Annotated in this window: 126 protein-coding genes and 1 tRNA gene (1 of these 127 cut by a window edge); 72 read left to right on the forward strand and 55 right to left on the reverse strand. The window is 64.9% G+C overall.

Annotated elements, in window-relative coordinates:
* The 21 genes from P0X85_RS09425 to rpmD all read left to right on the forward strand — a co-directional run.
* The coding region (locus P0X85_RS09425; protein ID WP_179907328.1) for an EF-Tu C-terminal domain-related protein at positions 1-76 on the forward strand (76 nt) is incomplete at its 5' end.
* A 214-nt stretch (positions 77-290) separates the two neighbouring features.
* A complete protein-coding gene (rpsJ, locus tag P0X85_RS09430; protein ID WP_036639457.1) occupies positions 291-599 on the forward strand; it encodes a 30S ribosomal protein S10 in 309 nt (102 codons plus the stop codon).
* A 10-nt stretch (positions 600-609) separates the two neighbouring features.
* Positions 610-1,344, forward strand: coding sequence for a 50S ribosomal protein L3 (rplC, locus tag P0X85_RS09435; protein WP_275811911.1), 735 nt, complete (start codon positions 610-612; stop codon positions 1,342-1,344).
* On the forward strand, positions 1,341-1,961 hold the full coding sequence (rplD, locus tag P0X85_RS09440) for a 50S ribosomal protein L4 (protein ID WP_275811914.1): 621 nt from the start codon (positions 1,341-1,343) through the stop codon (positions 1,959-1,961). The genes rplC and rplD overlap by 4 nt, the downstream gene beginning before the upstream one ends.
* On the forward strand, positions 1,958-2,254 hold the full coding sequence (locus P0X85_RS09445) for a 50S ribosomal protein L23 (RefSeq protein ID WP_275811917.1): 297 nt from the start codon (positions 1,958-1,960) through the stop codon (positions 2,252-2,254). Before rplD ends, P0X85_RS09445 begins: the two co-directional genes overlap by 4 nt.
* Before the next feature lie 144 nt (positions 2,255-2,398).
* Positions 2,399-3,235 (forward strand): 50S ribosomal protein L2, encoded by an 837-nt coding sequence (rplB, locus tag P0X85_RS09450; protein ID WP_275811921.1) that lies wholly within the window; start codon positions 2,399-2,401, stop codon positions 3,233-3,235.
* 3 nt (positions 3,236-3,238) lie between these two features.
* Entirely contained in the window at positions 3,239-3,517 is a 279-nt protein-coding gene (gene rpsS, locus P0X85_RS09455; RefSeq protein ID WP_096433957.1) for a 30S ribosomal protein S19, read from the forward strand.
* Positions 3,518-3,522: 5 nt separating this feature from the next.
* Entirely contained in the window at positions 3,523-3,903 is a 381-nt protein-coding gene (rplV, locus tag P0X85_RS09460) for a 50S ribosomal protein L22 (protein ID WP_275811930.1), read from the forward strand.
* Positions 3,903-4,613, forward strand: a complete 711-nt coding sequence (rpsC, locus tag P0X85_RS09465) for a 30S ribosomal protein S3 (RefSeq protein WP_275811934.1) — start codon at positions 3,903-3,905, stop codon at positions 4,611-4,613. The genes rplV and rpsC overlap by 1 nt, the downstream gene beginning before the upstream one ends.
* A gap of 13 nt (positions 4,614-4,626) precedes the next feature.
* Positions 4,627-5,040 carry a 50S ribosomal protein L16 gene (gene rplP / locus P0X85_RS09470; RefSeq protein ID WP_275811937.1) on the forward strand — a complete coding sequence of 138 codons (414 nt, stop codon included), beginning with the start codon at positions 4,627-4,629 and terminating at the stop codon, positions 5,038-5,040.
* A 206-nt stretch (positions 5,041-5,246) separates the two neighbouring features.
* Complete coding sequence (gene rpmC, locus P0X85_RS09475) at positions 5,247-5,447, forward strand: 50S ribosomal protein L29 (protein ID WP_275811939.1); 201 nt, start codon at positions 5,247-5,249, stop codon at positions 5,445-5,447.
* Positions 5,448-5,458: 11 nt separating this feature from the next.
* Entirely contained in the window at positions 5,459-5,692 is a 234-nt protein-coding gene (rpsQ, locus tag P0X85_RS09480; protein ID WP_275811942.1) for a 30S ribosomal protein S17, read from the forward strand.
* 90 nt (positions 5,693-5,782) lie between these two features.
* Entirely contained in the window at positions 5,783-6,151 is a 369-nt protein-coding gene (gene rplN / locus P0X85_RS09485; RefSeq protein ID WP_022705624.1) for a 50S ribosomal protein L14, read from the forward strand.
* Positions 6,151-6,456, forward strand: coding sequence for a 50S ribosomal protein L24 (gene rplX, locus P0X85_RS09490; protein ID WP_275811945.1), 306 nt, complete (start codon positions 6,151-6,153; stop codon positions 6,454-6,456). Before rplN ends, rplX begins: the two co-directional genes overlap by 1 nt.
* The gene (rplE, locus tag P0X85_RS09495; protein WP_275811948.1) at positions 6,456-7,013 is read left to right on the forward strand and encodes a 50S ribosomal protein L5; all 558 of its coding nucleotides are present in this window, start codon (positions 6,456-6,458) and stop codon (positions 7,011-7,013) included. Before rplX ends, rplE begins: the two co-directional genes overlap by 1 nt.
* Before the next feature lie 19 nt (positions 7,014-7,032).
* Entirely contained in the window at positions 7,033-7,338 is a 306-nt protein-coding gene (gene rpsN / locus P0X85_RS09500; RefSeq protein WP_275811951.1) for a 30S ribosomal protein S14, read from the forward strand.
* Between the two features lie 12 nt (positions 7,339-7,350).
* On the forward strand, positions 7,351-7,749 hold the full coding sequence (rpsH, locus tag P0X85_RS09505) for a 30S ribosomal protein S8 (protein ID WP_275811954.1): 399 nt from the start codon (positions 7,351-7,353) through the stop codon (positions 7,747-7,749).
* Positions 7,750-7,759: 10 nt separating this feature from the next.
* Positions 7,760-8,293 (forward strand): 50S ribosomal protein L6, encoded by a 534-nt coding sequence (gene rplF, locus P0X85_RS09510; RefSeq protein WP_275811958.1) that lies wholly within the window; start codon positions 7,760-7,762, stop codon positions 8,291-8,293.
* Between the two features lie 11 nt (positions 8,294-8,304).
* Positions 8,305-8,664, forward strand: coding sequence for a 50S ribosomal protein L18 (rplR, locus tag P0X85_RS09515; protein ID WP_275811962.1), 360 nt, complete (start codon positions 8,305-8,307; stop codon positions 8,662-8,664).
* A gap of 111 nt (positions 8,665-8,775) precedes the next feature.
* A complete protein-coding gene (gene rpsE, locus P0X85_RS09520; protein WP_275811965.1) occupies positions 8,776-9,342 on the forward strand; it encodes a 30S ribosomal protein S5 in 567 nt (188 codons plus the stop codon).
* Between the two features lie 12 nt (positions 9,343-9,354).
* Positions 9,355-9,543 carry a 50S ribosomal protein L30 gene (gene rpmD, locus P0X85_RS09525; RefSeq protein ID WP_275811968.1) on the forward strand — a complete coding sequence of 63 codons (189 nt, stop codon included), beginning with the start codon at positions 9,355-9,357 and terminating at the stop codon, positions 9,541-9,543.
* Positions 9,544-9,601: 58 nt separating this feature from the next.
* Here the strand turns inward: rpmD and P0X85_RS09530 are convergent, their stop codons facing one another.
* Entirely contained in the window at positions 9,602-9,748 is a 147-nt protein-coding gene (locus P0X85_RS09530; RefSeq protein WP_275811972.1) for a hypothetical protein, read from the reverse strand.
* 440 nt (positions 9,749-10,188) lie between these two features.
* Between P0X85_RS09530 and rplO the strand changes: the two genes are divergently transcribed.
* The 18 genes from rplO to P0X85_RS09620 all read left to right on the forward strand — a co-directional run bounded on the left by rplO (position 10,189) and on the right by P0X85_RS09620 (position 26,052).
* Positions 10,189-10,659, forward strand: coding sequence for a 50S ribosomal protein L15 (rplO, locus tag P0X85_RS09535; protein WP_275811975.1), 471 nt, complete (start codon positions 10,189-10,191; stop codon positions 10,657-10,659).
* 102 nt (positions 10,660-10,761) lie between these two features.
* Positions 10,762-12,120 (forward strand): preprotein translocase subunit SecY, encoded by a 1,359-nt coding sequence (secY, locus tag P0X85_RS09540; RefSeq protein ID WP_275811978.1) that lies wholly within the window; start codon positions 10,762-10,764, stop codon positions 12,118-12,120.
* Between the two features lie 18 nt (positions 12,121-12,138).
* Positions 12,139-12,795, forward strand: coding sequence for an adenylate kinase (locus tag P0X85_RS09545; RefSeq protein WP_275811980.1), 657 nt, complete (start codon positions 12,139-12,141; stop codon positions 12,793-12,795).
* A 184-nt stretch (positions 12,796-12,979) separates the two neighbouring features.
* A complete protein-coding gene (rpsM, locus tag P0X85_RS09550) occupies positions 12,980-13,348 on the forward strand; it encodes a 30S ribosomal protein S13 (protein ID WP_275811983.1) in 369 nt (122 codons plus the stop codon).
* A 14-nt stretch (positions 13,349-13,362) separates the two neighbouring features.
* Complete coding sequence (gene rpsK / locus P0X85_RS09555; RefSeq protein ID WP_013066070.1) at positions 13,363-13,752, forward strand: 30S ribosomal protein S11; 390 nt, start codon at positions 13,363-13,365, stop codon at positions 13,750-13,752.
* Positions 13,753-13,873: 121 nt separating this feature from the next.
* Complete coding sequence (locus P0X85_RS09560) at positions 13,874-14,890, forward strand: DNA-directed RNA polymerase subunit alpha (protein WP_275811993.1); 1,017 nt, start codon at positions 13,874-13,876, stop codon at positions 14,888-14,890.
* Positions 14,891-15,032: 142 nt separating this feature from the next.
* The gene (gene rplQ / locus P0X85_RS09565; protein WP_275811996.1) at positions 15,033-15,452 is read left to right on the forward strand and encodes a 50S ribosomal protein L17; all 420 of its coding nucleotides are present in this window, start codon (positions 15,033-15,035) and stop codon (positions 15,450-15,452) included.
* 315 nt (positions 15,453-15,767) lie between these two features.
* Complete coding sequence (locus P0X85_RS09570; RefSeq protein WP_275811999.1) at positions 15,768-16,331, forward strand: helix-turn-helix transcriptional regulator; 564 nt, start codon at positions 15,768-15,770, stop codon at positions 16,329-16,331.
* Positions 16,332-16,460: 129 nt separating this feature from the next.
* A complete protein-coding gene (locus P0X85_RS09575; RefSeq protein WP_275812002.1) occupies positions 16,461-17,099 on the forward strand; it encodes an autoinducer binding domain-containing protein in 639 nt (212 codons plus the stop codon).
* 55 nt (positions 17,100-17,154) lie between these two features.
* Positions 17,155-18,468 carry a replication-associated recombination protein A gene (locus P0X85_RS09580; protein WP_275812005.1) on the forward strand — a complete coding sequence of 438 codons (1,314 nt, stop codon included), beginning with the start codon at positions 17,155-17,157 and terminating at the stop codon, positions 18,466-18,468.
* A gap of 31 nt (positions 18,469-18,499) precedes the next feature.
* Positions 18,500-18,877, forward strand: a complete 378-nt coding sequence (gene crcB, locus P0X85_RS09585; RefSeq protein WP_275812008.1) for a fluoride efflux transporter CrcB — start codon at positions 18,500-18,502, stop codon at positions 18,875-18,877.
* Positions 18,874-19,917, forward strand: a complete 1,044-nt coding sequence (locus P0X85_RS09590) for an RluA family pseudouridine synthase (RefSeq protein WP_275812012.1) — start codon at positions 18,874-18,876, stop codon at positions 19,915-19,917. Before crcB ends, P0X85_RS09590 begins: the two co-directional genes overlap by 4 nt.
* Positions 19,914-20,579 carry an HAD-IA family hydrolase gene (locus P0X85_RS09595; RefSeq protein WP_275812016.1) on the forward strand — a complete coding sequence of 222 codons (666 nt, stop codon included), beginning with the start codon at positions 19,914-19,916 and terminating at the stop codon, positions 20,577-20,579. The genes P0X85_RS09590 and P0X85_RS09595 overlap by 4 nt, the downstream gene beginning before the upstream one ends.
* On the forward strand, positions 20,576-21,286 hold the full coding sequence (locus P0X85_RS09600) for an ATP12 family chaperone protein (protein ID WP_275812019.1): 711 nt from the start codon (positions 20,576-20,578) through the stop codon (positions 21,284-21,286). The genes P0X85_RS09595 and P0X85_RS09600 overlap by 4 nt, the downstream gene beginning before the upstream one ends.
* A 212-nt stretch (positions 21,287-21,498) precedes the next feature.
* Complete coding sequence (locus tag P0X85_RS09605; RefSeq protein WP_275812023.1) at positions 21,499-22,515, forward strand: amino acid ABC transporter substrate-binding protein; 1,017 nt, start codon at positions 21,499-21,501, stop codon at positions 22,513-22,515.
* Positions 22,516-22,665: 150 nt separating this feature from the next.
* Positions 22,666-23,931, forward strand: a complete 1,266-nt coding sequence (locus tag P0X85_RS09610; protein WP_275812026.1) for an amino acid ABC transporter permease — start codon at positions 22,666-22,668, stop codon at positions 23,929-23,931.
* Position 23,932: 1 nt separating this feature from the next.
* Complete coding sequence (locus tag P0X85_RS09615; protein WP_275812029.1) at positions 23,933-25,249, forward strand: amino acid ABC transporter permease; 1,317 nt, start codon at positions 23,933-23,935, stop codon at positions 25,247-25,249.
* A gap of 11 nt (positions 25,250-25,260) precedes the next feature.
* The gene (locus P0X85_RS09620) at positions 25,261-26,052 is read left to right on the forward strand and encodes an amino acid ABC transporter ATP-binding protein (RefSeq protein WP_275812032.1); all 792 of its coding nucleotides are present in this window, start codon (positions 25,261-25,263) and stop codon (positions 26,050-26,052) included.
* Between the two features lie 63 nt (positions 26,053-26,115).
* On the opposite strand, the gene trpB is transcribed toward P0X85_RS09620, so the two are convergent.
* The 4 genes from trpB to argB are packed head-to-tail and all read right to left on the reverse strand — an operon-like array spanning position 26,116 to position 29,358.
* Positions 26,116-27,318 (reverse strand): tryptophan synthase subunit beta, encoded by a 1,203-nt coding sequence (trpB, locus tag P0X85_RS09625; RefSeq protein WP_275812035.1) that lies wholly within the window; start codon positions 27,316-27,318, stop codon positions 26,116-26,118.
* 29 nt (positions 27,319-27,347) lie between these two features.
* On the reverse strand, positions 27,348-27,866 hold the full coding sequence (locus tag P0X85_RS09630) for a SixA phosphatase family protein (RefSeq protein ID WP_275812038.1): 519 nt from the start codon (positions 27,864-27,866) through the stop codon (positions 27,348-27,350).
* On the reverse strand, positions 27,863-28,483 hold the full coding sequence (locus tag P0X85_RS09635; protein WP_275812041.1) for a ferredoxin: 621 nt from the start codon (positions 28,481-28,483) through the stop codon (positions 27,863-27,865). Before P0X85_RS09635 ends, P0X85_RS09630 begins: the two co-directional genes overlap by 4 nt.
* Positions 28,480-29,358: an acetylglutamate kinase gene (gene argB, locus P0X85_RS09640; protein WP_275812523.1), complete on the reverse strand. Its 879-nt coding sequence runs from the start codon at positions 29,356-29,358 to the stop codon at positions 28,480-28,482. The genes P0X85_RS09635 and argB overlap by 4 nt, the downstream gene beginning before the upstream one ends.
* A 168-nt stretch (positions 29,359-29,526) precedes the next feature.
* On the opposite strand from argB, the gene P0X85_RS09645 reads away from it, so the two are divergent.
* Positions 29,527-30,261 carry an SDR family NAD(P)-dependent oxidoreductase gene (locus P0X85_RS09645; protein WP_275812044.1) on the forward strand — a complete coding sequence of 245 codons (735 nt, stop codon included), beginning with the start codon at positions 29,527-29,529 and terminating at the stop codon, positions 30,259-30,261.
* A gap of 41 nt (positions 30,262-30,302) precedes the next feature.
* Here P0X85_RS09645 and yihA read toward each other — a convergent pair whose 3' ends face one another.
* The 8 genes from yihA to rpmH form a co-directional block, all read right to left on the reverse strand.
* Positions 30,303-30,953 (reverse strand): ribosome biogenesis GTP-binding protein YihA/YsxC, encoded by a 651-nt coding sequence (gene yihA, locus P0X85_RS09650; protein ID WP_275812047.1) that lies wholly within the window; start codon positions 30,951-30,953, stop codon positions 30,303-30,305.
* Positions 30,953-31,711 carry an MOSC domain-containing protein gene (locus tag P0X85_RS09655; protein WP_275812050.1) on the reverse strand — a complete coding sequence of 253 codons (759 nt, stop codon included), beginning with the start codon at positions 31,709-31,711 and terminating at the stop codon, positions 30,953-30,955. The genes yihA and P0X85_RS09655 overlap by 1 nt, the downstream gene beginning before the upstream one ends.
* On the reverse strand, positions 31,708-33,543 hold the full coding sequence (yidC, locus tag P0X85_RS09660; protein ID WP_275812526.1) for a membrane protein insertase YidC: 1,836 nt from the start codon (positions 33,541-33,543) through the stop codon (positions 31,708-31,710). The genes P0X85_RS09655 and yidC overlap by 4 nt, the downstream gene beginning before the upstream one ends.
* A gap of 205 nt (positions 33,544-33,748) precedes the next feature.
* On the reverse strand, positions 33,749-35,281 hold the full coding sequence (locus P0X85_RS09665) for a GGDEF domain-containing phosphodiesterase (protein ID WP_275812053.1): 1,533 nt from the start codon (positions 35,279-35,281) through the stop codon (positions 33,749-33,751).
* Between the two features lie 80 nt (positions 35,282-35,361).
* Positions 35,362-36,246 carry a tRNA 2-thiocytidine(32) synthetase TtcA gene (gene ttcA, locus P0X85_RS09670; protein ID WP_275812056.1) on the reverse strand — a complete coding sequence of 295 codons (885 nt, stop codon included), beginning with the start codon at positions 36,244-36,246 and terminating at the stop codon, positions 35,362-35,364.
* Positions 36,236-36,508, reverse strand: a complete 273-nt coding sequence (gene yidD / locus P0X85_RS09675) for a membrane protein insertion efficiency factor YidD (protein ID WP_275812059.1) — start codon at positions 36,506-36,508, stop codon at positions 36,236-36,238. Before yidD ends, ttcA begins: the two co-directional genes overlap by 11 nt.
* Positions 36,505-37,008, reverse strand: a complete 504-nt coding sequence (gene rnpA / locus P0X85_RS09680) for a ribonuclease P protein component (RefSeq protein ID WP_420851818.1) — start codon at positions 37,006-37,008, stop codon at positions 36,505-36,507. Before rnpA ends, yidD begins: the two co-directional genes overlap by 4 nt.
* 21 nt (positions 37,009-37,029) lie before the next feature.
* A complete protein-coding gene (gene rpmH / locus P0X85_RS09685) occupies positions 37,030-37,164 on the reverse strand; it encodes a 50S ribosomal protein L34 (RefSeq protein WP_128186791.1) in 135 nt (44 codons plus the stop codon).
* A gap of 283 nt (positions 37,165-37,447) precedes the next feature.
* On the opposite strand from rpmH, the gene P0X85_RS09690 reads away from it, so the two are divergent.
* The 5 genes from P0X85_RS09690 (at position 37,448) to P0X85_RS09710 (ending at position 41,640) form a co-directional block, all read left to right on the forward strand.
* Positions 37,448-38,851, forward strand: coding sequence for a sensor histidine kinase (locus tag P0X85_RS09690; RefSeq protein ID WP_275812074.1), 1,404 nt, complete (start codon positions 37,448-37,450; stop codon positions 38,849-38,851).
* A gap of 75 nt (positions 38,852-38,926) precedes the next feature.
* A complete protein-coding gene (locus P0X85_RS09695; RefSeq protein ID WP_275812077.1) occupies positions 38,927-39,427 on the forward strand; it encodes a DUF4405 domain-containing protein in 501 nt (166 codons plus the stop codon).
* Positions 39,428-39,535: 108 nt separating this feature from the next.
* A tRNA-Arg gene (locus P0X85_RS09700) sits at positions 39,536-39,612 on the forward strand.
* Between the two features lie 75 nt (positions 39,613-39,687).
* Complete coding sequence (locus P0X85_RS09705; protein WP_275812080.1) at positions 39,688-41,301, forward strand: bifunctional protein-serine/threonine kinase/phosphatase; 1,614 nt, start codon at positions 39,688-39,690, stop codon at positions 41,299-41,301.
* Positions 41,302-41,481: 180 nt separating this feature from the next.
* Positions 41,482-41,640: a hypothetical protein gene (locus P0X85_RS09710; RefSeq protein ID WP_275812083.1), complete on the forward strand. Its 159-nt coding sequence runs from the start codon at positions 41,482-41,484 to the stop codon at positions 41,638-41,640.
* A 63-nt stretch (positions 41,641-41,703) separates the two neighbouring features.
* Here P0X85_RS09710 and P0X85_RS09715 read toward each other — a convergent pair whose 3' ends face one another.
* Entirely contained in the window at positions 41,704-42,513 is an 810-nt protein-coding gene (locus P0X85_RS09715) for a division plane positioning ATPase MipZ (RefSeq protein ID WP_275812086.1), read from the reverse strand.
* 225 nt (positions 42,514-42,738) lie between these two features.
* Here P0X85_RS09715 and P0X85_RS09720 point away from each other — a divergent pair, with 225 nt between their 5' ends.
* Complete coding sequence (locus P0X85_RS09720; RefSeq protein ID WP_275812089.1) at positions 42,739-44,001, forward strand: SulP family inorganic anion transporter; 1,263 nt, start codon at positions 42,739-42,741, stop codon at positions 43,999-44,001.
* A gap of 66 nt (positions 44,002-44,067) precedes the next feature.
* On the opposite strand, the gene rpmE is transcribed toward P0X85_RS09720, so the two are convergent.
* The 11 genes from rpmE to P0X85_RS09775 form a co-directional block, all read right to left on the reverse strand.
* Positions 44,068-44,289 carry a 50S ribosomal protein L31 gene (gene rpmE / locus P0X85_RS09725; protein WP_096434016.1) on the reverse strand — a complete coding sequence of 74 codons (222 nt, stop codon included), beginning with the start codon at positions 44,287-44,289 and terminating at the stop codon, positions 44,068-44,070.
* A gap of 11 nt (positions 44,290-44,300) precedes the next feature.
* Positions 44,301-44,672, reverse strand: a complete 372-nt coding sequence (gene rplS / locus P0X85_RS09730; protein ID WP_275812097.1) for a 50S ribosomal protein L19 — start codon at positions 44,670-44,672, stop codon at positions 44,301-44,303.
* 264 nt (positions 44,673-44,936) lie between these two features.
* Entirely contained in the window at positions 44,937-45,725 is a 789-nt protein-coding gene (gene trmD, locus P0X85_RS09735; protein ID WP_275812529.1) for a tRNA (guanosine(37)-N1)-methyltransferase TrmD, read from the reverse strand.
* Positions 45,726-45,859: 134 nt separating this feature from the next.
* Positions 45,860-46,699, reverse strand: coding sequence for a hypothetical protein (locus tag P0X85_RS09740; RefSeq protein ID WP_275812100.1), 840 nt, complete (start codon positions 46,697-46,699; stop codon positions 45,860-45,862).
* Complete coding sequence (gene rimM, locus P0X85_RS09745; protein WP_275812103.1) at positions 46,696-47,205, reverse strand: ribosome maturation factor RimM; 510 nt, start codon at positions 47,203-47,205, stop codon at positions 46,696-46,698. Before rimM ends, P0X85_RS09740 begins: the two co-directional genes overlap by 4 nt.
* Positions 47,205-47,846 (reverse strand): 5,6-dimethylbenzimidazole synthase, encoded by a 642-nt coding sequence (gene bluB / locus P0X85_RS09750; RefSeq protein ID WP_275812106.1) that lies wholly within the window; start codon positions 47,844-47,846, stop codon positions 47,205-47,207. Before bluB ends, rimM begins: the two co-directional genes overlap by 1 nt.
* 4 nt (positions 47,847-47,850) lie before the next feature.
* Entirely contained in the window at positions 47,851-48,240 is a 390-nt protein-coding gene (gene rpsP / locus P0X85_RS09755; RefSeq protein WP_275812109.1) for a 30S ribosomal protein S16, read from the reverse strand.
* 49 nt (positions 48,241-48,289) lie between these two features.
* The gene (locus tag P0X85_RS09760; protein ID WP_275812112.1) at positions 48,290-48,586 is read right to left on the reverse strand and encodes a chorismate mutase; all 297 of its coding nucleotides are present in this window, start codon (positions 48,584-48,586) and stop codon (positions 48,290-48,292) included.
* Entirely contained in the window at positions 48,583-49,116 is a 534-nt protein-coding gene (locus tag P0X85_RS09765) for a GNAT family N-acetyltransferase (protein ID WP_275812115.1), read from the reverse strand. The genes P0X85_RS09760 and P0X85_RS09765 overlap by 4 nt, the downstream gene beginning before the upstream one ends.
* Before the next feature lies 1 nt (position 49,117).
* Positions 49,118-50,611 (reverse strand): signal recognition particle protein, encoded by a 1,494-nt coding sequence (ffh, locus tag P0X85_RS09770; RefSeq protein WP_275812118.1) that lies wholly within the window; start codon positions 50,609-50,611, stop codon positions 49,118-49,120.
* Positions 50,612-50,811: 200 nt separating this feature from the next.
* Positions 50,812-51,384 carry an FMN-dependent NADH-azoreductase gene (locus tag P0X85_RS09775; protein ID WP_275812121.1) on the reverse strand — a complete coding sequence of 191 codons (573 nt, stop codon included), beginning with the start codon at positions 51,382-51,384 and terminating at the stop codon, positions 50,812-50,814.
* Between the two features lie 109 nt (positions 51,385-51,493).
* Here P0X85_RS09775 and P0X85_RS09780 point away from each other — a divergent pair, with 109 nt between their 5' ends.
* Positions 51,494-52,405 (forward strand): LysR family transcriptional regulator, encoded by a 912-nt coding sequence (locus P0X85_RS09780; RefSeq protein ID WP_275812124.1) that lies wholly within the window; start codon positions 51,494-51,496, stop codon positions 52,403-52,405.
* On the opposite strand, the gene P0X85_RS09785 is transcribed toward P0X85_RS09780, so the two are convergent.
* From P0X85_RS09785 to P0X85_RS09800, 4 genes are read right to left on the reverse strand one after another with little or no spacing between them, the layout of a single operon-like run.
* Positions 52,402-53,604 carry an OpgC family protein gene (locus tag P0X85_RS09785; RefSeq protein WP_275812127.1) on the reverse strand — a complete coding sequence of 401 codons (1,203 nt, stop codon included), beginning with the start codon at positions 53,602-53,604 and terminating at the stop codon, positions 52,402-52,404. The two genes, P0X85_RS09780 and P0X85_RS09785, sit on opposite strands and share 4 nt — an antisense overlap.
* A complete protein-coding gene (mdoH, locus tag P0X85_RS09790; RefSeq protein WP_275812130.1) occupies positions 53,597-55,372 on the reverse strand; it encodes a glucans biosynthesis glucosyltransferase MdoH in 1,776 nt (591 codons plus the stop codon). The genes P0X85_RS09785 and mdoH overlap by 8 nt, the downstream gene beginning before the upstream one ends.
* Before the next feature lie 4 nt (positions 55,373-55,376).
* Positions 55,377-55,589 carry a hypothetical protein gene (locus P0X85_RS09795; protein ID WP_275812133.1) on the reverse strand — a complete coding sequence of 71 codons (213 nt, stop codon included), beginning with the start codon at positions 55,587-55,589 and terminating at the stop codon, positions 55,377-55,379.
* Complete coding sequence (locus tag P0X85_RS09800) at positions 55,586-57,238, reverse strand: OpgD/OpgG family glucan biosynthesis protein (RefSeq protein ID WP_275812136.1); 1,653 nt, start codon at positions 57,236-57,238, stop codon at positions 55,586-55,588. The genes P0X85_RS09795 and P0X85_RS09800 overlap by 4 nt, the downstream gene beginning before the upstream one ends.
* Before the next feature lie 464 nt (positions 57,239-57,702).
* Here P0X85_RS09800 and P0X85_RS09805 point away from each other — a divergent pair, with 464 nt between their 5' ends.
* Genes P0X85_RS09805 through P0X85_RS09830 form a run of 6 tightly spaced genes read left to right on the forward strand, consistent with a single transcriptional unit; the run spans position 57,703 to position 63,926 of the window.
* Complete coding sequence (locus P0X85_RS09805) at positions 57,703-60,705, forward strand: monovalent cation/H+ antiporter subunit A (protein WP_275812139.1); 3,003 nt, start codon at positions 57,703-57,705, stop codon at positions 60,703-60,705.
* Positions 60,705-61,052 carry a Na+/H+ antiporter subunit C gene (locus tag P0X85_RS09810; protein WP_275812142.1) on the forward strand — a complete coding sequence of 116 codons (348 nt, stop codon included), beginning with the start codon at positions 60,705-60,707 and terminating at the stop codon, positions 61,050-61,052. The genes P0X85_RS09805 and P0X85_RS09810 overlap by 1 nt, the downstream gene beginning before the upstream one ends.
* The gene (locus tag P0X85_RS09815; protein ID WP_275812532.1) at positions 61,052-62,743 is read left to right on the forward strand and encodes a monovalent cation/H+ antiporter subunit D; all 1,692 of its coding nucleotides are present in this window, start codon (positions 61,052-61,054) and stop codon (positions 62,741-62,743) included. Before P0X85_RS09810 ends, P0X85_RS09815 begins: the two co-directional genes overlap by 1 nt.
* A 13-nt stretch (positions 62,744-62,756) precedes the next feature.
* Positions 62,757-63,248 (forward strand): Na+/H+ antiporter subunit E, encoded by a 492-nt coding sequence (locus tag P0X85_RS09820; RefSeq protein ID WP_275812145.1) that lies wholly within the window; start codon positions 62,757-62,759, stop codon positions 63,246-63,248.
* Complete coding sequence (locus P0X85_RS09825) at positions 63,245-63,514, forward strand: K+/H+ antiporter subunit F (RefSeq protein ID WP_275812149.1); 270 nt, start codon at positions 63,245-63,247, stop codon at positions 63,512-63,514. Before P0X85_RS09820 ends, P0X85_RS09825 begins: the two co-directional genes overlap by 4 nt.
* Before the next feature lie 7 nt (positions 63,515-63,521).
* A complete protein-coding gene (locus P0X85_RS09830) occupies positions 63,522-63,926 on the forward strand; it encodes a Na+/H+ antiporter subunit G (protein WP_275812153.1) in 405 nt (134 codons plus the stop codon).
* 123 nt (positions 63,927-64,049) lie between these two features.
* On the opposite strand, the gene dapA is transcribed toward P0X85_RS09830, so the two are convergent.
* Positions 64,050-64,922, reverse strand: a complete 873-nt coding sequence (gene dapA / locus P0X85_RS09835; protein WP_275812156.1) for a 4-hydroxy-tetrahydrodipicolinate synthase — start codon at positions 64,920-64,922, stop codon at positions 64,050-64,052.
* A 145-nt stretch (positions 64,923-65,067) separates the two neighbouring features.
* On the opposite strand from dapA, the gene P0X85_RS09840 reads away from it, so the two are divergent.
* Positions 65,068-67,005: a lytic transglycosylase domain-containing protein gene (locus P0X85_RS09840; protein WP_275812160.1), complete on the forward strand. Its 1,938-nt coding sequence runs from the start codon at positions 65,068-65,070 to the stop codon at positions 67,003-67,005.
* Here P0X85_RS09840 and P0X85_RS09845 read toward each other — a convergent pair.
* Both P0X85_RS09845 and mnmC2 read right to left on the reverse strand, forming a co-directional pair.
* Complete coding sequence (locus tag P0X85_RS09845) at positions 67,002-67,874, reverse strand: DMT family transporter (protein WP_275812163.1); 873 nt, start codon at positions 67,872-67,874, stop codon at positions 67,002-67,004. The genes P0X85_RS09840 and P0X85_RS09845 overlap by 4 nt on opposite strands.
* Positions 67,867-68,541, reverse strand: coding sequence for a tRNA (5-methylaminomethyl-2-thiouridine)(34)-methyltransferase MnmC2 (gene mnmC2, locus P0X85_RS09850; RefSeq protein ID WP_275812166.1), 675 nt, complete (start codon positions 68,539-68,541; stop codon positions 67,867-67,869). Before mnmC2 ends, P0X85_RS09845 begins: the two co-directional genes overlap by 8 nt.
* A 52-nt stretch (positions 68,542-68,593) precedes the next feature.
* Here mnmC2 and P0X85_RS09855 point away from each other — a divergent pair, with 52 nt between their 5' ends.
* Positions 68,594-69,643, forward strand: coding sequence for an NAD(P)/FAD-dependent oxidoreductase (locus P0X85_RS09855; protein ID WP_275812169.1), 1,050 nt, complete (start codon positions 68,594-68,596; stop codon positions 69,641-69,643).
* Between the two features lie 151 nt (positions 69,644-69,794).
* Here the strand turns inward: P0X85_RS09855 and P0X85_RS09860 are convergent, their stop codons facing one another.
* The 12 genes from P0X85_RS09860 to ubiA form a co-directional block, all read right to left on the reverse strand.
* Positions 69,795-70,235 (reverse strand): molybdenum cofactor biosynthesis protein MoaE, encoded by a 441-nt coding sequence (locus P0X85_RS09860; RefSeq protein WP_275812172.1) that lies wholly within the window; start codon positions 70,233-70,235, stop codon positions 69,795-69,797.
* Between the two features lies 1 nt (position 70,236).
* Positions 70,237-70,485: a molybdopterin converting factor subunit 1 gene (moaD, locus tag P0X85_RS09865; RefSeq protein WP_275812175.1), complete on the reverse strand. Its 249-nt coding sequence runs from the start codon at positions 70,483-70,485 to the stop codon at positions 70,237-70,239.
* Entirely contained in the window at positions 70,478-71,107 is a 630-nt protein-coding gene (pgsA, locus tag P0X85_RS09870; protein WP_275812178.1) for a CDP-diacylglycerol--glycerol-3-phosphate 3-phosphatidyltransferase, read from the reverse strand. The genes moaD and pgsA overlap by 8 nt, the downstream gene beginning before the upstream one ends.
* Positions 71,108-71,151: 44 nt before the next feature.
* Positions 71,152-72,210, reverse strand: a complete 1,059-nt coding sequence (locus P0X85_RS09875; RefSeq protein WP_275812181.1) for a lysine-2,3-aminomutase-like protein — start codon at positions 72,208-72,210, stop codon at positions 71,152-71,154.
* A 33-nt stretch (positions 72,211-72,243) separates the two neighbouring features.
* Positions 72,244-74,142 (reverse strand): excinuclease ABC subunit UvrC, encoded by a 1,899-nt coding sequence (uvrC, locus tag P0X85_RS09880; RefSeq protein ID WP_275812186.1) that lies wholly within the window; start codon positions 74,140-74,142, stop codon positions 72,244-72,246.
* 296 nt (positions 74,143-74,438) lie between these two features.
* On the reverse strand, positions 74,439-75,215 hold the full coding sequence (locus P0X85_RS09885) for an SDR family oxidoreductase (protein WP_275812189.1): 777 nt from the start codon (positions 75,213-75,215) through the stop codon (positions 74,439-74,441).
* The gene (locus P0X85_RS09890; protein ID WP_275812193.1) at positions 75,212-76,171 is read right to left on the reverse strand and encodes a calcium/sodium antiporter; all 960 of its coding nucleotides are present in this window, start codon (positions 76,169-76,171) and stop codon (positions 75,212-75,214) included. The genes P0X85_RS09885 and P0X85_RS09890 overlap by 4 nt, the downstream gene beginning before the upstream one ends.
* A gap of 3 nt (positions 76,172-76,174) precedes the next feature.
* Positions 76,175-76,363, reverse strand: a complete 189-nt coding sequence (locus P0X85_RS09895; RefSeq protein ID WP_275812196.1) for a hypothetical protein — start codon at positions 76,361-76,363, stop codon at positions 76,175-76,177.
* A gap of 3 nt (positions 76,364-76,366) precedes the next feature.
* Positions 76,367-77,200, reverse strand: a complete 834-nt coding sequence (locus P0X85_RS09900) for a S49 family peptidase (RefSeq protein ID WP_275812198.1) — start codon at positions 77,198-77,200, stop codon at positions 76,367-76,369.
* A gap of 118 nt (positions 77,201-77,318) precedes the next feature.
* Positions 77,319-77,648, reverse strand: a complete 330-nt coding sequence (locus P0X85_RS09905) for a hypothetical protein (RefSeq protein ID WP_275812201.1) — start codon at positions 77,646-77,648, stop codon at positions 77,319-77,321.
* Positions 77,649-77,667: 19 nt separating this feature from the next.
* Positions 77,668-79,923, reverse strand: coding sequence for an OmpA family protein (locus P0X85_RS09910; protein WP_275812204.1), 2,256 nt, complete (start codon positions 79,921-79,923; stop codon positions 77,668-77,670).
* A 48-nt stretch (positions 79,924-79,971) separates the two neighbouring features.
* Positions 79,972-80,964 (reverse strand): 4-hydroxybenzoate octaprenyltransferase, encoded by a 993-nt coding sequence (gene ubiA, locus P0X85_RS09915; protein ID WP_275812209.1) that lies wholly within the window; start codon positions 80,962-80,964, stop codon positions 79,972-79,974.
* A 15-nt stretch (positions 80,965-80,979) separates the two neighbouring features.
* Between ubiA and P0X85_RS09920 the strand changes: the two genes are divergently transcribed.
* The 4 genes from P0X85_RS09920 to P0X85_RS09935 all read left to right on the forward strand — a co-directional run bounded on the left by P0X85_RS09920 (position 80,980) and on the right by P0X85_RS09935 (position 84,545).
* Complete coding sequence (locus tag P0X85_RS09920; protein WP_275812212.1) at positions 80,980-81,714, forward strand: 16S rRNA (uracil(1498)-N(3))-methyltransferase; 735 nt, start codon at positions 80,980-80,982, stop codon at positions 81,712-81,714.
* Positions 81,711-82,241: a hypothetical protein gene (locus P0X85_RS09925; protein WP_275812215.1), complete on the forward strand. Its 531-nt coding sequence runs from the start codon at positions 81,711-81,713 to the stop codon at positions 82,239-82,241. The genes P0X85_RS09920 and P0X85_RS09925 overlap by 4 nt, the downstream gene beginning before the upstream one ends.
* Positions 82,242-82,281: 40 nt before the next feature.
* On the forward strand, positions 82,282-83,010 hold the full coding sequence (locus tag P0X85_RS09930) for an alpha/beta hydrolase (RefSeq protein WP_275812218.1): 729 nt from the start codon (positions 82,282-82,284) through the stop codon (positions 83,008-83,010).
* Between the two features lie 164 nt (positions 83,011-83,174).
* Entirely contained in the window at positions 83,175-84,545 is a 1,371-nt protein-coding gene (locus P0X85_RS09935) for a glutamate--cysteine ligase (RefSeq protein WP_275812221.1), read from the forward strand.
* A 64-nt stretch (positions 84,546-84,609) separates the two neighbouring features.
* Here P0X85_RS09935 and plsY read toward each other — a convergent pair whose 3' ends face one another.
* The 5 genes from plsY to P0X85_RS09960 are packed head-to-tail and all read right to left on the reverse strand — an operon-like array spanning position 84,610 to position 88,578.
* Complete coding sequence (gene plsY / locus P0X85_RS09940; RefSeq protein ID WP_275812535.1) at positions 84,610-85,224, reverse strand: glycerol-3-phosphate 1-O-acyltransferase PlsY; 615 nt, start codon at positions 85,222-85,224, stop codon at positions 84,610-84,612.
* A gap of 27 nt (positions 85,225-85,251) precedes the next feature.
* Positions 85,252-86,529 (reverse strand): dihydroorotase, encoded by a 1,278-nt coding sequence (pyrC, locus tag P0X85_RS09945; protein WP_275812224.1) that lies wholly within the window; start codon positions 86,527-86,529, stop codon positions 85,252-85,254.
* 9 nt (positions 86,530-86,538) lie between these two features.
* Positions 86,539-87,135, reverse strand: coding sequence for a hypothetical protein (locus tag P0X85_RS09950; protein ID WP_275812227.1), 597 nt, complete (start codon positions 87,133-87,135; stop codon positions 86,539-86,541).
* Complete coding sequence (locus P0X85_RS09955) at positions 87,132-87,620, reverse strand: hypothetical protein (RefSeq protein ID WP_275812230.1); 489 nt, start codon at positions 87,618-87,620, stop codon at positions 87,132-87,134. Before P0X85_RS09955 ends, P0X85_RS09950 begins: the two co-directional genes overlap by 4 nt.
* The gene (locus P0X85_RS09960) at positions 87,613-88,578 is read right to left on the reverse strand and encodes an aspartate carbamoyltransferase catalytic subunit (RefSeq protein WP_275812233.1); all 966 of its coding nucleotides are present in this window, start codon (positions 88,576-88,578) and stop codon (positions 87,613-87,615) included. The genes P0X85_RS09955 and P0X85_RS09960 overlap by 8 nt, the downstream gene beginning before the upstream one ends.
* 118 nt (positions 88,579-88,696) lie before the next feature.
* Between P0X85_RS09960 and P0X85_RS09965 the strand changes: the two genes are divergently transcribed.
* The 3 genes from P0X85_RS09965 (at position 88,697) to P0X85_RS09975 (ending at position 94,503) form a co-directional block, all read left to right on the forward strand.
* Positions 88,697-89,524 (forward strand): uracil-DNA glycosylase, encoded by an 828-nt coding sequence (locus P0X85_RS09965; RefSeq protein ID WP_275812236.1) that lies wholly within the window; start codon positions 88,697-88,699, stop codon positions 89,522-89,524.
* A gap of 140 nt (positions 89,525-89,664) precedes the next feature.
* Positions 89,665-91,128, forward strand: a complete 1,464-nt coding sequence (locus P0X85_RS09970) for an efflux RND transporter periplasmic adaptor subunit (RefSeq protein WP_275812239.1) — start codon at positions 89,665-89,667, stop codon at positions 91,126-91,128.
* Between the two features lie 3 nt (positions 91,129-91,131).
* Positions 91,132-94,503, forward strand: coding sequence for an efflux RND transporter permease subunit (locus P0X85_RS09975; protein ID WP_275812242.1), 3,372 nt, complete (start codon positions 91,132-91,134; stop codon positions 94,501-94,503).
* A gap of 6 nt (positions 94,504-94,509) precedes the next feature.
* Here the strand turns inward: P0X85_RS09975 and P0X85_RS09980 are convergent, their stop codons facing one another.
* On the reverse strand, positions 94,510-95,304 hold the full coding sequence (locus P0X85_RS09980) for a protein-disulfide reductase DsbD domain-containing protein (RefSeq protein ID WP_275812245.1): 795 nt from the start codon (positions 95,302-95,304) through the stop codon (positions 94,510-94,512).
* Between the two features lie 153 nt (positions 95,305-95,457).
* Between P0X85_RS09980 and P0X85_RS09985 the strand changes: the two genes are divergently transcribed.
* Positions 95,458-96,018: a YqgE/AlgH family protein gene (locus P0X85_RS09985; protein ID WP_275812249.1), complete on the forward strand. Its 561-nt coding sequence runs from the start codon at positions 95,458-95,460 to the stop codon at positions 96,016-96,018.
* 3 nt (positions 96,019-96,021) lie between these two features.
* On the opposite strand, the gene P0X85_RS09990 is transcribed toward P0X85_RS09985, so the two are convergent.
* The gene (locus tag P0X85_RS09990; protein WP_275812252.1) at positions 96,022-96,984 is read right to left on the reverse strand and encodes an L-threonylcarbamoyladenylate synthase; all 963 of its coding nucleotides are present in this window, start codon (positions 96,982-96,984) and stop codon (positions 96,022-96,024) included.
* 125 nt (positions 96,985-97,109) lie between these two features.
* Between P0X85_RS09990 and P0X85_RS09995 the strand changes: the two genes are divergently transcribed.
* Genes P0X85_RS09995 through P0X85_RS10015 form a run of 5 tightly spaced genes read left to right on the forward strand, consistent with a single transcriptional unit; the run spans position 97,110 to position 101,237 of the window.
* Positions 97,110-98,801 carry an acyl-CoA dehydrogenase gene (locus P0X85_RS09995; protein WP_275812255.1) on the forward strand — a complete coding sequence of 564 codons (1,692 nt, stop codon included), beginning with the start codon at positions 97,110-97,112 and terminating at the stop codon, positions 98,799-98,801.
* Positions 98,798-99,841, forward strand: coding sequence for an MBL fold metallo-hydrolase (locus P0X85_RS10000; RefSeq protein WP_275812259.1), 1,044 nt, complete (start codon positions 98,798-98,800; stop codon positions 99,839-99,841). Before P0X85_RS09995 ends, P0X85_RS10000 begins: the two co-directional genes overlap by 4 nt.
* A complete protein-coding gene (locus tag P0X85_RS10005; RefSeq protein WP_275812262.1) occupies positions 99,838-100,347 on the forward strand; it encodes a DUF6173 family protein in 510 nt (169 codons plus the stop codon). The genes P0X85_RS10000 and P0X85_RS10005 overlap by 4 nt, the downstream gene beginning before the upstream one ends.
* Before the next feature lie 59 nt (positions 100,348-100,406).
* Entirely contained in the window at positions 100,407-100,541 is a 135-nt protein-coding gene (locus tag P0X85_RS10010) for an aa3-type cytochrome c oxidase subunit IV (protein ID WP_275812265.1), read from the forward strand.
* Positions 100,542-100,580: 39 nt separating this feature from the next.
* On the forward strand, positions 100,581-101,237 hold the full coding sequence (locus P0X85_RS10015; protein WP_275812268.1) for a hypothetical protein: 657 nt from the start codon (positions 100,581-100,583) through the stop codon (positions 101,235-101,237).
* 60 nt (positions 101,238-101,297) lie between these two features.
* On the opposite strand, the gene P0X85_RS10020 is transcribed toward P0X85_RS10015, so the two are convergent.
* Together P0X85_RS10020 and P0X85_RS10025 are read right to left on the reverse strand one after the other, a co-directional pair.
* On the reverse strand, positions 101,298-101,630 hold the full coding sequence (locus P0X85_RS10020) for an AzlD domain-containing protein (RefSeq protein ID WP_275812270.1): 333 nt from the start codon (positions 101,628-101,630) through the stop codon (positions 101,298-101,300).
* Positions 101,630-102,388, reverse strand: a complete 759-nt coding sequence (locus P0X85_RS10025) for an AzlC family ABC transporter permease (RefSeq protein WP_275812273.1) — start codon at positions 102,386-102,388, stop codon at positions 101,630-101,632. Before P0X85_RS10025 ends, P0X85_RS10020 begins: the two co-directional genes overlap by 1 nt.
* Positions 102,389-102,510: 122 nt before the next feature.
* Between P0X85_RS10025 and mobA the strand changes: the two genes are divergently transcribed.
* Both mobA and P0X85_RS10035 read left to right on the forward strand, forming a co-directional pair.
* Positions 102,511-103,095, forward strand: a complete 585-nt coding sequence (gene mobA, locus P0X85_RS10030; RefSeq protein ID WP_275812276.1) for a molybdenum cofactor guanylyltransferase MobA — start codon at positions 102,511-102,513, stop codon at positions 103,093-103,095.
* Complete coding sequence (locus P0X85_RS10035) at positions 103,092-103,721, forward strand: GNAT family N-acetyltransferase (RefSeq protein WP_275812279.1); 630 nt, start codon at positions 103,092-103,094, stop codon at positions 103,719-103,721. Before mobA ends, P0X85_RS10035 begins: the two co-directional genes overlap by 4 nt.
* 6 nt (positions 103,722-103,727) lie before the next feature.
* Here P0X85_RS10035 and P0X85_RS10040 read toward each other — a convergent pair whose 3' ends face one another.
* Positions 103,728-104,762 carry a hypothetical protein gene (locus tag P0X85_RS10040; RefSeq protein ID WP_275812282.1) on the reverse strand — a complete coding sequence of 345 codons (1,035 nt, stop codon included), beginning with the start codon at positions 104,760-104,762 and terminating at the stop codon, positions 103,728-103,730.
* Positions 104,763-104,793: 31 nt separating this feature from the next.
* On the reverse strand, positions 104,794-105,264 hold the full coding sequence (greA, locus tag P0X85_RS10045) for a transcription elongation factor GreA (RefSeq protein WP_275812285.1): 471 nt from the start codon (positions 105,262-105,264) through the stop codon (positions 104,794-104,796).
* 153 nt (positions 105,265-105,417) lie between these two features.
* Between greA and P0X85_RS10050 the strand changes: the two genes are divergently transcribed.
* Positions 105,418-106,422 (forward strand): phosphatase PAP2 family protein, encoded by a 1,005-nt coding sequence (locus P0X85_RS10050; protein WP_275812288.1) that lies wholly within the window; start codon positions 105,418-105,420, stop codon positions 106,420-106,422.
* Positions 106,423-106,484: 62 nt separating this feature from the next.
* Positions 106,485-107,764, forward strand: partial view of an electron transfer flavoprotein-ubiquinone oxidoreductase gene (locus P0X85_RS10055; protein WP_275812291.1) — the 5' portion only. The gene runs 370 nt beyond the window's last position; 1,280 of the gene's 1,650 nt are visible here — the first part of the coding sequence; the start codon lies at positions 106,485-106,487; its stop codon lies beyond the right edge, outside the window.

The following is a 107,764-nucleotide window of genomic DNA, read 5'->3' on the forward strand; positions in this document are numbered from 1 at the left end:
AGAGAAGCTCCGCTTCGCTATCCGTGAAGGCGGCCGCACCGTCGGCGCTGGCGTCGTCTCCAAAATCATCGAGTGATGATTGGCGGGCAGGCCTTTCGGGGCCTGTCACCCACATCGATGGAAGAAATTGGATGGTGCGCCGAAAGGCGCGCCATTCGCTCTTGACAGACTCAGGGTGGTCCCGTAGGGAGCGCGCCTGATCTCCAAGAGATTGCAGGTTCGATGCAGGCGTCGCATGCGGCGGTGTCTGCCTCTCAACCTTGAAGCCCCTGCGAGAGGCATTATTGACAATGACTGGTCAAAACATCCGCATCCGGCTCAAGGCGTTCGATTACCGCGTGCTGGACGCCAGCACCCAGGAAATCGTGAACACCGCCAAGCGCACCGGTGCACAAGTTCGCGGCCCGATTCCGCTGCCGAACAAAATCGAGAAATTCACGGTTCTCCGTGGTCCGCACATCGACAAGAAGTCGCGCGACCAGTGGGAAATCCGCACCCATAAACGTCTTCTCGACATCGTCGATCCGACCCCGCAAACCGTGGACGCGCTGATGAAGCTCGACCTCGCGGCTGGTGTCGACGTCGAGATCAAGGTGTAAGGAGGCGACAATGCGTTCTGGTGTTATCGCCAAGAAGCTGGGCATGACCCGGCTGTTCCTTGAAGACGGCAAGCAAGTTCCGGTCACGGTTCTGCAACTCGACAACCTGCAAGTGGTCGCACAGCGCACCGCCGACAAAGACGGCTACACCGCCGTTCAGCTCGGCGCGGGCACTGCCAAGGCCAAGCGCACCACCGCCGCCCTGCGCGGTCACTTCGCCAAGGCGAACGTGGCTCCGAAGCGCAAGGTCGCGGAATTCCGCGTGTCGCCTGAAAACCTGATCGAAGTGGGCGCCGAAATCTCGGCCGAACACTATGCCGAAGGTCAATACGTTGACGTCGCCGGCACCTCGATCGGTAAAGGCTTCGCCGGTGCCATGAAGCGTCACAACTTCGGTGGTCTGCGCGCTTCGCACGGTGTCTCGATCTCGCACCGCTCGCACGGCTCGACCGGTCAGTGTCAAGACCCGGGCAAGGTGTTCAAAGGCAAGAAGATGGCCGGTCACCTCGGTGCTGTTCGCGTCACCACGCAGAACATCCAGGTGGTCAAAACCGACGCCGACCGTGGCCTGATCATGGTCAAGGGTTCGGTTCCGGGCGCCAAGGGCGGCTGGGTGACGATCAAGGACGCGGTCAAGAAGCCGCTGCCCGAGAACGTTCCGATGCCGGCAGCCCTGAAGGGCGCGGCCAAGGAAGAAACCGCTGCTCCGGCCGAAGAAGCCTCGGTCGAAGGGGGTGAAGCATGAAACTCGACGTGATCAAACTCGACGGCGGCAAAGCCGGTTCGATCGATCTGGACGAAGCGCTGTTCGGCCTTGAGCCGCGCGCAGACATCCTGCATCGCGTGGTCCGTTGGCAGCGCGCGAAAGCGCAAGCCGGCACCCACTCGGTTCTGACCAAGTCGGAAGTGAGCTACTCGACCAAGAAGATCTATCGCCAGAAGGGCACCGGTGGCGCACGTCACGGTTCCAAGAAGGCTCCGATCTTCCGTCACGGTGGTGTCTACAAGGGTCCGACCCCGCGGTCGCACGCCCATGACCTGCCCAAGAAGTTCCGCGCCCTTGGCCTGAAGCACGCTCTGTCGTCGAAAGCCAAGACCGGTAACCTCGTGGTGCTGGACGCTGCCGAGATGGCCGAAGCCAAAACCGCCCAGCTCGCAAAAGCAGCCAAGGAACTCGGCTGGAAGCGCGTGCTGATCATCGACGGTGCGGATGTGAACGAGAACTTCGCTCGCGCCGCGCGCAACATCGAGGGTATCGATGTGCTGCCGTCGATGGGCGCCAATGTCTATGACATCCTCAAGCGTGACACCCTGGTGATCACGAAGGCGGGTGTCGAAGCTCTGGAGGCTCGCCTGAAATGAGCGCGAAACCCGAACATTACGATGTGATCGTGAAGCCGATCATCACCGAAAAAGCGACCATGGCGTCGGAAAACGGTGCTGTCGTCTTCGAGGTGGCCAAATCGGCAACCAAACCGGCGATCAAAGAGGCTGTCGAAACCCTCTTCAACGTCAAGGTGAAAGCGGTCAACACCACGATCACCAAAGGCAAGACCAAGCGCTTCCGCGGCATCGCCGGCAAGCGTTCGGACGTCAAGAAAGCCTATGTGACGCTGGAAGACGGAAACACTATCGACGTCTCCACCGGCCTCTGATAGAAGCCGCAACGAATCTCGCGGGCCCGAGTCATCGGGCCCGTTGAGCTTTATGTTTCCGGGACACCGGGGATACAAAACCGGGGAGCTACGGCGCCCCTTCTGAAACGGACCTTTGGTCCAAAGCAACGGAAGACAGAGAGCATGGCACTCAAGTCGTATAAACCGACGACGCCGGGCCAGCGTGGGCTGGTTCTGATCGACCGTTCGGAGCTTTGGAAAGGCCGTCCCGTCAAAGCCCTCACCGAGGGTCTTACCAAGACGGGTGGCCGGAACAATACCGGGCGCGTCACGATGTGGCACAAAGGTGGTGGCGCGAAGCGTCTCTACCGTATCGTCGACTTCAAACGTCGCAAATTCGATGTTCCGGCAACCGTCGAGCGTATCGAATACGATCCCAACCGCACCGCCTTTATCGCGCTGATCCGCTACGAAGACGGCGATCAGTCCTACATCATCGCGCCCCAGCGTCTCGCTGTCGGTGACAAGGTGATCGCAGGCGCCAAAGCAGACATCAAGCCGGGCAACGCGATGCCGTTCTCGGGCATGCCGATCGGTACCATCGTGCACAACGTGGAACTGAAGCCGGGCAAGGGCGGCCAGCTGGCCCGCGCCGCCGGCACCTATGCCCAGTTCGTCGGCCGCGACGGCTCTTACGCGCAGATCCGCCTCTCCTCGGGCGAACTGCGTCTCGTGCGTCAGGAATGCATGGCCACCATCGGTGCCGTGTCGAACGCTGACCACTCGAACCAGAACTTCGGTAAAGCCGGCCGTATGCGTCACAAGGGCGTGCGTCCGACCGTTCGCGGTGTCGCGATGAACCCGATCGACCACCCGCACGGTGGTGGTGAGGGGCGTACCTCGGGTGGTCGTCACCCGGTCACCCCGTGGGGCAAAGGCACCAAGGGCAACCGGACCCGCTCGAACAAGAAAACGGACAAATACATTCTCCGTTCGCGTCACGCTAAGAAGGGTCGCTAAGATATGGCACGTTCTGTTTGGAAAGGCCCTTTCGTTGACGCCTACCTGCTGAAAAAAGCAGAGAAAGCGCGCGAGTCGGGCAAAGGCGAAGTGATCAAGATCTGGTCGCGTCGTTCCACCATCCTGCCGCAATTCGTGGGCCTCACCTTCGGGGTCTACAACGGTCAGAAGCACATCCCGGTGAACGTCACCGAAGAGATGATCGGTCAGAAGTTCGGTGAGTACTCGCCGACCCGTACCTATTACGGGCACGCTGCCGACAAGAAAGCCAAGAGGAAGTAAGCGCCATGAGCAAGGAAAAGAATCCGCGCCGCGTGGCCGATAACGAAGCGATGGCCAAGTCCAAAATGCTTCGCACCTCGCCGCAGAAACTGAACCTCGTCGCCGCCATGATCCGCGGCAAGAAGGTCGACAAGGCCCTTTCGGACCTGACCTTCTCGAAAAAGCGCATCGCGCAAGACGTGAAGAAGTGCCTGCAATCGGCTATTGCGAACGCCGAGAACAACCATGGTCTTGACGTCGACAGCCTCGTCGTCGCCGAAGCCTGGGTTGGCAAGAACCTGGTCATGAAGCGCGGTCGTCCGCGTGCGCGTGGCCGTTTCGGCAAGATCATGAAGCCGTTTTCGGAACTCACCATCAAGGTGCGTCAGATCGAGGAGCAAGCGTAATGGGTCAGAAGGTCAATCCGATCGGCATGCGCCTCCAGGTCAACCGCACCTGGGACAGCCGCTGGTATGCTGACAGCAAGGACTACGGGGATCTTCTCCTCGAAGACCTGAAAATTCGTGAATTCATTCACGAAGAAGCCAAGCAAGCCGGCATCGCTCGCGTGATCATCGAGCGTCCGCACAAGAAGTGCCGCGTGACCATTCACGCCGCGCGTCCGGGCGTCATCATCGGCAAAAAAGGCGCCGATATCGAGCTACTGCGCAAGAAGCTGGCACAGTTCACCGCCTCGGAACTGCACCTCAACATCGTTGAAGTGCGCAAGCCCGAGCTGGACGCCCAGCTGGTCGCCGAGTCGATCGCACAGCAGCTCGAGCGTCGTGTTTCGTTCCGCCGCGCCATGAAGCGCGCCGTGCAGAACGCGATGCGCATGGGCGCCCTCGGCATCCGTGTGAACGTCTCGGGCCGTCTGGGTGGCGCGGAAATCGCGCGTACCGAATGGTACCGTGAAGGCCGCGTGCCGCTGCACACGCTGCGTGCCGACATCGACTATGCTCTGGCCGAAGCCTCGACCCCGTACGGGATCATTGGCGTGAAGACCTGGATCTTCAAAGGCGAGATCATGGAGCACGATCCGCAAGCCCGTGACCGCAAGAATGCCGAAGCCCAAGAGGGTCCGGCACCGCGCGGCCCGCGTCGCGACGCTCGCTGAGGAGTAAGTCACCATGCTGCAACCGAAACGGACAAAGTTCCGCAAACTGCACAAAGGCCGGATCCACGGCGAAGCCAAAGGCGGCTTTGACCTGAATTTCGGTCACTTCGGCCTCAAGGCTGTCGAGCCGGAGCGCATCACAGCGCGCCAGATCGAAGCCGCACGTCGTGCCATTACGCGTCACATGAAGCGTCAGGGCCGCGTTTGGATCCGCATCTTCCCGGATAACCCGGTCACTGCAAAGCCGACCGAAGTTCGGATGGGTAAAGGTAAGGGTTCGGTGGACCGTTGGACCGCCAAGGTCAAACCGGGCCGCGTGATGTTCGAAATCGACGGCGTCAACGAGACCATCGCCCGCGAAGCCCTGCGTCTGGGCGCGGCAAAACTGCCGATCCAGACCCGCATCGTCGAGCGTCAGGACTGGTAATTTCCGGTTCTGTTCACGAAACGGAAGGCCCCGTGCACGCGGGGCCTTCTGCTTTTGGCGGGGAGGATGGGCTGGCCGCTAATCAATCCTTGCCAATTCCGATTCGCTCTGTTAGAGCGCGCAGGTCCTGCAATCAGGACTGACATAACCCATCAGATTAAGGGTCACCCTCCGGGGGCCCTCTGGTGCCAAGAAAGGACCATGGGATGAACGCCCAAGAACTTCAGGCGAAGACGCCTGACGAGCTGCGTGACCAGCTCGTTGCGCTGAAAAAGGAAGCCTTCAACCTCCGCTTCCAGCAGGCTACCGGCCAACTCGAGAACACCGCCCGCATGCGCGCCGTCCGTCGTGACGTTGCCCGCGTCAAAACGGTGCTGAACGCCAAAGCCGCTGAAGCCGCGAAGTAAGGAGAGCTCCTATGCCCAAACGTATCCTGCAAGGTGTCGTGACCTCGGACAAGAACGACCAAACCATCACCGTTCTGGTCGAGCGCCGCTTCAAGCACCCGCTGCTGCAAAAAACCGTGCGTAAGTCGAAGAAATACCGCGCGCATGACGCAGCAAACCAATTCAAGACCGGTGACACTGTTCGCATCGAAGAGTGCGCGCCGATCTCGAAGACCAAACGCTGGAAGGTCGTCGTCGAGGCCTGAGTTCTGCTCAGGTCCCGGCGATAAACACCAGTTTATCGAAACCCTGGGGCCCCGTCTGCAAGGGCGTCCCCAAAGGTCGGGAGTAACCAAATGATCCAGATGCAGACCAATCTGGATGTTGCTGACAACTCCGGCGCTCGCCGAGTTCAGTGCATCAAGGTCCTGGGTGGTTCGCACCGTCGCTATGCGTCGGTCGGCGACATCATTGTCGTTTCCGTCAAGGAAGCCATCCCGCGCGGCCGCGTGAAGAAAGGTGACGTCCGCAAGGCCGTCGTCGTGCGCACCGCCAAAGAAGTCCGTCGTGAAGATGGCACCGCCATCCGCTTCGACCGCAACGCCGCCGTCATCCTGAACAACCAGGGCGAACCGGTCGGCACCCGTATCTTCGGGCCGGTCGTGCGTGAGCTGCGCGCCAAGAACTTCATGAAGATCATCTCGCTCGCTCCGGAGGTGCTGTAATGGCTGCCAAGCTCCGCAAAGGCGACAAGGTCGTCGTGCTCACCGGCAAGGACAAAGGCAAACAGGGTGAGATCACCTCTGTGATGCCGGCCGCCGGCAAGGCAATCGTGGATGGCGTGAACACTGCCATCCGTCACCAGCGCCAGACCCAGACCGCACAAGGCGGCCGCGTTGCCAAGGCAATGCCGATCGACCTGTCGAACCTGGCTCTTCTGGACAAGAACGGCAAAGCGACCCGCGTCGGCTTCCGCATGGAAGACGGCAAGAAAGTCCGCTTCGCCAAGACCACCGGGGAGGCGATCTGATGCTGGATCAAGCGACCTACACCCCGCGTCTCAAGACGCTTTACGCTTCTTCCATTCGCGCAGCGATGAAAGAAGAGTTCGCCTACAAGAACGACATGCAGATCCCGCGTCTGGAAAAAATCGTTCTGAACATGGGCGTCGGTGAAGCCGTCAAGGACACCAAGAAAGTCAAGCAAGCCACCGAGGAGCTCTCGCTCATCGCGGGTCAGAAGGCTGTCATGACGAAAGCCAAGAAGTCGATCGCCGGCTTCCGCGTTCGTGAAGAGATGCCGCTTGGCTGCAAAGTCACCCTCCGTGGCGACCGGATGTACGAATTCCTCGACCGCCTGATCAACATCGCAATGCCGCGCGTGCGCGACTTCCGCGGTGTGAAGCCGTCCTTCGACGGTCGCGGCAACTTCGCGATGGGCCTGAAAGAACACATCGTGTTCCCGGAAATCGACTTCGACAAGGTCGATGAGGTTCTGGGTATGGACATCATCATCTGCACCACCACGTCGAACGACGCGGAAGCGAAGGCGCTGTTGAAGCATTTCAACATGCCGTTCAACGCCTGATCGCGAGGAGAGAGACTCAATGGCTAAGAAATCCATGGTTGCGCGCGAAGTGAAGCGTCAGCGTCTTGTGAACAAGTACGCCGCCAAACGCGCCGCGCTCAAAACCATCATCGAAGATCAGGACCGCCCGATGGAGGAGCGCTTCAAGGCGACCCTCAAACTGGCGGAACTGCCCCGTAACTCGTCGGCCGTCCGTCTGCACAACCGTTGCCAGCTGACCGGCCGTCCCCATGCTTACTACCGTAAGCTCAAACTCTCGCGGATCATGCTGCGTGACCTGGCCTCGTTCGGCCAGATCCCCGGCATGGTGAAGTCGAGCTGGTAAGGAGACCGAGATATGTCGATGAACGATCCTCTCGGCGATATGCTGACCCGCATCCGCAACGCGCAAATGCGCGGCAAATCCACCGTTCGTACGCCGGCTTCGAAGCTGCGCGCATGGGTGCTGGATGTGCTCCAGGCGGAAGGCTACATCCGTGGCTATGAATCCACCACCGGCGCCAATGGCCACCCGGAGCTGGAAATCAGCCTCAAATACTTCGAAGGCACTCCGGTCATTCGTGAGCTGAAGCGCATCTCGACCCCCGGTCGTCGCGTGTACATGGCTGCGAAAGACGTTCCCTCGGTCCGTCAGGGCCTGGGCGTGTCGATCATCTCCACGTCCAAGGGCGTGATGTCGGACGCGGCTGCGCGCACTGCCAATGTTGGCGGTGAAGTGCTCTGCACCGTGTTCTAAGGAGGGCTCAATGTCTCGTATTGGTAAAAAACCGGTCGAGCTTCCCAGCGGCGTTTCGGCGTCCCTGTCGGGCCAGACCATCGAAGTGAAAGGCCCGAAAGGGACCCGTAGCTTCAACGCAACCGACGACGTGACCATCGCTATCGACGGTCAATCGGTCACCGTGACGCCGCGCGGCACTTCGAAGCGCGCCCGTCAGCAGTGGGGCATGACCCGCTCGATGATCGAGAACCTCGTCACCGGTGTCACCACCGGCTTCAAGAAAGAGCTGGAGATCCAGGGTGTCGGTTACCGTGCAGCAATGCAGGGCAACGTGCTCAAGCTCTCGCTCGGTTACTCGCACGAGGTGAACTTCGAAGTTCCCGCGGGCGTGACCGTGACGGCTCCGAAGCAAACCGAAATCGTTGTGGAAGGCATGGACCAGCAGCAAGTTGGTCAAGTTGCAGCGAACATCCGCGAGTGGCGTCGTCCCGAGCCCTACAAAGGCAAAGGGATCCGCTACAAAGGCGAGTTCATCTTCCGCAAAGAAGGCAAGAAGAAGTAAGGGTGGCGACTATGGCGAACAACAAACGTCAACTGTTCCTCAAGCGCCGCCTGCGCGTTCGGAACAAACTCCGTTCGATGGCCAACGGGCGTGCGCGCCTGTCGGTTCATCGCTCCTCGAAGAACATCAGCGTTCAGCTGATCGACGACGTCAACGGCGTGACGCTGGCCTCGGCATCGACCCTCGAAAAGGATCTCGGTGTCATCGGCAAGAACAACGTCGAAGCGGCTGCCAAAGTGGGCGCGGCAATTGCCGAGCGCGCGAAGAAAGCCGGCGTCGAAGAGTGCTACTTCGACCGTGGCGGCTTCCTCTTCCACGGGAAGATCAAGGCGCTTGCCGATGCAGCCCGCGAAGGCGGCCTGAAGTTCTAAGACCGGCGGGGGACGTTCGCGTCCCCCCGATGATCCGGGGGCGCCCCGCGCGGGCGCTCACCAGGATTGGATGAAACGGCGTGAACCACGCCATCACGAAAGGAATGCCTCATGGCAGAACGTGAAAACCGCCGGGGCCGCCGCGAAGAGCGCGAAGAAACCCCGGAATTCGCCGATCGTCTCGTTGCGATCAACCGCGTCTCGAAAACCGTGAAGGGTGGTAAGCGCTTCGGTTTCGCAGCCCTCGTCGTCGTCGGTGACCAGCGCGGTCGCGTCGGCTTCGGCAAAGGTAAAGCGAAAGAAGTGCCGGAAGCGATCCGCAAGGCCACCGAGCAGGCGAAGCGCCAGCTCATCCGTGTGCCGCTGCGCGATGGCCGCACGCTGCACCACGATGTCGAAGGCCGTCATGGCGCCGGTAAAGTTGTGATGCGCACCGCACCGGAAGGGACCGGGATCATCGCAGGTGGTCCGATGCGCGCCGTCTTCGAAATGCTCGGCGTCAAAGACGTGGTGTCGAAGTCGATCGGTTCGCAGAACCCCTACAACATGATCCGCGCAACGCTGAACGGCCTGACCAAGGAAGCTTCGCCCCGTCAAATCGCGCAACGTCGCGGTAAGAAGGTTGCGGACATCCTGAAAAAGCCGGAAGCCGAAGCTGACGCCTCGGCAGAAGCGTAAGGAGACTGACCCATGGCTAAAACCATCGTCGTCAAACAGATCGCCTCGTCCGCTCGCCGTCCGGCCATCCAAGCCGCGACGCTCAAGGGCCTGGGCCTTGGCAAGATCAACCGCACCCGTGAACTCGAGGACACCCCCTCGGTCCGCGGCATGGTCAACAAGATCCCGCATCTCGTGACCATCGTGGAAGAAAAAGGCTGAGCATCGCTCGCCTGACAGGATTGCGCCCCGGTCGAAAGGCCGGGGCGTTTTTCTTTGGTCAGTTGCAGATGATCGTGACGCGGTAGGTTGTGTCCGACAGCCGGTCCGCGCCGGCTATCGGCAGTCGGGAAACCTCCCGATAGCCGTTCGGGCAGACGCTGCCTGCGCGTGCCGCGAGCGTGCGTTCGAGAGAGCCACTGGCCATGCCGCCCACTGTCGTGCCGCGAACCGTGACTCGTGTGAGCCCTGCAGTCTCAAGGGGAAGCGAGACGCGGGCGTCAGGCGCTTGCCAGGCGCCGGAGCGAGCGGATGCCGGGACGTTGCTTGTGGGGGTGCCCCTGGCATCAGCCGTCGCGACAGGCGCGGTCCAGTCGGGCGCGGGGAGGGTGGCCTCGTCCAGGAGCCGCGTGTCCACCGCGCATCCGGCAAGCAGCCCGGCACCGAGCAGGGCCAGCGCTGCGGCTCTTACCGCCCTGTCGGCGCTTGCGTGACGAAAGCGCATGCCCGCATCTCCTGACGCTTGATTCCCGTTTCCCTCGCCGTTATACGCCCCCGGTGGCGTTCTGCGCCGCAAGAATCAATCACGAAACGCCGCGTGTGTCCCTCTGTCGCTTGTGGGGGCATTTCCGGCAAAGGAGAAGCGACATGAAACTGCATGAACTCAGCGATAACGAAGGCGCCGCCCGCAAGAAGAAACGCGTTGCACGCGGTCCGGGTTCGGGCAAAGGCAAAACCGCGGGTCGCGGTATCAAAGGTCAGAAATCGCGCTCGGGCGTGGCTCTGAACGGCTACGAAGGCGGCCAGATGCCGCTCTACCGTCGCCTGCCGAAGCGCGGCTTCACCAAGCCGAACGCGAAGAAATTCGCCGTGATCAACCTCGGCCTGATCGAGAAATTCATCGAAGCCGGCAAGCTCGACGCGAAAGCCGAGATCAACGAAGACGCACTGGTCGCTTCGGGTCTCGTTCGCCGCAAGCTGGACGGTATCCGCATCCTCGCCAAGGGCGACATCACCTCGAAAGTCACCCTGAACGTGACCGGCGCTTCGAAATCGGCCATCGAGGCCGTCGAAAAAGCCGGTGGCAAGCTGACGGTGGCCGCTGCGAGCGCTGAATAAGCGGTTGTGGGCGGGCCTTGGCCCGCTTACATAGGCAACAGTTTTCCAGACGCCGCCGGCCGGGGAACGGTCCGGCGGCGTTTACATGAAAGAGACGGGCATATGGCATCTGCTGCAGAGCAAATGGCGGCGAACCTTAGCTGGGACGCCCTTGGCAAAGCCACCGAGCTGCGCCAGCGCATCTTCTTCACGATCGGGCTTCTGATCATCTATCGTCTGGGCACCTATATTCCGGTGCCGGGGATCGATACGGTCGCGCTGCGTGAGTTCATGGAGGGCGCGGCGTCGGGTCTGGGTGGTATCCTGACGATGTTCACCGGCGGCGCACTGGGCCGCATGGGCATCTTCGCGCTCGGCATCATGCCCTATATTTCGGCCTCGATCATCGTTCAGCTGCTCACTGCCATGGTGCCCGCGCTGGAGCAGATGAAGAAAGAGGGCGAGCAGGGCCGCAAGAAGATCAACCAGATCACGCGCTATTCGACCGTGGCCCTGGCGACCTTCCAGGCGTTCGGCCTTGCGAAAAGCCTTGAGGCGGGCGATCTCGCCCATGATCCGGGCCTGTTCTTCCAGGCGGCTGTGGTCATCACGCTTGTGGGCGGCACCATGTTCCTGATGTGGCTCGGTGAGCAGATCACCGCACGCGGCATCGGCAACGGTATCTCGCTGATCATCTTCGTCGGCATCGTGGCGGAAATCCCCGCCGCTCTGGCACAGTTCTTCGCTCAGGGCCGTTCGGGCGCGATCTCGACCCCGGTGATCCTCACGGTGATTGTGATGGTGGTCGCGGTGATTGCCTTCGTGGTCTTCATGGAGCGGGCGCTGCGCAAGATCCATATTCAGTATCCGCGCCGTCAGGTGGGGATGAAGATTTATGACGGCGGCTCCTCGCACCTGCCGATCAAGGTGAACCCGGCGGGCGTTATCCCGGCGATCTTTGCCTCGTCGCTGCTGCTGCTGCCGACCACGATCTCGACTTTCTCGGGCGCGCAGACCGGCCCGGTCATGTCGACGATCCTCGCCTATTTCGGCCCCGGTCAGCCGCTTTATCTTGCGTTCTTCACCGCGATGATCGTGTTCTTCGCCTATTTCTACACCGCCAACGTGGCGTTCAAATCGGACGAAGTCGCGGACAACCTGAAGAACCAGGGTGGCTTCATTCCCGGCATCCGTCCGGGCAAGAAGACCGAGGAATATCTCGATTACGTTGTGGCCCGCGTTCTGGTGATCGGCTCGGCCTATCTCGCCGCTGTCTGCCTCCTGCCCGAGATCCTGCGCTCGCAGCTCTCGATCCCGTTCTACTTCGGCGGCACCTCGGTGCTGATCGTGGTCTCGGTGACGATGGACACGATCAACCAGGTTCAGTCGCACCTTCTTGCGCATCAGTATGAGGGCCTCATCGAGCGCTCGCAGCTGCGCGGCAAAAAGAAGACGGGCCGCAAGGCCCCGGCGCGTCGCTAACTCCGGGAAGGGCATACCATGACCAATATCATCCTGCTTGGCCCGCCCGGCGCTGGCAAAGGCACTCAGGCCCGCTTGCTCGAACAAGAGCGCGGCATGGTGCAGCTCTCGACCGGCGACATGCTCCGTGAGGCGAAAGACTCTGGCACGGAGATGGGCAAGAAAGTGGCTGAGGTCATGGCCCGCGGTCAGCTCGTGACCGATGAGATCGTGATCGGTCTTATCGAAGAGAAACTGGCCAGCGGCGATGGCAAGGGCTTCATCTTTGATGGTTTCCCGCGCACGCTGCCGCAGGCGGATGCCCTTGGGAAGCTGCTCGCGCGGACCGGGCAGAAGCTCGACGCGGTGATCGAGATGCAGGTGGATGACGAAGCTCTAGTGCAGCGCATCACCGCACGCTCGACCTGCGGTTCCTGCGGTGAGGTCTATAACGACATCACCAAACCGATCCCGGCGGATGGCAAATGCGAGAAATGCGGCGGGACCGAGTTCAAACGTCGCGCCGACGACAATGAGGACAGCCTCAAGCAGCGCCTCATGGAATATTACAAAAAGACCTCGCCGCTGATCGGCTACTACTATGCGCAGGGCGACCTGTTCGGTGTGGACGGTTTGGGCGAGATTGAGGATGTCGCGGCGCAGATTGCCGCAGTTCTCGATCAACAGGTCAAGTAAGACACGGGGGCGCTTGACGCGGGGGGTAAATCCCTCTAGGTCACAGCGTCTCCATAGAGAATCGTTTCCTGCAAGGGAGATTCCCTTCGGAAACAAGAGCGGGCCCGAAGCAGCCAGTTTCGGGCCTTTGGTTGTGAAAAAAGGTTCTGGCGTTACGGAACCGCAACGAAAAGGAAGCTACGCTTTGGCACGTATTGCTGGCGTCAACATTCCGACCGGGAAACGCGTCCCGATCGCATTGACCTACATCACTGGTATCGGCCCCCACTCGGCTAAGCAAATCTGCGAAGCCGTTGGCATCGACGCCACCCGTCGCGTGAACGAACTCTCGGACGCTGAAGTCCTCGCCATCCGCGAGCACATCGACGCCAACTTCACCGTCGAAGGCGACCTGCGCCGCGAAGTTCAGATGAACATCAAGCGCCTCATGGATCTCGGCTGCTACCGCGGCCTGCGTCACCGTCGCAACCTGCCGGTTCGCGGTCAGCGCACCCACACCAACGCCCGCACCCGCAAGGGCCCGGCGAAGCCGATCGCCGGCAAGAAGAAGTAAGGGGAGGTTGAGACATGGCTCGCGATAAGACCCGCGTTAAACGCAAAGAGCGTAAGAACATCGCCGCTGGCGTTGTTCACGTGAACTCTTCGTTCAACAACACCAAAATCCTGATCTCCGACGTTCAGGGCAACGCCATTTCGTGGTCGTCCTCGGGCACCATGGGCTTCAAGGGTTCGCGCAAATCGACCCCCTACGCCGCTCAGATGGCTGCCGAGGACGCGGCACGCAAGGCGCAAGAGCACGGCCTCAAAACCGTCGACGTCGAAGTGCAAGGCCCGGGCTCGGGCCGTGAGTCGGCGCTGCGCGCGCTGGCCGCTGTCGGTCTGAACATCACCTCGATCCGTGATGTGACCCCGATCGCGCATAACGGCTGCCGCCCGCCGAAGCGCCGTCGCGTCTGATCTGATTTTACGCGGTCGGGCCGTGCGGGGAGACCCTGCGCGGCCCAGTCGCTTTCGTATTTTATCCTCGGGCGTTTCCGGCTTTCGGACATGGGCTGGGAACAGGAATGGAGGCAATCGCATGATCCACAAGAATTGGGCCGAGCTGATCAAACCGACTCAGCTTGAAGTCAAAGCCGGCAACGACCCGCAACGTCAGGCAACCGTCATCGCGGAACCGCTGGAGCGTGGCTTCGGTCTGACGCTCGGCAACGCGCTGCGCCGCGTTCTGATGTCGTCGCTGCAAGGTGCTGCGATCACCAGCGTCCAGATCGACAACGTCCTGCACGAGTTCTCATCGGTTCCCGGCGTTCGTGAAGACGTCACCGATATCGTGCTGAACCTCAAGGGGATCGCGCTGCGTATGGACGTCGAAGGGCCGAAGCGCCTCTCGATCTCGGCCAAGGGTCCGGGCGTCGTCACCGGTGGTGACATTGCCGAGACCGCTGGCATCGAAGTTCTGAACAAGGACCACGTGATCTGCCACCTCGACGATGGCGCCGACGTGTTCATGGAACTGACCGTCAACACCGGTAAGGGCTATGTCGCCGCCGACAAGAACCGCCCCGAAGACGCGCCGATCGGTCTGATCCCGATCGATGCGATCTACTCGCCGGTCAAGAAGGTCGCCTACGAAGTGCAACCGACCCGCGAAGGTCAGGTTCTCGACTATGACAAGCTGACGCTGAAGGTTGAAACCGACGGTTCGATCACCCCCGAAGACGCCGTGGCCTTCGCCGCGCGCATCGTTCAGGACCAACTGTCGATCTTCGTCAACTTCGACGAGCCGGAAGCCGCAGGCAAGCAGGACCAGGACGACGGTCTGGAGTTCAACCCGCTCCTCCTCAAGAAGGTGGACGAGCTGGAACTCTCGGTGCGTTCGGCCAACTGCCTCAAGAACGACAACATCGTCTATATCGGCGATCTGATCCAGAAAACCGAAGCCGAGATGCTCCGCACCCCGAACTTCGGCCGCAAGTCGCTCAACGAGATCAAGGAAGTGCTCTCGGGCATGGGCCTCCACCTCGGCATGGAAGTCGAGGATTGGCCGCCGGAGAACATCGAAGATCTCGCGAAGCGCTTCGAAGATCAGTTCTGATTGACTCTTTCGGGGGGCTTGCGCTAAGCCCCCCGGACCAAATGCCGGGATGTCCCGGGATCAAATGGGCCAAGGCCCCAAGGAGAGTGGCTGACACGCATCGGCTGCCCAGACAAAGCAAAACGCGAATAGGAGAAATCAAATGCGTCACGCTCGCGGTTACCGCCGTCTCAACCGTACCCACGAACACCGCAAAGCGCTGTTCTCGAACATGGCTGGCTCACTCATCGAGCACGAGCAGATCAAGACCACCCTGCCGAAAGCCAAGGAACTCCGCCCGGTCGTGGAAAAACTGATCACCCTCGCCAAGCGCGGTGATCTGCACGCACGCCGTCAAGCGGCTGCGATGCTCAAGCAAGACAAAGACGTCGCCAAGCTCTTCGAAGTGCTCGGCCCGCGTTACAAAGAGCGCAACGGTGGCTACACCCGCGTTCTGAAAGCTGGCTTCCGCTATGGCGACATGGCCCCGATGGCGATCATCGAATTCGTCGACCGCGACCCGGCTGCCAAAGGCGCAGCTGACAAGGCCCGCGTCGAAGCCGAGGATGCTGCGGAAGAGTGATTTCCGCCGCCTTGGTCTGAATGACGACCCCGCCCCGAAACGGGCGGGGTTTTGCTATAAGGCCGCTGCGCGACACTTGGTCACGCGCCATGTCCGCGCCCAATTTCCGCCACGCCCCTCGGCGAGCATCACGGGGCGAATCCGGCTGACTCTTTGGCACTCCGTCAAAATCCGCTTGACGCGCCACATCGACCGGCTGCGCCTTGCCGCGCGACGGATGGCACAATTTTAAGTTGACCGATCCCGGGTCAAACAGTCTAAGAAGTCATGTCTTTTAATCGCGCGACAACTCAAATGCTGGACGAATTGGCGCAGATGTCCCCGCTCGGATATCGGATCGGATTGCATATCCGGTTTGCCACCCCGCTTGTTTATCACAGCACCTTTCCTCCGGCTTGGGAGCGTCATTACAATGACAATGCCTATTACCTGCGCGATCCGCTCGTGTTCTGGGGGATCGGCTTGACCGGCGTCACGCGCTGGAGCGAGATTTCCTTGCCGGACCCGTTCGATGTCATCAAGCAGGCCGGGGAATTCGGGCTGAAATATGGGGCATCGGCCTCCTGTGGGCCGATTTCGTCCCGATCTATCATCGGGGTGGGGCGTGCGGATCGCGAATTCACCGATGCCGAACTCGCGCATCTGCACGATCTGGCGCAGCGGTTGCATGATGAGAACGCCCCCCCGACCGAATTGACCACCGCGCAGATCGAAGCGCTTCAATGCATCTCAAACGGAGATCGGCACACGGCGGCAGCCGCCAAGCTGGGGATTTCGGAGAGCGCGCTCAAAGCGCGGCTTAAATCCGCGCGCATACGCCTTGAGGCGCGCACGACCTCGGAAGCGGTACGCAAAGCGCGGGAATATCGACTGCTCTGACGGCGCAGTTATGCCGCTTTCGGCCAGCCCTGTGTAAATGCGCTTGTCTGATCGGCAGCCGAAATGGCATGCAAAGGCATTTGAAAGGCATTCAAACGGTGCCGCATTGATTGGTCGATTGGAGCGTGGATGATTGCCCAAGGCGAGACGAGCGCCGAACTGTCGAGGGTTCTGGAGCGCATAGCTGCGATGGCGCCGAAGGGGTTCGGTCTTGGGGCGCATGTCGGCATTGGCGTTGGTTTGGCGCGGTTTTTCCGGATGACCTATCCCAAGCGCTGGCTGGATATATATCAGAGCCACTCCCTCGTGCTGATGGACCCGACCATCTGCTGGGCGATGTCTCAGACCGGGGCCGCGCGCTGGAGTGAGGTCGAGATGCCCGACCCGTTCAAGGTTTTGCAAAAGGCCGCGCTTCACGGGATGCGCTATGGGCTGATTGCATCGGTCGGGCCGGTGGTCGGGCGCTCGATCCTCGGCGCGGCGCGCAGTGACCGCGAATTCACCGCAGCCGAGATGTCGCAAGCCTGCGTTTTGCTCGAGGATGTCGCGCGGCTGACTGCGCCGGTCAGCGACGGTCTTAAGCTGTCTCCGGCGCAGGCGGAGGCGCTGCGGCAGGTGGCGCAGGGGGACAGGCTCGTGCGTGCGGCGGGTATTCTGGGGATCACCGAGAGCGCGCTCAAGGCACGGTTGCGGGCGGCGCGGGAGGCTCTGGGGGCAAAGACAACATCTCAGGCGATCCAGATCGCACTGGAGAATGCGTTGATCTGATGCTGCGCAGCGCGGGCGCGCGCGCTATCAAGGGCTGATCCAAAAGCGACTCGCCATGGCTGACCTGTTCGACACGCCCGATGACAAAACCCCGAAGCCCGAGGCCCCGCGGCCTCTGGCTGATCGTATCCGTCCGCAATCGCTCTCTGAGGTGATCGGGCAGGGTCATGTGCTCGGCCCCGAGGGGCCGCTGGGTTCGATGCTCGCGGCGGGGTCGCTGTCGTCGCTGATCCTCTGGGGGCCGCCGGGCGTCGGGAAAACGACGATTGCGCGGTTGCTTGCGGATGAGTCCGATCGGGCCTTCGTGCAGATTTCGGCGATTTTCACGGGCGTGCCCGAGTTGCGCAAAGTGTTCGAGGCGGCCAAGCTCCGGCGTGATCAAGGGCGCGGCACGCTTTTGTTCGTGGACGAGATCCACCGCTTCAACAAAGCGCAGCAGGACAGCTTCCTGCCGCATATGGAGGATGGCACCATCCTTCTGGTTGGGGCCACGACCGAGAACCCGAGCTTTGAGCTGAACGCCGCTGTGCTCAGCCGTGCGCAGGTGATCGTGTTGGAACGGCTGAGCCTCGCCGATCTGGAACTGCTCGCGCAGCGTGCCGAGAAGGCGCTTGGCCGCGCGTTGCCGCTCAAGGGGCCGGCGCGTGAGGCGCTGCTGGAGATGGCGGACGGGGACGGGCGGGCGCTCTTGAACCTGATCGAGCAGGTGGCGGCTTGGAAGGTTGCGGAGCCTCTGACGACCGAACAGCTTTCGCAGCGGTTGATGCGGCGGGCCGCCAAATACGACAAGTCGGGCGACGAGCATTACAACCTCATCTCGGCCTTGCATAAATCGGTGCGCGGCTCCGACCCGGATGCGGCCCTCTATTGGTTCGCCCGGATGCTGGAGGGCGGCGAGGACCCGCGCTACCTTGCCCGGCGTTTCGTGCGCATGGCGGTGGAGGATATCGGTTTGGCCGATCCGGAGGCGCAGACGCATTGCCTGCACGCGTGGGAAACCTACGAGCGCCTCGGCAGCCCCGAGGGCGAATTGGCGCTGGCGCAGGCGGTGATTTATCTCGCGCTCGCGCCCAAATCGAATGCCGGCTATGTCGCTTACAAGGCCGCCCGCGCCGAGGCCCGCCGCACGGGTTCCGAGCCGCCGCCCAAGCACATCCTGAACGCCCCGACCAAGCTGATGGAAGCGCAGGGCTACGGCGCGGGCTATGCCTATGATCACGACGCCGAGGATGGGTTCTCGGGGCAGAACTACTTCCCCGATACGATGAAGCGCCCGGTGCTTTACGCCCCCGTCGAACGCGGTTTCGAGCGCGAATTGAAGAAGCGTGTCGACTGGTTCGCCAAGCTGCGTGCGCAGCGCAACGGTTGACATTAAGCGCCGAGGGGGCAAGAGAAGCCGGATGATCCAGACCCTTCTGACAGTCGCCCTCGGGGGCGCCATCGGTGCCAGCGCGCGCTATCTCGTGAATGTCTCCGTGCCGAGGCTCATGGGGCACGGCTTTCCCTATGCCACGATGGTGGTCAACATCCTTGGCAGCTTCCTGATGGGGGTGCTCGTCGTGGTGTTGGCGCAGAAATCCGGGACGCGGTTCGCGCCCTTCGTGATGACGGGTATCCTGGGCGGGTTCACGACCTTCTCCGCCTTTTCTCTCGACGCGGCCAAGCTTTACGAGGCGGGGCAGCTTGGCGCGGCGGCGGGCTATGTGATCGGGTCGGTGGTTTTGGCGCTGGCGGCGATTTTCGCCGGCATGGCCTTTGCGCGGGGGTTCTTCGCATGAGTTCTGTTCAGATCGTCAAGGTCACCGAGGAAGAGGGCGAGCAGCGGCTCGACCGTTGGCTCAAGCGCCGCTTCCCGCAACTCACCCAAGGCGCCATTGAGAAGATGTGCCGCAAGGGCGAGCTGCGCGTGAATGGCGGGCGGGTGAAGGCCAATACCCGTGTCGAGCCGGGGCAGGATGTGCGCGTGCCGCCTTTGCCCGATCCGGGCGCAAAGCCGCCCGTTGCGGACGGTCCGAGCGCGTCCGATGCCGAGATGATCCAAGCCTGCGTCTTGTGGAAGGACGAGCATATCATCGCCATCAACAAGCCGCCGGGCTTGCCGAGCCAAGGCGGCTCGGGGCAGGGCTCTCGCCATGTGGACGGGCTGAGCGAAGCGTTGAAATTCGGCTACAAAGAGCGTCCGAAGCTGGTGCACCGGCTGGATAAGGATACCTCCGGCGTTCTGCTCTTGGCGCGGACCGATCGCGTGGCGCGGCGGCTCTCCGAGGCGTTCCGCAACAAGACCACCCGCAAGATCTATTGGGCGGCTGTGGCCGGTGTGCCGTCGCCGAAGATGGGAACGGTGCGCTTTGGCCTGATGAAAGCGCCGGGCCATGGGCGCGGCGGTGAAGGCGAGAAGATGATCTGTATCCATCCCGCCAAGATGGATCAGTTCCCTGATGCCAAGCGCGCGACGACCGATTACGCGCTGCTTGATGCCCTTGGCTCGCGGGTGTCCTGGGTCGCGCTGGTGCCGATCACCGGGCGCACGCACCAGTTGCGCGCGCATATGGCGGAACTCGGCCACCCGATCATCGGGGATGGCAAATATGGCGGCTCGGGGCAAGAGAATCTCGGCGATGGCTGGGGTGCGCAACTCGGCGGAGAGATCAGCCGCAAGCTGCATCTCCATGCCCGCCAGATCAGTTTCGACCACCCGGTGACCGGCAAGCGTATCACCATCTCCGCGCCGATGCCGCAGCATATGGTGCGGACTTGGGCGACGCTGGGCTGGCATGAGGCCGATGTGCCCGCCGATCCGTTCGAGGACCTTGCATGAAACTTGCGATTTTCGATGTGGACGGGACGCTTTCCGACAGCCAGTCCCATATCTTCCACGCGATGAGCCTTGGGTTCGAGACGGTGGGTCTACCCGCGCCCGCCCGCGACGCGGTCCTTTCGATTGTGGGCCTGTCATTGCCCATCGCGGTTGCGCGTCTCGCGCCGGAACTTGCCCCCGAGACGCAGGACCGGATCGTCGAGGGCTACAAGAACAGCTATTTCACGCAGCGCGCGGCCAGCCCGGCACCGCTCTATCCCGGTGCGCTTGATTGCCTGCGTCATCTGCATGCGCGGGGGGATTTCCTGCTGGGCGTGGCGACCGGAAAATCGCGGCGCGGTCTGAACGCCCTGATCGAATATCACGGCCTGGAAGGGCTTTTTGTCACGATGCAGGTCGCCGATGATCATCCCTCAAAGCCGCATCCGGCGATGGTCGAAGCGGCGCTGGCCGAGACCGGCCTCGAGGCGCGCGACGCCGTGATGATCGGTGATACGACCTATGACATCGAGATGGGCCGCGCGGCGCGGGTCGCGACGGTGGGGGTTGGCTGGGGCTACCACCCGGTGGCCGACCTTCGCGCGGCGGGTGCCACGCGGATCGTGTCGGATTTCGCGGCGTTGGAATTGGCGGTGTCCGAGCTTCTGGAGGTGAGCGCATGAGCGGCTGGGCGGCGAAGCGGTTCTGGAAAAAGGCCGATGTGGTCGAGGTTGAGGGCGGGTTTTCGGTCACGCTGGACGGGCGTTCGGTCAAGACCCCGGCCAAGGCGGCGCTGATCGTGCCGACCCGCGCCATGGCCGAAGCTATCGCCGCCGAGTGGGATGCGCAGGTCGAGAAGATCGACCCCGGCACGATGCCCGTGACGCGCGGGGCGAACGCGGCCATCGACAAGGTGCGCAGCCAACATGCCGAGGTCGCACATCTGATCGCCGAATATGGCGGCACTGATCTGCTCTGCTATCGCGCCGAGGCGCCGGACGAACTGGTCGCGCGGCAGGCGGCGGCATGGGACCCTCTGCTTGACTGGGCGCGCGCGGCATTCGGTGCCGATCTGCGCGTAACCGCCGGGGTGATCCCTGTTGCGCAGGACCGTGCGGCGCTGGAACCGCTGGAGGCGGCTGTCGCGGCCATGACGGAGTTTGAACTCGCAGCGTTGCACGATCTTGTCGGCATCTCCGGTTCGCTCATTCTGGGGTTGGCTGTGAGCCGCCGGCGGCTGGATGCCGAGACCGCATGGAACCTGTCGCGAATCGATGACGATTGGCAGATCGAGCAATGGGGCGCGGATGAAGAGGCGGTGGAACATGCCGCGCGCAAGCGGGCCGATTTGCTGGCTGCGGCGCGTTTTTGGGCGCTGCTCGGCCTTTAGGCAGCCAGCCGCACACCTCTCCGGAGGCGATCAACTTCTCGGCAATTGCCCTCGAAATGGGCGTTGACCATGCGGCAATCTTGCAACCGGCCTTGACCTTTTTTCGCCAATCGGCCCAAACTCGCGCATTGGGCTGTGCCCAACAACTCGATCAGGTCCGCAAAGGGCCGACAGAACCGCCCTTCACGGCGGCAACTCAGGAAGAGGTAAACATGAAGAAAACCGTTTTTCTCGGCACGCTGGCGGCTGCTGGCCTGACGGCTGGCATGGCGGCTGCGACGACTCTCGAAGACGTCGTCGCGCGTGGTGAGCTGAACTGCGGCGTGAACACCGGCCTCGTGGGCTTTGCCGCCCCCGATGCGAACGGCAACTGGACCGGCTTTGACGTCGCGGTCTGTAAAGCCGTGGCCGCCGCCGTTCTGGGCGACGCCTCCAAGGTCAAATATGTCCCGACCACCGGCCAGACCCGCTTCACCGCGCTGGCTTCGGGTGAGATCGACGTTCTGGCCCGTAACACCACCTGGACCTTCTCGCGCGACACCGACCTCAAGCTCGATTTCGTCGGCGTGAACTACTACGACGGTCAAGGCTTCATGGTCCGCAAGGATCTCGGCGTGACCTCGGCGAAGGAACTGGACGGCGCTTCGGTTTGTATCCAGACCGGCACCACCACCGAGCTCAACCTGGCTGACTACTTCAAAGCCAACAACATGAGCTACCAGCCGATCACCGTCGACTCGAACGCCGAAGGTGAGCAGCAATACCTCGCCGGTGCGTGCGACGCCTACACCACCGACGCCTCGGGCCTCGCAGCAACCCGCGCGGCCTTCGCTGACCCGGAAAACCACGTCATTCTGCCCGAGATCATCTCGAAAGAGCCGCTTGGCCCGGCAGTGCGCCACGGTGACAACCAGTGGGGCGACATCGTGATGTGGACCCTCAACGCGCTGATCGCGGCAGAAGAGTACGGCGTGACCTCGGCCAATGTCGAAGAGCTGTCGAAAGGCACCGAGAACCCGGAAATCAACCGTCTGCTCGGCGTTGAAGGCGAGCTGGGCGCGATGATCGGCCTCGACAAGGACTTCGGCAAGCGCGCGATCATGGCATCGGGCAACTATGGCGAGATCTTTGCCGCAACCATCGGCGAGTCGACCCCGATCGGTCTGGCACGCGGTCTGAACGCACAATGGACCCAAGGCGGCCTGCTCTACTCGCCGCCCTTCCGTTGATCTGATCTGTGTGGGGGCGTCTCGGGAAACCGGGGCGCCCTTGTGCCTTTACAATAAAGACCTGCATGCGAGGCGCGCGCGATTGACCGGCGCGACCTTTGTAACATGGGCACAAGCCCGGACCGCGTGACAGGAACAGGGGAAACAAGAATGGCAACCGCTTCGGATGCGCCGAACCAAGGGTTCCGGCTCAGTCAGCTTATCTATGACACCCGCTACCGCTCGCTGACGATTCAGGTCGTGGTGTTCATCCTCGTGATGGGCGGGATGGCATGGCTGATCGACAACACGGTCCAGAACCTTCAGCAGCTTGGCAAGGATTTCAACTTCGGCTTCCTGTTCAACAGGGCCGGCTATGATATCGGGCAGCAGTTGATACCCTACACGAACGACTCCACGCATGGGCGCGCGATGCTCGTGGGGCTTCTGAATACGCTTTGGGTGTCGCTGCTTGGCTGCGTCGCCGCGACCGTTCTGGGTATCGTGATCGGCGTTTTGCGCCTGTCCAACAACTGGCTCGTCGGGCGACTGATGACCGTCTATGTCGAGATCTTCCGCAACATCCCGGTGCTGCTGTGGATTCTCGTGGCGCTGGCTTTCCTGACCGAAGTGACCCCGGCCCCAGCCGCCTATCGTGTCAACGCCGAAACCGGCGAGGCGCAGGCGAGCATGCTGCTCTTCGACAATGTTGCGATTACCAATCGCTACACGGCTGTACCTGCGGCCGAATTCACGCGTGGGCTTGGCGCGATCGAGACGCCCCTTGCGCCGATTTCACTGAACTTCCTTGCGCTGGCCGCCGTTGTCATTGCATCGATCTGGTTCAACCGGCGTCTGGTTGCGAACGCCAACAAGGTCCAAGAGACGACTGGCTTCCGTCCTGTGACGTGGTGGAAGAGCCTGCTGATCCTGTTCGGCCCTGCGATTGCGCTTCTGGTCGCGCTTGGCTTCCATCTGGTGCCGCCGGAACTGAAGGGTTTCAACTTCACCGGTGGCGTCAACGTGTCGAACGCTTTCGTGGCGTTGTGGCTCGGGCTGACGCTCTACACCGCGGCCTTCATCGCCGAGATCGTCCGCGCCGGTATTCTCGCGATTTCCAAAGGGCAGACCGAAGCGGCCTTTGCGCTGGGTCTGCGCCCGAAGCGGACGATGAATCTCGTGATCCTGCCGCAGGCGCTGCGGGTGATCGTGCCGCCGCTGATCTCGCAATACCTGAATCTCACCAAGAACTCCTCACTGGCGATTGCCGTGGGGTATCTCGATCTGCGTGGCACGCTGGGGGGTATTACGCTCAACCAGACTGGCCGGGAGCTGGAGGCGATCTTGCTGATGATGCTGATCTATCTGGCGATTTCGCTCACGATCTCGGGGGCGATGAATGTCTACAACAAATCCGTGAAGCTGAAGGAGCGGTGAGATGAGCGATACCCACGCCCAAACCGTCGCCTATGTCCGCGACACGATGCTTGAACCCAAACCGGCACCTTCGACCCAGACGGGGGCCGTGAAATGGCTGCGTGATAACCTGTTCTCGAGCTGGTTGAACGCGGCGCTGACCGTGGCCGGTCTTCTGGTCGTCTATCTGCTGTTCACACATTTCTTCCCGTGGTTCCGCCATTCGGTCTGGAATGCGGATTCACTCAAGGAATGCCGCGACATCATCACCGGTGAGTTCGGAGAGGGGGCGACCGGTGCTTGCTGGGGTGTGATCCGCGAGCGCTGGCACCAGTTCATGTTCGGCTTCTACCCGCCCGAGCTTTACTGGCGCCCGGTGCTGGTGTTTGTGCTGCTATTCGTCGCCCTCGCGCCGATTCTGTTCACACATTTGCCCCGTGCGCTGCTGTCTTTCAGCGCGATCTATCCGCTTCTGGCGATTTGGCTCCTCTGGGGCGGGTCGGTCTGGCCGGTGGTGATGACGGGCGCGGGTTTCGTGCTCGGCTATCTGGCGCTGAAGCTGTTGGGCAATGTCAACGGCATCATTGCAGGTATTGCCGCGTTTGCCGTGCCGATCCTGTTCTGGATGTTCGCGGTTGGACCGATCGACGATCTGCTCAAGCAAATCGTGCCGATCTCGATCCAGTCGGTCGACTCGGATGAGTTCGGAGGCTTCCTGCTGGCAATCACCATCGGGGTGGGCGGCATCGTGATGTCGCTGCCGCTTGGGATCATCCTCGCGCTCGGGCGGCAATCGGACATGTTTCTCGTCAAGAGCTTCTCGGTCATCTTCATCGAGTTCATCCGGGGCGTTCCGCTGATCACGCTGCTGTTCGTGGCGTCGCTGCTGCTCAACTACTTCCTGCCGCCGGGCACCAGCTTCGACATCATCTTGCGGGTCATGATCCTCGTCACGCTCTTCGCGGCGGCCTATATCGCCGAGGTGATCCGGGGCGGTCTTGCCGCTCTGCCGCGCGGCCAATACGAGGCGGCGGATGCGCTTGGCCTCGACTACTGGAAGGCGCAGCGCTTCATCATCCTGCCGCAGGCGCTCAAGATCTCGATCCCGGGCATCGTCTCGACCTTTATCGGGATGTTCAAGGATACGACGCTTGTGGTGTTCGTGGGGTTGTTCGACCCGCTCAAGGGTATCCCGGACTTCATCCGCTCGGTGTTCGAGTGGAAAGGCATCTACTGGGAGCCCTTCATCTTCGTCGGCGCCATTTTCTTCATCCTCAATTTCAGCATGTCGCGCTACTCGATGTATCTCGAGCGCAAGCTGAAACGTGACCACCGATAAGGAGAGTTCCAATGACGGAACCGCATTTCGACCGTGAAATCGATCGCAGCCACATGCAGGTCTCGGATGAGGTCGCGATTCAGATTGAAAAGATGAACAAGTGGTATGGTCAGTTCCACGTCCTGCGCGACATCGACCTGACCGTGAACCGGGGCGAGCGGATCGTTATCGCCGGGCCGTCCGGCTCGGGCAAATCGACGCTGATCCGCTGCATCAACCGCCTTGAAGAGCACCAGTCGGGCAAGATCATCGTCGATGGGACCGAGCTCACCTCGGACCTGAAGAACATCGACAAGGTGCGCTCCGAAGTGGGCATGGTGTTCCAGCACTTCAACCTGTTCCCGCATCTGACCATTCTCGAAAACTGCACGCTGGCCCCGATCTGGGTGCGCAAGATCCCGAAGAAAGAGGCGATCGAGACGGCGATGCACTTCCTTGAGAAGGTGAAGATTCCCGAGCAGGCGCATAAATATCCGGGCATGCTCTCGGGCGGCCAGCAGCAGCGGGTGGCGATTGCGCGCTCGCTGTGCATGAAGCCGCGGATCATGCTCTTCGACGAGCCGACCTCGGCGCTTGACCCCGAGATGATCAAGGAAGTGCTCGACACCATGATCGAGCTTGCGGAAGAGGGGATGACGATGCTCTGCGTGACCCACGAGATGGGCTTCGCGCAGGCGGTGGCGAACCGGGTGATCTTTATGGATCAGGGCCAGATCGTCGAACAGAACAACCCGCATGACTTCTTCAATAACCCGCAATCGGACCGGACCAAGCTGTTCCTCAGCCAAATCCTCGGCCACTGAGCGGGGTGCCGAATGTGGAAAGGGCCGGCGATTTGCCGGCCCTTTTTCGTTCTATCCTAACGCTTATTCGACGCTGAAACCGTAGGTCTCGGTGACGTAGTCGATATCCTTGTCGCCCCGCCCGGACAGGTTGAGCAGGATCGTCTTGCCGGGGTGGTTCTTGGCCTCACGCATCGCAAAGGCGACGGCATGGGCGCTTTCGAGCGCGGGGATGATCCCCTCGCGGCGCGACAGTTGATAAAAGGCGTTGAGCGCTTCTTTGTCATTGGCAGCCGTGTAGTTCGCTCGACCTGTGCGATACAAATGGGCGTGCTCCGGTCCGACGCCGGGATAGTCCAGCCCCGAGGCCACCGTATGCACCGGCGCGGGTTCACCGTTTTCATCGCGCAGCACCATGGTGCGGAAGCCGTGGATCATCCCGTCCTCGCCATAGGTGATCGTCGCGGCATGATCACCCAGCTTGGAGGACGTACCCAAAGGCTCCACCCCGTAAAGCGTGACATCGGGGTCCTCGATGAATCCTGCAAACAGCCCCATCGCGTTCGAACCACCGCCAACGCAGGCCGCGACGATATCCGGCAGCCCGCCGGTCATCTCGATGAATTGCTCGCGCGCCTCGATGCCGACGACATGCTGGAAGTCCCGAACCATGCGCGGGAAGGGGTGCGGGCCGACCACCGAGCCGATGGCGAAAAGTGCCGTGTCGGCCTGCCCGATATAGCTTTGGAAGCAGCTGTCCACAGCCTCCTTGAGAGAACGCCCGCCAAAGCCGACCGGCACCACTTCGGCGCCGAGCAGCTTCATTCGGGTGACGTTCGGCGCTTCCTTGGCGATGTCGATCTCGCCCATATGGATTTCGCATTCCAGCCCGAAATAGGCGGCCGCCGTCGCCAGCGCCACGCCATGCTGGCCCGCGCCGGTCTCGGCCATCAGCTTTTTCTTGCCCATGAACTTGGCCAGAAGCGCCTCGGCCATGCAGTGATTGAGCTTGTGCGCGCCGGTGTGGTTCAGGTCCTCGCGCTTGGCGTAGATCTGTGCCCCGCCGCAATCGTCCGACAGGTTCTTCAGATAGCTGATCGGCGTCGGGCGACCCTGAAAATGCTTGCGAATATAGCGCAGGTCACGAATGAACTCTGCCGAATGGGCGATCCGGTCATAGGCTTCGGTGATTTCCTTGAAATGCGGGACCAGCGGCGGCGGCAGGTCCGCACCGCCATACTCGCCGAAAAACCCGTTCCGGTCCGGCGTCGATTTCAGGTATCCCATGGTTCCTCCAGTCTTGTGGTCGCGCGGGTTCACCCGCGTCGTGTCGGTGTGAAAAAGTCCAGCACAGAGCCGCGCCCGGCCTCGATCGCGGCCCAGTCGTCGATTTGGAAATCGACGATCAGCGTCGCGCAGGTCGGATATTTGCGAAACTCCGGATCGTAGATCGGCTGGGCGGGAAGCGAGGCCGCGAATTCCGCGATACCAGGGTTGTGGCCGATCATCATCACGGTCGGGGATGAGGCCGTGCGCAGCGCCTGCATCATCAGCATCGGTGAGGCATGGTAGAGATCTTCGATATAGCTGATCTCGGGTCGGGTCTCGATGACCGCCGCCTCGACGCAATCCCAGGTCTCGCGGGTGCGCTGCGCGGTCGAGCAGAGCACCTCCTCGGGTTCGAGCCCGCGCGAGGCGAGAAAGTCGCCCAATTCCCGCGCAGCAGAGCGCCCGCGCGCATTCAGGGGGCGATCCTGATCGGCCATGAGCGGGTCGTCCCAGCTCGATTTTGCGTGGCGGGTCAGGATCAGGCGACGGTGTCCGGGAGGGGTCATGGGTGGAAGTGCCTCATATGCCAAGAGGATTGCTCGGACAGCCTGCCATAGCCTTGCCCGATCGGGCAAGCGCGGCGCGCAAGGCAGCCATGCAAAAGACAATTTGTCCCGTCCGCGCTATCGAGAAAGCCATGGCAGATGTCGATCTCGTAGCGCGTGAGGGTAAAAGCTCCGACGGGACACTGCGTCCGGCACGGCGCGGGGCATTGCGTGCAGGGATGCTCCGCAGCGGGGGGCAGTGGGACATGGCCGGGCATGATCAGCGCGCCCCGATAGGACGCCCACAGCCCCGTGCGCGCATGCACCAGAAGATGGATCGGGGATGTAAACGCCTGCCCGGACTCGCGGGCCCAACGAAAGAAGGGCGCAAACGGAGGCCCTCCGAAGGGAAAGGCCGCCCGCCCGCCATGGGTGCCAGCCAGCGCCTCGATCACGCGCCGCGACCAGCGGTCGATCGGGTCGGGCGCGCCATCCGCGAATTCTGCTTCGGCCGTGACATGCGCCCAAAAGCCGGGTTCGTCCGGCGAGAGAAGGAAAACCGTCTCGTCGCCTTCATGCAGCGCGCCCGAGACGAACAGCCGATGCGCGCCAATATCTGACAGCAGTGCGGGTGTCACCTTGCGTGCGGCGTTACGCGTGGCGTGGTCGAGCGGATCATCGAGCCCGCGCCATGCTCGGTGAACAGTTCAAGCAGGCACGCATTGGGCACGCGACCGTCAAGAATAACCACGGCGCGCACGCCTTGTTCGACGGCCTTGAGCGCGGTTTCGACCTTGGGGATCATCCCGCCCGAGATGGTCGCATCCGCGATCAGTCCGTGGACCTCGTCGGGGGTCATCTGGGTGATAACCTCGCCCTCCTTGTTCTTGACACCCGCGACATCGGTGAGAAGCAGCAGCCGATCGGCCTGAAGCGCACCCGCGATGGCCCCCGCAGCGGTGTCGCCGTTCACGTTGAAGGTCTCGTTGTCGTTCATGCCGGTTGCGACCGGTGCGACAACAGGGATGATGCCCGCATTATAAAGGTCACGGATCACCTGCACGTTCATCTCGACGGGACGGCCCACGAAGCCCAGTTCGGGATCGTCCGCCTCGCAGACCATCAGGTCGTCATCCTTACCCGAGATGCCGACGGCGCGTCCGCCCTGATCGTTGATCGCCTGCACGATGCGCTTGTTGACGAGACCGGAGAGAACCATCTCGACGACCTCGACCGTGCGCTTGTCGGTGACGCGCTTGCCGCGGACCCAATCGCTTTCGATGCCGAGCTTCTTGAGCAGGTCGTTGATCATGGGCCCGCCGCCATGGACCACGACCGGGTTCATGCCGACCTGACGCATCAGCACGATGTCGCGGGCGAAGTCTGCCATCGCCTCGTCGTCGCCCATGGCGTTTCCGCCGAATTTCACGACGACGACTGCCCCCGTGTAGCGCTGCAAATAGGGCAGGGCTTCGGAAAGGGTCCGGGCGGTGGCGATCCAGTCACGGTTCATGTTCTGCTTTCTCATGGTTCTCATCTCGAAGGCGTGCGGAGCCAAGTGTTAAGCCCTTCGCAGGGGGCTGCCAAGGGGCGAGCGTGACTTGAAGCTGCCGGGCTTTGGGTTAGGCTCTGTCGCGCGAGGGCCAACGGGGTCTTCCGACAGGATGTGAAGGGCAGTGCGATGAAAGATGAACGCAAGGTGATGCTGCTGACCGGGGCGAGCCGCGGGATCGGCCATGCCACGGTGAAACGCTTTGCGCGGGAAGGCTGGCGGATCATTACCTGCTCGCGCCAGCCCTTTCCCGAGGAATGTCCGTGGGGGGGCGGTCGTGAGGATCACATCGTGATCGACCTTGCGAATCCCAAGCAGACCATCGAAGCCATCGAAGAGATTCGCGCGCGTCTCGATGGCAAGCTGCACGCGCTTGTGAATAACGCGGGGATTTCACCCAAGGGCGCGGGCGGCAGTCGTCTGAACACGCTCGACACCGACCTGAGCACCTGGGGGCAGGTGTTCCATGTGAATTTCTTCGCCTCTATCGTGCTGGCCCGCGGGCTGCGCGAGGAGCTGTCGGCAGCCAAAGGCGCGGTCGTCAATGTGACCTCGATCGCGGGTTCGCGGGTGCACCCGTTCGCTGGCGCGGCCTATTCGACCTCGAAGGCGGCGCTCAAGGCGCTTACGCGCGAGATGGCGCATGATTTCGGGCCAATGGGCGTGCGGGTGAACGCGATTGCGCCGGGCGAAATCGAGACCTCAATCCTCAGCCCCGGCACCGAGAAGATCGTCGAAGGTCTGCCATTGCGGCGCTTGGGGCAGCCGAGCGAAGTGGCGGATGTGATCTTCTTCCTGTGCTCTGAACGATCATCCTATGTGACCGGGACCGAGATAGAGGTGAATGCTGGCCAGCATGTCTGAGGGTGATGCGGGCTGCGCAGTATTTTGGGTTTGATGGAGGCCTATTCGAGATTGGCGATGATCGCGCGCAGGGTCTCGATGCCTTCGCCCTTCTCGGACGAGGTGATCACGATTTCCGGGTAGGCGGCCGGATGTTTTTGCAGCGCGGTTTTCACCTGCTCGATGACCTTTTCACGGTCTTTCAGGTTGATCTTGTCGAGCTTCGTCAGAACCACCTGGAAGGTCACGGCGGAGCGATCGAGCAGCGTGAGGATCTCGTCGTCCACGGCCTTGATCCCGTGACGCGAGTCGATCAGCACAAAGACGCGGCGCAGGGTGGCGCGGCCCGAGAGATAGCTTTTCAGCAGGGCCTGCCATTTGGCGACCACGGCGACCGGCGCTTGGGCAAAGCCATAGCCGGGCAGGTCGACGAGATAGGGGCCATCCTGGGTCGTGAAGTAGTTAATCTCTTGTGTGCGGCCGGGCGTGTTCGATGCGCGCGCAAGGTTTTTGCGATTGGTGAGCGCATTGATCAGGCTCGACTTCCCGACATTCGAGCGCCCTGCGAAGCAGACCTCGAGCCGATCGGCCGGGGGCAGCCCGCTCATCGCGACGACGCCCTTGAGGAAGTCCACCGGGGCGGCAAAAAGTAGTCGGCCGCGCTCGCGGGCGAACTGATCGGGCTCGGGGGCGAGGGAGAATTGCATTTGCATCAGAGGATCTCCACCGGGTCGCCCTGAAAGACGGGGCCGGATGTGCGAACTCGGCCATAGAGGCCAAATTGAGTATTGCCCCAAAGGGATTGGAGCAGGTCAAGCGTTTCAAGATTGTCTTGCCCCGAGACGGGGTCGGCACAGGTCGCGCGGCACCGCGTGATAGGCATTTCGATCTCAATGTCCACAGCGCCGATCCGAACGGTGCGTCCGATCAGATCGCGCTCCGCGCCGGGGGCCCAGCCGTCAATCCAGAGATTGCCGCGAAAGCGGTGCTTTGACACGGGCGTGCCGGCGGTTTCGGAGAGACGGTCAAGTGACCCCGTGGAGAGGATGGAGACATAGGGCGCCTCCATATCGCTGAGGCTTTGATCGCTCGAAAGCCGTTCCACGGACCGCGGCGCGGGGCGGTTGGTCGGCCAGAAAGGGCGCACCCACTCGATCAGCTTGACGCGATCCGCCGGATCGTCCGGGTCCAGCGTGACGTGCCATTGCTCGGGGTGGTTGAGGTAAATTTTGCCATCAGGCTCCATTCGGCACTGAACGGCCATCAGGCCCGGCGCTGCAACACCACGCAGGAAGTTGCGCTTGCTGGCCCAACACGAGAGTGGACTCTCGAAGGCGGCGGCCTCATGCGCGATCGCCCAGACCCGGTCCAAAGGCATAGCGCGCCCCTCGGTGAGGAGCGCGCCGTCGATCTCTTCGTAGCCAACCGATTTGATCGGGTGCCGGATGATATGCGCGAGTTGCGCCGTCATTTCTTCGTCGGTTCGGCGGGCTTTTTCTTGAAGCCTGCCTTGATGTTATCGAAGAGTTCCGGACGTTTGCCGTGCATCGACATGATCGTGTATTGCTGAATGAAGGTGATCGTGTTGTTCGCGATCCAGTACAGCACCAGACCCGACGCAAAGCTGCCCAGCATGAACATGAACACCCACGGCATCCATGCGAAGATCATGGCTTGGGTCTGATCCGTCGGGGCGGGGTTCAGCTTTTGCTGGAACCACATCGAGACACCGAGCAGGATTGGCAGCACGCCAAGCGAAAGCATGAACAGCATCGAGCCGGGCTCGGGCGTTGCGAAGGGCAGCAGGCCGAACAGGTTCAGGATCGAGGTCGGGTCAGGGGCCGAGAGATCCTTGATCCAGCCAATCCAGGGCGCATGATAGAGTTCAATCGTGACGTAGATCACCTTGTAGAGCGAGAAGAAGATCGGGATTTGCAGCAGGATCGGCAGGCAGCCGGCAGCTGGGTTCACCTTGTTCTTCTTGTAAAGCTCCATCATCCCTTGCTGAAGCTTCATCCGGTCGTCGCCAGCGGCTTCCTTGAGCTTCTCCATCTCGGGCTGAAGCTCTTTCATCTTGGCCATCGAGATGTAGGATTTGCGTGCCAGAGGGAAGACCAGCGCCTTGATGATCACGGTGAGCGCGATGATCGCCCAGCCCATGTTGCCAATGGCACCATGGAGCCAGTGCAGCAGTTGGAACATCGGCTTCGTCAGGAAGTAGAACCAGCCCCAATCGATCGAGTCGATGAAGCCGTCGATTCCGCCTTCTTCCTCGTAGCGCTTGATCGCCTCCCATTCCTTGGCCCCCGCGAACAGACGCGTTTGCGCGGTTGCGGTGGCGCCAGCGGGGACGTCCATGACCGGCAGGCGGGCTTCGGTCTGGTAGATGTCCGCCCCCGCGACATACTTCACGACCGAGGTGAACGCGCCGCTCGGGATCAGAGTGGTCATCCAGTATTTGTCCGTAAAGCCAGCCCAGCCGCTTTCGAGCACTGCGATTTTTTCTGCCTGACCTTCGCTCTCGACCGGGTCGATATCGGTCACGTTATCGTATTTGATTTCCTGCAACTCGCCGTCGGACATTCGAACGGCGCCTTCATGCAGAACGTAAACACGGTTCGTTTCGGGAATGCCGTGACGGGCCACGATGCCATAAGGCGCGAGGCGAAGGGCGGTAGCTGTCGTGTTTTCGACGCTTTGGGTCACCGTGAACATGAAATCGGCGTCGACCGAGATTTCGCGACGGAAGATGAGCCCCGCGCCATTGTCCCAGAGCAGGGTGATCGGCGTGTCCGGCGTGAGAACTGACCCGCTCTCGACGCTCCAAAGCGTGCGCGGACCCGGCAGCAGCGCCGGGTCGAGCCCGGCGGTCGGCAACCAGCCATAGACTGCATAATAGGGTTTGGCGGCGTTGAGTTCCGTCCCGCCCGTCGGCGCGAGCAGGCGCACCAAGGGTGAGCCGGCGTCGAGTGTCTCCTTGTAGCTTTTGAGCGACAAATCGTCGAAGCGACCGCCCAGGAGCGAGATGGAGCCGGTCAGTTCCGGGGTCTCAACGCTCACCCGCGGGGCTTGCGCCAGTTCAGACTGCGTGGCCGCTTCGGTTAGCCCCGCATCCGCCGTGGCCGCTGCGACAGCGCTTTCGGTCGGGGTCACATTCGGTGCGGTCGGGGTCGCGGCCTGATCGGACACAGTGGTCCCTTGAGGAGGGGCAACCTGCTCGGCGGGGAAGAAGTAGGTCCACACGAACAAAACGAGCGCCGAAAGGACGGTCGCGAGGATGAGGTTCTTGTTCTGATTGTCCATAAAAACGGGGTCCACCAGCCTGTCGGAAGTTGCTGGAGGTTCAACAGAAGGGGGCGGGAAAGGTCAAGGGCTTTTCCCGGTTTGGGGCCGGATGCCCGTCAATCTTGCCAGGTTTTTTGATCTGAGAGCACTTTGCTCTCTTACGAGCTGATCAAATGCGGAAATGCGCGCCCAAGCCCCGTATCCGGCAGTATCGAGGCGGCGATCATCCTTGTTTGCGACCGAGAAGCGGTGTGGATCGCAACTTGGCACGATGACGCCGAGCCCAGTCGATGGTTTCCTCAAGGGGCATTGGCAGCGCAATCGCGCGGCCTTGGACGTGCCGGCATCCCAGCTGAGACAAGGCCGCATGCTCGCCAATCGTCTGAACACCCTCCGCTAGGGTTTCAAGGCCCAGCCCTTCCGCCATGGAGATAATTGCCGCCACGGCGCGCTTCTGTTCCGCATCCGTGTCGATCCGCGCAACGAAGCTGCGATGCACCCGCAGTCGGCTTGCCGAGGAGCGCCGGATCGTCGTGACCGAGGCATCGCTGGCCCCGAAGCCCGCCAACTCGATCGCGCATCCCATCCGATGACATTGTGCCAGATTGTGCGCGATCACCTCGTCTCTGATCTGGGGCAAAAGATTTTGCTGAAGGATAAGTCTTATACGGTTGGGGGCTATGTCGAAGCGGTCGAACTCCCAACGGAGTCGTTCCGACATTTTCGGGTTGGTCATCAACTCGGGTGAGACCGGGAGAGAAACAGGTCCGAATGGCTCCCCCAATCGGTCCCATTCGCGCAGTGCGTGAAAGCACTGGAACAGCATGATTTCGGCGAAACGCTGCCGCAGCCCCGCGGCGTCTATCGCGGGGAGTATATCTTTCTCCGTCAGAAGCCCCCGATCAGGGTGGGACCAGCGGGGAATCGCCTGCACGCCAGAGATGCGGCCCGTGTCGGTACAGAGCTGCGGTTGGAAGTAGGGCAGGATCATCCCGCCTTCGAGCGCGGCGGACGCCTCGCCTGAAAGATCGGAGCGGGCCTGTGCGGTTTTCTGAACCTCGACCGAGAAAGCGCGGATGGCGCTCGGGCCGTTGCGCTGCGCCTCCTCGGCAGCGATTTCCGCGGCGCTGAGCATCGCTTCGCCGTCATGGCCGACACTGCGACCTTTCAGGCAAAAACCGACATGGGCCGATAGCGGTATCGAACGTGTGGCGATGGAGAGCGGCGCCTCCGCAGCCGTCTGCAAGCGTCCGCTCAACTGGATCATGCTTTCCAGATCAGGCCGGGGGGTTGGTTTGAGCATGACGGCGAATCGAGCCCCGGCGAGGCGGGCGACGATGTCATGCTCGCGCAGCACCGCCTTGAGCCGCTCCGCGGTTCGAAACAAGACCTCTTCGAACTCGGATGGTTGCAAGTGACGCTCAAGGTTTTCTGGCTGATCCAGCCCCAAAACGAGGCAGGCTGTTCCATGCGCGCGCGCGGTCGCGTCTTCAAGGAAGGCATCCATCGCGTCCACCGCCGCGTCACGTAGTGGCAATCCGGTCGCCCCGTCAGCGGCATCGTCTTCGCGCGCCTCTGCGGGACCAAGCGGGCGCGTCATCCAGGCGACCCAGAACGCGGTCAATGCGACAAGGCTGGCGGCCTCCGCGCCGAACCAGAGCGCCGCAAGCCCGATTGCGGGCACAAAGGCGATCAGTTCGCGCCGCACCAGAAATGCCCATGGTTGCGGATGCCCCCCGCCGCTGCGCTGTCCCATAACCGATGCCCCTCAATACGATTCCCGGACGGTTTCATGTCCGCTGCAGAGGAGCCTAGGGCGCTTTGGTCATCGAACGGTTAATCGCTCTGGCGTAAATTCGGGATGTTTTGGCTAAAATCCTGTGTATCCGGCGCGCCGGTCAGGCTCAGCCCCGTAAAGTCAAAGATTGAGGGATCGCACAGGTGCGAGGGCCGCGCGTTCATCAGCGCGCGGAACATGACTTGTCGGCGCCCCGGGCTGTTCTTTTCCCATTGATCGAGAATTTGCTTCACCTGCTGGCGCTGCAAGCCGTCCTGCGAGCCGCACAAATCACAGGGGATGATCGGGTAATTCATCTGGGTGGCGAATCTCTCGCAATCGACCTCGGCCACGAAGGAAAGCGGGCGATAAACGAACAGGTCGCCCTCTTCGTTCACCAGCTTGGGCGGCATGGTCGCCAGACGCCCGCCGTGGAACAGGTTCATGAAAAAGGTCTCGAGAATATCGTCGCGGTGATGGCCCAGCACCACGGCCGAGCAGCCCTCTTCGCGGGCAATGCGGTAGAGGTTTCCACGCCGCAGACGCGAGCAGAGGCTGCAATAGGTGCGCCCTTGTGGGATCTTATCGACGACGACCGAATAGGTGTCTTGATACTCGATCCGATGCGGCACGCCCATGTCTTCGAGGAACTTTGGCAGAACCGTCGAAGGGAAGCCGGGCTGGCCCTGATCGAGATTGCAGGCCAACAGGTCCACAGGCAGCAGGCCCCGCCATTTCAACTCGTGCAGGATCGCCAAGAGCGTATAGCTGTCCTTCCCGCCTGACAGGCACACGAGCCAGCGCGCACCACGTTCGATCATGCCGTATTTCTCGATCGCGTCGCGGGTTTCGCGGACGATACGTTTGCGCAGCTTCTTGAACTCGGTGGTCGAGGGCGCACCCGCAAAAAGCGGGTGGATCGGTGCGTCGTCGTCATCCAGCATCGGAGCGGTCCTTTGCGCGTTCAGCGTCGAAGTCGGGATCGGCGCCGGGCACCGGGTCATAGCCATGTCCGCCGAGGGGATGGCAGGAGAGCACGCGTTTCGCCGCCAGATATCCGCCCTTGATCGCGCCGTGACGTTCCAGCGCTTCGAGCGCGTAGGCGGAGCAGGTCGGCTGGTAGCGGCAGCCATGCCCGACCCAAGGGCTCAGCAGAAGACGATAAGCGCGCACGGGCAGGGCGAGCAGGTGGGCGAGCGGCGTCATGACTTGCCCCTCCGGCGTCCGCGCGGGGCCTCGCCCTCGGGGCGCGGTTTGCGGGGCTGGTCAGAGTGAACCGAGGCGAGCGCCCGCGTCAGGTCGTCTAGCATCAGGGCGAAGTCGCGTGTCGCGGTCGCCTCGGGGCGACCGACCAGCACGTAATCCCAGCCCGGACGGCCCGCTTGCGGCAGGATCAGCCGGGCGATCTCGCGCAGGCGGCGCTTGGCGCGGTTGCGGGCAACTGCGTTGCCGACCTTCTTGGAGCAGGTAAAGCCCACCCGGATCATGTCCGCAGCGACGGGCTCTTCGGGTTTGCGTGGGCGGGCTTGCAGCAGGAAGCCGGGCGTGCCCTGCCGCCGCGCACTGGCTGCGCGCAGGAAATCGGCGCGCTGACGCAGGATGGCGAGGGGCGGGTGCATGGCAACCTCCGGGCAAACGGAAACCGCCGGGGCGCTTCCCGCGCGCCGATCCGTAGGATCAGTCACGGGTGCCTCCGGCGGTGTCATGCCTTGCAGATCGTGCCGGCCTTAAGCCGAAAGAACCTTGCGGCCCTTGGCGCGACGCGCGTTCAGCACCTTGCGGCCGCCTTTGGTGGCCATGCGGGCGCGGAACCCGTGGCGGCGGGCGCGAACAAGGTTCGACGGCTGAAAAGTGCGTTTCATCGTGTTCACTCCGGTTCGGGCCCAGAAATACGGATTCGAGGGCCGATATCATTCGAAGCCCGGTCTTTAGTCGCGCTCGCCCCCCAAGTCAATTCGCTTGCGGCGTTTTTTCGAGTCTTTTCCGCACCGTTGCGCAACCCATCGTCATGCGCGCCCTTCCGCCGGTCGCAACGCCCCCCTATTTATTCCGCGAAGGCTTTGGTATTTCTTCGAAAAGCCGGTGATTTCGGCGCAAGGCGGGGTGTGTGCCCGCTGCGGGTCCCGCCCGCACAAGTGGAGAACGATGGCGGTCAACTCTCTTTCTGGCCGGTTTCTGGCGTTGACGACGGCTTTCGTCGTGCTGGCCGAGGTGTTGATCCTCTTGCCGGGCCTTTCGAATTTCCGCGAGGATTATCTGCTCAGTCGGTTGGAGCGGGCGCAAATCGCCTCGCTCGCGCTTTTGACCACGGATCAGATGATCGAACCCGATCTTGAGGCCGAGTTGCTCGCCAATGCCGGGGTGTTCAACGTTGTTTTGCGGCGCGACGCCGTGCGTCAGCTTGTGCTGTCATCGCCGATTCCCGGGCCAGTCGTGGCGACCTATGACCTGCGCGAGGCCCGTTTCTGGGAGCCGATCCGCGATGCGCTGGCGGTGTTGGTCGATCCGGCCAACCATGTCATCCGGGTGATCGGCGATCCGGTGCAGTCAGGCGGGCTGGTGATCGAGGTCACGATGGAGACCGGGCCGCTGCGCGCGGCGATGATGGAATATGGTGTGCGGCTGCTTGTACTCTCGGCGGTGCTCTCGGTGCTGACGGCGGTGCTGTTGTTTGCGCTGGTGCGGCGGCTGATGCTCAAGCCGATCAAGCGGTTGGTGGGGCAGGTCTCGGCCTATGCCGACGCACCCGAGGATGCGCGCCGCTTCATCGAACCCTCTGCCCGGATCGAGGAATTGCGCACCGCCGAGGAAGCCTTGGCCGAGATGCAGCGCCATCTGACGGGCGCGCTCAGGCAAAAGGAGCGGCTCGCGCAGCTTGGGCAGGCGGTGGCCAAGATCAGCCATGACTTGCGCAACATTCTGACGACTGCACAGCTTTTCGCGGACCGGATGGAGGGCTCGGACGACCCGGCGGTGCAGCGTGCGGCACCGAAGCTCGTGAACTCCATCGGGCGTGCGGTCAATCTGTGTGAAACCACGCTCGCCTTCGGTAAGGCCGAAGAGCCGCCGCCCACGCTTTCGCGCTTCCATCTGAGCGGATTGGTCGGTGAAATCGTCGAGAGCGAGCAGCCGCCCGCCACGGATGCAGGGATCGAATTCGTGACCGATATCGCGGCCAATCTGGTAATCCGTGCGGACCGCGAGCAGCTTTACCGCGTTTTGTCGAATCTGGTGCGCAACGCCCGTCAGGCGATCGCCGCGACCGGGCAGCCCGGCACCGTTGAGATTGGCGCGGGTGAAGAGGGCGACGCGGTCTGGATTCGGGTGCAAGATACCGGGCCGGGTCTGCCGGCGCGCGCCAAAGAGCATCTTTTCCAGCCGTTCTCGGGCGGCACGCGGAAGGGAGGCACGGGGTTGGGGCTTGCGATTTCGGCCGAGCTGGTGCGCGGACATGGTGGCCGTCTGGACCTTGTGCGCAGCGATGAAAACGGCACCGTTTTCAAGATCATGCTGCCGCAGGACCTCGAACTTGCAACCGCCGAAATCTGAACGCCGGAAACGCTTTCGGCGCCCGTAGAACGCCTGAGACCGACAAGCGGTCGAAGCATTTTGCAGGAGAAGACAATGACGTTGCGTGCATGGGCCACCCCTTTGGTGATCGGGTCGTTTCTGGTGATGGCGGTGACCGGGAGCCTGATGTTCTTTCATCTCGAATTCGGGATGATGAAGCAGATTCACGAATTCGCGGGCTTTGCGATGGTGGCGGGCGGTCTGGCGCATCTGGTCCTGAACTGGCGCGCATTTACGCTCTATTTCCGGCGTCCCGTCGGCAGCGCGATCATGGCGCTCGGCGCGGTGGTTCTGGGCCTCTCGATGATGCTCTCGGGGGGCGAGGCGGGCGGCAACCCGATGGTGCGCGTCATGGGCGTCATGGGGCAGTCGCGCGTGGCGCAACTGGCCGAGCTTTCGGGTCAGGAGCCGCAAGCGGTGCTGGCCGCGCTGAAAGAGGCGGGCTTCGAGGCCGCAGACACGCAGCAGACGGTCGGTGCTTTGGCTGGCGGTGATCGCGGGCGGCAGGCCGCCATCCTGAATACGATCTTCGCGCAGACCGGTGGTTCCAACTGATCCGCCTCGCATGGCTGGGGGCTTGCAGGGAATCTGACGAAGAAGCAAAATTCCGTCACTTTACCCCTTGCAATGCCCCGACGGGGGGGCTAAATCGCCCCCCACAGTGGACCCGTAGCTCAGCTGGATAGAGCACCAGACTACGAATCTGGGGGTCGGGCGTTCGAATCGCTCCGGGTCCGCCACTTCCCAACATTCAGGATCAAGGCAGCGCCGCCTCTGTGCTTTTCCGGCTGCTGGCTTTGCAGTATCCATGATCCATGGGGCAAGCGCTTGCGATCAGCTTGGGGCAGTATTCGGAGGCCGGGCTCAAGCCGGTCAATCAGGATTTTCACGGTGCGATGATTCCCGATGGGGATTTGCTGGCGAGCCGCGGGATCGCGCTGGCGATTGCGGACGGTATTTCCACCAGCACCGTCAGTGAGATCGCGGCGGAAACGGCGGTCAAGAGCTTTCTCACCGATTACTACTGCACCTCCGAAAGCTGGCCCGTGAAACTTGCCGGGGGGCGCGTCATCGCCGCGAGCAACAGTTGGCTCTGTGCGCAAGGTCGGGCGGAGGGCGTCACGGCGATCAACCGGGGCTATGTCTGCACCTTCTCGGCGCTGGTGCTGCTGGGACGCGAGGCGCATCTGTTTCATGTGGGTGACAGCCGGATTTCGCGGCTGCGGGGCGAGCGGCTTGAGCCGCTCACCGAGGATCACCGCCGACAGGTCTCATCGCATCAAAGCTATCTCGCGCGGGCGCTTGGGGCGCGGGACCGGGTCGAGATCGACTACCGCCGCGTGGGGCTGCGGGTGGGTGATGTCTTTGTGCTGTCGACCGATGGGGTGCACGAGGTGCTCGCGCCGCAGTTCATCGCGCGCACGATCCGTGCCGCGACGTCGCTTGAGGGGGGCGCGCGAGATCTGGTGAGACAGGCCATCCGGCGGGGGAGCGACGACAATTGTACGATCCAGATTTGCCGGATCGACGCGGTGCCGCCCGCCGATGACCGCGTATGGCCCGAGGTCGATATGCTTCCGGTGCCGCCGCCGCTGGAGCCACCATGCGTTTTCGAGGGCTGGATGGTCTTGCAGGAAGTCTCGCGTTCGCCGCGTAGCCTTGTCTATCTGGCGCAAGACCCGATCAGCCAAAGTCGAGCTGTCCTGAAGCTTCCAGGGCCGGCGCTTGCCGCCATGCCCGCGCGTCTGCGCCGATTTGCGATGGAGGACTGGATTGCGCGCCGGATCGCTTCGCCCCATGTGGTCTCGGCCCATCCCTCGCCTGCGCCCAAGACGGTGCTGCACAATGTGATGGAGCTTGTCGTTGGAGAACGTTTGCGCCAATGGATAAAGGCCAATCCGCGTCCAGACCTCGCGCAGGTGCGCCGTATTATCATGCAGCTTGCCGAAGGGCTTGAAGCTATTCATGCGCGCGGGATGCTGCATCGTGACCTGCGCCCCGGCAATGTGATCATCACGCCCGATGGGCGCGCGGTGATCCTCGATTTCGGCATGGTTCACATCCCCGGCGTGCAAGAGGCGCGGCCCCGGTTCGGGCCGGAGGCGCTCTCGGGCGCGGCGCGTTATGCGGCGCCCGAACTCATCGCGGGCGATGCCGCGGGGCCGGGGGCGGATCAGTTCTCGTTGGCTGTCATCGCTTATGAAATGCTCAGCGGTGGTGGGTCTCCCTTCACTGCGGCGGGGCGGTATCAACCGTTACGCAAACGCGTCACTGGGCTGTCCGGAGTAGAGGATCAGGTGCTCCGCCGCGCTCTGCACACGGACCCGGCGCGTCGCTTTGCGAGCGTCACGGCGTTTGCCGAGGCGCTGAGCGGCATTGGAGAACCTGTGGGCAGAACCGGGCTCTGGCGGGGGCGGTTCGGCCGTTGATCGCGCGAGACGCGATTGTTGCCGGCGCGAGAATGGCCGGAAATCACTGTTTCCCGCGCACCAAGCGCGGCGCGATAAATCCTTCAACTCACCTTATGCGTGTCAAGGTTTAGCCCGAATTCAGGGGGAAAAAGAACCTATCGGATCGCAGATCGCGCCAACCAGACGGAGGATAGTTCCATGGCACGCACGCTCAAACTCTTTAGCCGCCTTGGCTTGTTCCGTCCCGCAGAGGATGCTGTTCTGGACGCGCGGTTCGCGCAAATCTCGATGGCGAAATCGCGCAAGCGCGCGCGCAACCGGGTCTCGCCCTTCGCGCAGATTACCCGCACGGCCTGAGGCATTCAGCCCCCTCCGACAGCATGAAAAGAAGCGCCTCGAGGGGCGCTTTTTCGTTATCTGTCAGAAGTTTATCTCGATGCCGGGAAGGTTCAGTTCCTTCATCAGGTCGCGCAGTTCCTGACGGGCGGCGAGGTTCGAGATGTTGAGCTTTTCGACGCCGACATCCTTGAGGTCCAGAAGCGTGATGCCGCGCGGGAAGAGTTCGCGGAAGATCACCCGCTCGGAAAAACCGGGTGCCACGCGGAAGCCGATCCGCTTGGAGAGTTGCTCCAGCGCGCCGCCGACCTTGCGCTTGTTGTGCATCTGCTGCGCGCCCAGACGGTTGCGCAGCACGATCCAGTCGATCGGCTTGAGGCCCGCGCGGGCGCGCAACTGGCGCGCGGCCCAGACCATTTCCGAATAGATCGAGGGGCCGATCACCTTCGAGCTGACCGGGTCGATCCGGGCCAGAAGGTCAAAGTCGATGAAGCTGTCATTGAGCGGCGTGATCAGCGTGTCGGCCAGAGAATGCGCGACCTGACTGAGCCGCGTATGCGAGCCGGGGCAGTCTATGATGATGAAATCACAAGAGGTTTCCAGTTCGGAAACGGCGGTCGAGAGGCGGTGATCGTAGGGGTTCTCGCCCGGCTGAAGGGTGCTCGCGTCGATCTCGGGGAGCTCCCGATACTCGGGGCAGGGCAGGTCCACACCCTCGCGCGCCATGAAGGCGAGCCGGTTCTCGATGTAGCGGCCGAGCGACTTCTGACGCAGGTCGAGGTCGAGGCAGCCGACCGTTTTGCCCATCCGCGCCAGCGCGGTTGCAACATGCATCGAGGTGGTCGATTTACCCGAGCCGCCCTTTTCATTGCCGACGACGATGATATGCGCCAAGTCTCTGCCCTCGTATCCTTTGCCGCCCGCAGGCGGATTGCTGCCGACTATAGAAGCTGCGGGCTACCGATGGAAGCGGCGAGGTGCAAGGGGGATAAATTCCCGGCCTTTTCCCTTGCTGGTTTTGCGCTGGTTTTGCGCCAGGCGCGGTGCTGGTGCGAACCGCTTGCCAGATCGGGGCCTGGGCGCGATAGTCGGCGCATCTCTCACCCGGATCATGCCCGAATGCTCCCCAAGCTCTTCACCACCTTGCAGGCCTATAGCTGGGCGCTGTTGCGCGCCGATCTGATCGCGGGGGTGACGGTGGCGCTGGTGGCGCTTCCGCTGAGCCTCGCCATCGCGATTGCTTCGGGGGCGGGGCCGGAGACCGGGCTGATCACGGCGATTGTCGGCGGCTTCCTGATCTCGGCGCTGGGCGGGAGCCGGGTGCAGATCGGCGGGCCGACGGGCGCGTTCATCGTGGTGGTCCATGGCGTGATCCTGACGCATGGGTTCGACGGGCTGGTGCTGGCCACGCTGATGGCAGGGGTGCTGTTGCTGATCGCGGGGGCGCTGCGCGCCGGGAGCCTTGTGCGGCATGTGCCCGAGCCGGTGATCGACGGGTTCACCATCGGCATCGCGATCATCATCGCCACAAGCCAGATCAAGGACCTGCTCGGCATGCAGTTCCCGCACGCGCCCGAAGGGTTCTTTGCCACGCTGGGCGCGCTTTGGGAGGCGCGGGGCAGTTTCGCGCCGATGAGCCTTGTCGCGGGGCTGGTCACGATGGTGGGGATCGTGGCGCTGCGCCGGGCCTTTCCGAAACTGCCGGGGCTGATCGTGGTGATGGGCGTGGTCTCGGCGCTGGTGGCGGTGATCGGGCTGCCGGTCGAGACGATCCAGTCGCGGTTCGGCGCGCTGCCGTCGAGCCTGCCTGCACCGCACCTGCCCGAGATCACTTGGGAGCGGATGATGACGCTTCTGCCCTCGGCCTTCGTGATCGCGTTTCTGGCGGGGGTTGAATCGCTCTTGTCGGCGATGGTGGCGGACCGGATGATCGGGGGGGCGCATCGTCCGAATGCCGAGGTTCTGGCGCAGGGGGCTGCGAATATCGGCTCGGCACTGTTTGGCGGCCTGCCCGCGACCGGGGCGATTGCGCGCACGGCGACGAATGTGCGCGCGGGCGGTCAGACGCCGGTGGCGGGGGTGGTCCATGCGCTGACGATTGCTTTGGTGATGCTGATTGCGGCGCCGCTGGCGGGGTATCTGGCGATGCCCGCGATGGCGGGGCTGTTGATCCTGACCGCGTGGAATATGAGCGAGCCGCATAAATGGCCGCATCTGTGGGCGCAGCGCCGCTCGGACAAGGCGCTGTTGGCGATCACGCTGGTCCTGACGGTGGTGGCGGATCTGACCGTGGCCATTGGGGTGGGTGTGGCGCTGGGTCTGGCGTTGCGGATGCGGCGCAAGAAGGTGCCGCCGCCCGAATGGCATCCGCCCGAGCGCTGAGGCGGGGCGACCCAAAGCAAAAGGGCGCGCCGATGGCACGCCCTTCGCGAAATCCGTGGGGTGGGATCAGAAGCCCAGGCCCGCGTATTTGTTTTTGAACTTCGAGACGCGGCCCCCGGTGTCCATCAGCTTGGTGCCACCGCCGGTCCATGCCGGGTGCGAGGTGGGGTCGATGTCGAGCGACATGGTGTCGCCTTCTTTGCCCCAGGTCGAACGGGTCTGATACTCGGTGCCGTCGGTCATCTTGACGGTGATGAAGTGATATTCGGGATGGGTATCGGCTTTCATCTTCCGTCTCCTCAGGCTTTGGGTTTGTAGGTGTTGTCTTCGGCGATACGGGCCGACTTACCGCGACGGTCGCGCAGGTAGTACAGCTTGGCGCGGCGCACGCGGCCACGGCGGACCACTTCGATCGAGTCGATGTTGGTCGAGTAGAGCGGGAACACACGTTCCACGCCTTCGCCGAAGGAGATCTTGCGCACGGTGAACGAGGCCGCCACGGTGTCGCCGCCTTTGCGGGCGATGCAGACGCCTTCATACATCTGAACGCGCGAGCGGGTGCCTTCGGTCACTTTGTAGCCGACGCGAACGGTATCACCGGCTTTGAAATCCGGGATGGTCTTGCCGAGGGCGGCGATTTGCTCGGCCTCGATTTGTGCGATCAGGTTCATCGCTGGTCCTTTCGATACTTGCGGTAGATCCGCAATTGGTTTGCGCGTCCTCAGAGCTCTCGGTCTTCGTCCGGGTCCGCCTTGTCCCAAAAGGGGGCGCCCGCCAGAGATCAGGTCGACATTCCTTGAACCGATTTCCCGCCCGCGTCGTCGGGTGCGGAAGAAGGCACCCCGTGGCACGGGAAAAAGGGTCCGCAAGCCGATTCCGGCCCGGACCCGCGCGTCTTACGGGGGGCGGGGGGTGAAATCAAGCCCGGATCGGGGTCAATCGCCCTTTTTTTGCTTGGCGATATGGGCGTCCCAGAGGTCCGGGCGGCGGGTGCGGGTGATCTCTTCGGATTGGGCGCGCCGCCACGCCTCGATGCGGCCATGATGGCCGGACATGAGGACTTCGGGGATGGCGCGGCCCTGCCATTCGGCGGGGCGGGTGTATTGCGGGTGTTCCAGGAGCCCGTGGGAGAAGCTTTCCTCCTCGGTCGAGGCCTGATTGCCGAGCACGCCGGGCAGGAGCCGGATGGTCGCGTCGATCACGATCTGCGCGGCAAGTTCACCACCCGTCAGGACGAAGTCGCCGATGGAGACCTCTTCGATGGCGTAATGGTCGAGCACGCGCTCATCGACGCCCTCGAAGCGGCCGCAGAGGATGGTCATGCCTTCGGCCCCGGCGAAGCGTTGCGCCATGGCTTGGGTGAAGGGTTTGCCGCGTGGGGACATGTAGACGACGGGCCAGCGGGTGCGGTCCTCGGGGGTGCCGAGGGCGGCGTGGTCGAGGGCGGGGCCGACCACATCGGCGCGCAGCACCATGCCCGCGCCACCGCCGGCGGGGGTGTCGTCCACGTTCTTGTGCTTGCCAAGGCCGAAGGGGCGCAGGTCGATCGTGTCGAGGCCCCAGAGCCCCTGATCGCGGGCCTTGCCGGTGAGCGAGAGGCCGAGGATGCCGGGGAAGGCCTCGGGGAAGAGGGTGACGATGCGCGCGGTCCAGGCGGCGGGGGGGCGTTCCTCCATCAGGTCGCGCGGGCGGCGCAGCGTCGAGACACGGCCCGCGATGGACATGCGCCCATGCGAACGGGCGGGGGCGGCCTCGGGCGTCTCTTCGTTCAGCAACTCGGCGGTCGAGAATTTCTCGGCCTTGCGGGGCGAGGGCAGGGGCGCGTCGCCGTCTTTCGGGGTTTCAGGGTCGTCGGCGCTCATGCCGGGGGTCCTTTCTGGCGCGCATCCTCGGCCCATGCCGCGCGCAAAAGCTCTTTGCGCCGGGTCTCGGCGATTTCGGGCGAGGGCGCAAGGCGGTTGATCTCGGCCAGACGGTCGGCAAGGCCGGTTTCCGCCGCGCGGGGCGGGCGGGCGTTGAAGGCATGCGGCTGGGCAAGGCCCGCGCGCATCGCGGCGGGCACGCCCATCAGGTCGAGAAGCGGCGTAAGCGGGCCTTCGGGCAGATCGCGGGTGTCTTCGAGCGCCACGACATGCACCGGGTCGGGCGCGACGCGGGCGGTGATGGCCTGCGCCGCGGCGGTCAGATCGGCGCCGGGGGCCATGCGGGCGGCGAAGGCGGCGGCGGGTTCGCTCAGCCGACCGCTGCGCACATGCTGCCAGTGGAGCGAGGCGAGCCACGCCTCGGGGGCGCGGGTCGAGAGGTAGAAGTCGATCCGGGTTTTCGCGCCGAGCGCCATCCGCAAAACCTCGGCCGCGGCGGCCATCAGGGCGGGCGCGGCGGCGTAGTCGCTGACACTGGCCGGTGCGCCCGGCAGCTTGCCCGCCAGCGTCTCGGCGGAGATTGCGATGACCTCGGTGCGGGAGAGCTCGAGGCCCTCGGCCCACTCGGCCAGACCGGCCTGAAACAGCCCGAGTTCGATCGGGTCGCGGCTGCGCGAGAATGCCTGCGCGGCGGCGGTCACATCGCGGAAATCCTCACGCAAAGCAATGAGATAGCGGGGTGCCCATGCGGCGCGAACCTCGCGCAGATGGCTTTGAACACTCGAGGTGCCGGTCTTGTGGAAGCCGGGATGGATGATGACCCGCGGACGGGTCATTTAAGGTCCTCGGGCGGGTCGGCGACGATGCGGCCCGCCGTCAGGTCCACGGTCGGCACGCAGGCCTTGGTGAAGGGCAGGAGCAGGGCGTGACGGCGGCCCGGCCCGAAGATTTCCAGAATGTCGCCCGCGCCGTAATTGTGGACTGCGCGGACCGTGCCCAGACGCTCACCGCCGGTATCGACGACGTCGAGGCCGATCAGGTCTGCGTGGTAGAATTCATCGTCGGGCAGCGAGGGGAGCTTGTCCTTGTCAGCCCAAAGCGTGACGCCCTTGAGCGCATCGGCCTGTTCCTTGGTCTCGACGCCGCCAAGGCGCGCGCCAAGCCCGCCGGTCACCGGGCGGGTCAGGGTCAGGGTGAAGCTGCGGCTGCCGTCCTCGGAATAGAGCGGCGCGTAATCCGCGATGGCCTCGGGGTCGGAGCAGAAGCTTTTGAGGCGCACCTCGCCCTTGACGCCGAACGCGCCCGCAATGGCGCCGACACAGATGCGGTCAGGGGTGGTCATCAGCGATGCTCCAGTTCAGGCAGGCCGAGGCGCGGTTCCCAGCCAAGGGTTTCAAGTTCGGGCATATCGGTTTCCGACTCGGGATAACCGATGCAGAAATAGCCGATCAACCGCCAACTGTCAGGCAGGTGGAGATCGCGGCGCAGGCGGTCGGGGTCGAGGATCGACACCCAGCCGAGTCCGACCCCTTCGGCGCGCAGCGCGAGCCACAGGAGCGTGACGGCGGAGACCACGGAATAGGCGCGCATCTCGGGCATGGTGCGGGCGCCGAGCCCCGCGCCCTTGGGCGTGGCCTCGTCGGCGAAGATGGCGAGCTGGACGGGCGCGTCCTGCATCCCCGAGAGTTTCAGCCCGGCATAGAGCGCCGCGCGCGAGGGCGCATTGGTCTGATAGTCGGCCAGTGCCTCGGCATTGGCGGCGCGGAAATTGGCAAGCGCCGCAGCCCGGGCCGCGGCGCTTGAGATCGTCACCACGCGCCACGGTTCGGACAGGCCGACCGAAGGCGCGGAGGCAAAGGCGGCAAGGCCACGGTTCAGCACATCCTCCGGCACCGGGTCGGTGCGAAAGCGGCGCACATCGCGCCGCCAACGCATCAGGAGTGCCAGCTCATCGCGAAATGCGGGGCTGAACCGGGGCGCCAAGAGATCAGCTTTCGGCCGACTCGTCAGCAGCCGGAGCGGCAGCGGCTTCGGCTGCTTCTGCGGCCTTGGCGGCTTTCTCTTCGGCGCGGGCTTTGGCTTTCGCGCCCGGAACGGCTTTCTTCATGTTGGCGCGTTCGGTTTTCGCTTTGACGCCAGCGGCTTCGAGGAAGCGTGCCACGCGGTCGGTCGGCTGCGCGCCCTGGCTGATCCAGTATTGCACGCGCTCCATGTCCATTTTCACGCGCTCTTCGCTGTCTTTCGGCAGGAGCGGGTTATAGGTGCCGAGTTTCTCGAGGAAGCGGCCGTCACGCGGCATGCGCGAGTCCGACGCGACGATCGCGTAGAACGGACGTTTCTTCGAGCCACCACGGGCGAGGCGGATTTTCATAGCCATGAGTGTTTCTCCTTTGAATGGCTGGTGTCGGGTGCCGGGTTCGGCCCCGTCATTTCTGGAATTGCTCGTGGTGCCGGATCACTTCGGCAATCACGAAGGTTAGGAATTTCTTGGCGAACTCGGGGTCGAGCCCGCTCTCTTCGGCCAGCCGTTCGAGCCGCGCGATCTGGGTCGCTTCGCGGGCGGGATCGGAGGGGGGAAGGTCGTGTTCGGCCTTGAGCTTGCCGACCGCCTGGGTCTGGGCAAAGCGTTCGGCCAGCGTGTAGATCAGCACCGCGTCGAGGCGGTCGATGCTGTCACGGTGTTCCTTGAGGAGCGCGGCGGCGCGGGTCACGGCGTCACTCATGCGGCGGCCCTTTCCGGGTTGGGATGGCGGTAGACATCGCAAGGCTGCGCGGGTTGCGCGGCGGTCGCGTCGAGCTGCGCGCCAAGGCGGCGGGCGAGCGCGGCGGAGCGCGTGTTCCCGGGCAGGATGTAGCTCACGGCGGTGGTCCAGCCGAGCGTGTCGAAGGCGAAGCTGCGGGCGGCGCGGGCGGTTTCGGCCATCATGCCGGTGCCTTCGCGGGTCGCGTCCCAGCAGGACCACGCGATTTCGGGTTCCGGGCGGCCTTCGGGGCACCACGGGCCGACGAGGCCGAGCGCGCGATCGTTGTCATGCTCGGTGATGATGAAGAGCCCGTAGCCGCGCAGCACCCAATGGCCGAGGATGGTGGCGAATTTCACCCATGCCTCCGGGAGGCCGAAAGGCTCGGTGCGCAGGATCGCGCCGCGGTCCGACAGGATGAAGTCGCGCCACGCCGCAAAGTCCCGCGCGGCGGGCGCGCGGAGCACGAAGCGGTCGGTCATCAGGACCGGGGTGGGCGACAGGGCGATCATGTTACTTCTTCTTGCCCAGACCCGAGAGCCCGCCGAGGCCGCCAAGCCCCGGAAGCCCGCCCATGCCGGGCAGCTTGCCGCCCATCGCCTTGGCCGCGGCTTCGATATCGGCCTGGCTCATGTTGTCGAGATCGGGCATGCCGCCTTTGCCGCCCATCATCTTCATGGCCTGTTTCATCATGCCGCCTTTGCCCATCTTGGACATTTTCTTCATGGTGTCGGCCATCTGGCGGTGCATTTTCAGCAGGCGGTTGAGTTCCTGCACATCGAGGCCGGCACCGGCGGCGATGCGCTTCTTGCGGCTGGCTTGCAGGAGCGCGGGGTTGGCGCGTTCCTTCTTGGTCATCGAGTTGATGAGCGCGATCTGGTGGCTCAGCGTCTTGTCGTTGAGGCCCGCCTCTTCGGCCTGCTTGGCGTATTTGGCCATGCCCGGCATCATCCCCATGACGCCCTGCATGCCGCCCATCTTGAGCATCTGCTCGAGCTGGCCCTTCATGTCGTTCATGTTGAACAGGCCCTTGGCGAAGCGTTTCGCCATACGCTCGGCCTGTTCTTTTTCGAGCGTTTCCTGCGCGCGTTCGACGAGGGCGACGATGTCGCCCATGCCGAGGATGCGGCCCGCGATACGCTCGGCCTCGAAGGTTTCGAGCGCGTCCATCTTTTCGCCGAGGCCGACGAAGCGGATCGGCTTGCCGGTCACGGCGCGCATCGAGAGTGCCGCACCGCCGCGGCCGTCGCCGTCCATACGGGTGAGCACGACGCCCGAGATGCCGACCTTGTCCTCGAATTCCTGCGCCACATCGACGGCGACCTGACCGGTCAGCCCGTCCACGACGAGCAGGGTTTCGCGCGGGGCCACGGCGTCGCGGACCTGCTGGACCTCGCCCATGAGGACTTCGTCGATATGCAGACGCCCGGCGGTGTCGAGCATGTAGACGTCGTAGCCGCCCAGTGTCGCCTGTTGCTTGGCGCGCTTGGCGATCTGCACGGCGCTCTCGCCCTTGACGATCGGGAGCGTGTCCACGCCGATCTGGGTGCCGAGGATGGCGAGCTGCTCCATGGCGGCGGGGCGGTAGATGTCGAGCGATGCCATCAGCACGCGCTTGCCGTTGCGATCCTTGAGGCGCTTGGCGAGCTTGGCGGTGGTGGTGGTCTTACCCGAACCTTGCAGGCCGACCATCAGCAGGGCGGCAGGCGGGTTGTCGATTTTGAGCGCGTCGGCCTCCCCCTCGCCGCGCAGCATTTCGATCAGCTCGTCATGGACGATCTTGACGACCTGCTGGCCGGGGGTGACGGATTTGGTGACGGCGGCGCCGGTCGCCTTGCCCTCGACCGCCTTGATGAACTGGCGCGCGACGGGCAGCGAGACATCGGCCTCAAGCAGCGCCACGCGCACTTCGCGCAGCGCGGTTTTCACGTCATCGGCAGAGAGCGCGCCTTGCTTCGTCAGGCGATCGAAAACACCGCCAAGGCGTTCTGAAAGGCTCTCGAACATGGCAGTCCTCCGGGACGGGCGGGCGCGCGGTGGCCCATGAACAAACGACAAGCGCACCAGTGGGCGCAACGCGCTGACTGGTGGCGATCCCGACCGAATGCCGGGACCGGAGGGTTGGTCCTCCGGGGAATCTGGGGTTCCTTATGCCGAAAAGGCCCACGGAGTCAACCGCGGGCCTTTGGCAAAAGGGAAGGTGTGGATCAGGCGGCGAGGCCTTTGATCTGATCTTCGGCGCGGGCGATGGCCTCGGCCTCCCCCATGGCGACGCCCTCGGCGGCCACAAAGGTCACATCGGTCAGGCCGACGAAGGCGAGGACCTGCTTGATATAGGCCGAGGCGAGATCCGGGCCCGAGCCGAGCGGCACGCCACCCGAGGCGTAGGCCACGATCACGCGTTTCGCGGGCACGAGACCTTCGGGACCGGCATCGGTGTAGCGGAAGGTTTCACCCACGCGGCAGATCTGGTCGATCCACGCCTTGAGCGGGCCAGTCACGCCGAAATTGTAGATCGGTGCGCCGATCACGACGACATCTGCCGCTTTGAGTTCGGCGATCAGCTCGTCCGAGAGGGCGAGGGTGTCGCGCTGCGCGTCGTTGCGCTGGTCGGCGGGGGTGTAGGCCGCACCGATCCAGGTGCCGTCGATGAGCGGGATTTGGGTCGCGTCACGGGCGATCACCTCGCCGCCGATATGGGCGGTGATGGAGTCGGCGAGTTTGCGGGTAACTGAGGCGGGGCCTTTGATCGAGCTGTCGATCCGCAGAATTTTGGTCATGTCAGTCTCCGGGCAGGTTGGGAGGTGTTTGCATCTGCGGAAAATATTGTTCTTTGCACTTGGGAACGCAACTGGCATGATTGCGCTATAGATGTTCATGGGTGCACATATGGCAATCGACAATTGGGATGAGATCCGCACGGCCTTTCAGGTGGCCCGGATTGGCACGGTTTCAGGCGCGGCCGAGGCGCTGGGGGTGCATCATGCGACGGTGATCCGGCATGTCGATGCGCTGGAGGCGCGGCTGGGCACGAAGCTGTTTCAGCGTCATCCGAGGGGATACACGCCGACCGAGGCGGGGCAGCAGATCCTTGCGGTCGGGCAGGCGACGGAGGATCAGTTCTCGCAACTGGCGGCGCGGATCGCGGGCGCGGGCGAAGAGGTTTCGGGCGAATTGATCGTGACCTCGCTTCTGACGCTGTCGGGGATGGTGTTGCCCGCGCTGTCGCGTCTGATGGAGGCCCATCCGGGGCTGCGGCTGCGCTATCTGACCGACCCGCGCGTGTTCCGGCTGGAATATGGCGAGGCGCATGTGGCGATCCGCGCGGGCGGGCGCCCGACGGAGCCGGACAATGTGGTCCAGCCGTTGGCGCGCCATCGCGTGGGGCTTTATGCGTCGCCGGCCTATCTGGAGGCGCATGGCCGCCCCGAAAGCGATACCGATCTGGCGGCGCACAGGTTCATTGGCGCGGATGCGCGCGATGCGCGGGCGCCCTATTTCCGCTGGCTGTCTGATCATGTTGCCGAGGAAGCCGTGGTGTTTCGCGCCAACGATCAAGAGGCGCAATGGGCGGCGATCCGGCAGGGAATCGGGCTGGGCTTTTTGCCGTGGATCGAGGGGTCGAACGACCCGCGTCTGGTGCAGGTGATGGCGCCGCGGGACGAGTGGTCCTCGGATATCTGGCTGGTGACCCATGTGGACCTTCACCGCACGCCCAAGGTGCAGGCGGCAGTGAAGATGCTCAAGGAGACGGCGGCGGAGTTGTGCCGCGGGATCGAGGGGCTGGAAGCGGCCGGTTAACGCGCGGCGAGGCGCGGTTTGGGCGTGGCCACGGCGGCGTGCTCGGGCGCGGGGGCGCTTGCGCGCGGGGCCGGGGTCTCTTTCGGGGCGAGTTTCTCGCGCGCGAAGGCCAGAAGCAGTTGCAGCGCCAGCCCGCCGAAGATCAGCGCGGTATCCTGCCAGAACCCGCCCGGATGGACGTGCTTGATCGCCTGGCCGAGCATGGCGAGGATCGTGCCCGCCGCGAAGACCGGCAGGCCGTGGCGCCCCAGAAGCCGGAAGGGCGCGGCATAGCGCGAGGCGGCGAAGGCGGGGATGACGCCCGGCAGCGACAGGATATAGGCGAGCGCCAAGAGGTGCGAGAGGCGCGGCAGCGATACGAAGGTCTTGTCGAAGCCCGCGAGATAGAAGGGCGTGCCCCATTCGCGCAACTGCCAGGTGACATGGCCGAGCGTGGCCATCGCCCATTCGAAATTCACCCAGAACGCGCACGCCACAAGCCAGATCGCGGCGGGCCAGATCAGCCATGGCGTGACCGGGACGAGGCGTTCTCCGCGCCGCAGCGCCAGCCCGGTCAGGATGCCGATGCTGAACAGGATCTGCCATGCGAAGGGATTGAAGAACCAGCCGCCCTCGAAGGGGAAGTTGGGCAGGTTGAGGCGGAACTGCCCGGTGAGCGCCCAGAGCCCGATGGTGAAGGCCAGCAGGAGGCGCGGCGAATATTGCCCGAGCCGGATCAGCCAAGGCGCCCCCAAGAGCAGCACGGCATACATCGGCAGGATGTTGACGTAGCCCAGTTGGTGGGTGAGGGCCGGGATGCCGATCAGGAAGGCGAGGGGCTCGGTCAGGAGTGGCTTGAAGGCGTTCTTGGTCAGAAGCTCTTCGCCGCCGAACCAGAGGGCGGCGCCGGACATGATCGCGATGGCCCAGAAGGCGGTGAAGACATGGACGAGATAGAGCGTCCAGGCCCGGCCCCAGACCTTGCGGATGCTGGTCCAGCGGATGCCTTGCGCGATGCGCGGCCCATAGGCCAGCGTCGCGGCGAGGCCCGCCATGAAGACGAAGGCTTCGGCGGCGTCGGAATGGCCGAAATTGCGCGAGGTGAATTGCTCGTAGATCTGGCCGGGCACGTGGTTGATGAAGATCATCATCAGCGCGATACCCCGGAACATGTCGAGGCGCGGGTCGCGGGTGCCGGCGGGGATCGGGGACTTAGCCATTGCGGGCCACCTGAGGGTTGGGCGCGCCGGGCTCGGGGGTCTGCCAGCGGGCGAGAATGGTGTCATGGAGCGTGAGGACCTCTGGGGTCTCAAGCTCGGATGGGGTGGTCATCAGCGCGCTCCGGGAGGGCTGCGAGGACCACCACAGAAGCACCGGCGCGAAGATCATCGGCAGGCCCACGGGGAGCAGCCAGAGGAACAGGCCGGGCGCGAGGAAATAGGTCGCCGCCATGCCGATCAGACCGGTCGAGGTGATCCAGTGGCTTGCGGCGAAGCTTTCGGACAGGGACAGCCGCCCGTCGCCCCGGTTGTTCGTGGGCCAGCCGCCATCGCGGCCAAGAAAGACCTGAAACACCGAGCGGGTGGTGAACAGCAGAAGGATCGGCGCGGTCAGCGAGGAGAACGCGAGTTCCGCCAGCGTCGAGGCAAAGGCGATTTGCGCGCCGCCGAAGCCCTGCGCGCGACCCGTCATCGCCGCGCAGGTCGCAATCAGCACCTTGGGCAGCAAGAGCAGGCCGAAGATACCGATGGCAAGGCCGATGGCCTTGGAGGCCTCGGATGGCGGGAAATAGGGGAAGGGCCAGCCCGGCACCGGGAAGTAGTTCACCGGCGCGGCCACCATCGGCGCGATAATCGAGGCGATCAGGAAGCCGATCCAGAACAGCGGCGCGATATAGGCCATGATGCCTTGGGCAAAGACGAAGCGCGACCACGGGCGCAGGCCCGGCGCGCCGATGATGCGCGAATGTTGCAGGTTGCCTTGGCACCAGCGGCGGTCGCGCTTGGCGTGATCGACGATGTTCTCCGGGCCTTCTTCGTAGGAGCCTTCGAGATCGTCATCGAGCCGCACCACCCAGCCCGCGCGGGCCAGAAGCGCGGCTTCGACGTAATCGTGGCTCATGACATGGCCACCGAAGGGCGGCGCGCCGCGCAGCACGGGCAGGCCGCAGCTTTCGGCAAAGGCGCGCACGCGCACCAGCGCGTTATGGCCCCAGAACGGACCGGTCTCGCCCTGCATCATGGCGAGGCCACGGGCAAAGACGGGCGAGAAGAAGCTGGCCGAGAATTGCATCGCGCGGCCAAAGCGGGACTGCGCGCGGGTGATTTTCGGCAAGGTCTGCAACAGGCCCAGACGCGGCTCGGCCTCCATCCGGCGGATCATCCGCAGGATGGTCTCGCCCTCCATCAGGCTGTCGGCGTCGAGGATCAGCGCGTAGTCATAGGCGCCGCCGGACCGGGTGATGAATTCCTCGATATTGCCCGCCTTCTTGCCGGTGTTCTGCGCCCGGCGGCGGTAGAAGAAGCGCCCCAGCGCGTCGCGCTCGGCCACGAGGCGGGCGAAGAGGGTTTCCTCGCGCTGGGCGATCTCGGGGTTTCGGGTGTCCGAGAGGATCGCCACGTCGATGCGTGCCGGGTCGCCCGTTGCGGCGATCGAGGCATCCATGGCGGCGACGCGGGTGAAGGTCGTGGTCGGGTCCTCGTTATAGACCGGCATCAGGATCACGCTGCGGCCCCGGATCGGGGCGTCGGTGTCGCTGGGCGGGGCCTTGGCCTGCGAGGTGAGGCCGATCAGCGCCTGCACCGCGCCCCATGCGAGCCAGAGCGTCGAGATCAGGATCAGGAGCGCCCGGGCGACATCGAGCAGGTCCAGCCCGTCGGCATCGCCGAATTGCAGGAAGAGCCAGAACGCCACAAGCCCCGCAATCGCCGCGAGGGCGAGGGCGAGGCCACGCAGCGCGTAGAGCGCGCCGGTCGGGCGGGGGGTCATGGGTCTAGAGCCGCGCGCCCGCCGAGGGCGCGGCGAACCGGTCGGGCAGCAGCGCCGCGATCATGCGGCGCAGGAGGCCCTGCGGGTGTTCAAGCTCTTGCGCAGGCATCGCCATCGGCGCATCGGGAAGCGCGCCCGGACCGGCCAGAAGGGCCTCGGGCGAGAGGGCGCGGGTCGCGGTTTGACGTGCCGCGACGGGAGAGAAAGGTGCGGTCATGCCTTGATCCATTGATAAGCCCATGTTTCGGAGAGTCTGCGTCCCCAACCCGAGAGATGAGCGGAAAGTTCCACGGTGGCGCCGTTTTCGGCATGCACGTCGAGCACGAGGCGCCAGATCCCTTGCGAAGGGATCTTGAAGAGCGTCTGGGTGACGATCTCGCCGTTATAGATGGTGGTATTGGCCTTGAGCGCGCCCTCGGGGCCGGAGGCCTCGGGCGGCAGGCCCGCGATCACGCCATCCTTGAAGTCGATGACGAATTTGCGGGTGCCATCGGTGTTCTCGACGCCCGACACACCGCCTTCGCCCGCGCGCGATGCGGTGACATGGGCGAGTTCCGCCGCCGGATCGACGGGCAGGTCGCCCCAGATCAGCCGATAGGAATATTCGCGGCTTTCGCCGGCGCGGGCTTTGTCCTCGGGGACCCAGAAGGCGACGATGTTGTCGTTCACTTCCTTGTCGGAGGGGATTTCCACAAGGCGCACCGCGCCCTTGCCCCAGTTGCCCAGCGGCTCGACGCGCAGCGAGGGGCGGCGCTCGTAATGGGCGGAGGCGTCTTGGTAGGCGTCGAAATCGCGCTCGCGCTGATGGAGGCCGAAGGCTTGCGGCGCGGTCTCGGTGAAGTAGCTCGACGCGAGGCGCGGCGGGTTCGCCAGCGGACGCCAGACCTGTTCGCCATCGGCGCGGGTGATCGCAAGGCCGTCGCTGTCATGGACCCGTGGGCGGAAGTCGTTGAACTGATCGCGGTTGCGGTCGCCATAGAGGAACATCGAGGTCAGCGGCGCGATGCCGAGCTGGTCGATATCGGTGCGGAAAAACAGACGCGCGGTGACCTCGATCACGGTCTCGTCGCCGGGGATGATGGTGAAGCGGTAGGCGCCGGTCAGGGAGGCGCTTTCCATCGCCGCGAAGAGGGTCATGCGGCCCGCGCCCGCTGCGGGCTTTTCGATCCAGAAGCGGGTGAAGCGCGGGAACTCTTCGGCGACCGAGAGGCCGGTGTTGACTGCGAGGCCGCGTGCCGAGATGCCATAGAGCGAGCCACGGCCAAGCGCGCGGAAATAGGACGCGCCCTGAAAAGCGATCAGCTCGTCGAAAATGTCGGGGCGGTTGAGCGGGTAGTGCAGGCGGAAGCCCGCGACGCCCGGCAGGTCCATGTGCTGGGGCGCATGCTCGGCCGCCTCGCGCTCATAGATGAAGTCGTCGGTATTGAACGCCATCGGGCGCGCGGTCTCGCCCTCGAGTTCGAACATCTGCACGGGCTCTTTGAAGAGCCAGCCGAGGTGGAAGGCGTGCAGGCGGAAGCGGCTGTCCTCGGAGGAGAAGCGTGCGCGGTCCGGGTTGAAGCGGATCAGACGGTAATCGTCATAGGTCAGCGTCGCGAGAAACCCCTCGGGCAACGTGGCGCGCGGGCCGGGTTCGGCACTGGCGGCGGCGCGCATCTCCTCGGAGAGCGCATCGAAGGAGAACGGCGGCAGTGATTGCTGCGCTGCGGCATCGGTCGGCATGGGGGCCGGCGCGGCCGGAACATCCTGCGCGCGGGCATAGCCCGACAGCCCGGTGGAGGCGCCGAGAACGGCGAGCGCCGAAAGCCCGCGCAGCAGGCTGCGGCGGGTCGGGTGCGAAAGAGCGTGGCGCGGGGTGTGATCCATGTTTTCCGATAGTTCTAAGGGAGTTATCCGAGGGATTTCCGCCGGATTTTCGGCGATGCTAAGCCACAGAGATGGCGTTTTTGCAAGCGTCATCAACGCGCAACCCCTGTCACAGCCGCGTGACGGGATTGCAATTCGCGCAAACCTGCCGACGGGGTCGGAAAAAGGGGGCGATTTCCCGCCGATTGCTGCGCTTGCGAAGGGGAATGCGCAATTTTCTTGCGTTTCACGAAAGGGGGCGGGCCGAGGGTTCTGGCCGGGCTGCACGCGCCGGTGCCGGGGCGAGTCGCGGCAAGGCCGCGCGGGAGAATCGGTGCACTACGGGCGCTAACGTCCCGGAATCGGGGCCGGTTAGCCTTGACACCGGAACGGGGCGACCGCACTTAGGGTAAACCCTTTGAAAATGGCCAGAAGCGCAGGAAATGCGCCCTCGAGGCCCGCCACCCGTACGGACCGGAGAAACGATGTCGCCAGCCCTCATCGCCGCCTTGCCCTTCATCGGCGCCTGCCTGCCTGCAATTCTGATCCGCACCGGGAGAAACCATGCCGCGATGGCGGCGGGGCTGACCTCGGGGCTGGCGTTGCTGGGATTGTTGCTGCATTTGCCGACCGTTCTGGCCGGAGGCGTCGTCGAGGCGAAGTTCGAGTGGCTGCCCTGGCTTGGCCTCAACGCGAATTTCATGATCGACGGGCTGGGGATGCTGTTCGCGACGCTGATCCTTGGGATCGGGCTGCTGATCATTCTCTATGCGCGCTACTACCTGAGCAATCAGGACCCGGTGGGGCAGTTCTATACCTATCTGCTCTTGTTTCAGGGCGCGATGGTGGGCATCGTCCTTTCGGATAACATATTGCTTTTGCTTGTCTTCTGGGAGCTGACTTCGCTCTCTTCCTTCCTGCTGATCGGCTATTGGAAGCACCTGCCCGAAGGCCGTCAGGGCGCGCGGATGGCGCTGACCGTGACGGGGATGGGGGGCTTGTCGATGATCGCGGGGATGCTGATCCTCGGGAATATCGCGGGCAGCTACGATATTTCGGTGATCCTGACCCAGAAAGAGGCGATCCAGTCCTCGGATCTTTACCTGCCCGCGCTGATCCTGATCCTTGGTGGTGCCTTCACGAAATCCGCGCAATTCCCGTTCCATTTCTGGCTGCCGCACGCGATGGCGGCGCCGACCCCGGTCTCGGCCTATCTGCACTCGGCAACGATGGTGAAGGCGGGGCTGTTCCTGATGGCGCGGCTCTGGCCGGTTCTGGCGGGGACGCCCGAATGGTTCTACATCGTGGCGACGACGGGTCTGATCACCATGCTGATCGGCGCGAAGATCGCGATTTTCAAGGACGATCTGAAGGCGCTTCTGGCGTTTTCGACCGTTTCGCATCTGGGGCTGATCACCTTCCTTCTGGGGCTTGGCACCAAGGCGGCGGCGATTGCGGCGGTGTTCCATATCGTCAACCACGCGACCTTCAAAGCGGCGCTCTTCATGACGGCGGGCATCGTCGATCACGAGGCGCATACGCGGGACCTGAAGCGTCTGGGCGGGCTGCGGCATCTGATGCCAGTGACCTTCGTGATCGGCACGATTGCGGCGCTGTCGATGGCGGGGATTCCCCTTTTCAACGGCTTCCTGTCGAAGGAGCTGATGCTGGAAGAGGCCGCGCATACGGTCTGGGCGGGGAGTGCGTGGATCGTGCCGCTGGTGGCAGCGGTCGCGGCGCTGTTCTCTGCGGCCTATTCGTTCCGGTTCATCGCGCATGGCTTCCTTGGCCCGGTGCGCGACGACTATCCGCACAAGCCCCATGATCCGGGCTTTGGCATGTGGGCCTCGCCCGCGTTCCTCGTCATTCTGGTGCTGCTGATCGGGATCATGCCCGCGACCTTCGCCGGTTGGATCGTCGATATGGCGGCGGGTGCGGTGATCGGTGAGGCGGTCCATACACATCTGGCGATCTGGCACGGGGTCACGCCCGCGCTGATGATGTCTGTGGTCGCGGTGGTGGGCGGTCTGATCCTTTTGGCGATGTTCAAGCCGCTGAAGGCGCTCTGGGAGGCGACCCCGCGCCCCGAGGCCAAGGTGATCTTCGAGGCGATTGTCGCGGTGGTTCAGCGCGCTTCGGATTGGGTCACGGCGGCGCTGCATAACGGCTCGATGGCACGCTATCTGATCCTGTTTACCGCCGGTTCGCTGGCTGCGGGCGTCTGGGCGTGGTCGGGCGGCGCGATGGGGCCGCCCACGCGTGAGATGCTGCCTGTGACGCCGGTCGCGATTGTCGGCTGGATCATGCTGGTGACGGCGGCCGGGTCGGTCGTGGCGTTCCACCACAACCGCATCCTTGCGCTGGTGCTGATCGGGATCGTCGGGCTGATCGTCTCGGTGTGCTTCATCTATCTCTCGGCCCCCGACCTTGCGCTCACGCAGCTTTCGGTCGAGGTGGTCACCGCCGTGCTGATGCTCTTGGCGCTGAACTTCCTGCCCAAGGTCACGCAGCGCGGCGTCGGTCAGATGCGCCATGTGTTCGATATCGCGCTGGCCTCGGTCACCGGGCTTGGCACCGGGCTTTTGATCTACGCGCTGATGATGCGCGATTTCGCCTTCCCGACGATGTCGGGCTATCATCTGGCCAATTCCTACAATCTGGGGGGCGGCACGAATGTGGTGAACGTGATCCTCGTGGATTTCCGGGGCTACGACACCTATGGCGAGGTGATCGTGTTGGGCATCGCGGCGCTGGTGATCTTTGCGCTGACCGAGGCGCTGTTGCAGGGGGCTTCGTCGCGCAAGCTGATCGCGTGGCGGCCCGATGTGGCACGGGCGGGCGACAAGCACCCGATCATGCTGCTGATCGGGACGCGGGTGATGATGCCGATTGCGCTTTTGGTGGGCGTGTTCATCTTCCTGCGCGGGCATAACCTGCCGGGCGGGGGCTTTATCGCAGGTCTGGTCGTCTCGATTGCGCTCGTGATGCAATACATGGCGTCGGGCTTTGCGTGGACGCAGGCGCGGCAGAAGGTCTATTACCACGTGCTGATCGGGCTGGGCGTGCTGGCGGCGGGCATCACGGGTATTGGGGCGTGGTTCGCTGGCAAGCCGTTCCTGACCTCGGCCTATGGCTATGTGAAACTGCCGGGCCTTGAGGAATTCGAACTGGCCACGGCGGCGGGCTTTGATCTTGGCGTGTTCCTGGGCGTTGTCGGCTCGGTGCTGCTGGCGCTTGGCGGTCTGAGCCGTCTGGCGCGGCGCGCGGCGGTCGGGGCAGAGCCGGTCTACGCCCATATCGTCGCCGAGAAGCCCGAGGCGCGCAGCCCCGAGGAGCTGAACCCGTTCCCGCGCGAGACGCTCTTGCCGAAACGCTTCGCTGAGGCGCGCGGCTATACGAGTGCGCGCAATGACGACGCGCCGCCACCGGACGATCCGCCCAAACCCAAAACCAAGAAGAAGAAATCGAAGAAAGGGGAGGCGCAGTAATGGAAGCTCTTGTTGCAAGCGCCATCGGCGTGATGACCGCGGCGGGGATCTACCTGATCCTGCGGATGCGCACCTTCCCGGTCGTTCTGGGGATGGCGATGCTGTCCTATGCGGTGAACATCTTCCTCTTCGCCACGGGGCGGCTGGCGGTGAACCTGCCGCCGATCCTCGACCATGCCGGGGCAGAGACGGCGGGCTATACCGACCCGATCCCGCAGGCGCTGGTGCTGACGGCCATCGTGATCTCCTTCGGGATGACGGCGGTGGTGGTGATGCTGTCGCTGGGTGCCTTTGTGGAGGCGGGCAATGACCGGATCGACCTCGATGAAGAGGAGGCCGATCAATGATGGGACATTGGATGGTCGCGCCGGTGGTCCTTCCGGCGTTCCTCGCACCGCTGATCGTGCTGTGGATGCGGTTCGACCTGCGCACGCAGCGCGTCTTCTCGGTCGCGGGGATGGTCGCACTTCTGGTGCTGTCGATCGTGTTGGCGGTCTCGGCCACGCAGAACCCGCCCGAGGTCTACCGGCTTGGCAACTGGGAGGCGCCTTTCGGCATCGTCCTCGTGCTCGACCGGCTTTCGGCGCTGATGCTGGTGCTGACGGCGAGCCTTGGGCTTGCGGTGGTGCTCTATGCGATCGGCTCGGGCTGGGATAAGCGCGGCTGGCATTTCCACTCGCTCATGCAGTTCCAGATGATGGGGGTGAACGGCGCGTTTCTGACAGGCGATGCGTTCAACCTCTTCGTGTTCTTCGAGGTGCTTTTGATCGCCTCCTATGGCCTGATGATCCATGGCGGCGGCGAGAAGCGGCTCAAGGCGGGCGTGCAATATGTCGTCTATAACCTTGCCGGTTCGACGCTGTTCCTGTTCGCGCTGGGCACGATCTATGCGGTGACCGGCACGCTGAACATGGCGGACCTCGCGCAGAAGGTGGCGCAGATGTCGCCCGGGGATACGGCGCTTCTGCGTGTAGGTGCGGTGCTTTTGATGCTGGTCTTCGCGGTCAAGGCGGCGCTGGTGCCGTTCCAGTTCTGGCTGCCCGCGACCTATACCAACGCGCCGGGTCCGGTGGCCGCGCTTTTTGCGATCATGACCAAGGTCGGCGTCTACGCCATCGTCCGAATCTATACGCTGATCTTCCCGGCGGATGGCATCACGGGCGGCCTTGCGGGCGAGGTGCTGCTGCCCGCCGCGCTGGTGTCGCTGGTGATCGGGATGGTCGGCGTGCTGGGCGCGCGCGACATGGGCCGCCTGGTCGCCTATTCGGTGATCGGCTCGGTCGGCACGATGATGCTCGCCTTCAGCCAGTTCGATCAGGCCGCGACCGGGGCGGGGCTTTACTACATGATCCATTCGACGCTGGCGGCGGCGGCGCTGTTCCTCATCGCCGATCTCGTCAAGGAGCGCCGGGGCGCCGATGGTCTCGCGATCCGGCCTGCGCCGAAGATGATCAACCACGGACTCCTGTCGGGGATGTTCTTTGCCGCCGCCATCGCCATGGCGGGGATGCCGCCCTTGTCGGGTTTCCTTGGCAAGCTGATGATCCTCGACGCGTTGCGCGGTGAGTGGCTGGTCTGGGCGGCGATCCTGATTACCTCGTTGATCGCCATCGTGGGCTTTGGCCGCGCGGGGTCCGAGGTGTTCTGGAAATCCTATGCCGCCGAGGGCGAAACCCCCGAGGGGCCGAAGGACGCCTCGTCGCCGGGTCTGGCCTTTACCGCGGCGGGTGGGCTTCTGGCGGGGCTGGTCGCCATGACGGTGCTGGCCGGTCCGCTGAGCGGTTGGCTGCAAGGCACTGCCGCCCAGCTTCACGCGCCGCAAGCCTATATCTCGGCGGTGATGGATGGCGCCTATGAACGCGCCATGGAGGCCGAGCGCGCCTATTACGAGAAGAAGGGCTACGGCTCTGACCACGGGGCCGAGCCGCATGTCGCCTTAGAGGCCGAGGTGCAGGAAGAGGCCGCCGATACGGGCCATGACACGGGCTATGACACGGGCCACGACACGGGCGCGAGCGCGCCCGCCGCGGCGCATTGAGAAGGAGGCAGGAATGATCCGCAAATTGCTCCCGCACCCGCATCTGACGCTGCTCCTGACGGTGGTCTGGCTGCTTTTGGCCAATAGCTACACGATGAACTCGCTGGTCTTCGGCGTGATCATGGGGCTGGTGATCCCGTGGGTGACCGCGCCTTACTGGCCCGACCGCCCGGTGATCCGCCGCTTTCCGAAGATCGTGGAATATGTGCTGATCGTGCTGTGGGACATCATCGTCTCGAACCTCGTGGTGGCCAAGATCGTGCTGTTCATGCCGAAATCGAAGCTGCAACCGGCATGGGTGACGGTGCCGCTCGATCTGGTAGAGCCGGAATCGATCACGGTGCTTGCCGGCACGATCACGATGACGCCCGGCACGCTCACCGCCGAGATCGCGGCGGATGGGCATAGCCTCCTGGTGCATTGCCTGCACGCGCCCGATCCCGACGGGGTGCGCGACGACATCAAGGCCCGCTACGAACGCCGCCTGAAGGAGATTTTCGAATGATCACCTATGCGCTGATATTCGCGATTTCATGCTTTTCCGTGGCCCTGCTGTTCAACCTCTACCGCGTCGTGCACGCGCCGGGTGTGACCGACCGGGTGCTGGCTCTCGACACGATGGCGATCAATGCGATCGGGCTTCTGGTGCTGTTCGGTATCTGGGAAGGCACGGCGATCTTCTTCGAGGCTTCGATCCTCTACGCGATGACCGGGTTCGTGGCGACCGTGGCTTACGCGAAATTCCTGCTGCGCGGCGATATCATCGAGTGAGGGCGATATGGAACTGTTCTGGGAAATCCTGATCTCTGCACTGCTCGTGATCGGCGGGTTCTTTGGCCTCGTCGGCAGCTTCGGGCTGGTCAAACTGCCCGACCCGATGACGCGGCTGCACGCGCCGACCAAGGCGGCGACGCTGGGCGTGGGCGCGGTGCTGATCGCGTCGATGATCTGGTTCGGCGTGTTCAAGGACGATCTGACCCTGCATGAGCTGATGATCACGATCTTCCTGTTCCTGACCGCGCCGATCAGCGCGCATTTCATCGCCAAGGCCAATATCTTCAAGGACTGGCCCTCCGACAAACTCCCGCGCCCGCATGGCGAGGGCGAATGGGCGGTGCATCAGGCCGATGCCGACACCTCGGCCGAGGAACTCGAAGAGGCGGAAGAGGCCCGCAAAGGCTGATCCCATCCAATCGCTTGAAATATCCCGGGGGTCCGGGGGGCAGAGCCCCCGGCACGCTCCAAGGAAAAAGGCGCGAAGGGGGGGCCCTCGCGCCTTTCGCAATGTGCTGAGTGCTGTCAGACCTCAGAGCAGCCCGGCATGGGCAAGGGCCGCGTCGAGCTGCGCCTTGGTGCTGTCCAGAAGCCCGGTCAGCGGCAGGCGCACCTCGTCCGAGCACAGGCCCAGCCGCGACATCGCGTATTTCGCGCCCGCGACACCCGGCTCGACAAAGATCGCCTCATGCAGCGGCATCAGTTTGTCCTGATAAGCCAGCGCCTTGGCGTAATCGCCCGCAAGCGTCGCTTCCTGCATCTGTGCGCAGAGCTTCGGCGCGACATTCGCGGTGACCGAGATACAGCCCACGCCGCCCATCGCGTTGAAGCCGACGGCGGTCGCGTCCTCGCCCGAGATTTGCGCGAAATCGGCGCCACAGGTCATCCGCTGCTTGGCCACGCGGCTCAGATCGCCGGTCGCGTCTTTCACGCCGACGATGCGTGGCAGTTTCGCCAACTCGCCCATCGTCGCCGGGCTCATGTCGATCACCGAGCGGCCGGGGATGTTATAGATCACGATCGGCAGGGTGCAGGCATCGTGCATCGCGGTGAAATGCGCGATCAGCCCGCGTTGCGTCGGCTTGTTGTAATAGGGCGTCACCACCAGTGCGGCATCGGCACCTGCGGCTTCGGCATGCTGGATCAGCTCGATCCCCTCGCGGGTATAGTTCGAGCCCGCGCCCGCGATCACCGGGATGCGGCCCGCGACGGCCTTGACCACTTCGGCCACGACGGTGTTGTGTTCGTCATGGCTCAGCGTCGGGCTTTCGCCAGTGGTGCCGACCGGCACGAGGCCGTGGCTGCCCTGCTCGATATGCCACTCGACCAGCTTCTTGAGCGTGTCCAGATCCAGCTCGCCGTTCTTGAACGGCGTGATGAGTGCGGGGATGGACCCTTTGAACATGACACGCTCCTTTGCATTGCGTTCAGGCCGGATTCGGCCCGGTTGAAATCGGGCGGACATTATGCGAGGCGCGCGCGCTTGCCAACTTGTGAATTGCATGGGCGCGCGGATGCAGGCAGGTAGGGGAAAACGACCGGGCAGGGCGATGATCAGACGAATTCTCATGGCGGCCGTTCTGGCCGCGGCGCTGGGCGCGCCGGGGCTTGCGCAGGGCACGGGGGCGCAGGCCTTGGCCGAGGCGATGACGGCGGTTGGCCGCAAAGACTGGCCCGCCGCAGAGGCGCAATCGCGCATCGCCGGGCCGCTCGCGTTCGACATCGTGGAATGGCACCGGCTGCGCGCGGGCGAGGGGCGGTTCGCCGATTACGCGGATTTTGCCGCGCGGCGCGCGAACTGGCCCGGCATGCCGCTGTTGCGGCGCAAGGGCGAGGCGGTTCTGGACGAGGGCACGCCCGAACAGATCATCGCCTATTTCTCGGGTCATGCGCCGCTGACCGGCGCGGGCGCGCTGGCGCTGATCGCGGCCTATCAAAGCATGGGCGAGGCGACCAAGGCGCAGACCGTGGCCGAGGCCGCATGGCGTGAGTTGGATCTCAGCGCCGAGGATCAGGCCACCTTTCTGGAGCGGCACGCGGCATGGGTCACGCCCCATCATGGCGGGCGGATGCAGACGATGCTCGACCGTACCGATTTGACGCAGGCGCGGCGGATGCTCGATCTGGTGACGCCGGGGACCAGGACGGTTGCGGCGGCGCGGATTGCGCTTCAGGCGCGCACGGCGGGCGTTGACGCGCTGATCGAGGCGATCCCCGAGCGGATGATGGGGTCTTATGGGCTCGCGCGGGATCGCGCGGTCTGGCGCTGGCGGATGGGGTTTGAGGATGGCGCCGCCGATCTGATTCTGGAACGCTCGGAAAGCGCCGCGCATCTGGGCGACCCGGCGCTGTGGGCGGATGTGCGCGCGCGGATGGCGCGCTGGGATCTGCGCAACGGCAACCCGCGCCGCGCCTACAAGATCGCCGCGCGGCATCGGCTGAGCGATCATGGCAGCGATTACGCCGATCTCGAATGGCTCGCGGGCTATGCCGCGCTGAAGCTGGGCGATGCGCCGACCGCGCTGCGCCATTTCGAGGCCATGGGCGATGTCGTCGCCAGCCCGATCAGCAGTTCGCGCGCGGCCTATTGGCAGGGGCGGGCGCTGGAGCAGATGGGGCAGATGGGCCCGGCCAAGGCTGCCTTTGCCGAGGGCGCGCGCTGGCAGACGGCCTATTACGGGCTGCTCTCCGCCGAGCGTCTGGGCCAGCCGCTGGACCCGGCCCTGTCGGCAAGCCCGGCCTTGCCCGATTGGCGCGGCCAGCCTTTCGAGCAGAGCAGCGTTTTTCAGGCGGCGCTCTTGCTGCGCGAAGCGGGGCAGGATGCCTTGGCCGAGCGGTTCCTGCTGCATCTCGAAGAGAGCCTGCCGCCCGAGCAGATCGCGCCGCTGGCGGCGCTCGCGCTCGATTGGAGGGATACGCATCTGGCGCTGCGGCTGGGCAAGCGGGCGGCCTCGGACGGGGTGGTGCTGGTGCCTGCCTATTACCCGATCCCCGACCTGACGACGCATGATCTTGGCGTGCCCGAAGAGTTGGTGCTGGCGATTGCGCGCCGCGAGAGCGAGTTCGATCATCGGGTCGTCAGCCATGCGGGGGCTATGGGGCTCATGCAGGTGATGCCGGGCACCGCCAAGATGATGGCCGAAGAGATCGGCGAGCCTTATCAGGAGGCGCGCCTGACCACGGATGCCACCTACAATGCGCGGCTGGGCGGGGCTTACCTGCGGCATCTGCGCGAGGAGTTTGGCCCCTCGATCGTGCTGGTCGCGGCGGGCTACAATGCCGGGCCGGGGCGGCCGCGCCGCTGGATGACCGAGATGGGCGACCCGCGTGTGGGCGCGGTGGATGTGGTCGATTGGGTCGAGATGATCCCCTTCGACGAGACCCGCAACTACGTCATGCGGGTGGCCGAGAGCCTGCCGGTTTACCGCGCGCGGCTGGGTCTGCCGGCGGTCAAATTCACGACCGATCTGCGGGGCGTAGCGCGCTAGCTCCGGCGCTTGCGACCCGTGCGCAGAATGGTGAAGATCCCCGCTGCCGCCACGACGCCCGCGCCGATGGCGACATTGGGTTCGAGCACTTCGTCGAACACGATCATCCCCAGCCCCGCCGCCCAGACAAGTTGCAGATAGGCGAAGGGCTGGATCGCGGAGGCCTCGGCGACCTCATAGGCCTTGATCAGCAGGAAATGCGCGGTCGATGCGGTCAGGCAGAGCACCGCCATCCAGCCCCAGTCGGCCGGTGCGAGCGGCTCCCAGTAGGGCAGGCCGATGGCGGTGACCACGATGGCCCCCACCACGCCGGTATAGAAGAACGAGACCGAGGCCGGGTCCTTGCGCCCGACATAGCGGGTGAGCAGCGAGTAGAGCGCAAAGAGAAACGCGGCGGCGAGCGGCACCAGCGCCTTGGCGGAAAACACGCCGAAGCCCGGTTCGAGGATGATCAGCACGCCAACGAAACCGATGGCGATGGCGATGGCGCGCCGCCAACCGACCTTTTCGCCAAGGATCGGGCCGGACAGCACCGCGACGATCAGCGGATAAGAGGCAAAAACGGCGTGGGTCTCGACGAGGCCGAGCAGCACGAACGCCTGCACCATGACGATCACCTCGACGATCATGATGACCGAGCGGACGATCTGGACCAAGGGCTGGGCCGAGCGGGTGGCCTTTTTCAAACCGCCGGGCGCGCGCGCAGCCAGCACGATCACGAAGCCCGCGAAGAACCAGAACCGCACCATGAGCGCCATGAAGACGTTATATTCGCCCGCGATATGGCGTGAGATGCCGTCCTGCATCGCGAAGATGAAGGTCACCGCCACCATCAGCCAGATGCCCTTGCGGGTGTCCTGTTCAGCCATGTTTGCGGCCCGTGCTCATGTGGCGCTTGTGCCCGTGGCCCGGCGCGCGGCTGACCTCGAAGCCCGCTGCGGCAAGGTTCCGGCGCACGAAGCCAGCAGCGGTATAGGTCGCGAAGCTGCCACCCGGCGCGGTATGGCGCCCGACCTCCGCCATCAGGCTCTCGCCCCACAGCTCTGGGTTCTTTGCGGGCGAAAACCCGTCGAGGAACCACGCATCCGCGCGCCCTTCCCACGCGGGCAGCGTCTCTCGCGCATCGCCAATGACGATTTCCACCGCGATCGGGCCGAACTGAAACCGGGTCTCGCCCCGCGCCCATGCGTCGAGCAGCGGATCTGCCACGGCGCGCGCCTCGGGAAAGGCGTCAAGCGCGCGCGCCATTTCGGCGGCGCTCATCGGGAAGGCCTCGAAGCTGGTGAAGCGGATCGGCACGTCTTCGGGCGCAATCAGGCGCAGCGCCAGCAGGTTCAGCCCGGTGCCAAAGCCCAGCTCGACCACGTGAAAACCGGGGGCTAGCCGCGCGGGCAGGTCATTGCCGTCCAGAAATACATGGCGCGTCTCGGCCAACCCGTTCGCGAGCGAGAAATAGGGGTCGTCAAAGCGCGTCGAGACCGGGGTCGATCCGTCGCGCCAGTCGAGGGCGGCTTGGCTCTGGTCAGGGGGCGGCATTGCGGGTAGGTCCTTGGGGATCAGAGCGCGACAGTGGCGAAAGGACGCGGGAATGGCAAGCGGGCGCGTAGAGCTGACAGTGCGGGGCGGGGGCGCGTTCGGTCTCTCGATCGCGTTCGAGGCGGCGCGCCGGGGTGCCCGCGTTCGGCTGATCGAGGCGCGCGGGATCGGGGCCGGATCTTCGGGCGGCACGGTGGGCGCGCTGGCCCCGCATGTGCCGGAGAATTGGAACCCCAAGAAACAGTTTCAATTCGAGAGCCTGCGGATGGCCGAGGGGTTCTGGACCGCGGCGCGCGAGGCCGGAGGCAAGGATGCGGGCTATGCGCGCACCGGACGCGTGCAACCGCTGATGGACGCCGCACAGGTGGCCCGCGCACAGGAGCGCGCCGCGCAGGCCGCGATGCTTTGGCAGGGCTTTGCGGAATGGCGCGTGGTCGAGGGCGGCGATCTGGGGCCGCTCGCCCCCGCCGCGCCGAACGGGTTCTACGTGTTCGACACGCTCACCGCCCGCGCGGCCCCGCGTGCGGCGGGCGCGTCGCTTGCCGCCGCGATCGAGGCGCTGGGCGGAGAGATTGTTTTAGGCGAAGCCGAGGAGATCGGTCAGGTGATCCATGCGACCGGGACGGAGGGCTTGGCGGAGCTGTCCCGGACACTTGGCAAATCGGTCGGAGGCGGTGTGAAGGGCCAATCTGCGCTCTTGCGCTATGACGCCCCGGACGCGCCGCAGGTCTATGCCGAAAGCCTGCATATCGTGCCCCATGCCGATGGGACGGTGGCGATCGGCTCAACCTCGGAGCGCGAGTTCGAGGACGGCGCGGCAACGGATGCGCAACTCGACGCGCTGGTCGAAAAGGCCCGCCGCCTCTGCCCTGCGCTCGCCGATGCGCCAGTCATCGACCGCTGGGCCGGTGTGCGCCCCCGCGCCAAATCCCGCGCGCCGATGCTCGGCGCCTGGCCCGGGCGGCCCGGCCACTTCATCGCCAATGGCGGCTTCAAGATCGGCTTTGGCATGGCGCCCAAGGTCGCGCAAACCATGGTCGATCTGGTGCTGGAAGGGCGCGATGCGATCCCCGAGGGCTTTCGCGTCGAGGACAATCTCTAGGGGGCGCTGCCCTCTCGCGCGGGCCGCGCTCACCCCCGGGATATTTCGGGCGATTGGACACGCAGAGACGTCTCCCCTTCCAATCGCGTCAAATATCCCGGGGGGTGAATTTGCGTCAGCAAAGAGGGGGGCAGCGCCCCCCCCGACCCGCCTACCAGCGTTTGAGCGCGTCTTCGTCCGCGTCCTTGGCCGCGACCCAGGCGGTGCCCGAACGCATATGTTCCTTCTTCCAGAAGGGCGCGCGGGATTTGAGGTAATCCATCAGGAACTCGGCGGCCTCAAAGGCGGCGACGCGGTGCCGGGCGGCGGTGGCGACCATCATGATCGGCTCGCCCACGGCAAGGCGGCCGTGGCGGTGGATCACCAGCGCATCGGCAAGCTCCCAGCGGGTCATCGCCTCTTCGGTGATCTTGGCAATCGCGCGTTCGGTCATGCCGGGGTAATGCTCGAGTTCGAGCGCCTCGAGATCGCCCGAGTCGTCGCGCACGATCCCGGTGAAGGTGACGACTGCGCCGACATTGTTGCCGCCTGTGCCGAAGCTGGCCGTCTCGGCGGCGAAGTCGAAGGGCTCTGTCTGGACCGCGATTTTCACCTCAGCCCCCGGTCATTGGCGGGAAGAACGCGACTTCGCGCACGCCTTCGAGGGGCGCGTCGAACCCGGACAGGTCTTGATCGAGCGCCACGCGCAGCGCGCTGGTATCCGCGAAGGCCGCGTCATAGCGCGGATCGCGCGCGCGCAGTTCCGTGACGAGATCGGCGACCGTACGGGCCGAAGTTTCGACCGTTTCGCGCGGCACGCCGATGCGTTCCCGGACCCATGCGAAATAAAGAACCTCAACCATCCTTGTGATCCTTCAGGAAGGGCAGCGCCTTGGCGAAATAGTCCCAGCCCGTGAGCGCGGTCAGCAGCGCCGCGACCCAGATCAGGCTGAGGCCCACGAAGCTTGCGACCGAGGCCGGGCTGACCCGCGACGGGATCTCGCCTTCGCCGGCACGCGGCGGCAGGCCGGATTCGAGATAGTGCAGCCCGGTGCCGAGGAACAGGATCGCGATGGCGACCATTTGCGCGGTGGTTTTCCACTTGGCGAGTTTGGTGACCTTGAGCTGTCCGGCCTCGGCGCCGAGGTATTCGCGCAGGCCCGACACGAACACTTCGCGGAACAGGATCACCGTCACCGGCAGGATCAGCCAGGGGTTCATGCCCGAGTAGCCCGTGATGATCACCAGCGCGATCACCACCATTGCCTTATCGGCGATCGGGTCGAGCATCGCGCCGAAGCGGCTTTCCTGTTTCCAGGCGCGGGCGAGATAGCCGTCGAACCAGTCGGTCACGGCGGCGGTGATGAACAGTGCCAATGCGAACCAGTCCGCCAGCGGACGGTTGAAATAGAGAAACATCACCGCCACGCCGGGCGCGGCGATCAGACGGAGAACCGTCAGGATATTGGGCAAGGTCCATCTCATTCGGGCAACCTAGCCTCGGGCGCGGGCGAGGGGAAGAGGGCGTATTAGCGCGCGGGGTCTTTGTAGCTATGTGTTGCGCCGCGCCAATCGGTGACTTCCCAGAGTCCTTGCGCGATGGCGCGGACATGGTCGCCATTGATCGGCACCTTGCCGAAGCCGCCAGGGATGTCGAGCACATAGGTCGGCAGGGCCGTTCCGGTGATCCGCCCGCGCAGCGCGCGCAGGAGCGCGCGGCCTTCGTCGATGGTGGTGCGGAACTGCGAGGTGCCGCGCGCGAGGTCGCAATGGTGCAGATAGTAGGGCTTCACGCGCAGCGCGGTCAGCGCGGTAAAGAGGCTCGCCAGCGCCTCGGGCGTGTCGTTCACGCCCCGGAGCAGCACGCTTTGCGAGAGCATCGGCACGCCCCTATCGACCAGCCGCGCAATCGCGGCGCGGGCGGCGGGGGTGAGTTCGTCGGCGTGGTTCGTATGCAGCACGATCCAGACCGCCGGCCCGGGGGCCGCAAGCGTTTCCAGCAGCGCCTCGGTGATGCGGTAGGGGGCGACCACCGGCACGCGGGTGTGAAAGCGGATTTGCGTGAGATGCGGGATCGCGCGGAGCCGTGTCAGCACCGCCCCGATCCGTCGCGCCGACAGGGTCAGCGGATCGCCTCCGGTCAGCACCACCTCGCGGATCGCGGGGGTGCGCGCGATGTAGTCGAGCGCGGCCGCCAGCGCGTCCTCGGGGAGCGGGCCGGTTTCGCCCACGGTCTCCCGGCGAAAGCAGAAGCGGCAATAGACATCGCAGGTCTTGGTGACATGCAGGATCACCCGGTCAGGATAGCGATGCGTCAGCCCGGGCACCGGCGCGTGGGCCGCGTCGCCGATGGGATCGAGGAGTTCCTCGGGGCGGGTGACCAGTTCGGCCCTGCTTGGCAGGAATTGCCGCGCGACACCGTCATCGGGGGCGCCAATCGCGCCCTGCATTTCGGCGGTCAGGCGGATGCGAAACTCTGCCTCGACCGGTGCCAGCCCCGGCAGATCACCGCGCGCGACAAGGCCCGCCTCGGCCAGATCGGCGAGGCTGCTCAGCGCGGGGGGCGTATCGGGGCGGGCGGTGCTCATGGGGCGATGCGCTACGCGGGGGGCGGTCGCGCGTCAATCTCTGTCGTTGAAGAAATTGTAGATCGTTTCGGCCATGGCCTCGGAAATGCCCGGCACATCCATCAGATCATTCAGCCCCGCGCGGCTCACGGCCTTGGCCGAGCCGAAATGCTGCAAGAGGGCGCGCTTGCGCGTGGCGCCGACGCCCGGCACCTCGTCGAGCGGGTTGGCCATCGTCGCCTTGGCGCGCTTGGCCCGGTGCGCGCCAATCGCCCAGCGGTGGGCCTCGTCGCGCAGGCGTTGCACGTAATAGAGCACCGGGTCGTTCCGTTGCAGCGCGAAGGGGCGGGCCCGGTAGCGGTGGAATTCCTCCTTGCCGTGGTCGCGGTCCACACCCTTGGCGACACCGACCATCGGGATGTCGGCCACGCCCAGCGTCTCCATGATCTCATGCACCGCCGAGACCTGCCCCGCGCCGCCGTCGATCAGCAAAAGATCGGGCCAGGCGTCGGATTTGCGCTCGGGGTCTTCTTTCAGCAAACGCTGAAAACGGCGGGTCAGCACCTCTTTCATCATGCCGAAATCGTCGCCGGGCGTGACCTCGCCATCCTTGATGTTGAACTTGCGATACTGGCTTTTGATATAGCCCTCGGGTCCCGCGACGATCATGCCGCCGACCGCATGGGCGCCCTGAATATGTGAGTTGTCGTAGACCTCGATGCGGGCGGGCGGTGCGGGGAGAGCGAACGCCTCGGCCACGCCCTTGAGCAGCTTCGCCTGAGCGGCGGATTCGGACATGCGCCGGCCAAGGCTCTCGCGGGCATTGCGGGCGGCGTTTTCCACAAGCTCCGCCTTTTCGCCGCGCTTGGGCACCGCGATCTCCACCTTGCGTGCGGCCTTTTGGCTGAGCGCGTCGATCATCAGGTCCTCGTCCTCGATCGGATGGGACAGAAGGATCAGGCGCGGCGGCGGACGGTTGTCGTAAAACTGCGCGAGGAAGGCTTCGAGCACCTCGGCCTCATCCGCGCCCGACCCGGTGCGCGGGTAGAAATCGTGGTTGCCCCAGCTTTGATGCGCACGGATGAAGAAGACCTGCACGCAGGCCTGCCCGCCCTCCATGTGCAGCGCCACCACATCCGCCTCGGCCACGCCGCGCGGGTTGATGCCCTGGCTCTGCTGCACATTGGTTAGCGCCTTGATCCGGTCGCGCAGGGCCGCGGCGCGCTCGAACTCCATCGCGTCCGAGGCCACCTGCATCTGCTGCGCGAGTTCTTGCTGGATCGTCGTCGATTTGCCTTCGAGGAAGCGCTTCGCGTCCTCGACCAACTCGGCATACTCCGCCTCGGTGATCTTGCCGACACAGGGCGCGGCACAGCGCTTGATCTGATATTGCAGGCAGGGCCGCGTGCGCGCGGCGAACATCGTGTCCGAGCAGTTGCGCAGCAAGAAGACCCGCTCCAGATGGTTGAGCGTGCGGTTCACCGCGCCCGCGCTGGCGAAGGGGCCAAAATAGGCGCCGGTGCGCCCTCGCTTGCCGCGATGCTTGCGGATCATCGGAAAGGGGTGGTCGCCGGTGATATGGATGTGCGGAAAGCTTTTGTCGTCACGCAGCAGCACGTTGTAGCGGGGCTTGAGCTGCTTGATGAGGTTCTGTTCAAGCAGCAGCGCCTCGGTCTCGGTGCGGGTGGTGAGGAACATCATCCGCCGCGTCTCGAAGATCATCCGCGCGATCCGCGCCGAGTGACCCGAGGGTCGCGCATAGTTCGACACCCGCGCCTTGAGGTTGCGCGCCTTGCCGACATAGAGCACCTCGCCCTTGTCGTTCAGCATCCGGTAAACGCCCGGCGAGCCATCGAGCCGGGTGACGTAATCCGCGATCAGCGCGTGACCGCTCAACCGAGGCGGGAGCTCGGTTTCGGCGCTGTCGTCGGGGGTGTCCTGGGTCTCGGTCATCGGCTCCGCGATTCTTGGCTGTCGCTGCAATGTAGGGCAGGGGAGATCAAGAAAAAACCTGTCCACGGTTTCTGTGGATAACTCTGTTGGAAAGAAATCCCGATCACGGAATTTTCGTTGTTTTGCGGCGATTTCGTTAATCTGCCTAAGAAATAGGCGAAATAATATCCCTTTGATTTTTAAGGGAAATTATTTTGACATCAGTCAAGCCTCTGAAAATATTAGGATATTCGTAACGAATTTGTTACGGGCACGGCACTGGTGGACAACTTGCCGCAGCGTCCCTGGCCCGGCCCCTATTCAACGCCCAGAACATCCGGTGTTTGCCAGGCCAGATGCTGGCCGCCATCGACGCAAAGCAGCTGCCCGGTGACGGCGGGCGCATCGAGAAAATAGCCAAGTGCCGCGCAGATATCCTCGGGGTTCGAACCGCGTTCGAGGATGGTCGCGGCGCGCTGCCGGGAGAAGTGGCTCTCGCTCTGGCGGGCCCCTTGCAACGTGGGGCCGGGGCCGATTGCGTTCACGCGAATATCCGGGGCGAGCGCCTGCGCCGCAGTTTGGGTAAACGCCCAGAGCCCCATCTTGGCGAGGGTGTAGCTCATGAATTCGGGGGTGAGCTTGCGCATCCGCTGATCGAGCATGTTGACGATCAGCGCCTGTGCGCGGGGTTCGCCCTCCGAACGGTCGGCCTTGGGGGCTTGGCGCGCGAAATGCTGCGAGAGCACCACGGGCGCGCGCAGGTTGGATTCGAAGTGCCGGTCCCAGCTTTCGCGGGTGACCGTGTCGAGCCGGTCATACTCGAAGATCGAGGCATTATTTATGAGGATGTCGAGCGGGCGGCCCAGACCTTCGGCGGCCGTGGCGATGAGTGGCGTCACCTGCGCCTCATCCAGCATGTCGGCCTGAAGCGTGACGGCGCGCACGCCCTTGGCGCGGGCCTCGGCGGCGGTCGCTTCGGCGGCCTCGGCGGAGCCGTTGTAATGGATTGCGACATCGACGCCGCGCCCTGCCAGATAGAGCGCCATCGCCCGCCCGAGGCGCTGCGCGCCGCCGGTTACCAGTGCCGCCTTCATGCCGTGCCTCCCGCCATCAACACCACCACATAGGCAGCATAGATCAGGGTAAAGCCGATGCCGATCCCTCGCGTGATGGGCCAGCGGTAGAACACGAAGGGCAACAGCAGCACGGACGCGCCGAGCATCACCCAGAGGTCGAAATGCAGCATCCCTTCGGGCACGGGCAGCGGACCGACGAGGCCCGCGAAGCCGATGATCGAGAGCAGGTTGAAGATGTTCGAGCCGATCACGTTGCCCAGCGCCACATCGGCGCGGCCCCGCATGGCCGCCGTGACCGAGGTCGCGAGTTCCGGCAGTGAGGTGCCGACCGCAACCAGCGTGAGCCCGATCACCGCCTCGGAGATTCCGAAGGACCGCGCGATGGAGCTTGCGCCCGTGACAAGGAAATCCGCGCCGAAGGGCAGACCCACGAGACCGGCGGCGATGAAAGCGCCGATCTTCCAGCCCGGCATCTTCGGATCGGCGGCTTCGACCTCTTCATCCGCGGCGCGGCGTTCGGCGCGATGGGCCAGCGCCTCGCGGATCTGGCGCGACAGGATCAGGGCAAGCGCGCCCAGAAGCACCAGCGCATGCGGCCAGCGGATCGGCCCCATGAAGCAGATCAGGATAAAAAGAACCGTCGCGGCAATCATGATCGTGGCGCTCTCGCGGGTGTCGCTTTCATCCGTGCGGATCGCCGAGATGATCGCGGGCAGGCCCAGCACCAGCAGGATATTGGCGGTGTTCGACCCGATCACGTTGCCCAGCGCGATGGCGGGGGCGCCATCGAGAACGGCGGCGATCGAGACCATCAGTTCTGGGGCTGATGTCCCGAAGGCAACCACGGTCAGCCCCACGATCAGCGCCGGGATACCCAGCCGGAGCGCGAGGTTCACCGCGCCTTTGACCAGCGCATCGCCCGCGACGACCAGCAGGCCGAGTCCGACCGCGATGAGAAACAGATCCCAGATCATTCACTATGCCTTTGAGTTATGTCCGCAGGGGCAGGGGCCGGACCCGATCCGGGGCCTCCCGCATGAGGGGCAGCGTTTTGCCAGCCGCGCGGGCGGCGGCGCGCCCGTCTTGCGACCGGGCAGGCGCAGCTTGCCGAACATGGCCAGCACCGCCATCACCACCAGAAACAGGGTCATTGCCTTGATCAGCATCGCTCAGAGCCCGTAACGCGCCCAGAGCGCGCGCTCTTCGGCGGTGTCGATCATCTGCGCCGCCGTGGCCGCGCCCAGTTCCGCGCCGAAACTTGCCCCGAAGCGGCGCAGCCATGACCGGCGCGGGCCGTAATGCAGCAGCCGCACCTTGTCACCGTAAAGCGCCTTGAGCTTGGGCACCGCATGGGCCAGCCCGTCGATCAGCCCGTATTCAAGCGCCCGCCCCCCGGTCCAGACCTGCCCGGTGAACAGGTCCGGCTCCTTGGCGAGCCGCTCGCCGCGCCGCGCGATGACATGGCTGCGGAAGGCGAGGTGCATGTCGTCGAGCAATGCCTTCAACCGTTCGACATCTTCGGGCTTTTCGGGGCGGAACGGGTCGAGGAAGCTCTTGGAGCCGCCGGCGGTATGGACCCGGCGCGCGATCCCGTGGCGCGCGATGAACTCATCGAGGCCGAAGCCCGACGAGATGACGCCGATCGAGCCGACGATCGAGGTCGCGTCAGCCCAGATATCGTCGGCGGCGCAGGCCAGCCAGTAGCCACCCGAGGCGGCAACATCTTCGACGAAGGCATGGACGGGGGTCTCGGTCTCTGCCGCAAGGCGCCGGATGCGGCCCGCGATCAGAGAGCTTTGTACCGGCGAGCCGCCCGGCGAGTTGATCAAAAGCGCCACCGCCGCCGGTTTGCCCCGCCGGAACGCACGCTCGATCAGGGGCGCGAGGGCCGCGTCCGAAAGGCCCTGCGCTCCGGGGCGCGTGACCCCGATCGCGCCTTGAAGCCGGATCATCGCCACGAGGGGCGGTTTGGGCGCAAACGGAATGAGATGCGTGACTTTCATACGCCCCGATGTAGGCTCTGGGACCTGTCGGGGCAAGGCGCGGGCTCACGCATTTTTGTTTGCCGCGCCAGCGAGGCCGCAATGGTGCGGCAGAGGGCCTGAAAACCCGGCGCTTCGCTCAGGTCTTGCCCTGCATCCGCTCGATATAGCCGCGCAGCTCCTCGGCCTCGTGGCGGGCGTCGCGCAAGCCGTCCATAGCCGCACGCAACTCCGCTTCGGTCTGGCTCAGCTGGTTGCCGAGCTCCGCCTCGCGCTGTTCGAGATACATGATCGCCTGATCGCGGGTTTCCTCGGCCTCGTGCAAAGCCTGCGCCATCTGTTCGAGCTGGCCGATATCGGCGCGGGTGACGCGGGTCAGGCGGTGGATCAGCCATGAGGCCAGCCAGCCGAGCGCGAAGGCGATGAACAGGATGATCGCGGTGGCGATGACGAATTGGATATTGTTCATTCTCTCTTGTCCCTGTCCCTTACTGGTTCGCGCCAAGCCCTTCGGGGCGCGGGTCGGGCCGGATCGTTGCATCGTCCGGGGTCTCGACCGTGATCTCGATAGCGGGGTCCTGCGCAGCGGCCACCTCGGGCGGCAGATCCGTGGGCGTTTCGGTCGCCTCTTCGACGGTCTCTGCGGCCTCGGGCGCCGCGTCTTCGGCGGGCGCTTCGGGGGCGGCGTCTTCGGCGGTCTCGTCCGCAGGATCGGTCACGGCGCCATCCATCGGCTCTTCGGTCTGCGCACCGTCCGTGTCGGGCAGATGCTCCCCATCCATGGGCGCGTCCGCGTCCGGATGGGGTTCGGCCAGCGGGTCCCCGGCTTGCGATTCCTCAACCGGAGCTTCCTCGGCGGGCGTCTCTTCTGCGGTCTCTGGCGCTGCGCCATCCTCTTGCGGCGGGGCGGCCATTGGCAGCGGCGCTTCCTCGACGGGGGCGGCATCGAGCAGCACGAATTCGATCCGGCGGTTCTCCTCGCGGCCCTCTTCGGTCGCGTTATCCCCGATCGGCTGGCTTTCCCCATAGCCTTTGGGAGTCAGGTTGCCGGTCAGCACGCGCCGCTCCATCAGCGCCCGGACAACGGCCTGCGCGCGCTCCTGGGACAGCGCGAGGTTGGTCTCTTCGCGGCCCTGACTGTCGGTATGGCCCGCGACTTCCATGCGGAAATCCGTGCAATCCTTCATCGCCGCCGCCAGCGCATCAAGCGCGCCCGCGCCCTCGGCGGCAATCACCGAGGAGCCCGGCTCGAAGCTGATCTTCTGCGCGGTCAGCACCGTATTCAGACGGTCCACGCATTCGGGGCCGTCGGGCAAGCCCAGCACCGGGTCGAGCCGCTTGTCATAGGCGATATGCAGCTCCATCGCGGCGCTTTCGCCAAGGCGCGCCGAGATGATCCGCGACACCGCATCCGTGACCTGCGCATTGCCGCTGACCCCGTCGATGCGGATCAGGTCCGGCGTCACAAGCACCTTGCCGTCATGCAATTCGCCCAGCGCCTCGAGCGCGGCGAGGCTGCGCACCGACCAGCCCGCGGGCAGCGTGTCGTCGGTCCGGGTCGCGCCATAGACCGCGCCATGCCCAAACCGCGCGCGGGCGAAATTCTCGATCACATCGCGCTGGCGCTCATCGGTGACCCGCCCGCGCAGCACCACATTGCCATCCGCCGATTTCTGCGCGGCGAAGGTCAGATCGGCAGGGGTGGCCTGTTCGGTTTTCTCCAGCTCCGCCTTGAGCGAGAACACGTCGGGCAGGTTCGATTCGAGCTCGCCCACGACCTTGTCGAAGCTCGCTGGCGAAACGGTATTCGCCGCCACCAGCGCGATGTCGGCATCCGAGAAGGTGACAGAACCTGCGCCCAGTTCCTTCATCGCGCCAAGCGCCATCGTCACGGCATCCGCCCATGCGGGCGAGGGCACGCCCATGCCGATGGTGCAGCCGACCGCACCCTCGGCACCGGCATCGCGCGCGGCGGCGATGATCCGGTCGCGGGCGCGGGCCGTGTTGGCCGAGCAGGCATCGAATCGCGCGCCCTCGGCGTCGATCAGAAAGCGCAGCGTGAAGGGGGTGATGACCGGGGCGGGGGCCGAGATGTCGAAGCTCAGCTTGAGATCGGCGGGCCTGCGCCGCGCCAGCGATGTCTCGGCGCGGGCCTTGTCCTCGGGGCTGTCAGTGATCGCCTCGACCTCGACCGCGCCGGGGCTGACCGAAATCTTGGAGCGCGGCAGCGTGCGCAGCGAGTGCATGGCGAAATCGAGCGCGCTCGCCCAGCCGGCGGGGGCGGGGTAATTCGCGCTTTCGAGCATGTCGGTCACCGTGCCGCCCTCGGCGATCTTTTTCAGATCCTCGATCATCTTTTCGCGGTCGGTGGCCACCGGCAACAGGCCGATCAGCTGAATGCCATCGTCATTGCGCAGGATTTCAAGCGAGAAGGTCGGCGGCGCCAGCGCCTCGGCACTGACCACGTCGATCACATCGACGATTCGCGACGGCTGCACCACCGATCCGGCCGCTGTCACCGCGCGAAACCGTGCCGCCTCGCTCGGTGCGGTGCCCGAGACGATGACCTGAAGCCCGTCGGTCTCGACCTGCGCCCAGCCATGGCCCATCGCCTCAAGGCGCAGCTTCACCGCCGAGCGCGAACTCGATTCGACCATCCCCGCCACGCCGAACCCCGCCACGACGGACAGCACCAATGCAGAGGCAAAGGCGGCGGTGGTCATCAGCGTGGTGCGAGCTTGCATAGGGGGTGGGCCTCCCTTGGGATAGTTGCCTTCTTCCTTAAGGGGGTGTCACCCGGTGATCAATTGCACGATTGCGCCAGCGGCGAGAAACAGCGCAGCAATCAAGCCGGTATCACGGTTGGCGCGGAACAGGCGCAGGCAGGTGTCGCTATCGTCGATATCCAGTTGCCGCAATTGCCAGAGCATGTGCCAGCCAAAGGCCCATGGCGCCGCGAGGCTGAGGATCAGGACCAGCGGATCGGCGGCCTGCGGCAAAAGCGCCCAGAGCACCGCCGCCGTCATCAGCGCGACCGACACGATCAGGAAGCCGCCCAGCCATTTCGCACTATCCGCCCCGAACAGTCGCGCCGTCGATTTCACCCCGATCAGCGCATCATCCTCTTTGTCCTGATGCGCATAGATCGTGTCGTAAAAGAGCGTCCACACGAGCCCCGACAGATAGAGCAACACCGCCGCCGGGTGCAGGCTGCCGCTATGTGCAACCCACCCCAAGAGCGCGCCCCAGTTGAACGCGATCCCAAGGAACACCTGCGGCCACCATGTGAAGCGCTTGGCGAAGGGATAGATCGCCACCGGCCCAAGCGCCACGATGCCCAGCACGATCGCGGGCAGCGGGAAGCTGAACAGGATCAGCGCCGCGAGCGCGATCTGCGCGACCATCCAGATCACCGCGCCTTTCACCGTGACCTGACCCGAGGGGATCGGGCGCGAGCGGGTGCGGGCGACCTCGGCGTCGAACTTGCGGTCGGTGATGTCGTTCCATGTGCAGCCCGCGCCGCGCATCAGAAACGCGCCCACCGCGCAGCCGGCCACCAGCCACAGGTCCAGCCATTTCGGCCCGCTCGCCGCTGCGGCCAGCGCGATGCCCCACAGGCACGGGATCAGCAACAGCCACGTCCCCGCCGGACGATCCGCCCGCGACAGCCTCAGATAGGGGCGCGTGGCGGGCGGCGCGAGCCGGTCCACCCAGTTGCCGCTGACCGCATCCGCGACCTGGCCCTGATGACTCCCGGCCTCTGGCGTTTCGAATTTCCCGGTCATAAACTCCGCCCCATCATGTCAGCACTTCCGCGCGCCAAGATCAGACTGTGTGTAGAGCACCCTTTGGGGGCGGGGCAAGCCGTGTCCCTGTCGCCCGATCAGGCGCATTATCTCTTTGGGGTGATGCGCAAAGGGGTGGGGGACCATATCGCGCTCTTTAATGGTCGGGACGGCGAGTGGACCGCCGAGGTGGCCGAGGCCGCGAAGAAGCGCGGGATTCTGGTCTGTCTCGAACAGGCCGCGCCGCAGCAGATGCCGCCCGACCTGTGGCTGATCTTCGCGCCGATCAAGAAAGAGCGCACCGATTTCATCGTCGAGAAGGCCGCCGAGCTGGGCTGCGCGCGGATCTGCCCGGTGCAGACCGAGTTCACCAATTCCGGGCGCATCCGGCAGGATCGGTTGCAGGCGCATGCGCTGGAGGCCGCCGAGCAATGCCTCGGCACCTTCGTGCCTCCGGTCGATGACCTCGTGCCACTGTCGAAACTGCTGGCAGGCTGGGATGCTGGACGGCGTATCCTCTGGGCCGATGAGGCTCTGGTCGGGGCCGCCGAGACGCTCGCCGATCTGCCGCCCGGCCCCTGGGCGATCCTGATCGGCCCCGAGGGCGGCTTCTCCGAGGCCGAGCGCGCCAAGCTCCGCGCGCTGCCCTTCGTCACGCCGATCAGCCTTGGCCCGCGTATCCTGCGCGCCGATACGGCGGCGGTGGCCGCGGTGACGCTCTGGCAATCGGCGCTGGGGGATTGGCGATGATCCGGCCCGAGCTGGCGGCGGCGCTGGGACGCTGGGGCGAATCCTTCGCCGCAGGGGCCTCGATCCTCGCGGGGGTCTGGCTTTGGTCCTTGGGGGGGCTGATCCTGCAACCGCTCGGCATTCTGGTCGCGCTCGTCGGCGCGGGCTGGGCGCTCATCGCGCTGCGGCGCGCGCGGTTCCTGCGCACGGGCGACGCGCCGGGTCTGCTCGAGTTCGACGAGGGCCAGATCGGCTATTACGGCGCCGGGCAGGGGCTGGGCGGCTATGTCGCGCTGCGTGAACTGACCGAGATAAGACTGGTGCGGATGAAGGGCGGCCAGCACTGGCGGCTCAAGGACCGCGAAGGGCAGGCGATCCTGATCCCGGTCGCGGCTGCCGGTGCGGCACAGCTTTATGACGCTTTCTCGACGCTGCCCGGGATCGACATGGGGGCGCTCACGGCAGCGCTTGACCGCGATCTGCCTGCGCAGAGCCTTTGGTCGCGGGCAGAACAGGATAACTCAGGGATGCCTCCCGCGCGCCACTAGTCTTCAACAAGAATCCTCAACATGCAGAGACGCGCTTCAAATGACAGATGAAATTGGCACATATGCCGCTGGCAGCGGGATTACCGTCTCGGAGATAGAGACTTTTCCTGAGATGCCGACCCACAGACGAAAGTTCCTGCTGTGTTTCCATGGCGGAGGGGGGATCGGTGGCAACCCGCTCATGCATGCGCCTTTTCTGGAATCTCTGGGGCGCGAACAACCGCTTACCGCCTGGCTTCCAAATTATCGCACCTACCGGACCTGCGGTCCCACGACCGATGTCGCCGACATGATTGCGGACGCGCGTCATGCGCTGTCCTGGGCGAGAGGTTCACTTCCCGAAGGCGCTCGCCTTGATGTGTGCGGCGCGTCTTTCGGAGGGTTTCTTGCGCTATCGGCGGTGCTCGCGGATCCGCGTTCGGTCAGCGGGCTGCTCTTGCTAAATCCGGTCACGGATACTGGTCCTGGCGGGTTTTCCAATCGTGTCTTGTCACCCGATCATGCCGTCAGTTTGTCTCCGCTGAGCCTGTGGAAAAACTCAGATCTGCTTCAGGAACTCAACTGTCTGATTGTTCATGGCGAGGCGGATGTTGTGGTTCCTGCCGAGCAGTCCCGGCGTTTCGCGGCGCTTTGGCCGCCGGAACGTTGCAGGTTAGTTACCTTTCCGGGGCGGGGCCACGGCTTCTTTAACAGGGGCTCAAATCATGCTGCCGTGGTTGAAGCGATCCTTAAGCATTGGACTCTGTGCGATGCGGACAGTCTTGATTGAGACATGCGCTCCGTTGTGCGAAGGCGCAGAGCCTGTGGCAACGCCCGTTGCTGTGCGCACAGAGGCCTAGCGCATCCGCGCACATCACCCCCGCGCCTTCGCGCTTGACTCGGTCCCGCGTTAGCGCCACCTGTTCTGTCCCACGGGTTCAGAAAGGCAAGTCCATGTCCATTCCGCAGTCGGGCGGCGGCCCCATCGAGAGGTTCGAACAGCTTGCCGAGTATATCGCCTCGGGCGAGAAGCCGCGCGAGGATTGGCGCATCGGCACCGAGCACGAGAAGTTCGGTTATTGCGAGGACAAGCTCAAACCGCTCCCCTATGACGGGCCGCGTTCGATCAAGGCGATGCTCGAAGGGCTGCGCGATGGCTTCGGCTGGGAGCCGATCCTCGAGCAGGACAATATCATCGGGCTGACGCTGAACGGCGCGAATATCTCGCTCGAACCCGGCGGGCAGCTGGAACTGTCCGGCGCGCCCCTGGAAACCATCCACCAGACCTGCGACGAGGTGAACGAGCACCTGCGCGAGGTGCAGCAGGTCGCCGACAAGATCGGCGCGCGCTTCATCGGTCTGGGGGCCGCGCCCGAATGGTCGCATGAGCAGATGCCGATGATGCCGAAGGGGCGCTACCGGCTGATGACCGACTACATGGACACGGTCGGCACCATGGGCAAGACGATGATGTATCGCACCTGCACGGTGCAGGTGAATCTCGATTTCGCCTCCGAGGCGGACATGGTCCAGAAGATGCGCGTGGCGTTGTCGCTTCAGCCTGTGGCGACGGCGCTGTTTGCGAATTCGCCCTTCCTCGATGGCAAGCCGAACGGCATGAAATCGTGGCGCAGCCATATCTGGCAAAACCTCGATGCGGCGCGGACGGGGATGCTGCCCTTCATGTTCGAAGAGGGCGCAGGCTATGAGCGCTGGGTGGATTACGTGCTCGATGTGCCGATGTATTTCGTCTACCGCGATGGCAAATATATCAACGCGCTGGGCCAGTCGTTCCGCGATTTCCTCAAGGGCGAACTGCCCGCGCTGCCCGGCGAGAAGCCGACGCTCTCGGATTGGGCCGATCACATGACGACGGTCTTCCCCGAGGCCCGCGTGAAGAAATATATCGAGATGCGCGGCGCCGATGGTGGGCCGTGGCGGCGGCTTTGCGCGCTGCCCGCACTTTGGGTCGGGCTGATGTATGACCAGTCCGCACTCGATGCGGCATGGGATCTGGTCAAGGGCTGGGATGACGAGACCCGCGAGGGTCTGCGCCGTGCCGCCGCGCGCGATGCGCTTCAGGGCGAGGCCGGGGGCGTCAAGCTCCATGATCTCGCGCGGGAGGTGGTGGCGATTGCCCATGCGGGCCTGAAGGCGCGGGCGCGTCCCGGTGCGGGCGGGCTGATCCCGGACGAGACGCATTTCCTCAACGCGCTGGAAGAGTCGGTCGAGACCGGTCGCGTGCCCGCCGATGAGCTTCTGGAGAAGTATCACGGCGCGTGGGGCGGCGATCTGAGCCGGATCTACGCCGAATACAGCTACTGAGCGGCCGAGGCCCGGGGGCTCTGCCCCCGGACCCCCGGGATATTTCAGGCAGAATGAGAGGGGCTCAGCCCTTCTTGCCGATCCGGGGTTCCGTGCCGTTGGCAAGCCGCGCGATATTGGAGCGGTGACGCCAGAAGATCAGCGCGGCCAGTGCGGCGGCGAGCAGCATCAGGTCGGTATGGCCGAGGAACCACGAGAGCGGCACGGCGGCGGTGGCGGCGACAAGCGCCGAGAGCGACGAGATGCGGCTGATGAGGGCCGTCACGAGCCAGACCGCGCAGGCGCCAAACCCCACGGGCCATGCGAGCGCGATCAGCGTGCCGAGGAAGGTCGCCACGCCTTTGCCGCCCCTGAAGCCCAGCCAGATCGGGTAGAGGTGGCCGATAAAGGCCGCCGCACCCGCGACCTGCGCCGCCGTTTCATCCATCAGCGCGCGCGCGACGAGCACCGCGATGGCGCCTTTGCCGCTGTCGAGGAGGAGTGTGGCGAGCGCTGCGGCTTTGTTCCCGGTACGCAGCACATTGGTTGCGCCGATATTGCCCGAGCCGATCTGGCGCAGGTCGCCCAGCCCCAGCATCCGCGTGATCACGATCCCGAAGGGCACCGATCCGAGCAGGTAGCCCAGAAGGGCGACCAGCCCCAAGAGCGCCAGCCCGGCCAGTTCCGGCCCGCTTTCCATTCCAGACATGCCTGCCCTCGCCTCGCTTTATGCGGTGTTGTTCTTGTAAACCTGCACCCCCGCGACGAATGTGGCAAGGATTTTGCCTTCCATCCGGGTGCCGTCGAAGGGGGTATTCTTCGATTTCGAGTGCAAGGTAAAGCGGTCAAGGACAAAAGGCGCGTCCGGGTCGAAGAGCACGAGGTCGGCGGGCGCCCCTTCGGCGAGGCGTCCTTGCGGGAGGCCGAGGCGTTTGGCAGGGTTCAGCGCCATCGCCCGGAACAGCTGCGGCAGGCTGAGCGCGCCCGAATGATAAAGCCGCATCGCCGCCGGGAGAAAGGTTTCAAGCGCGACGGCACCCGAGGCGGCTTCTTCGAAGGGCAGGCGTTTGGATTCCTCGTCGGCGGGGGTGTGCATCGAGCAGATCACGTCGATCAGCCCGCTTTCCACGGCGGCGGTTACCGCGAGCCGGTCCTCTTCGGAGCGCAGGGGCGGCGTCATCTTGAAGAAGGTCCGGTAATCGCCCACATCGAATTCGTTCAGCGTCAGGTGGTGGATCGAGACCCCCGCCGTCACGTCGAGCCCGTTGGCTTTCGCGCGTTCGAGCGCGGGCAGCGTGCGCGCGCAGGTCACCTGATCGGCGTGGTAGCTGACGCCCGTCATCTCGACGAGGCCCATATCGCGGTCAAAGCCCATGCGTTCGGCGAGGGGGCTCACCCCCGGCAGGCCGCGCAGCGAGGCGAATTTGCCGCTGGTCACCGCCGCGCCCGCCGACAGGCCCGGTTCCTGCGGATGGCCGATCACCAGCGCGCCGAGCGAGCGGGCATAGGTCATCGCGCGGCCCAGAACCTTGGTCGATGTGGTGACGGCCTCGCAATCGGTGAAGGCCACCGCGCCTGTATCGCGCAGGAAGCCGATCTCGGTCATCTCGCGGCCCTCGCGGCCCTTGGTCAGCGCGGCCATATGCAGGATGCGCACCGGCGCCTCGGCGGCGCGGCGTGTGACGAATTCAAGCGTCTCGGGCGTGTCGATCGCGGGCAGCGTGTCGGGACGCGCGATGACCGTGGTCACGCCCCCCGCCGCCGCTGCAAGACCCGCCGTGCGGAAGCTTTCCTTGTGGCGCTCGCCCGGTTCGCCGATCTTGACGCCCAGATCGACGATGCCGGGTGCAAGGCATTTGCCGCCGCAGTCGATCACCTCGGCATCCGCCGGGGCCGACATCTCGCCGATGGCCGCGATCATGCCGTTGTCGATCACCACATTGCCCTTGGTTTCGGTCAGGGCCTCGGGGTCGATCAGGCGGGCGTTTTTCAGGAACAGGGTCATGCGTGTGGCCTATCGGGTCGTCAATTGGCGAAAGATATCCTCGACGGCGCGCGCGTCGGGCAGGTCGGTAAAGCCGAGTTTGCGCCGCTTGCGGTCGCCGTCGTCATTATAGCGGTAATCAATGCCGAAAAAGACATGCCGCCCGGTGCGGTGGATATTCTGCCAGTCCTTGCGCGGGATGCGCTGCACCGGGGTGCCGAGTGCGCCACGCACCGCGATATAGGCGGCGCGGTCGGTCAGCAGATACAGCCGGTTCGGCTCTGCGCCTTTGCGCTTGGCGCGCAGCGCACGAAACGCCAGCACCGCGAACAGCGCGCCACCGATCCCCAGCACCACATCCCCGGTGACGAACATCCAGATACCCACCAGCATCATCGCCATCGGCACGATCCGTGCCAGCGGCCCGGCATTGCGGTTGTCATAGACCGGCGCGCCCTGCCAGAGCACGGTTTCCCCCGGCTCCATATGCTCGGACCAAAGGTCGGGCGCGGCGGGTGCAGGGCCTGTGTCGCTGCGTGGGATCGGGGTGAACTCGGGCATGGGCGGGGTCGGTTCATCCAGCACCACCGGCTCTGAGCTAATCTGTCCGGTTTTCGGGTCGGTCATGTCGAGGCCCTCATCTTGCGTGCAGTGCGCGCACTTTCGATTTCCTGCACCACGCTCTCGCTATCGGCGAGATGGCGGATCAGGTGCTTCGCGCCGCCCTTGGTGACCACTTGCACATCGCCCATCAGGCGACGGATGGTCTCGATCTCCAGAAGCATCACCTGCCGCCCCTGCGGGCCGACAAGGCGGCGGTCGGTCAGTTGCCAGCGCCGGGCGAAGACCTCGGATTTGAAGTAGACCCCGCGCAGCCCCATCCCGATCGCGATGGCGATGGTGGCGATCCCGATCTGCCCGGTCTTGCCCATCCAGACCAGCACCAGCGCCACCAGACCCGCGCCAATCGCGCCAAGGACGACATGGTCCTTCCAGTAGCGCGTGCTGTCGGGGGTGAACACGGCCAGCACCGTCTCGCCGTCTTCCAGCGGCAATTCGCTGTCCGGGCCGGGGCGATAGTTGAGAACTTCGTCGCGCTGGATCTCAGACATAGGTGCCCTCCGTCAGCGCCCGCCCGCGCTCCTGACGCAGGTTGCGCGCGAGCAGGTCCATGCAGGCCATCCGCACCGCGACACCCATCTCCACCTGATCCTGAATCACCGAGCGGTTGATGTCGTCGGCAATGGTGCCGTCGATCTCGACCCCGCGGTTCATCGGGCCGGGATGCATCACGATGGCATCTTCCTTGGCGTAGCTCAGCTTCTCGGCATCCAGACCGTAGCGGTGGAAATATTCGCGCTCGGAGGGGATGAACCCGCCATCCATGCGCTCTTTCTGAAGCCGCAGCATCATCACCACATCCGCGTCGCGCAGCCCCTCGCGCATGTCGTCCGAGACCTCGCAGCCGAATTCAGAAATCCCCGCCGGCATCAGCGTCGGCGGCCCGATCAGGCGGATGCGGTTCTCCATCTTGTTCAGCAGGATCAGGTTCGAGCGCGCCACCCGGCTATGCGCCACATCCCCGCAGATCGCCACCGTCAGCCGCTGGATGCGGCCCTTGGCGCGCCGGATCGTCAGCGCGTCCAAGAGCGCCTGCGTCGGGTGCTCATGCTTGCCGTCGCCCGCGTTCAGCACCGCGCAGTTGACCTTCTCCGCCAAGAGGTTCACCGCCCCAGACGCGCCATGCCGCACCACCAGCAGATCAGGATGCATCGCGTTCAGCGTCATCGCCGTGTCGATCAGCGTCTCGCCCTTCTTCACGCTGGACGTCTGCATCGACATGTTCATCACATCCGCGCCAAGCCGCTTTCCGGCCAGCTCGAAACTCGCCTGCGTGCGGGTCGAGTTCTCGAAGAACATGTTGATTTGCGTCATCCCCGCCAGCGCGTCGGAATGCTTCACCGTGCGGCGGTTCAGATCGACATAGGTATCGGCCAGATCGAGAACGGTGCGGATATCTTCCTGGGTGAGATGTTCGATCCCCAGAAGGTGCCTTGCGCGGAATGCCATTCGCCGACCTCTCCGTTTGTTCCTTGGGCGCTTATGGCAAGAAGCCGCGCGCAGGTCCAGCGCGGATACCGTGCGGCATGCGCTTTACCTGCGGCGCAGGGGCGCATAGCTTGGCGCCATGCAGACTCAGATCGACCTCGACTATCACGCGGCCCTCGCTGTCCTTGAATGGCAGATCGAGATGGGGGCGGATGAGGCGCTCTGCGACGAGACTCTCGACAGCTACGCATTGCCCGACAAGGCCCCCGAGATGGCGCGGCCCAAACCGGCAGCGCCTGCGCCCGAGCCGGGACCGGGGGCGATGCCGATGCCGGTTGCGCCGGTCGCGCTCTTGCCCGAGGGGCCGGACCCGGTCGTGGTTGCCCGCGCCGCCGCCGAGGCCGCGCGTGATCTCGAGGCGCTGCGCGAAGCGGTCGGGGCCTATGATCTGTGCGAGCTGAAGAAAGGCGCGCGCAACACCGTCTTTGCCGATGGCAACCCGGCGGCGCGGGTGATGATCATTGGCGAAGCACCGGGGCGCGAGGAAGACCTCCAAGGCAAGCCCTTCGTCGGCGCGGCGGGGCAGTTGCTCGACCGGATGTTCGGCGCGATTGGCCTCTCGCGTGGGGCACCCGATGCGCTGGCCGCGCTCTACATTACCAACGTCCTGCCGTGGCGTCCGCCGGGCAACCGCGACCCCGAACCCGCCGAGATCGCGCAGATGCTGCCGTTCCTCAAGCGCCATGTCGAACTTGCCGATCCCGATCTGATCGTGCTGATGGGCAACGCGGCCTGCGCCGCGGCGCTTGGCCAGCGCGGCATCCTGCGGCTGCGCGGGCACTGGGCGCAGGCCTTTAGCAAGCCCTGCCTGCCGATGACGCACCCGGCCTATCTTCTGCGCCAACCCGCCGCCAAGCGCGAGGCCTGGGCCGATCTCTTGGAAATCCGGGCCCGGCTGAAGGGCTAAGCCCATGACTTTTGCGTGATCCGCGACGGAAGCGTCCTTTCGACGCGTAGGATCGGCGCTAACCTTTCCGTAGACACGCGACAGGTAAACTTGGCAGCATAAGCCGCGGGCCGTGTGACCCGCAGGACAGGGATGACCCAATGCGATTTCTGACCCGAAGCCTCACGGGCCTCTTTCTCTTCGCGCTGACACTGGCCCTGCTGGTTGCGGGCGGGTTCTCGATCTTCTCCGCGATCGAGGAACGCCGCGCCGCTGCCGGTCGTCCGGGCATGGCGCAAGAGCGGGTCTTTGCCGCGAATGTCGTTGCGCTCGATTACGGCACGATCACGCCCATCCTCACCGCCTATGGCGAATTGCGCGCGACGCGCCAGTTGGAGCTGCGCGCCGCCGTCGGCGGCACCATCGTCGAGCTGTCTCCGGACTTCGAAGAAGGCGCGGTGGTCGAGGCGGGCACATTGCTCGTCCGTCTCGATCCCGCCGAATTGCAGGCCGCGCGCGACAGCGCCGTGGCCTCGCGGGCCGAGGCCGAGGCGGCGCTCGCCCAGGCCACCCGCGCGCTCGACATCGCCCGCGACGACCTGACCGCGGCCACGCGTCAGGCCGAGCTGCGCCGCGCCGCGCTCGACCGCCAGTTGTCGCTGAACGAACGGGGGCTGGGCAAGGCGGTGGACACCGAGGCCGCCGAGCTTTCGCTCTCCAGCGCCGAACAGGCCGTGCTGACCAAACGCTCCGCGCTGTCCTCCGCCGAGGCCAATCTGGATCAGGCCACGAACAGCCTGCGCCGCGCCGAGATCGCGCTGGCCGAGGCCGAACGCAAGCTCGCCGAAACCGAAATCCGGGCCGATTTCTCGGGCCGCCTGTCGCAGGTCAGCGCGGTGCAGGGCGGGCTGGTGTCGACCAACGAGATGCTGGGCCAGCTGATCGACCCGACCGCCCTCGAAGTTGCCTTCCGCGTCTCCACCGCGCAATTCTCGCGCTTCACCGATGCCACCGGCACCTTGGTCAAAGCCCCCGTCGAAGTCACGCTTGATGCCGCGGGCGCCGAACTGCGCGCCGAGGCGCGGCTCGAGCGGGTCGGTGCCGCCGTCGATGAGGGCGTTGCGGGCCGGATGCTTTACGCGCGTCTCCTTGACGGTGCGGCGGGGCTGCGTCCGGGCGATTTCGTGACCGTGCGCCTGACCGAACCCGCGCTCGACAATGTGGCCGAGGTGCCCGCCGCCGCCGTCGATGCCAATAGCCGCGTGCTCGTTCTGGGCGAAGAGGATCGCCTCCGCGCCCATCCGGTCGAGGTGCTGCGCCGTCAGGGCGACGCCATCCTGATCCGCGCCGATCTGCCCGCTGGCACCGAAATCGTGGCCGAGCGCACACCGCTTCTGGGTGAGGGCATCAAGCTGCGTCCGATGCGCCCCGGCGCCGGGGCAGCCGCCTCTGCCGAGCCCGAGATGATCGCGCTCGATCCCGAACGCCGCGCCCGCCTCATCGCCTTCGTCGAGGGCAATACCCGGATGCCCGCCGAGTCGAAACAACGCATCCTCGCGCAACTCGCCGAGGATATGGTCCCCGCCGAGGTGGTCACCCGCCTCGAACAGCGCATCGGGGGCTAAGCCATGGCGCGCCGCGACGATCTCCCCGCCGACCTGCCGCCCGCGCGCGGCCTGATCGGGCTGTTCACCCGCCACGCGACGCTCGCCAATATCGTGCTGGTCGTGCTGCTCTGCGCGGGCATCGCCACCGCGCCCCGGATGCGCGCGCAATTCTTCCCCGATTCCGTCGTCGAGGAGGTGCAGGTCTCTGTCTCATGGGACGGAGCCGGGGCCGAGGATGTGGATCGCGCCATCGTGCAGGTGCTCGAACCCTCGCTCATCACCGTCGAGGGCGTGGACAGTTCCGAAAGCCGCGCCACCGAAGGCTCTGCCCGGATCACCCTCGAATTCGAGCCGGGCTGGGATATGGGCCGCGCGGTTTCGGACGTTGAAAACGCGCTGACGCTCGCAGGGGACATGCCCGAAGGCGCCGAGGAGCCAGAGGTCACACGCGGCGTCTGGCGCGATACGGTGACCGATGTCGTCATCACCGGCCCGCTCGCCCCTGAACAACTGGGTCGGCTTGCCGATGAACTTGTCGTGCGGCTCTATGCCGAAGGGGTGACGCGCACCACGGTGCAGGGCATCGCCGCGCCGCAAACCCTCGTCGAAGTGCCGACGCTCAAGCTCATCCAGCATGACGTGACGCTCTCGCAGATCGTTGCCGTGATCGCCGCCGAGGCCGCGACCAGCCCGGCAGGCGACGTGGCGGGCGGGGCCGCCCGCGTCCGCACCGGCGAGGAACGCCGCTCCGCGCGCGAGGTCGAAAGCCTCGTTCTGCGCACCGGGGCGAATGGCGCGCCGCTCACCATCGGCGATGTCGCCCGCGTCTCGGTCGAAGGCGCGCAGCGCAGCCGCGCGTATTACGTCGGTGAAAATCCGGCCATGGTCATCAACGTCGCCCGCTCTGCCCAGGGGGACGCCATCGCGCTTCAGGCCAAGGTCGAAGAGGTCGCCGCCGAGATGCGCCTCACGCTTCCGGCGAACACCTCCATCGACCTGATCCGCACCCGCTCGGAGGCGATCACGCAACGGCTGCAACTGCTGCTGGGCAACGGCATGATGGGGCTGGGGCTTGTGCTGCTCTTGCTGTTCATGTTCCTCAACGCTCGCACCGCGTTTTGGGTGGCGATGGGCATCCCGACCTCCATGGCCGCCGCCATCGCGGTCATGTATGTCTCGGGGATGACCATCAACATGGTCTCGCTGTTTGCGCTGATCCTGACGCTCGGGATCGTGGTGGATGACGCCATCGTCGTGGGCGAGCATGCCGATTTCCGTGCCCGGCATCTGCGCGAACACCCGGTCCTCGCCGCCGAGAACGGCGCGCGCCGCATGGCCGCCCCGGTTTTCGCCTCCACGCTGACAACCGTGATCGCCTTTGCCGGGCTGACCATCATCGGCGGGCAGATGGGGAATATGATCGTCGATATTCCCCTGACGGTGATCGCGGTGCTCACCGCTTCGCTGATCGAGTGCTTCCTGATCCTGCCCAACCACATGTCCCACGCGCTGTCGCGCTCGGCGGATGGCAAATGGTATGACTGGCCCTCGCGGCAGGTGAACCGTGGTCTCGACTGGGTGCGCGCGCGGCTGATGCGCCCGCTGACCCGGCTCGTCGTCGCCGCGCGCTACCCGGTTCTGGCGGCCGTGATCGCGCTGTTCCTGTCGCAGATCGCCTTCCTGATTTCGGGGCAGGTGCAATGGCGCTTCTTTAACCCGCCCGAACGCAACACCGTCTCGGGGGCCTTCGCCATGGTGGCCGGGGCAGAGCGCGCCGATACGCAGGCGATGATGCGCGACCTGCAAGCGACCGTGGAGCAGATCGGCGCGGAATATGAGGCGGAATACGGCGTGAACCCGGTCGATTATTCCATCGGTCAGATCGGTGGCGCGTCGGCGGGGCGGGCGCTGGCTTCGGCTGATAGCAAGGATGCCGATCTGCTTGGTGCGATCTCGATCGAGCTGATCGACCCTGATTTCCGCCCCTATTCCAGCTTCGATTTCGTCGCCCGCCTGCAAGAGGCCGCGCCGCGCCACCCGCTGCTCGAGGAAATCTCGTTCCGGGGCTTCCGCATGGGGCCCGCCGCCGATGGCATCGCGGTGCAGTTCACCGGGGCGGAAAGCCGGGTGCTCAAGACCGCCGCCGAGGCGCTCAAGACCGAACTGGCCACCTTCCCCGAGGTGTCGGCGGTCGAGGACAATCTCGCCTATGACAAGACCGAACTGATCCTCGATCTGACGCCTCAGGGCGAGGCGCTGGGCTTCGATATCGACACGCTCAGCCGCGACCTGCGTGCGCGCCTGAACGGCACCGAGGCCGCCAGCTTCCCCGATGGCGTGCGCTCCGCCACGATCCGCGTGGAACTCCCCGAGGAAGAACGCGCCGCCGACTTCATGGAGCGGATGCTGCTGCGCACCGCGACGGGCGACTGGGTGCCGCTCGCCGATGTCGCCACCGTGCGCGCCGAGACCGGGTTCTCGACGATCCGGCGCGAGGATGGGCTGCGCATCGTCGAGGTGACGGGCGACATCTCCGAGGACGACGCCGACCGCGCCACCGAGATCACGCGGCTCCTCAACGAACAGATCCTCCCCCGCATCGCCGAGGAACACGGCGTCGCCTGGGTGCTTTCGGGCGCGGCCGAGCAGGAACGCGAATTCGTCGCGGATGCGATCCTCGGTCTCGTGCTGTGCCTGATCGGGATCTACATCGTGCTGGCCTGGATCTTCGCAAGCTGGACCCGACCCGTGGTCGTGATGTCGGTGATCCCCTTCGGCCTCATCGGCGCGATCTGGGGGCATTATATCTGGGACATGCCGATGTCGATGTTCGCTGTCGTGGGTGCGATCGGCATGTCGGGGATCATCATCAACGACGCCATCGTGCTGATTTCGACGGTGGACGAATATGCCGAGAACCGGGGCCTGATCCCGGCGATCATCGACGCGGTGGGCGACCGTCTGCGTCCGGTTCTGTTGACCACGCTGACGACGGTGCTCGGCCTCGCGCCGCTGCTCTATGAGCAAAGCTCGCAGGCCCTGTTCCTGAAATCGACGGTCATCACGCTGGTTTACGGGCTGGGCTTCGGCATGGTGATCGTGCTGCTGGTGGTGCCCGCGCTGCTGGCGATCCAGCTTGATTTCGGGCGGCAGGTGAAGGCGATGCGCCATGGGCTGCGGGTGCCGGGGCTGCGCGGCGTGCTCGGCGCGCTCGCGGGGCTTCTGGCGGTGGGCTTTGCGCTCACCCTCGGGCGCGCGATGCTTCAGGGGGGCGAGATCGGCCCGGCGCTCGGCAGCTTTGCCGCGATTGCCGCGATGGTGACGCTGGGCGCGGGTGTCCTGGCGCCCCGCATCCTGCGCGGGCGCATCCGCCATCTCTCCCCGAAACTCTAAGGGTGATTACTCGACGCAGCCGTTGATCTCGACCGCATCCGCGCCCGACAGCACCGTGATGCGCAGATCGCCCGCGTCCAGATCGAAGGGCTGCGCATTATCGGGCACGAATTCCGCCATCGAGACCATCGTCGCCCCCTCAAGCCGCGTCACCGATTCCGACACCCACATCGGCGTCGAGCGCAGCTCGAACAGCGTCACCGGCTCGGCAGCGACCTCCGGCATCTCGATGGAGGCCGTCACCCGCACCCCGTCTGCGATCTTCTCGACATCGCAGCGGGCCTCAAGCGCAACCGGACGCGGCTGATCGGTCAGCGCCGCCGAGATCACCGGATCGGGCGCGCCCGGACCCTCCAGATCGGCCGAGACTTCGACCGATACCGGCACGCAGACATCGTGGCAAATGCCGAACTCCATCTCCGCCGAAAGCGAGACCGGCTGGGTCGGGTCCTGCGGCGTGATCTCGATCGGCAGGATCACCTCATCGGCATAGCCGACCGAGCGCATCCCGTTCTGATCGAAGACCACCGGGCGCGGCCAGCGCACCTCGATCCCCGCGACATTCTCCGACTCGGCAAAGTTGAACTGCGGCGGAATGCCCGCGTCACCGGGGCTGCGCCAATAGGTCTTCCACCCCTTATCCAGCGCGATCCGAAGTGCCGCGATCCGCGCCCCCGAAGGCGTTTGCCAGCCGTCCAGCACCTCGGCCCGCTCCATACCATGCGGCAGAAACGGCTCTTCGGCATGGCCGGCAAGCGGCGCGACAAGCGCGGGGATCAGGATGAGCAAAGCGGTTTTCATGTGTTTCCGATAATCCGCGCCGCGCCGCATTCAAAGTCACAAACGCGCCAACTCCCGGTGATGTGCGCGAATGCCACAGTGCTCCCCTTGAACTGTGGCCCCTCCAGGGTCAGTTTGAAGGAAAGGGGCGGATTGTTCCCGATGGAGGTGGCGATGGACCTGACAGGCAAACTCCTGATTGCGATGCCCGGCATGGGCGACCCGCGCTTCGAGCACAGCGTCGTCATGCTCTGCGCGCATACGCCGGAGGGGGCGATGGGGCTGATCGTGAACAAGCCGCTGCCTGAACCGCGCCTCGAAGACCTGCTCGAACAGCTTGGGATCGCGGTGACCGCATCGGATCGTCCGGGCAAGCAGCCGATCCTCTTTGGCGGTCCGGTCGAGACTGGGCGCGGCTTCGTGCTTCACACCTCGGAATGGCGCGGCTCCAAGGATGGGCTGGCCGTGTCCGATACGATGTCGATGACCGCCACCCGCGACATTCTCGAAGACATCGCCGCCGGTGTCGGCCCCGACCGCGCGCTTTTCGCGTTGGGCTATGCGGGCTGGGGGCCGGGGCAGCTCGAGGCCGAGATCCTCGACAATGGCTGGCTCACCGCCGAGGCTGACGAGGCGCTGGCGCTCGATGGCGAGCACGCAACGAAATGGGAGCGCGCGCTGAAAAATCTCGGGATCGACCCGCGCACGCTCTCGGCCTCTGCCGGGCGCGCCTGAGCCTCAGGGGCGCGGCGCCGCTGCCCGCCGCAGCCGGTCATTGATCGCGCGGCCCAGCCCATGCTCGGGGATCGGCGCGACCGCAATCCCGCGCGCGCGCCGTTCTGCCGCAAGCTGGTCCGCCGCGCGCAAGGCGCTGAACAGATTAGCCGCCGCCTCGACCAGATCCTCGGTGGGAGAGAGCGACAGATCGGCCCCCGCGCAGCCCGGTCCGAACCCGATCCAGACCTCGTCTGCCCCGACCTCACGCGCGCCCAGACGCACGGCAGCACCCGGCGCGTAATGCGAGCTGAGCTGCCCCGGCGCATTCGGCGCTTCGGCATTGCCACCCAGTTCCAAAGGCGCGCCCAAGGCCTCTTCCAACACTTCAGCAGGCAGCCCGCCGGGCCGCAACATTCGGGGCGGGTCCAGCGACAGGATCGTCGATTCGACCCCCACCGCGCAGGGGCCGCCGTCGATCACCGCCGCAATCCGACCACCCAGACCGTCCAAAACATGGCCCGCCGTGGTCGGGCTGATCTTGCCCGAGGGATTGGCCGAAGGCGCGGCCAGCGGTCCGCCGAATTCCGTCAAAAGCGCGCGCGCCACCGGATGCTCGGGCATCCGGATCGCCACCGTGTTATGGCCCGCCGTCACCAGTTCGGAAATCCCCGCGTCCGCCCGCACCGGCAGCACAAGCGTCAGCGGCCCCGGCCAGAACGCCGCCGCAATCGCCCGTGCCTGCGGGCTGAACTCCGCAATCGCCTCGGCCTCGGCCAGCGATCCGACATGCACGATCAGCGGGTTGAACTGTGGCCGCCCCTTGGACTCGAAGATCGCCGCCACCGCGCGATCGTTGCGCGCATCCCCCGCCAGCCCGTAGACTGTCTCGGTCGGCAGCGCGACCAGCGCGCCCGCCCGCAGCAGATCTGCCGCGCGGGTCAGTCCCGGCGCATCGGGGGGCAGCAATTCGGTTTCGGTCGTCATGGGCGGCACTCGTGACGCAGCGTTGCGATTGAAGGCCCGTGACCTTGCGGTAACTTGGCGGGCGAGAGTTTCAGGACATACGCGCGCGCGCCCCGTTTGCCAAGCCGCGCCCAAGGGAGAACACCATGCCGTATCGCTCACCGGTTTCGGAAATCCGTTTCATCCTCGACCACGTGGTGCCGCTGGCGCCCGTTTCCGCGACCGAGCGTTATGCCGAGGCGACCCCCGACATGGTCGAGGCGATCCTGACCGAGGCGGGCCGGATGTGCGACGAGATCATCGCGCCGACCAACCGCGATGGCGATCTGACGCCCGCACGCCTTGAGAACGGCGTCGTGCGTTCGTCGCCCGGTTTCAAAGAGGCCTTCGCCGCTATCGCCGAGGGCGGCTGGGTCGGCATCGCCGCCGATCCGGAATATGGTGGCATGGGTCTGCCGCAGGCGATCAACGTCTCGGTCAATGACATGCTGTCGGGCGCGAATCTCGCGCTGCAACTCAACCCGCTGCTGACGCAGGGCCAGATCGAGGCGCTCGAATCGCACGCCTCCGACGAGATCAAGGCGCTTTATCTTCCGAAACTCACCTCGGGCGAATGGTCTGGCACGATGAACCTCACCGAGCCGCAGGCCGGCTCGGATGTGGGCGCGCTGCGCACCAAGGCGGAGCCGAATGGCGATGGCACCTATGCGGTCTCGGGCCAGAAAATCTTTATCACCTGGGGCGACAATGACTGCGTCTCGAACGTCTGCCACCTCGTGCTCGCGCGCCTCCCCGATGGCGCACCCGGCACCAAGGGGATCTCGCTCTTCATGGTCCCCAAGCTGATCCCGGACGAGAACGGCAATCCCGGCGTCGCCAACAGCCTCAAGGTCGTCTCGCTCGAACACAAGCTCGGCATCCACGGCTCGCCGACCTGCGTCATGAGCTTCGAGGGCGCGACCGGCTGGCTTGTCGGCGAGCCCCACAAGGGCATGGCCGCGATGTTCACCATGATGAACAACGCGCGCCTCAATGTCGGCGTGCAGGGCATCGGCGTGGCCGAGGCCGCCTATCAGAAGGCGCTCGAATATGCGCAGGACCGCGTGCAGTTCACGCCGATCATCGAACATGCCGATGTGCGCCGGATGCTCGCCACAATGAAGGCCGACATCTTCGCCGCACGCTCCATCGCGCTGGCCTGCGCGGTCGCGCTCGATATGGGCCACGCCACCGGCGAGGCCGACTGGAAGGCGCGCGCCGCTCTGCTGACCCCGATCGCCAAGGCCTTCGGCACCGATATGGGCATCTGGGCCGCGGGCGAGGGCGTGCAGATTCACGGCGGCATGGGCTTCATTGAGGAAACCGGCGCCGCGCAATATCTCCGCGATGCCCGCATCACCGCGATCTACGAAGGCACCAACGGCATTCAGGCGATGGACCTTGTCGGGCGCAAGATGATGGATGGCGGCAAGGCGGCGATGGCGCTTTTGCAAGAGGTCGAGGACGAGGCCAAGGCCGCCCGCGCGACGCTGCCCGATCTGGCCGAGGATGTCTGGGCCGCCGCCGAATCGCTGCGTGAAAGCACCGAATGGCTGGTCGAGCAGGACATGCAGGACCGGTTCGCCGGGGCCGCGCCCTATCTGCGCGCCTTTGCCCGCGTGCTCGGCGCGCATTACCACCTGCGCGCGGCGATTGCCGCGGGCGAGGGGTCGGCGCGGGCGAAACTCGCCGCCGTCTATATCCGCCGCCTGCTGCCGCAATACGCCGCCGCGCTGGCCGAAGCCAAGGATGGCGCGCAGCCGCTCTATGACCTGACCGTCGAAGACATGGGCGCATGAGCCCGACACCGGGCAAGCTGCGCACCCCGTTCGCGGACCCGCCCGAGCACGGCCAGGCCACCGAGGTGGCCGAGGGCGTGCTCTGGCTCCGGCTGCCGCTGCCGATGGCGCTCGACCATGTGAACTGCTTTGCCTTCGATGAGGGCGAGAGCTGGACGCTGGTCGATCCCGGCATCGACACGCGCAAATGCCGCGCCGCCCTTCAGGCCGCGCTTGACGGGCCGCTGGGCGGCAAGCCGGTCTCGCGGGTGCTCGTCACCCATTACCACCCCGACCATATCGGGCTGGCAGGTTGGTTGCAGGGGCAGGGGGCAGAGCTGATCTGCACCCGCACCACATGGCTTTTCGCGCGGATGCTGCAACTCGACGCGCAACCCGTCCCGGTCGCGGAAACGCTCGACTACTGGCGCAGCGCGGGGATGGACCCGGAGCTTCTCGCCAAACGTGCCGTCGAGCGCCCGTTCAACTTTGCCGATTGCGTCCACCCGCTGCCCTTGGGCTTCACCCGCCTCTCCGACGGTCAGACCCTCACGCTTGGCGGGCGCGACTGGACCGTGCGGATCGGCCATGGCCACGCGCCCGATCACGCGACGCTCTGGTCCGCGGACGGATCGCTGGTGATCGGCGGCGATCAGCTTCTGCCCTCGATCTCGGCCAATCTCGGGGTCTATGCGACCGAACCCGGCGCCGATCCCGTCTCCGAGTGGATCGCCTCCGCCCGCGCGATGCAGCCCTATGCGACCGAGGATCAGCTCGTTCTGCCGGGCCACAAGCTGCCTTTCACCGGCCTGCCATTGCGGCTTCGGCAGATGATCGAGAACCACGAAGGCGCGCTCCGCCGTCTGCGCAAACATCTCGAATCGGGGCCGATCACTGCCTGCGAGTGCTTCCCGCCGCTGTTCAAACGTCCGATCGGAGAGGCGGAATACGGCCTCGCCCTGGTCGAAGCGGTGGCGCATCTCAATCACCTGTTGCACAAAGGAGAGGTGACCCGCACCCGCCGTGCGGAAGATGGCGCCTGGCTTTGGAGACTGACATGAGCGACACCGAGATCCGCACCACCGCCGAAGCCCATGAGGCCTCGGCCCTGCCGTGCGCGCGCGTGGTTCACATGGATGAGGACGCGCCCGATACGCCCGAAACCCTGCCGCTGCCCCCCGAACTGGTCGCCGAACCGCTCGAAGACAAAACCCCCGCGCAATGGGCCTATGAACGGCTGGTGCTCTACATCCAGAATTTCGAGCAGCAACTCGATGCCGATCAGGAGGTCGCTATGGGTCTTGTCGGCGGTGAGGCGGGCGTGCTGCGGATCGAGGGGATCGGCTATTTCGCCCCTGATGTGCTCACATTCTACGGCCAGAACGAAGAGGGTGCGCGCACCCAGCTCATCCAGCATGTGAGCCAGCTCAACGTGATGCTGATCGCGCAGCCCAAACCCGTCGAGGCAGAGCCGCCCCGCCGGATCGGCTTTCGCCTTGCCAAAGGTCTGGAGCAGGGCGGCAACGGTGCCCGTCCGGCCGCGCCCGTGACGCAAGAGGGGGCGTGACAGGAGGTCGCAGCTACGCTATCCCGGTTCTCGGGAGAACAGCCAAGGGAGATGGCGCAATGGCCGATTACGAGCCGGGCAAGATGGATATCCGTGCCCAGGAAAAGACATTCGCGGGATTTGTGAAATTCGTGACCTACTCGGTGGTTGCGATCATCCTGTTTCTGGTGTTTCTCGCTCTGGCAGGCGGCTGATAGGGCCGCGAGATTACCAAGAGTGAGGAGGTCAGGCGAATGCGCCGACTGTTCATTTGCCTGATCGTGCCGCTGTTTCTGGCGGGGTGTGAGGGCGGCAAATATGTCTGGGCCAGCGACGAAGAGCTGCAACGCGCCGCCTTCTCGACCAGCGAGCCGCCTTCGGTCACCCTCTATACGGTCGTCAGCCGACGCACCGGGAATGGCGGTCATTCGGGCCTGATGATCAATGGCACGCAGCGCGTGATGTTCGACCCCTCGGGCACCTGGTATCACCCCTTCGTGCCCGAGCGGAACGATGTCCATTACGGCATCACCGAGCGGTTCCGGAAATTCTACATCGACTACCACGCGCGTGAGACCTTCGACGTGATCGAACAGACCGTTCCGGTCTCGATGCAGACGGCGGAATTGCTGCGCGCCAAGGTGCAGGCTTATGGTCCGGTGGGGCAGATGTATTGCGCGAACTCGGTCTCGGATATCCTCTCGGATACGCCCGGTTTCTCGCCGATCAAGCGCACCTTCTTCCCGATGAAGCTCTCCGAGGCCTTCGGCCAGCTGCCCGGTGCCAGCTTCAAGCGTTACGAGGATGGCGACCCGGATAACAACCACGGCGTGCTGATGATCCAGCAAAGCGCCTCGGGCGGCGGCGGTGTCGGTCAGCGCGGCGAGACGCTGCGCCAGGACGACAGCTAAGCGATCAGATTGCGACGACAGTCAGGGGCCGGGTCTCGATCCGGCCCTTTCGCTTTGGGCTCAGCCGATCAGGTAAAGCCCCAGATACAGCACCGCCAACCCGCCGAGGATCGCGTAAAGCGTGTTGCGGGTCAGCACCCCCACCAGCACCGCCGCCCCCGCTGCGGCCAGTCGCGCGGGGTCCGGTTCACCGCCCGTGCCCGAGGGCCAAAGGACCAGCGGGGCCACCAGCCCCGGCAGCACCGCGACCGAGGTGTAACGCAGATAGCGCAGCGCCCATTCGGGCAGGCCGCGCCGTCCCACGATGCCCAGAAACGAGTAGCGCAAAAAGAACGTGCCGATCCCCAGCGCCAGAATGATGATCCAGATCGTCAGCGTCGAATAGCCCGGCATCAGTGCTCTCCTCGCTCACGCCGCGCGCGGGCGTGTTCCAGCCACAGCTCGGCCTGACCGCCCGCGATCATCGCCGCCGCCGCCGCGATCAACAGCCCCGTGCCTGCGGGCAGAAAGGCGAAGACCAGCGCCACCACCACCGACACACAGGCCGCGATCACATGCGGCAGCGTGCGCAGCGCGGGGCCAATCATCGCCAGAAAGGTGATCGGCACCGCGAAATCGAGCGCGAATTCCGGCGGGATCGCCTGTCCGACCAGCGCGCCGACCAGTGTCGAGACATACCATTGCGGGCAAACCGGCGAACACACCCCGGCATAATAGGCCAGCTTCTCGGCAAGGCTCTGCTCGGGCCGCGTCTCATAGTCCTGGATCGACATCGCATAGACCTGATCGACCATGAAATAGGCCACCAGCGACTTGTGCCACGTGCTCGCCCGCCCCAGATGCGGCGCCAGCGAGGCCGAATACATCGCCATCCGCAGGTTCACCGCCAGCGCGGTCAGGATCACCATCACGGTGGGCGCCTGATCCACCATCAGCTGCACCGCCGTGAACTGCGACGCCCCCGCGATCACCAGAATCGAAAACCCCATCACCTCGGCAAGGTTCAGCCCCGCCTCGGTCCCGGCCACCCCGAACAAAAGACCAAAGGGCACGATCACCAGCAGAAACGGCAAGCCTTGCCGGAAACCCCGCCAATAGGCGGCGCGGATGCGCCCCGGGGCGGGGCGTTGATCGGGCTGGGCTTGGGTCATTCGGGGTCTTTGTCTCGGATCGGCGTTGCGCTAAGGAATAGGCGCTGCATCCCGGCCCGCCAAGGCCGGGATTGTATCGGGCGCAATCGGGCGCAGGGCCGCAAGACGGGATGACGGCAGGCATGATCATCGACGGAGTGATCCTCGCAGGCGGGCAGGGGCGGCGCATGGGCGGTGCCGACAAGGCGCTGCTGACGCTTGGCGGGCAAACGCTGCTCTCTCACGCCATCGCCTGCCTCGCCCCGCAGGTCCGCCGCCTCGCGCTTTCGGCCAATGGCGACCCCGCGCGCTTTGCCGATCATGGCCTGCCGGTGCTCCATGACGCCCCCGACCACCGCGGCGAAGGCCCACTGGCCGGCATCCTCGCGGCGCTCGACTGGGCCGCCATGGGCGGGGCGGATGCGCTCCTGACCCTGCCCGTCGACGCGCCCTTCGCCCCCACCGATCTTGCCCGGCGCCTTGCGGAACCGGGCGGCCCCGCGCTCGCCACGTCACACGGACGCCTCCACCCGACCGCCGCGCTCTGGCCGGTCGCGGGCCGCGCCGCCCTCGCCACGCTCTTTGCCAGCGGCGAGCGCCGCCTGCGTGTCGCCTTGGCCGGGGCCACCCCCGTCGCCTTCGACGCGATCCCCGATCCCTTCGCCAATCTCAACACGCCCGACGACCTCGCCGCCGCCGAGGCCCGCATCGCCCGGCCCCGGACATGAGCTTCACCCTGTTTCACGGGCTGCGCCCCGATCACCGCACCGATGCCGCCCGGCTCTACTGGGCGGTGTTCGGCTCCAAGCTGGGCCGCGTGCTCGGCCCCGAAGCCGATGCGCTGCGCTTCATTCGCCGGGTGATGGATGAAACCCACGTGATTTCCGCGCTCGACCAGCATGGCGATCTGGCGGGGGTGATCGGCTACCGCACCCATGAGGGCACCTTCGTCGGCGGAAGCTGGCACGATCTGGCTGCCGTTTACGGGCCGGGCGGGGCGCTCTGGCGCGGGGTCTGCCTCTCGACGCTCGCCCTTGATACCGAGCGGCGCGCGATGATGGTGGACGGGTTCGCCGTGCGCGAGGACATGCGCGGCGCGGGCGTCGGAAAGGCGCTCCTGACCGAGCTTGGGACCGAGGCGCTGCGCCGGGGCTTCCCCTTCCTGCGCCTCGATGTCGTCGATGAGAACCTGCGCGCCCGCGCGCTGTATGACCGGCTGGGCTTCGACGTGATCCGCCGTCGCCATTCGCGCCTGACCGAAGCGGTTTTCGGCTTTCGCAGCGCCCATGTGATGATGCGCGATCTGCGCCGTGAGGCCCCGCCCCGGCCGCGCCGTCCCGCGACGCGCGCCTGAGGGCGCTTAGTCGAAAGTGCCCGTCACCCGGCCCAGCAGCATGAAGGCCCGCGCGGTGCGGGTCTCGGCCAGATCGGCCACGTTCTGATCCGAGGCGTTCTTCTCGAATTCGGTGAAGGTCTTGTCGAACTGGCGCAGGAAATGGTGCGCCGCGTCACGAAAGACCGTGTCCTGCCGCATCCGCCCCGCGCTCAGCGCCAGAGACGAGCGATCCCGGATGCCGCCAAGCGCCGCGATCTCGCGCCCGCGCTCGCCTTGGGCGAAGCGGCGCCACAGTTCGGGGCGCGCGCGGTCGGGCTTGAGGTCGTCCATATAGATGCCGTCCTGCGCCAGCAGGTTCAGCACGTCCTGCGCCGCACGGATCAGTTTCGCGGTGCTGCGATCTTCCAGCGCCCGGCGCAGCGCGCGGAAGCCTTCCTTATCCTCGGCATTGTCGGGGAAGTTCAGCGCGCGGACGAAATCCGCGACCGAAATCGGTGCGCGCAACTCCTCGGCGGGGGTGCCAAGTGCCAGCGTCGGCTGATCCTCGACCGGATCGGCGGGCTTGGGCGCGGCCAGCGCCGCCTTGCGATCCGCCGAGGGCTGCACCGTCGTCCCATCCCGGCGCGAGGCAAAGGTGGCGATCGTGGTTTCCGCCTGCCGGGTCGCCGCCGCGATCTCGTCGAGCTTGCGCTCGACCGTCTGGCCCGCGCGCATCGTCTGCTGGTTGACCCAGGCGGCCCGCATCGATTCGACCGACGCCTTCAGCGAGGCCGCCTCGGCACGCATTTCGCGCGCGGTCCGCGCGGTGACCGCCGCCATCCAGATCATGGCGACCGGCAGGAAAATCCCGATCAGCACCATGACTGTCGAAAGGACTCCCCCCGAGTCACCGCTGCCCGGCACCACCATGTAGAACACCGCCACCAGCGCGAGCCAGAGCACGCTCAGCCCGGCCGCGATCATCTCGATCCGGCTCAGCCGAGGCTCGGCGATGCCGCCGCCCGGTGCCCGCAACGGGCGCTGGGTCTCGGGGGCTTTGCCGGGGCGTTCCTCGCTCATGGCGATGCGACCTTTTGCGGTTGGGTCCCGGTCAGACGAACTGAACCGAGAGGATTTCGTAGGACTTGTCGCCGCCCGGCGTGCGGACTTCGACCGAGTCGCCCTCGTCCTTGCCGATCAGCGCGCGGGCGAGCGGGGATTTCACGTTCAGCAGGCCCTTTTCCAGATCGGCCTCGGCCTCGCCGACGATCTGGTAGGTGCGTTCCTCGTCGGTGTCCTCATCGACCAGCGTCACGGTCGCGCCGAACTTGATCGAGCCGGACATCTTCTTGGGGTCGATCACCTCGGCACGGCCGAGAATCGACTCCAGTTCCTTGATGCGGCCTTCGATGAAGCTCTGCTTCTCGCGCGCGGCATGGTATTCCGCGTTCTCCGACAGGTCCCCGTGTTCGCGCGCCTCGGCAATCGCCTTGATCACCGCCGGACGGTCGGTGGATTTCAGGGACTTGAGTTCGTCATCGAGCACGGTATAGCCCGCGCGGGTCATCGGTATCTTTTCCATGGAGCCCTTGGTGTCACGCAAAACAGCAATTTCGGTATCCCTAGCTGTAATTCCGCGATGCCCCCCCGAAGTCAAGAGTCACGCCCAATTTTCGCCGCATCCATCCCCTAGAGTTGGAAACGAAACGTTTCGCTAACCGGGTCAATTCCGCCGATGACACTCGTTTTTCGTGCTGTGCTTCTTTACCTTTTCGCGGCCCTCGCCACGGCGGGTTGGGTCTATGATGACTTTGTCCGCCTGACCCGCGACGCGATGGTCACGACCGCCGCGATGGGTCGGCTGATGCTGGGCATGGGCGTTTTCGTGCTGCCTGCGGTGCTGATCGGCGTGATTGCGCTCGGAGGGCGCCACCTCCTGCGCCGCGCGGCGCCGCTTGCGCTCGTCTCCATCGCCGCCGTGCTCCTGCCGATCGGGTTTTCCTTCCTCAAGAACGCGATTCCCAACCTCGTGCCCTATTACGCCGACCCCGCGCTGGCCGCCTTTGACAACTGGCTGCATTTCGGCACCGATCCATGGGTCTGGACGCATGAAGTCGTCCCCGCCTCCTGGGGGCGCGCGCTTGAGATTTTCTACCTCAATATCTGGTCCGTCGTCGCCATCATCTTCCCCATCGTCGTCGTCGCCACCGAGCACGATGACGCCCGCATGATGCGCTATATCTGGCTGTTCTTCGCAAGCTGGCTGGTGCTCGGCAATCTCACCGCATTGGCGGGCAGCTCGGTCGGCCCGGTCTATTACGACCGGCTTCTCGGCACCGAGCGCTTCACCGATCTCACCGCAGCGCTCGCCGCTGCCGGGATCGAGCAAACCGGCATCGGTCAGGTGCAGGCCGCGCTCTGGCGCCGCTACGAGGGCGGCGGTCTCGACCTTGGCCTTGGCATCTCGGCCTTCCCCTCGATGCATCTCGCCGTCGCCACCATCCTCGCCTGCTACCTCTGGGAGCGCGCCAAATGGCTCGCGCCCCTCGGGCTCGCCTTCGTCGCCATCATCTTCTTCGTCTCGCTCTGGTCCGGTTACCATTACGCCATCGACGGCTACGCCTCGATCCTCGCGGTCATCTTCGCCAACCGGGCGCTGGCCCGCCGTTTTGCCCGCCAGGAAAACGAAAGAATGTTGCGCAACGCCGCCGCGTCACAATTGCTTCATTCCGCGAGGTAAGCTAACCATCCCCGCGAAGAGCCACGAAAAACGCCTATGCGCGCAGCCGGAGGATGAGGGGAATGGCCGAAATCGAACGCGAGTCGATGGAATATGATGTTGTGATCGTGGGCGCGGGTCCGTCGGGGCTTTCGGCTGCGATCCGGCTCAAGCAGATCGACCCCGAGCTTCAGGTCGTCGTCCTCGAAAAAGGCTCCGAGGTGGGGGCGCATATCCTCTCGGGCGCGGTGCTCGACACCTGCGGCCTCGACGAGCTTCTGCCCGACTGGAAAGAGCGCGGCGCGCCGATCACCGTGCCGGTGAAGAAGGACAACTTCTACATGCTCGGCCCGGCGGGTCAGATCCGCATCCCGAACTGGCCGATGCCGCCCCTGATGTCGAACCACGGCAAATACATCGTCTCGATGGCCAATGTCTGCCGCTGGATGGCCGAGCAGGCCGAGGAACTCGGCGTCGAAATCTTCCCGGGCATGGCCGCCTCGGAAATTGTGTGGGACGGCGACCGGGTGGCCGGTGTCGTCGCGGGCGAATTCGGCAAGAACCCCGACGGCACCATGGGCGACGGCTACGAGCCGGGGATGGAGCTGCGCGGCAAATATGTCTTCCTTGGCGAAGGCGTGCGCGGCTCGCTCGCCAAGCAGGTGATCGAAAAGTTCAAACTCTCCGACGGCCACTGCCCGCAGAAATTCGGCATCGGCATGAAAGAGATTTGGGAGATCGACCCGGCCAAGCACCGCGAAGGCACCGTGACCCATACGATGGGCTGGCCGCTGGGCGGTAACGCGGGCGGCGGGTCGTTCATCTACCACCTTGATAACAATCAGGTTTATGTGGGCTTCGTGGTCCACCTCAACTACGAGAACCCCTATCTCTACCCCTATATGGAGTTCCAGCGCTTCAAGCATCACCCGATGGTGGCGGAGCTTCTCGAAGGCGGCAAACGCGTGGCTTACGGCGCGCGCGCCATCTCCGAGGGCGGCTGGCAGTCGATCCCGAAACTCACCGCGCCGGGCACCGTGCTGCTGGGCTGTTCGGCGGGTCTGGTGAACGTGCCGCGCATCAAGGGCAACCATAACGCGATGCTGTCGGGCATCGCCGCCGCCAATGCCGCCGCCGCCGCGATCAAGGCGGGCCGCGAGGGCGATGAGCTGACCGCCTATGAGACCGACCTGCGCTCGGGTCCGATTGCGAAGGACCTCAAGAAGGTCCGCAACGTCAAACCGATGTGGTCGAAATGGGGGATGCTGCCGTCGCTCGTGCTCGGCGGGCTCGACATGTGGACGAACAACCTGTTCGGCTTCTCCTTCTTCGGCACGATCAAGCATGGCAAGACCGATGCGGC

This window comes from Pseudothioclava nitratireducens (assembly GCF_029210495.1).
Taxonomy (GTDB): domain Bacteria; phylum Pseudomonadota; class Alphaproteobacteria; order Rhodobacterales; family Rhodobacteraceae; genus Pseudothioclava; species Pseudothioclava nitratireducens.

Bases quoted from the DNA above. Each gene is read 5' to 3' on its own strand.
- rpsJ (WP_036639457.1), top strand. From the start codon at position 291: ATGACTGGTCAAAACATCCGCATCCGGCTCAAGGCGTTCGATTACCGC.
- rplC (WP_275811911.1), top strand. From the start codon at position 610: ATGCGTTCTGGTGTTATCGCCAAGAAGCTGGGCATGACCCGGCTGTTC.
- rplD (WP_275811914.1), top strand. From the start codon at position 1,341: ATGAAACTCGACGTGATCAAACTCGACGGCGGCAAAGCCGGTTCGATC.
- P0X85_RS09445 (WP_275811917.1), top strand. From the start codon at position 1,958: ATGAGCGCGAAACCCGAACATTACGATGTGATCGTGAAGCCGATCATC.
- rplB (WP_275811921.1), top strand. From the start codon at position 2,399: ATGGCACTCAAGTCGTATAAACCGACGACGCCGGGCCAGCGTGGGCTG.
- rpsS (WP_096433957.1), top strand. From the start codon at position 3,239: ATGGCACGTTCTGTTTGGAAAGGCCCTTTCGTTGACGCCTACCTGCTG.
- rplV (WP_275811930.1), top strand. From the start codon at position 3,523: ATGAGCAAGGAAAAGAATCCGCGCCGCGTGGCCGATAACGAAGCGATG.
- rpsC (WP_275811934.1), top strand. From the start codon at position 3,903: ATGGGTCAGAAGGTCAATCCGATCGGCATGCGCCTCCAGGTCAACCGC.
- rplP (WP_275811937.1), top strand. From the start codon at position 4,627: ATGCTGCAACCGAAACGGACAAAGTTCCGCAAACTGCACAAAGGCCGG.
- rpmC (WP_275811939.1), top strand. From the start codon at position 5,247: ATGAACGCCCAAGAACTTCAGGCGAAGACGCCTGACGAGCTGCGTGAC.
- rpsQ (WP_275811942.1), top strand. From the start codon at position 5,459: ATGCCCAAACGTATCCTGCAAGGTGTCGTGACCTCGGACAAGAACGAC.
- rplN (WP_022705624.1), top strand. From the start codon at position 5,783: ATGATCCAGATGCAGACCAATCTGGATGTTGCTGACAACTCCGGCGCT.
- rplX (WP_275811945.1), top strand. From the start codon at position 6,151: ATGGCTGCCAAGCTCCGCAAAGGCGACAAGGTCGTCGTGCTCACCGGC.
- rplE (WP_275811948.1), top strand. From the start codon at position 6,456: ATGCTGGATCAAGCGACCTACACCCCGCGTCTCAAGACGCTTTACGCT.
- rpsN (WP_275811951.1), top strand. From the start codon at position 7,033: ATGGCTAAGAAATCCATGGTTGCGCGCGAAGTGAAGCGTCAGCGTCTT.
- rpsH (WP_275811954.1), top strand. From the start codon at position 7,351: ATGTCGATGAACGATCCTCTCGGCGATATGCTGACCCGCATCCGCAAC.
- rplF (WP_275811958.1), top strand. From the start codon at position 7,760: ATGTCTCGTATTGGTAAAAAACCGGTCGAGCTTCCCAGCGGCGTTTCG.
- rplR (WP_275811962.1), top strand. From the start codon at position 8,305: ATGGCGAACAACAAACGTCAACTGTTCCTCAAGCGCCGCCTGCGCGTT.
- rpsE (WP_275811965.1), top strand. From the start codon at position 8,776: ATGGCAGAACGTGAAAACCGCCGGGGCCGCCGCGAAGAGCGCGAAGAA.
- rpmD (WP_275811968.1), top strand. From the start codon at position 9,355: ATGGCTAAAACCATCGTCGTCAAACAGATCGCCTCGTCCGCTCGCCGT.
- P0X85_RS09530 (WP_275811972.1), bottom strand. From the start codon at position 9,748: ATGGCCAGTGGCTCTCTCGAACGCACGCTCGCGGCACGCGCAGGCAGC.
- rplO (WP_275811975.1), top strand. From the start codon at position 10,189: ATGAAACTGCATGAACTCAGCGATAACGAAGGCGCCGCCCGCAAGAAG.
- secY (WP_275811978.1), top strand. From the start codon at position 10,762: ATGGCATCTGCTGCAGAGCAAATGGCGGCGAACCTTAGCTGGGACGCC.
- P0X85_RS09545 (WP_275811980.1), top strand. From the start codon at position 12,139: ATGACCAATATCATCCTGCTTGGCCCGCCCGGCGCTGGCAAAGGCACT.
- rpsK (WP_013066070.1), top strand. From the start codon at position 13,363: ATGGCTCGCGATAAGACCCGCGTTAAACGCAAAGAGCGTAAGAACATC.
- P0X85_RS09560 (WP_275811993.1), top strand. From the start codon at position 13,874: ATGATCCACAAGAATTGGGCCGAGCTGATCAAACCGACTCAGCTTGAA.
- rplQ (WP_275811996.1), top strand. From the start codon at position 15,033: ATGCGTCACGCTCGCGGTTACCGCCGTCTCAACCGTACCCACGAACAC.
- P0X85_RS09570 (WP_275811999.1), top strand. From the start codon at position 15,768: ATGTCCCCGCTCGGATATCGGATCGGATTGCATATCCGGTTTGCCACC.
- P0X85_RS09575 (WP_275812002.1), top strand. From the start codon at position 16,461: ATGATTGCCCAAGGCGAGACGAGCGCCGAACTGTCGAGGGTTCTGGAG.
- P0X85_RS09580 (WP_275812005.1), top strand. From the start codon at position 17,155: ATGGCTGACCTGTTCGACACGCCCGATGACAAAACCCCGAAGCCCGAG.
- crcB (WP_275812008.1), top strand. From the start codon at position 18,500: ATGATCCAGACCCTTCTGACAGTCGCCCTCGGGGGCGCCATCGGTGCC.
- P0X85_RS09590 (WP_275812012.1), top strand. From the start codon at position 18,874: ATGAGTTCTGTTCAGATCGTCAAGGTCACCGAGGAAGAGGGCGAGCAG.
- P0X85_RS09595 (WP_275812016.1), top strand. From the start codon at position 19,914: ATGAAACTTGCGATTTTCGATGTGGACGGGACGCTTTCCGACAGCCAG.
- P0X85_RS09600 (WP_275812019.1), top strand. From the start codon at position 20,576: ATGAGCGGCTGGGCGGCGAAGCGGTTCTGGAAAAAGGCCGATGTGGTC.
- P0X85_RS09605 (WP_275812023.1), top strand. From the start codon at position 21,499: ATGAAGAAAACCGTTTTTCTCGGCACGCTGGCGGCTGCTGGCCTGACG.
- P0X85_RS09610 (WP_275812026.1), top strand. From the start codon at position 22,666: ATGGCAACCGCTTCGGATGCGCCGAACCAAGGGTTCCGGCTCAGTCAG.
- P0X85_RS09615 (WP_275812029.1), top strand. From the start codon at position 23,933: ATGAGCGATACCCACGCCCAAACCGTCGCCTATGTCCGCGACACGATG.
- P0X85_RS09620 (WP_275812032.1), top strand. From the start codon at position 25,261: ATGACGGAACCGCATTTCGACCGTGAAATCGATCGCAGCCACATGCAG.
- trpB (WP_275812035.1), bottom strand. From the start codon at position 27,318: ATGGGATACCTGAAATCGACGCCGGACCGGAACGGGTTTTTCGGCGAG.
- P0X85_RS09630 (WP_275812038.1), bottom strand. From the start codon at position 27,866: ATGACCCCTCCCGGACACCGTCGCCTGATCCTGACCCGCCACGCAAAA.
- argB (WP_275812523.1), bottom strand. From the start codon at position 29,358: ATGAACCGTGACTGGATCGCCACCGCCCGGACCCTTTCCGAAGCCCTG.
- P0X85_RS09645 (WP_275812044.1), top strand. From the start codon at position 29,527: ATGAAAGATGAACGCAAGGTGATGCTGCTGACCGGGGCGAGCCGCGGG.
- yihA (WP_275812047.1), bottom strand. From the start codon at position 30,953: ATGCAAATGCAATTCTCCCTCGCCCCCGAGCCCGATCAGTTCGCCCGC.
- P0X85_RS09655 (WP_275812050.1), bottom strand. From the start codon at position 31,711: ATGACGGCGCAACTCGCGCATATCATCCGGCACCCGATCAAATCGGTT.
- yidC (WP_275812526.1), bottom strand. From the start codon at position 33,543: ATGGACAATCAGAACAAGAACCTCATCCTCGCGACCGTCCTTTCGGCG.
- P0X85_RS09665 (WP_275812053.1), bottom strand. From the start codon at position 35,281: ATGGGACAGCGCAGCGGCGGGGGGCATCCGCAACCATGGGCATTTCTG.
- ttcA (WP_275812056.1), bottom strand. From the start codon at position 36,246: ATGCTGGATGACGACGACGCACCGATCCACCCGCTTTTTGCGGGTGCG.
- yidD (WP_275812059.1), bottom strand. From the start codon at position 36,508: ATGACGCCGCTCGCCCACCTGCTCGCCCTGCCCGTGCGCGCTTATCGT.
- rnpA (WP_420851818.1), bottom strand. From the start codon at position 37,008: ATGACACCGCCGGAGGCACCCGTGACTGATCCTACGGATCGGCGCGCG.
- rpmH (WP_128186791.1), bottom strand. From the start codon at position 37,164: ATGAAACGCACTTTTCAGCCGTCGAACCTTGTTCGCGCCCGCCGCCAC.
- P0X85_RS09690 (WP_275812074.1), top strand. From the start codon at position 37,448: ATGGCGGTCAACTCTCTTTCTGGCCGGTTTCTGGCGTTGACGACGGCT.
- P0X85_RS09695 (WP_275812077.1), top strand. From the start codon at position 38,927: ATGACGTTGCGTGCATGGGCCACCCCTTTGGTGATCGGGTCGTTTCTG.
- P0X85_RS09705 (WP_275812080.1), top strand. From the start codon at position 39,688: ATGGGGCAAGCGCTTGCGATCAGCTTGGGGCAGTATTCGGAGGCCGGG.
- P0X85_RS09710 (WP_275812083.1), top strand. From the start codon at position 41,482: ATGGCACGCACGCTCAAACTCTTTAGCCGCCTTGGCTTGTTCCGTCCC.
- P0X85_RS09720 (WP_275812089.1), top strand. From the start codon at position 42,739: ATGCTCCCCAAGCTCTTCACCACCTTGCAGGCCTATAGCTGGGCGCTG.
- rpmE (WP_096434016.1), bottom strand. From the start codon at position 44,289: ATGAAAGCCGATACCCATCCCGAATATCACTTCATCACCGTCAAGATG.
- rplS (WP_275812097.1), bottom strand. From the start codon at position 44,672: ATGAACCTGATCGCACAAATCGAGGCCGAGCAAATCGCCGCCCTCGGC.
- trmD (WP_275812529.1), bottom strand. From the start codon at position 45,725: ATGTCCATCGCGGGCCGTGTCTCGACGCTGCGCCGCCCGCGCGACCTG.
- P0X85_RS09740 (WP_275812100.1), bottom strand. From the start codon at position 46,699: ATGACCCGTCCGCGGGTCATCATCCATCCCGGCTTCCACAAGACCGGC.
- rimM (WP_275812103.1), bottom strand. From the start codon at position 47,205: ATGACCACCCCTGACCGCATCTGTGTCGGCGCCATTGCGGGCGCGTTC.
- rpsP (WP_275812109.1), bottom strand. From the start codon at position 48,240: ATGGCTATGAAAATCCGCCTCGCCCGTGGTGGCTCGAAGAAACGTCCG.
- P0X85_RS09760 (WP_275812112.1), bottom strand. From the start codon at position 48,586: ATGAGTGACGCCGTGACCCGCGCCGCCGCGCTCCTCAAGGAACACCGT.
- P0X85_RS09765 (WP_275812115.1), bottom strand. From the start codon at position 49,116: ATGATCGCCCTGTCGCCCACCCCGGTCCTGATGACCGACCGCTTCGTG.
- ffh (WP_275812118.1), bottom strand. From the start codon at position 50,611: ATGTTCGAGAGCCTTTCAGAACGCCTTGGCGGTGTTTTCGATCGCCTG.
- P0X85_RS09775 (WP_275812121.1), bottom strand. From the start codon at position 51,384: ATGACCAAAATTCTGCGGATCGACAGCTCGATCAAAGGCCCCGCCTCA.
- P0X85_RS09780 (WP_275812124.1), top strand. From the start codon at position 51,494: ATGGCAATCGACAATTGGGATGAGATCCGCACGGCCTTTCAGGTGGCC.
- P0X85_RS09785 (WP_275812127.1), bottom strand. From the start codon at position 53,604: ATGGCTAAGTCCCCGATCCCCGCCGGCACCCGCGACCCGCGCCTCGAC.
- mdoH (WP_275812130.1), bottom strand. From the start codon at position 55,372: ATGACCCCCCGCCCGACCGGCGCGCTCTACGCGCTGCGTGGCCTCGCC.
- P0X85_RS09795 (WP_275812133.1), bottom strand. From the start codon at position 55,589: ATGACCGCACCTTTCTCTCCCGTCGCGGCACGTCAAACCGCGACCCGC.
- P0X85_RS09800 (WP_275812136.1), bottom strand. From the start codon at position 57,238: ATGGATCACACCCCGCGCCACGCTCTTTCGCACCCGACCCGCCGCAGC.
- P0X85_RS09805 (WP_275812139.1), top strand. From the start codon at position 57,703: ATGTCGCCAGCCCTCATCGCCGCCTTGCCCTTCATCGGCGCCTGCCTG.
- P0X85_RS09810 (WP_275812142.1), top strand. From the start codon at position 60,705: ATGGAAGCTCTTGTTGCAAGCGCCATCGGCGTGATGACCGCGGCGGGG.
- P0X85_RS09815 (WP_275812532.1), top strand. From the start codon at position 61,052: ATGGGACATTGGATGGTCGCGCCGGTGGTCCTTCCGGCGTTCCTCGCA.
- P0X85_RS09820 (WP_275812145.1), top strand. From the start codon at position 62,757: ATGATCCGCAAATTGCTCCCGCACCCGCATCTGACGCTGCTCCTGACG.
- P0X85_RS09825 (WP_275812149.1), top strand. From the start codon at position 63,245: ATGATCACCTATGCGCTGATATTCGCGATTTCATGCTTTTCCGTGGCC.
- P0X85_RS09830 (WP_275812153.1), top strand. From the start codon at position 63,522: ATGGAACTGTTCTGGGAAATCCTGATCTCTGCACTGCTCGTGATCGGC.
- dapA (WP_275812156.1), bottom strand. From the start codon at position 64,922: ATGTTCAAAGGGTCCATCCCCGCACTCATCACGCCGTTCAAGAACGGC.
- P0X85_RS09840 (WP_275812160.1), top strand. From the start codon at position 65,068: ATGATCAGACGAATTCTCATGGCGGCCGTTCTGGCCGCGGCGCTGGGC.
- P0X85_RS09845 (WP_275812163.1), bottom strand. From the start codon at position 67,874: ATGGCTGAACAGGACACCCGCAAGGGCATCTGGCTGATGGTGGCGGTG.
- mnmC2 (WP_275812166.1), bottom strand. From the start codon at position 68,541: ATGCCGCCCCCTGACCAGAGCCAAGCCGCCCTCGACTGGCGCGACGGA.
- P0X85_RS09855 (WP_275812169.1), top strand. From the start codon at position 68,594: ATGGCAAGCGGGCGCGTAGAGCTGACAGTGCGGGGCGGGGGCGCGTTC.
- moaD (WP_275812175.1), bottom strand. From the start codon at position 70,485: ATGGTTGAGGTTCTTTATTTCGCATGGGTCCGGGAACGCATCGGCGTG.
- pgsA (WP_275812178.1), bottom strand. From the start codon at position 71,107: ATGAGATGGACCTTGCCCAATATCCTGACGGTTCTCCGTCTGATCGCC.
- P0X85_RS09875 (WP_275812181.1), bottom strand. From the start codon at position 72,210: ATGAGCACCGCCCGCCCCGATACGCCCCCCGCGCTGAGCAGCCTCGCC.
- uvrC (WP_275812186.1), bottom strand. From the start codon at position 74,142: ATGACCGAGACCCAGGACACCCCCGACGACAGCGCCGAAACCGAGCTC.
- P0X85_RS09885 (WP_275812189.1), bottom strand. From the start codon at position 75,215: ATGAAGGCGGCACTGGTAACCGGCGGCGCGCAGCGCCTCGGGCGGGCG.
- P0X85_RS09890 (WP_275812193.1), bottom strand. From the start codon at position 76,171: ATGATCTGGGATCTGTTTCTCATCGCGGTCGGACTCGGCCTGCTGGTC.
- P0X85_RS09895 (WP_275812196.1), bottom strand. From the start codon at position 76,363: ATGCTGATCAAGGCAATGACCCTGTTTCTGGTGGTGATGGCGGTGCTG.
- P0X85_RS09900 (WP_275812198.1), bottom strand. From the start codon at position 77,200: ATGAAAGTCACGCATCTCATTCCGTTTGCGCCCAAACCGCCCCTCGTG.
- P0X85_RS09905 (WP_275812201.1), bottom strand. From the start codon at position 77,648: ATGAACAATATCCAATTCGTCATCGCCACCGCGATCATCCTGTTCATC.
- P0X85_RS09910 (WP_275812204.1), bottom strand. From the start codon at position 79,923: ATGCAAGCTCGCACCACGCTGATGACCACCGCCGCCTTTGCCTCTGCA.
- ubiA (WP_275812209.1), bottom strand. From the start codon at position 80,964: ATGACCGGGAAATTCGAAACGCCAGAGGCCGGGAGTCATCAGGGCCAG.
- P0X85_RS09920 (WP_275812212.1), top strand. From the start codon at position 80,980: ATGTCAGCACTTCCGCGCGCCAAGATCAGACTGTGTGTAGAGCACCCT.
- P0X85_RS09925 (WP_275812215.1), top strand. From the start codon at position 81,711: ATGATCCGGCCCGAGCTGGCGGCGGCGCTGGGACGCTGGGGCGAATCC.
- P0X85_RS09930 (WP_275812218.1), top strand. From the start codon at position 82,282: ATGACAGATGAAATTGGCACATATGCCGCTGGCAGCGGGATTACCGTC.
- P0X85_RS09935 (WP_275812221.1), top strand. From the start codon at position 83,175: ATGTCCATTCCGCAGTCGGGCGGCGGCCCCATCGAGAGGTTCGAACAG.
- plsY (WP_275812535.1), bottom strand. From the start codon at position 85,224: ATGGAAAGCGGGCCGGAACTGGCCGGGCTGGCGCTCTTGGGGCTGGTC.
- pyrC (WP_275812224.1), bottom strand. From the start codon at position 86,529: ATGACCCTGTTCCTGAAAAACGCCCGCCTGATCGACCCCGAGGCCCTG.
- P0X85_RS09950 (WP_275812227.1), bottom strand. From the start codon at position 87,135: ATGACCGACCCGAAAACCGGACAGATTAGCTCAGAGCCGGTGGTGCTG.
- P0X85_RS09955 (WP_275812230.1), bottom strand. From the start codon at position 87,620: ATGTCTGAGATCCAGCGCGACGAAGTTCTCAACTATCGCCCCGGCCCG.
- P0X85_RS09960 (WP_275812233.1), bottom strand. From the start codon at position 88,578: ATGGCATTCCGCGCAAGGCACCTTCTGGGGATCGAACATCTCACCCAG.
- P0X85_RS09965 (WP_275812236.1), top strand. From the start codon at position 88,697: ATGCAGACTCAGATCGACCTCGACTATCACGCGGCCCTCGCTGTCCTT.
- P0X85_RS09970 (WP_275812239.1), top strand. From the start codon at position 89,665: ATGCGATTTCTGACCCGAAGCCTCACGGGCCTCTTTCTCTTCGCGCTG.
- P0X85_RS09975 (WP_275812242.1), top strand. From the start codon at position 91,132: ATGGCGCGCCGCGACGATCTCCCCGCCGACCTGCCGCCCGCGCGCGGC.
- P0X85_RS09980 (WP_275812245.1), bottom strand. From the start codon at position 95,304: ATGAAAACCGCTTTGCTCATCCTGATCCCCGCGCTTGTCGCGCCGCTT.
- P0X85_RS09985 (WP_275812249.1), top strand. From the start codon at position 95,458: ATGGACCTGACAGGCAAACTCCTGATTGCGATGCCCGGCATGGGCGAC.
- P0X85_RS09990 (WP_275812252.1), bottom strand. From the start codon at position 96,984: ATGACGACCGAAACCGAATTGCTGCCCCCCGATGCGCCGGGACTGACC.
- P0X85_RS09995 (WP_275812255.1), top strand. From the start codon at position 97,110: ATGCCGTATCGCTCACCGGTTTCGGAAATCCGTTTCATCCTCGACCAC.
- P0X85_RS10000 (WP_275812259.1), top strand. From the start codon at position 98,798: ATGAGCCCGACACCGGGCAAGCTGCGCACCCCGTTCGCGGACCCGCCC.
- P0X85_RS10005 (WP_275812262.1), top strand. From the start codon at position 99,838: ATGAGCGACACCGAGATCCGCACCACCGCCGAAGCCCATGAGGCCTCG.
- P0X85_RS10010 (WP_275812265.1), top strand. From the start codon at position 100,407: ATGGCCGATTACGAGCCGGGCAAGATGGATATCCGTGCCCAGGAAAAG.
- P0X85_RS10015 (WP_275812268.1), top strand. From the start codon at position 100,581: ATGCGCCGACTGTTCATTTGCCTGATCGTGCCGCTGTTTCTGGCGGGG.
- P0X85_RS10020 (WP_275812270.1), bottom strand. From the start codon at position 101,630: ATGCCGGGCTATTCGACGCTGACGATCTGGATCATCATTCTGGCGCTG.
- P0X85_RS10025 (WP_275812273.1), bottom strand. From the start codon at position 102,388: ATGACCCAAGCCCAGCCCGATCAACGCCCCGCCCCGGGGCGCATCCGC.
- mobA (WP_275812276.1), top strand. From the start codon at position 102,511: ATGATCATCGACGGAGTGATCCTCGCAGGCGGGCAGGGGCGGCGCATG.
- P0X85_RS10035 (WP_275812279.1), top strand. From the start codon at position 103,092: ATGAGCTTCACCCTGTTTCACGGGCTGCGCCCCGATCACCGCACCGAT.
- P0X85_RS10040 (WP_275812282.1), bottom strand. From the start codon at position 104,762: ATGAGCGAGGAACGCCCCGGCAAAGCCCCCGAGACCCAGCGCCCGTTG.
- greA (WP_275812285.1), bottom strand. From the start codon at position 105,264: ATGGAAAAGATACCGATGACCCGCGCGGGCTATACCGTGCTCGATGAC.
- P0X85_RS10050 (WP_275812288.1), top strand. From the start codon at position 105,418: ATGACACTCGTTTTTCGTGCTGTGCTTCTTTACCTTTTCGCGGCCCTC.